This is a genomic window from Candidatus Omnitrophota bacterium, from assembly GCA_028712255.1.
Taxonomy (GTDB): Bacteria; Omnitrophota; Gorgyraeia; order Gygaellales; family Profunditerraquicolaceae; genus UBA6249.
In genome coordinates, this window is the sequence record JAQTQJ010000001.1 from 57672 (window position 1) to 173014 (window position 115343).

A 115343-nucleotide genomic window follows, 5' to 3' on the forward strand; every position below is an offset into this window, starting at 1 on the left:
AATGGTTGAGCCAGGCTCAGAAGATTGTAGGAATTAATCTTAGCGCATCCAGAAGATGGATCACCAAACGTTGGCCGCTGGAGCATTTGATTCGTTTGTGTGAAGAACTGGAATTAAAAGATATTCGGGTAATTGTTACTGGTACTCAAGATGATTTGCCTTTTGCGAATATGCTTTTTAGTTCTTTGAAGAATACCAAGATTATTAATGCCTGCGGTAAAACTACTATAAATGAGTTGGCGGCCTTGATTAAGAAGTGCCAGGTATTTATATCTGTAGATTCTTTTCCTTTGCACATTGCTTCTGCAGTTGGCACTGCATTTATTGCTTTATTCGGGCCAACTGACCATCACCGGCATCTGCCGCCTGGTAAAGATTATACTGTGATTAACAAAGGCTTAAATTGCAGTCCCTGTTACAAAACTAAATGCCGCTCTAAGCGTTGTATGATTGCAATCAGTCCTGATGAAGTATTGGAAGCAGTGGAGAAGTTATTAAAATAAACTCTGTACCTTCAGATATTCAGTTTTAAAAGGTAGAGGGTTTCAAAGAATTAGTAAAGGAGAAGGTGCGAGGTGAACATACTTTTCATCGCTAACCATCTTAACGTAGGAGGGGTATCTAGCTATTTGTTTACTTTAGCTAGCGAATTAAAACAAAATGGCTTTAATGTTTATGTGGCCTCAAGCGGTGGCCAATTAGTTGAGAAATTTGTTGCTTCAGGTATAGTTCATATAAAAGTTTCCCTAAGGACGAAAAATGAGCTTAGCCCTAAGATCATTTTTAGTTTCTTTAAATTAAGAAAAGAGGCCAAGAGATTAAAAATTGATTTGATACATTCTAATAGCCGCACTACTCAGGTTTTAGGAAATTTATTAAGCCGCGCTTTGGGTATCCCGCATGTCTTTACCTGCCATGGATTTTTTAAACCCAAGCTATCGCGGCTGTTGTTTCCCTGCTGGGGTGAAGGTGTGATTGCTATAAGCCAGGAGGTCAAAGAGCATTTAATAGCCGATCTTAAACTAGATGAAAAAAAGATAAGCGTAATAAATAATGGTATTGATACTAATAATTTTGGAGATTTTTCAGCAAGAAAGAAGGTGCGTAAAGATTTAAGTATAGGCCAGGAGCCTTTGGTTGGTATTATTGCCCGCTTATCCGATGTCAAAGGCCATGTCTACCTTATTCGGGCGATGAAAAAAGTTATGATGAGTTTTGCCTCTGTTAAGTTGTTGATTATCGGTGAAGGCAAGATGAAAGAAATATTAATTAAAGAGGTGGAGGCCCTGGATATTAAGAACAATATTTTGTTTATTCCTGAAGCCAGGGTAAGCCAGGAGTTACTTGGGGCAATGGATATTTTTGTTATGCCTTCATTACAGGAGGGATTGGGCTTAGCACTTATGGAGGCGATGGCTCAGGGGCTTGCTGTGATAGGCTCGAAGGTCGGAGGGATTAAAACTTTAATTCAGGACGCAGTTAATGGCTTATTAATTGAGCCGGCTGATGTTGAAGGTTTAACTGCGGCAATCATAAGATTGCTTGCTGATAGTAATTTACGCCGTTCTTTAGGAGTAAACGCGCGTAAATTTATTATCGACAATTTTTCTAAAGAAAAAATGGTTGATAATACGCTAAGGGTCTATAATCAATGTCTAAAATAAAAAAATTAATTGTTGTTTTTTTCTTGGCAATTACCGTAGCCTTTCTTATCTGGCTGCGTGGCCAGTATATATTGCCGATCGTGATGTATCATTCGGTTACTCCGGAGGCTAGAGTGGAGAATCGCCTCCAGGTCTCCGATACTTTATTTAAACGCCAAATGGAATTTTTAAAAAGCCATCATTACAATGTGGTTTCATTGGAGGATGCAGGCAGGATGATTAAGGAACACGGGAAAGTTCCTGCTAAAACCATTGCCATAACTTTTGATGATGGTTACGAGGATAATTACATCTACGCCTATCCGGTTTTAAAAAAACTTAAGATTCCGGCGACAATATTTGTTATTGTTAATCGAATTAAGGTGGGCCCTGGTAAGGATATTTTAAGTTGGGATCAGATTAAGGAAATGCAAGCATCCGGTTTGATTACTTTTGGTAGCCATACTTTAGACCATGCATATTTGCCCGAAGTTAAATCTGAGGAAGAATTGAGAAGGCAGATATTTGAGTCTAAAAAAACACTTGAGGAAAAGTTAGGCGTTCCGATTAATACTTTCTGTTATCCGGCGGGTAGATTTGACGCGCATGTAAGAGATTTAGTCGCTCAGGCAGGATATAAATTGGCGGTTGCTACTGGCCTTGGTAAGAGGTTTTCTAATCAGGATGTGTATTTAATTAAAAGAGTACGTATTTCTGAAACGGATAATCTTTTTGATTTTTGGGTAAAAACCAGCGGTTATTATAATTCATTTCGTAACCATAATACTAGATGAATAAAAAGCATTCTGAAAAACGTATCCTAATTTTTAATGTTAATTGGCTTGGAGATGTTTTGTTTTCCAGTGCCGCGATCAGGAATATTCGCAGGAACTATCCGCAAGCCTACCTTGCCTGTATAATCCCCAGCCGTTGTTATCAGATACTAAAAGATAATCCTTATTTAGATGAGGTAATCATTTTTGATGAGAGGGATAGGCATAAAGGGGTGATTTCTAAGCTTAGTTTTATTAGCCTGCTTAAAAGCAAAAAATTTGATACTGTATTTTTATTGCATCGATCATTTACGCGCGCCCTTATTTGCCGGCTTGCCGGAATTCCTGAGAGGATTGGGCATTATACGAAGAAGCGTTCTTTTCTTCTGACTAAAAAAATCATTCCACCCAAAAGAGATTCACTGCACCGCATAGATTATTATCTGGATGTGATTGAAAAAGCGGGCCTGCGGATTGAAGACAGATACCTGGATTTCTTCTTTACATCTTTAGATGAGGAGTATGTTGAGAATTTTTTAAATAAAAATTCTATTGGTAAAAGTGATTTTTTAGTAGCAATAAACCCCGGAGGCAACTGGCTGCCTAAGCGCTGGCCCGTCGATTATTGGGCGCAGCTAGCCGATAAATTAATCAATGAATTGGGTTTAAGAGTAATAATCACCGGTAGCGCTGCTGATTCAAAGTTAGCACTTCAAATTAAAGAAAGAATGAAGGAACTCCCATTAATTGTTTGTGGGGCTTTCAATATCAAGCAGCTCGGCGTACTGGCAAAAAGGGCAGATTTGTTCATTACTGCCGATACTGGTCCAATGCATATTGCCAATGCCGTAGGGTGCAAAAATATAATTGCAATTTTTGGGCCAACATCCAAAGAAGTTACTGGGCCGTATCCTGCTAATAATGTCGTTATACTGCAAAAGGATGCAGGTTGTCCTATACCGTGTTATAAGCTAAATTGTCAGGACAGGCGTTGTATGAAGGCGGTCACTCCCAGTGATGTTTTGGCAGAAGTTAAGAAAATAAGAAAGCTATGAAAATACTTTTTATAACTTTAAGTAATATTGGAGATTGTGTTTTGACCCTGCCGGTTTTAGACGCCTTGCGCCAGGAGTATCCGCAGTCTAGGATTACCTGCCTTGTACCTGAGCGCCCTAAAGAGATCTTTATTAATAATCCTGTAATTGAGAATGTTGTTATTTTTGATAAACATGCCAAATTAATCGATAAGATTAAGTTATTTATTTCTTTAAGCAAGGAGAAATTTGATTTAGTTATCGATATGCGTAATAGTTTTTTTGGAGTTTTTCTACCTGCTAAAAAAAAGAGTACGCCTTTACGTATAATTCCTTCTAGGATTAAACATATGAAGGACAGGCATCTTTTTTGGGCGGGTTTTACCGATTATTCTTATAAGAATAAAGATTACCAATCATTGGTTATTACTCCTGGAGATTTTGATTATGTCGATAATATCTTTAATGGGCAGGGACTAGCTAAAAGTGAAAAATTGATTGTAGTTGCGCCTGGTTCTAGAAGCCAGGTTAAATGCTGGGATAAGCATAATTTTAGCCAACTTTGTAACCAGCTTAAAAAAGAGGGCAAGGATATAGTTTTAGTTGGAGACAAAGGCGATCAATCTATATGTTCATATGTGCAACAAAATTCTTCTCCTGGAATTTTTAACCTTTGTGCAAGGACAACGCTAGGGCAACTTGGCGCTTTGTTAAAAAAATCCCAGCTTTTAATTACCAATGATAGCGCAGTGATGCATTTGGCAAGTTATTTGAATGTTCCTGTTGCTGCTATCTTTGGGCCGACGGATGAAAAGAAATATGGGCCTTGGTCGCAGAAGAGCATAGTTATAAAGAAGGATATCTTCTGTCGTCCCTGTGAAAAAGCGCAATGCCATTTTGGTACACTGGCTTGTTTGAGTTGTATAAAGCCGCTAGATGTGTTAAAGCAGATTAAATCCTTATTGTGTCATTGCGAGGAGTCCGCCATTGGTTCAGTGGCGGACGACGCCTGCCCGCCAACGGTTCAGTGGCGGGAAGCAATCTTTGCAACTAAAAGATTAAAGGAAAAAAGTAAACAATACCGCAGGATTCTTATTGCACGCACTGATCGTATCGGGGACGTGCTTTTATCTACGCCGGTAATCTATGCTTTGAGGAAAAAATTTCCACAGGCATATATTTCTATGATGGTTGCCCCTTATGCTTTGGATATTATAGAAGGTAACCCTTATCTGGATGAGGTTATTATTTATGATAAAGACCAAAAACATAAGAGTTGGTGGCGTTCTTTTAAATTTTCTAATAGGCTTAAGAAGAAAAAATTTGATTTGGCAATTATTTTACATCCGACAAACCGGCTACATTTAATAACTTTTTTAGCCGGAATTCCGCATCGACTGGGTTATGATTGTAAACTTGGTTTTTTGCTTAATCTGCGCAAAATTCATACAAAGCAGGAGGGTTTGCGGCATGAGGCAGAATATAATTTGGATTTAATTTCTGAATTAGGTATAGCCGGTAATCCAGAAGATTTATTTATGCCCATTAAAAAGGAATCAGAGCAATATGTCGAGGAGCTGTTTAGAAAAGAAGGTATTAGTAAGACAGATAAAATATTAGCGATTAATCCTGGAGCAAGCTGCCCTTCAAAGATTTGGCCACATGAGCGTTTTGCGCAAGTTGCCGAAAAGCTATCTAAACGATATGATTTTAAAATTCTGATTCTAGCCGGGCCAAAAGAAATGTATTTAGCAGATAAGATTGCCCATGAAATTAAAGATAAGGTGGTAAATCTGGCAGGGAGGACTTCAATAAGCCAGTTAGCCAGCATCCTTAAAAGGTGCACCCTATTTATTTCTAATGATTCCGGTCCGGTGCATATCGCTTGCGCCTTAGGCACGCCGGTTATCTCAATTTTTGGCCGTAATCAAGCAGGCCTTAGCCCGCGGCGCTGGGGGCCTTTGGGCAAACATGGGAAATATCTGCACAAGGATGTAGGCTGTATTCAGTGCCTGGCGCATAATTGTAAAAAAGAATTCACCTGCCTTAAGGCAATCAGCGTTGATGATGTAGTCTGTGCCGCTGAATCGATTTTAAATAGGTAGTTACCAACAGCGCCTTGTTTTTTAGCTAGTAGTTGTTTCATGGGTGGAGAAGTTTATAGGGTTTTAGTGGGGGCGAATATGAACGTTAAGAAAATCATAGCTAGAGAGGGTTTGATTCTATTGGGAATCGTAGTCTTGGGACTGATTGTGTATTTTATAAGTAGGCACTTAAATGACATTTATTTGAGGGGACATTGGGAGGCTAAATTTAAAGTTATAAAAAATATGAAATATTCCTTGATAGGTTATACCCCATATATAAGAATGATGTCTTTGGGTTTAAATATAGCTGTATTTGGTTATCCTGTTGTTGCTCTTATCCGTTTTATCCTCTGGTCGGCAAGGATATTAAGGGAAAAATAAGATTAAAAACGAAAGAAATAAAAGGGGACGGTTCTATTTTTAGTAAAATTATTGTTAGATCTTGTTACCTCCTACGTCTATTGCAACAGGAGGTAAAAGATGAAAATTATTATTCCGGATGAAGTAATTGAGCAAAAGATATTCTTGATACGTGGACACAAAGTTATGTTGAGTAATCATCTTGCTCAGCTTTACGGAGTTAGTACTAGCGCATTGACGCAGGCAGTTAGGCGTAATATTGAAAGATTCCCTGAAGATTTTATGTTTTTATTGAAGCGGGAAGAAATTATGAACTTATCACAATTTGTGATAAGTTCTAAACTAAAACATGCTCCTAATGTTTATGCTTTTACTGAACAAGGAGTGGCAATGCTCTCAAGCGTTTTACGTAGTAAAAAGGCTATACATGTCAATATCGCCATTATGCGGGCATTTGTGAAACTACGTCAGATTCTATCTTCGCATAAGGAATTAATACATAAATTAGAAGAGTTGGAGCAAAGAATTGGAAAGCATGATGCAGCAATAAAGGATATTTTTGGAGTGATCCGTCAACTAATGGAACCGCCTAGTCTAAAAGAAAAAGTAATAGAAGGTTTTCGTGCTCCAAAGTAGGATTTCAAATAAGCTTTTGAAAGTGTCAAGAAGGATCACTTAGGGATAAAAGATAGAATACTTTATGGTGTGTGTTTTTGAAGACCCGCTATCCCTATTAGTATAGCGATAATACCAAGAGCTACTGGTATAAAAAATAATAGAAATTTAAAATGGGAGCGCATAGTTTTTACTTCGGTATCGTTATCTTTAATTATGTTTTCTAACCCTGAAATCTTTTTATTGAGTTCATTAATTTCTTTAAGGGCGTTATCTCTTTCTATAGTAATTTGAGTATTGTTTGGATGTGTATGGAGATAATTAAGTATTTTTGTTATTGTTTCACTCAAGCTAATTATACCTTTTCCATAAATCTCAAATCCGTCAATTATCCAATTAAAGAATCCTAATAACCCCCAAATTACTACTATGGTAGAAGACGTAAATACAGATGCTAATAAAAACAACCTCAACGAGGAGTACATGGGGATAATTGTAATTACAATCCAAATGATTACTAGAATAATAAAAATTATTGGTTTCGGTGGTTTTATTTTCATTCCTTAATTATACTCTTAAAAAATGATTATACCAAGGAAAAAAGTTGGTATATTTTTGATATTGTGAAACAGATGAGAAGATGGAATAAATAGGAATGTTTTTTATTCTAACGGATGGCGAGCCTTGGTTTCTGGCAGCATCTCAAAAATTCGAGCGGGCACGGTTGCCCGCAATAAATGTCCCGGCAGAGCGAGAATTTTTGCCGAAGCGAAGATTTTCCACGCTGGGGAAAATCGAGCGGTGCGGCCAGAAACCAAGGCTCGACAGGACCCGCGTAAGCATCATAAATATCTATTTGATTTAGCGCTAAATTATGATAAAATCATTTCTCTATGATTAATCTAAAGAAGGTTAAAACATATTCGGTCAAGAACCGCCTAAGCAAGGTGAATAAGGCGGATTTTGCGCTTAAGCCTGCCAAAGGTAAGAGCTTTAGTGATTTCCTGGGCTCTTTGCCTAATATCTTAAAAGCAAAAGATTTATGCGCGGTTTCAACTGATATTGTGGCTGCCCGTAAGAAGAATAAAGGGGTAATCTTTATGGCCGGAGCCCATGTGATTAAGTGCGGGCTTAATCCGGTATTAATTGAGCTGATCAAGAAAAAAGTAATTACCTGTATATGTTTAAATGGTGCAGGGATTATCCATGATTTTGAGATTGCTTTTCAGGGGAAGACCTCTGAAGATGTCGCTGAAAATCTTAAAACCGGAAGGTTTGGTATGGGTAAGGAGACTGCGGACTTTTTAAACTGCGCAGCCTCGGAAGGGGTAAAGAAAGGTTTTGGGTTAGGATATGCCGTGGCTAATGCGATTGCCACAACAGATTTAACCAATAGAGATTTAAGCCTGCTTTATAATGCGTATAAATATAAGGTACCGGTTTGTGTTTTTGTCGGGATCGGTACAGACATAATTCATCAGCACCCTTCATTTGACGCTGCTTCTACAGCTACTGGTTCTTTGCGTGATTTCCATATTCTCGTAAATAATATTGCTTCTCTAAATAAAGGGGGAGTAGTTTTGAATTTCGGTTCGGCTGTTATGCTACCTGAAGTATTTTTAAAAGCATTGAATCTTACCCGTAATCTGGGGAATAAGGTTAAAGATTTTACCACGGCAAATTTCGACATGATCCATCATTACCGTCCGTCTCAAAATGTAGTTTCCCGGCCGACTTTATCAGGCGGTCGAGGCTATTACATTATCGGCCACCATGAAATAATGTTGCCCATGTTAGCCCAAAGTGTAATTGAGAAGATATGAAAAATCTAAAGAATATAATCCGTAGATTCAATAAAGCAAAAATTTTGGTAGTTGGTGACCTGATTCTTGATGAATATATTTGGGGTAGCGTTGATAGGATTTCTCCTGAAGCGCCTGTTCCGGTTGTTTGGGCAAATAAGCGTACCTTTGTGCCGGGTGGGACCGCCAATGTGGCTAATAATATTAGTTCATTCGGAGCAAGAGTTTCCTTACTTGGAGTTACGGGTGATGATGCCAACGCTAAAATTTTACTTAATGAGTTAAAAAAAAGAAAAATTAGCTCCCAAGGGATTTTTGTTGAGAATAACAGGCACACAACTGTGAAAACCCGGATCTTGGCTGGCCATCAGCAGGTGGTTAGGGTTGATTGGGAGCATACGCATGCTCTTGCTGAAGAATTAAATGCAAAAATTTTAAAATATATTGAGAAAAATATCAAGTCTTTCGATGCAATTATTATTGAAGATTATGGTAAAGGCGTAATTAACGTGGCGCTGCTTAAGGAACTCATTTCTCTGGCCAAGATCAATAAAAAGATTATTACCGTAGATCCTAAAGAAGAAAACTTTCGGTATTATCATGGAGTTACTGCGATTACTCCTAATCGTAAGGAACTGGAGAATGCCATTAGGAATCTTAAGATACAAGACACGGCTAACCGCTTTAGAATAAATACCGATAAATTATTCACGGATAAGGATGTGGATATAGCGGCACGGGAGATCTTGGAATATTTAAATTTGGATTCTATTCTTATTACTTTAGGCGAACAGGGTATGAAATTGCTAGAAAAAGATGGCTATCTTACGCATATACCGACGCAAGCCCAGGAAGTTTTTGATGTATCGGGGGCAGGGGATACGGTAATTAGTATTTTTACGCTAGCCCTTTGTGCCGGTGCTTCAAAATTAGAGGCAGCGCATATAGCGAATTTTTCCGCAGGTATTGTAGTTGGTAAACTGGGAACAGCAGTTACAAATCAGGCAGAACTTTTAGAAAGAATAAAATAAAATGGATGTAATCGGAGTTATACCAGCTAGGTATTCATCTACAAGATTTGCGGCTAAAATGCTTGCTGATATCATGGGTAAACCAATGTTGCAGCATGTTTGGGAGCGTGCTAAACAATCACGCATGCTGGATGATTTGATTATTGCCTGTGATAATGAGATTATCCTCAAGGCTGCTAAAAAATTCGGAGCAAAAGCTGTAATGACCTCCAAGCAGCATACCTGCGGTACAGATAGAATTAGCGAGATTGTCAATCCTCTGGAGGTAAAGGTCATTATTAATATTCAGGGAGATGAGCCTTTGATTCACCCGATGATGATTGATAGTGTTGCCAGGGCATTATTAGAAGACAGGATTCTCAACATGGCAACACTGATGAAAAAGATCGAAGATGTTCGGCAAATTACCGATCCTAATGTGGTAAAGGTAGTGGTAGATAAAAATAGTTTTGCTCTGTATTTTTCCCGCGCACCAATTCCATTTTTAGCTGCGAATGCTGAAATCGAGCAAGTGAATTATTATAAACATATAGGTCTTTATGGGTATACCAAAGATTTCCTTTTTACTTATAAGAATCTTCCTGCCTCTAACCTTGAGAAAACGGAGAAATTAGAACAGCTGCGTGTTTTGTCAGCCGGGTTTAAGATTAAAGTAATTGAGACTCCATATGACACTATCGGAGTGGATACTCCTGAAGACTTAGAAAGAGTAAAAGAGCGATTGCAAAAGGGGATAAGCTAATGCATCAAGTTAATGTAAAAAATATAAAATTTGGGGATAAATTTCCACTTGTGCTTATTGCCGGCCCTTGTGTAATCGAATCGGAGAGTTCTGCTCTTTGCGCCGCCAGGAAAATTAAGGATATCGCGCAAGGCCAAGGTATACCATTTATATTTAAATCCAGTTTTGATAAAGCTAATCGGCTTTCTATTAGTTCTTATCGTGGTCCGGGTTTAAAAAAAGGCCTGTTGATTTTGAAAAAAGTAAAAGATCAGCTTAAGGTTCCTATTCTCAGTGATGTGCATTGTGTAAAAGATATGGCTCTAGCAGCTGAAGTATTGGATATTATTCAAATTCCGGCATTTTTGTGTCGTCAGACGGATATTGTGTTGGCAGCTGCGGCTACTGGTAAGGTGGTGAATATTAAAAAGGGACAGTTTCTTGCTCCTTGGGATATCTTGCCAATAATTGAGAAGGTCGAATCAACGGGCAATAAACAAATTTTGATTACGGAAAGAGGGGCTAGTTTTGGGTACAATAACCTGGTTACTGATTTACGTAGTTTAAAAATTATGCGTGATTTTGGGTACCCTGTAATTTATGATGCTACGCATAGTGTGCAACTTCCCGGAGGTAAAGGCACTTGTTCCGGAGGCCAAAGCGAGTTTGTTGCAGGGTTATCCCGAGCGGCAGTAGCCTTTGGTTGCGATGGTTTATTTTTAGAGGTACACAGTGACCCAAAAAATGCGCCTTGCGATGGGGCCAACATGATTAATTTTAAGGAGTTGGAAGATCTTTTAAAACAGATAAAAAAGATTAGGCAGGCCTTATGAAGATGAATTTAATTAAACGGGCAAGAGAAGTTTTGGAGATTGAGGCGCAGGCAATAAAGTCACTCCAGGGCCGCCTGGATAAAGATTTTATTAAAGCCATAGAATTAATTCTTAAATGTAAGGGTAGGGTTGTTGTCAGTGGAATGGGGAAGACCGGAATAATCGCACAAAAATTTTCGGCTACTTTAGCTTCTACTGGGACCCCAAGTTTATTTTTACATACCGCAGAGGCAATTCATGGAGATTTGGGTAAAGTTACTGGAGATGATGTCGTAATTATTCTTTCTAATAGCGGTTCGACTGAGGAAATGAAACAGCTTTTGCCTATACTTAAAAAAATAGGCTCTCCGATAATTTCTCTTACCGGTAATCCAAAATCAATTCTTGCCAGATACAGTGATGTAATTTTGGATGTTTCGGTTAGAAAGGAAGCCTGTCCATTAGGCCTGGCTCCTACTGCTTCAACTACCGCAAGCCTTGCTATGGCTGATGCTTTAGCGGTATGTTTATTGGAGAAAAAGAGTTTTAAAGAAAAGGATTTTGCATTTTTTCATCCCGGAGGAGCTTTAGGCAGGCGGCTGTTTTTAACCGTAGAAGATATTATGCGCCGGGGGCAAGCAAATGCAATTGTCCAGGAGGATAAAAAAGTTTCACAGGTCTTATTTGCTATAACACGTGCCCGCGCCGGTTCGGCGATTGTTGTCGATAAGCATGGAAAGCTAAAAGGGATTTTTACCGATGGAGACTTAAGACGGCACTTAGAGAGCGATCAGAATTTACCGAATCGCCAGATCCGGGATGTAATGACTAAAAATCCTACGGTAGTAAAAAAAGATATGTTGGCTGCCGAGGCAATGCGTATATTGCAGGCTAAGAAAATTGATGAAGTTCCGGTAGTGGATAAGTTTATGCGGCCGCTTGGATTATTGGATGTGCAAGATTTACTTAAAGCAGGATTAGTTTAGATGGCTCAGCTTAGCGAAGAAGAATTAAAAGCGTATTTTAAAAGAATTAAGTTATTATTACTGGATGTAGACGGAGTTTTAACTGACGGCAGGATAATTTATGATTCCCGCGGCCGTGATTCCAAGTTTTTTGATGTGCATGATGGTTTAGGTGTTTTTGTATTGCATAAATGCGGGATTAAGACTATTCTTATTACAGCAAAAAGCTCCAAAAGTATCTTGCCGCGGGCAAAAGATATGCATGTCGCGGAAGTTTTTGCCGATATTTTTCCCAAGACAGCTGTAATAGAAAAAATTTTAAAGAAATACAATGTAACTTTAGATGAAATTTGTTTTATGGGGGATGATCTGGTAGATTTGTCGCTTATGCGTAAGGTTGGTTTGCCTGTTGCAGTTGCCAATGCTTCTGGCGAAATAAAAGAGGCAGCTCTTTATGTGAGTAATCGTTTGGGCGGCCGCGGTGCAGTTAGGGAAGTGGCAGAATTGATTCTTAAATCACAAGGTAAATGGAGAGATATTTTAGGATTTTATGGGGCTTAAAAGGATAGTTTTAGTTTTTATATTTTTATTTCTTGTTTGTACTAGCCTCATAGCAGAAGAAGCTGAAGAAACAAATACCGTTACTTCGCCTAAACCTACCAATGGATCTCCTCAGCAGATTGGAGATTTTACACTTTCTGGTTCTGGTGACAAAGGGAAGAAAGCTTGGGATTTAGCAGGAAAATCAGCCGATATTTATAATGATGTAGTTAAGCTTAAAGAGGTAGTCGGTAATCATTATGGGGAAAATAATGATAACATAAATTTGACTGCCGATAAGGGGGATTTTAACAAGGGTAGCGGAGTAGTGCATCTGGAAAAGAATGTGGTAATTACTACATCTGGCGGAGCAAAGCTCACTACGGATTCTCTTGATTGGGATCGTAAGCAGCAGATGCTTAAAACCCTGGATAAAGTTAATCTGGCGCGTTCGGATATGAATCTTTCCGGAGAAGGAGCGCTGGGCCAAACCGCTTTAAAGCAGGTTATGCTGGAAAAAAATGTACGTTTGGATATTCAGCCTTTGGATAAACAAACCAACAAGAAAGAAAAAATTGTAATCACCTGTGATGGTCCTCTGGATATCAATTATGATAAAAACATTGCCGTATTCAATAATAATGTTAAAGTGGTAAAATCGGATTTAACAATTTTTAGCGATAAGCTGAAAGTTTATTTTACCCCTAAACAGGATGACGGTAAAAAGGATCAGAGCTCGATTGCAATGTCTAGCTCTATTAACAAGATTCTTGCTTTAGGGAATGTGCGTATTTTGCGCGGTGAAAATATTTCTTATAGCCAAGAGGCAATTTATACTGCGCTAGATAAAAAGATAACGCTAACCGGAAGGCCACAGATAATTATCTATCAAACGGAGGGTATGAGTGCGGCTTTTGGAAACTAAAGGATTAGCCAAATCCTATGATGGTAGAGCAGTTGTAAAGGGGGTTGATATAACGGTCAAGCGTGGGGAGATCGTTGGCCTCTTGGGCCCAAATGGAGCCGGCAAGACTACGACTTTTTATATGATTGTAGGGATAGTCCCTCCAAATCGCGGCACGATTGTTTTCGATAATCATGATATTACTAACCTGCCAATTCATGAGCGGGCGCGTTTTGGCATTGGGTATCTTTCTCAGGAGGCTTCAATCTTTCGTAAACTTTCAGTCCAAGATAATATAAACGCGATACTAGAAACTTTGCCTTTAACTAAAGCGCAGAGGAAACGTAGGTTGGTTTCTCTCTTAGAGGAATTAAATATTGCGCATTTAGCAAAAAATAAGGCATATACCTTAAGTGGCGGAGAAAGAAGGCGCCTTGAAATTACCAGAGCGCTGGTAACTAATCCTTCTTTTATACTTTTGGATGAGCCATTTTCCGGAATTGATCCGATAGTGGTTAATGAAGCACAGGAAATTATCAAAGAATTAAAAGCAAAAGGTTTGGGGATTTTATTAACTGATCATAATGTACGTGAAACTTTAGCCATAACGGACCGGGCATATTTGATCTCAGACGGCTCAATTCTTATAACAGGCACGGCGCATGAACTGATTAATCATCCTCAGGCGCGCCAGGTTTATTTAGGTGAGAAGTTTCATATGTGATTTCGCCTGCATTTTGGCGAGGCGAAATCATCCTCGAACGTTTTAATCGGGGATCCATTATGATTCTGAGTAGTGTAATAGATTCCCGCTGGAGTTTACCCTCGAATGGTTTAATCGAGGGCGGAATGACAAATTATGTGTTTGATGTAAAAATTGATACAAAAGGGAGAACAAATGAAAATTGAAGTTAAGAAACTAGATGATGTAAAATGCCAGATTAATGTAGAAGTAAATGGGGAGCAGGTAAAGAATAAATTTGAGGAAGTATTTTCTCAGATTGCAAAAGAAGCAAAGGTGCCGGGTTTTCGCCCGGGGAAAGCGCCAAGAGATGTTTTAGAGAAACATTATGGGACGGTTGTACATGAGCAGGTTTTGAAAGAAATGGTTCCGGATGTCTATAATCAGGCAATTTCTGCCGAGAATATTGATGTAATTGAGCTCCCACAGATAACTGATGTGAAACTTGATCGCAGCAGCCTTTCTTTTAAGGCGGTTGTGGAGGTAACTCCAGAAATTACGATTAAAAATTATAGGAACCAGAAGATAAACTTTAAAACAATTACGGTTTCAAGCGAGGAAATAAAAAGGCAGATTGATTCTGTTAAAGAGTCGCGCAAAGCAGAAGTTTTGGATGATAAATTTAGCCGTTCTTTAGGTTATCCTAATTTAGCGGAATTAGAGAAGGCAGTGGAGAGGCAGATTTATATTAATAAAGAAAATCAGGAGCGTACGCGTATCGAAAATGAATTAATTGATAATTTGATGAAGGGTTTGGAATTTAAGTTACCGCAAGGATTAGTTGCGCGTCAGACTCAGGATATGCTGCGGCAATCAAAGATTGATTTAGCGATGAAAGGGGTACCGCGAGATAAAATTGACGAACAGGATAAATTACTATTGGAAGGTATTGAGCCTGAGGCAAAGAAGCAGGTTAAGGTGTATTTAGTTTTATCCCAGATTGCAAAAAAAGAGAATATTCCTGTAGATGACCATATGCCTGCTAAAGTTATGGAGTTTTTATTAAGAGAAGCCGATTGGGTGTTAGCTTAAAATGAGATCAAACAATAAATCCGAAACACTAAACTCAAATTAAAGATTAGCTGTAAGTTATAAGCTTTAAGCTTATAACTTAAGACTTATGGCTTATTTGGGGTTTAGAGTTTTCAAAGGAGGAGAAAAGATGAGTATAAAAAATCAAATTTTAGTACCTATGGTAATTGAACAGACCCCGCGGGGTTTTGAACGTGCTTATGATATTTACTCGCGTCTTTTAAAAGACCGTATTCTATTTATTGGCACTCCCATTGATGATTATGTAGCAAATCTGGTGATTGCCCAGCTACTTTTTTTGCAGATGGAAGATAAGGATAAGGATATAAATGTTTATATTAATTCTCCTGGAGGTTCAGTTACTGCCGGCCTTGCAATTTACGATACAATACAATTTATAAAATGTGATGTAGCTACTTATTGTGTGGGCCAGGCAGCAAGTATGGGGGCGGTTTTATTGTGCGCAGGTACTAAAGGAAAACGTTTTGTACTTCCTAATTCCCGGGTAATGATACATCAGCCATGGGGAGGAGTTCAGGGAGCCGCCGCTGATATATCGATTCAGGCTAAAGAGATTTTAAAATTGCGTGATCGGATTAATGAAATTTTAGCCTTTCATACCGGCCAGTCTTTAGAAAAAATACAGAAGGATACAGATCGAGATTATTTTATGTCTTCCCAGGAATCAAAAGATTATGGTTTGGTTGATGAAGTAATCTTACCGGAACCAAGAAGGAAAGAGAGGAAAGAAAAATGAGAAAAGAATATTTATTAACACCAGGGCCTACTCCTTTACCACCGCAAATAAGCCTGGCAATGGCTCGGCCGATTATTCATCATCGTACACCGCAATTTCAGGCAATTTTGAAAGAGGCAAGTACTGGATTAAAATGGGTATTTCAGACGGAAAATGATGTTTTTATTATATCTTCTTCAGGAACCGGGGCGATGGAGGCGGGGGTAATAAATTTACTTTCATGCGGTGATACCGCTTTGGTAGTACAAGGAGGAAAATTCGGAGAAAGATGGACTGAGATTGCTCGAGCCTATGGGATCAATGTTGAGGTTATTGATGTTGAATGGGGAAGAGCGGTTAGCCCGCAGGAGATTGGTAAAAGATTAAAATCCAATCCCCAGATAAAAGTGGTATTTACTACTCTTTGCGAAACTTCAACTGGAGTAGATAATGATATTGCTGCGATTGCTGCAGTAGTCAAAGACACTAGCGCCGTTTTAGTCGTAGATGCAATCAGCGGCTTAGGAGCTGTTGATATAAAAACAGATGCCTGGGGGGTTGATGTGGTGGTTGCCGGTTCGCAAAAAGGATTGATGCTTCCTCCGGGATTAGGTTTTATTTCAGTTAGCCCTAAGGCATGGAAATTGGTAGAGTTTTCAAAAAGCGGCCGTTATTATTTAGATCTAAGAAAGGCAAAGAAAGCTTATGATAAAAACGATACACCGTTTACATCATCAATTACTTTAATTGATGCTTTAAATGAAGCTTTAAAGATTATGCAGAATGATGGTTTAGAGTATATATTTAAGCGCCATAAAACTATGGCCGATGCAACGCGCGCCGCAATGAGGGCTATTGGCCTTGAATTATTTGCTCCGACTGCATCTAGCGATGCTGTTACGGCAGTAAAGGTGCCTGGTAGTATTGATGGTGAAAAGTTAGTTAAGACTATGCGTGATACTTATGGGGTTACAATTGCCGGCGGCCAGGATGAATTAAAGGGCAAGGTTTTCCGTATTGCGCATATGGGCTATATTGCTGAAAGCGATATCATTACCGGTTTGTCTTGTTTGGAAAAGGTGCTTACTCAGATGGGGTATAAATTTACTTTAGGTGCCGGAATAAGGGCAGCGCAAGAGGTATTTTTAAGATAGAGATAGGTAATTTCCCGCCTCATAAAATATGCCAAAATTCTCTTCGATAATTTTGGCATATTCGGCGGGATTAATTCGCGCATTAATTTACTCACACTATCGTGTTCGTAAGTTAAGCGCTCATTAAGGAGTAAAAAAATGATTAAAATTCTAGTTAGTGACGCATTGAGTGAGGAAGGACTCAAAGTATTTAAAGAGTCAAAAGAGTTAACCGTTGACGTAAAAACAGACCTTAAGCCTGATGGCTTAAAAGAAATAATTAAGGACTATGATGCTTTAGTAGTACGCAGCGCAACTAAAGTAACTAAGGAGATAATTGCGGCAGCTAAAAAATTAAAGGTTATCGGCCGTGCCGGAGTGGGGCTGGATAACGTGGATTTAGAGGCGGCTACGCAAAAAGGAATTATCGTCATGAATACTCCGGCGGGAAATACTATTTCTACCGCTGAGCATACTTTTAGCATGATCTTGGCTTTATCCAGGAATATCCCTCAGGCAAACGCCTCAATGAAAAAAGGAGAATGGAAGCGTTCAAAATTTATGGGGGTTGAGTTATATAATAAAGTTTTAGGAATCGTTGGATTCGGTAGGATTGGTTCAGAAGTTGCCAAAAGGGCAAAATCATTCGGCATGAGAGTCCTGGCATTTGATCCTTTTTTATCCGTAAAAGTAGCTGAGAGTATTGGTGTTGAAATCGCAGAGCTAAAAGAGGTGCTGCAGGAATCCGATTATATTACTGTGCACACCCCTTTGACTGAAGAAACAAAACATATGATTTCAGATAAGGAATTTGGCATGATGAAAAAAGGCGTGCGGATTATAAACTGCGCGCGTGGTGGAATTATTGATGAAGTGGCTTTAGCTAAGGCAGTAGGAGAAAGTAAAGTGGCCGGAGCAGCAATGGATGTCTTTGAGAATGAACCACTGGCTGTAGATAGTGGGCTCTTAAAACTTGATAATGTTATTACTACTCCGCATCTTGGGGCGTCAACTGAGGAAGCGCAGGTAAATGTAGCCATTGAGGTTGCCGAAATTGTACGTGATGCTCTCTTGGGAAAAGGAATCCGCAATGCCGCAAATTATCCTTGTTTAGACGCGGAAGTTTGCAAAATCTTAAGTCCTTATATTAATTTAGGAGAGAAGCTAGGAATGTTTGCCGGGCAATTAGTAGAAGGCAGATTTTTGGAGCTAGTAATAAGCTATAGCGGCCAGATTACTAAATATGATTTAAGCCCAGTGACTATGGCTTTAGTTAAGGGTATACTTACCCCTATATTAAAGGAAACGGTTAATTTTGTTAATGGTATATCTTTGCTGAAAGAAAGAGGGATAAAACTACTTGAGTCTAAATCCGGGCAGGAAGGTGAATTTGTAAATCTTATTCAATTAGAGATTAAAACGGATAAGGAAACTAAGTCGATTCTTGGAACGCTTTCTGGTAATAAGCAACCTAGAATTGTTAAGATCGATGATTATTATTTGGATCTATACCCTGTTGGTGAGATGATCTTTATCCGTAACCTGGATAAACCCGGTTTAATCGGCAACCTTGGAACCCTTATGGGTAAAAATAGCATAAATATTGCCGCTATGGCCTTGGGCCGCAATAAGCCTGGCGATAAAGCAATCAGCGTATGGAGCGTAGATAATCAGGTTGGTCCGGAAATTCAGGATAAGATAAAACAATTAGAAAATATTTTAACGGTAAAAGTTATTAGGACATGAAAATCAGTAGAACTATAGTACTTGTTTTTAGCTTTCTGGTTTTGGTGGCTGACATTCTGTTTGCTCAAGATGTAACTATTCTATATACCGGTCAAACCCATGCCATGCTTTATCCGTGCAGTTGCCCCATTAAGCAGGATGGGGGCATTAGCCGTCGGGCTAGTTTAGTTAAAAAACTAAGGAGAAAAGATCCTCAGCTTTTACTTTTAGATTGTGGTAACTTTACTTCGGGTGGCCTGATGGATGAGTATGCCCAGAGTACTCAATTGGATATGGAGCGGGCTTTAGTTAATTTTAAAGCTATGGAAATTATGCAGTATGATGCCGTGGCTATCGGTTCTGATGAGTTTAATTTTGGTAAGGATTTCTTCTTACAAAACGCCAAAAAATCAAAGCCTGCATATCTTAGCGCTAATTTAGATTCGGATAAAGTCGCTCCCTATATAATTAAGGAGTCTAACGGGGTTAAAATCGCTGTTATCGGATTAACCAGCCCGTCTGCCCATCAAAAAACAGAAGGATTAAAGATTAGTGAGCCTAAAAATATCGGAGAGTTAGTTAATCGACTCAAAAAAGAAGGTGTTCAAATAATCATTCTTTTGAGTTCTTTGGGAGAACAGAAAGATTTAGAATTAATTTCTGAAGTTAAAGGTATTGATATAGTTTTTGTCGGGCAGAGTCCTTTAAAAGATGAGGTAATGACTAAGGTCAATTCCACTTTTGTTTTGCGGCCAGCCTGGCAGGGGCGTAAGTTAGGGAAATTAAGTTTAAAGGTTAAAGATGGATTACTTACGGATTGCAAGCTCGATGAGCTGTGTTTGTCGGAGGATATCGCCGATGATCCCGGTATTAACGCTATTTTGCCGCGTTGTTATTCTGATAGTAATTGTAAAAAGGACGCTTTGGTGGGAAGCTGCCAAAACCCAGGGACTTTAAAAGCCAGTTGTTCATTCAGGGTTCCCAACAAAGTTAATCTATTGGTAATTAACGTAAAAGATTGTGTTGTATGTAACGCAGAACCGGTTATAAGCACTTTGAAGAAAAAGATCCCAGGAATAATTACCCGCTATCTTTATTATCCTGTACCTGAAGCGCAAAATAAAATTAAAGAGTTATCGATTCAGGAGTTACCCGTGTATATTTTTGGCAAAGAAATTGAAAATACAGAAGGGTTTTCGGATATCAAGAATGACTTTTTACAAATAGATAATGAATATATACTCAAACCCCAGGTAAGCGGCTTGTCATATTTTCTAAATCGAAAAGAAAAAAAAGGTAATTTTGATTTATTTATTAGCCTATTCGATAAAAGCACTTATGAAGTATTGTTGGGTATGAAAGATTTCAAGCCAAACTTGCATTTTTTGACCACAGAGAAAAATGAAGGTTTTGATGCTAAGAATGGTAATCTTGAAGTAGAAGAAGATTTGCGCGGGGTCTGCGTTCAAAAATACTTTCCCCAAAGATTCTGGGATTATTTGATTTGCCGTTCTAAACATATTGATAATTCTTATTGGGAAGATTGTATTGCCGGAGCCGATCCGCTAAAAATTAAAAACTGCGCTCGGGGCCCTGAAGGGGTAAAACTGCTTAAAGAGAATATAAGTTTAAACAAAGAAATAAAAGTTATGTATGGACCTGTATATCTATTGGATAATCATGAAATTTTTTCTTCCCGGGGTGTGCCGTCCAAAAAAGATCTTAAAAGAATAATGAAGAGGTGAAAATATGGGATATAAACCAGTGATTTATTTGTTAGACGTAACTAATCGCGACGGAGTGCAAACTTCTCGCATATGCCTTTCAAAGCTACAGAAGACCATGATTAATTGGTATTTGGATCAGATGGGTGTTTTTCAGTCAGAGTTTGGATTCCCGCTTACTCGCCATGAGACAAATTATCTGAATGCTAACCTTGAATTAGCTGATTTAGGCGGATTTTCAAGGATTAAACTGAGCGGTTGGTTGCGCGCCACAAAAGACGATGTAAAAAGCGCTTTTAAACTGGTGCCGGATTTGAAATACCTCAACCTCTCTATTTCAACCAGCGACCAAATGATTGTTCATAAATTTAGAGGAAAGCTCGATCATGAATCGATAATTAATGAAATGAAAGAGGCGGTGGGGGAAGCTATAAAATTAGGAGCAGAATCCGTAGGGGTAAACGCTGAAGATGCATCGCGAACGAATTTAGAATATTTAATTGAGTTTGCCCTGAGAGCAAAGGAGGCGGGTGCAAAAAGAATTCGTTACTGCGATACTTTAGGATGCGATACTCCTTTTAGTATTTATGAAAGAATAAAATTGTTAGCAGAGACGGTGAAATTACCAATTGAAGTGCACTGCCACAATGATTTGGGGCTTGTAGTTGCTAATTCTATCGCCGGAGCAAGGGCCGCAAGTGATGCCGGGGTAGATTCTTATATTAATACCTGCGTAAACGGTATGGGGGAGCGGGCGGGAAACGCGGATTTAGTTTCAGTAATTTTGGCAATTAAATACGGCCAAGGAATGCAGGGGTATTGTCTGGATGAAAAAGTAAATTTAAAGATGGCATGGAAAATATGTAAATATGCTTCTTATGCTTTTGGTGTCCCTATTCCTATAAATCAGCCAGGTGTCGGGGCTAATGCTTTTGCCCATGAATCCGGGATCCATGCCGATGGAGCGCTAAAGGACCGGCGTAATTATGAACTTTATGATTATGAGGAGTTGGGCAGAGGAGAACCTGAAATTATTGAAACAGGCAGAAAGATTACTGCCGGTGAATATTCCGGGATCAAAGGCTTCCGTAATGTCTATGAAAAGTTAGAAGTTGCTTTTAAAGATGATCAGGAGGCTACCCGTATATTAGAGCTGGTCAGGTATGCTAATGTACACAATCAGAAACCTCTGGTAGATGATGAATTGAATTTTATTGCTAAATATCCGGATATTGCACACAAGATATTTACCATGACACCTTGAGGGAAAACAAACCTGAAAACACGGGACCGTTTCTATTTTTTCTAAATTTAGAAAAAATAGAAACGGTCCCAAGATTCTACAAGAAAGAAGGTAAGGGATGAATGTGGTTTTAGTGGGGATGCAGTGGGGGGATGAAGGTAAGGGTAAGGTTATTGATATTCTCTCTGAAAAGGTAGATTATATTGTGCGTTATCAGGGCGGCAATAACGCCGGCCATACCGTAGTTGTGGGGGAAAAAGAATATATATTCCATCTTATACCCTCAGGGATATTGCACTCTGGTAAGATCTGTTGTATTGGTAACGGCGTGGTAATCGATCCTCAGGTTCTTCTCCAGGAGCTGGATAGTTTACGTAAAAACAATATTGACTTCAACAAGCGTTTTAAGGTTTCTTCGCTAGCGCATGTAATTATGCCGTATCATAAAAACTTAGATCAGCTGCGTGAGACAAAGAGAAAAAACAAAATCGGCACTACCGGTAGAGGTATCGGGCCCTGTTACGCTGACAAGATCAATAGGTGCGGTATCCGCATGATCGATTTATTGAATCCTCATGTTTTTGAGGATAAGTTAAAGGACAATCTTAAAGAAAAAAATGAGATTTTTAAAAAAGTTTACCAGCATCCAGGTTTTAGTTTTCAAAAAATTTATAATCAGTATCTGGATTATGGCAGGATTTTTGCATCCTATATCTGTAATACTTCTGTATTATTGAACAAGGCATGCGATGAAAAAGCCGATATTCTATTAGAAGGGGCTCAAGGCACATTTTTAGATATTGATTTCGGGACGTATCCTTTTGTTACTTCTTCTTCGACAACTAGCGGTGGAGCTTGTATTGGTGCGGGGATATCTCCGGTAAAAATTAATAAAGTTATGGGTGTTTGTAAGGCTTATACAACACGCGTCGGAGAAGGCCCGTTTCCTACTGAGTTTGCGGAAGGTTTTGGTAAATTTATGCGCGACAAAGGAAATGAATTTGGTTCTACAACCGGCAGGCCGCGCAGGTGTGGTTGGTTTGATGTTGTAATTGCCAAAGAATCGGTGATGCTAAACGGCATTAAGGAACTAGCGATTATGAAGATGGATGTGCTTGATGGGCTAGATAAGGTAAAGATATGTATTGCCTATAAATATAAGGGTAAAATAATTAAGGAATTCCCTTGTGATTTTGAAGTTCTAAGCGAGGTTGTTCCAATTTATAAGGAGATGCCGGGTTGGCCGGATCAACTTGATAAGCCGCGTTCTTTTAAAGATTTGCATCCTAATGCCAGGAATTATCTTCAAAAGCTGCAAGAGCTGCTTAAGGTTAAAATTACCATGGTATCTGTGGGATCCTCTAGGCAAGATACTATTTTTATCTAACTGGTTGCGGATAAAAGGCTTGACTAAAAATACAGGGTATGTTATATTCAAATTTCAAATAATAAAGAAGGCCATAGGGCCAAGGAGAAAACAGATGAAAAATTACTTTCTTAAAGTCGCTTTAATTTTTTTGGTAACTTTTAGTTTAGCCGGCTGTACTTTTATTTTTCAGTCAGGCAGGCGTTCCGATGCTCAAAAAATTGATGAGCTAAATGCCCAATTAGATGAGCTTGCCCGTTCAAAGGGTTTGCTTGAGCAGAAGCTTGGGTCAGAGATAAATGACAAACAAATAAAGCTCCAGATGATGGAGAAGGGGCTAGTAATTACCGTCGTGGGAGACCTTTTATTTGATTCCGGTAAGTCTAAGATTAGACCTGAAGCCTATCCTTTGTTGAGTAAAGTTTCTTCGGTATTAAAAGATAATATGTCTCAATTTAGCGTGGGTATCGAAGGGCACACAGATAATGTTCCGATTAAGCAGAGCGGTTGGAAATCGAATTGGGAGCTTTCTACTGCCAGGGCCTTAAGTGTTTTGCATTATTTAGTTGCAGATCAAGGTATTTCTCCTGAGCGGCTGTCTGCGATCGGATACGGTGAATACCGTCCGGTAGCTTCTAATGATACTAAAGATGGACGCAAGCAGAATCGCAGAGTAGAGATAGTTATATTACCTAATGTTACAAAAGTTAAAGGTGGCTCTGCAGCTTTTTCTGATTCTAAGATTATTGAAGAAAATTCTAAAGAAGATATCCAAAAAGAAGAGAACTTTAAATAATAAATATGGATTTAAAGGAAGATAATATTCTAAAGAATCGTATAGTAATAATTTTAGCAGTATTATCATGCATATTCTTTTTTGGTACGCTTAGCTCCTGTAATAGCTCTATGCGTCAAAAGGCTGCCCGCGATAAAGAGATGGCTGGGCGCCTTGCTCTGGAAGAGAAAATGAACAAGTTCTCTCAAGAGAAATCAGTTTTAGAGGAAAAGGTTAAGGCAAAAGAAAAAGAGTTACAGGATTTAAAAGATTCACTCGAGGCGAGAGAAAAATCCTTAGTTCAGGCCCAATTGGTCAATGCTAGCTTGAAAGAAGACCTGCAAAAGATAATTAAAGCTAAAGAGAATTTAGAAGAAAGTTTGAAGGAAGCTGAAGCAAAGAAGCTTAAAAAATGAAATAGAAGTAGGCTTGATAAGTTTTTAATGTTCTGTGATAAGGGGAGAGTTCCCCTTTTTTATTGGAGTCTTTCCTTAATTAAATAGGTAAGGAGGCACAGATAATGAAAAAAGTGTTGAAGAAATCCAAAGAAGTATTAAAGAAAGCTGTCTCTAAAACAAGTTCCAAATTAAAATTACAGAAGAAAGCAAAGCCTGCTAAAGTTTTAAGCAAGGATCCGCAAAAAGATACTTTTAGTTTCCAAGAGACAGCTATAACTAATACAAAGTTTTCTCATTCCGAGAATGCCTCCCTTAGGCGCCCTATGCCGCAGGAATTGCCTTCTTTTTATGGCGTGGATAAAATTATTTTACAGGTGCGCGATCCTCATTGGCTGCATGCATATTGGGAGTTAAAAGTTGCCACTATTGAAGATTTAAAGGTCCGCTTAGGTGATGAATTCTTCCGGGCTAGAAAAGCTTTAAGGGTTTATGATGTTACTAACATCATATTTAATGGTTCCAATGCTAATAGTTTCTTTGATATCTTGATTAATGATTTTGCCAATAGCTGGTATATCAATACCGCTGGCCCTGGCCGCTCTTGGTGTGTAGACCTTGGGCTAATATTGGCAGATGGTTCATTTATTACTATCATACGTTCTAATGTCGTGCAGACTCCTCTGGATGGCCCGTCATGGATTACTGACGAAGAGTGGATGATTCCTGATGATATGTTTGCTCGCCTTTATGGAATGGGTTTTGGTTTGGGTAAGAGTTCGCCGGTTGGAGGCGCCTGGCAGGAGCGTATTAAACAGGGCCTGTTTAGTTCAGGTATATCTTCTAGCCCGGTAAAAAAAGAAATTAAAGAAAGAAGTTTTTGGTTAAAGTTAGATTGTGAATTAATAGTCTATGGAGTTACCGAGCCGGATGCCTCGGTAACTGTGCAAGGGGCACCGATTAAATTAAGGCCAGACGGTACATTCACCTTACGTTATTATTTACCCGATGGCAAACAAGTAATTCCGGTTAAGGCAACTTCTTCTGATAAGTTAGAAGAGCGTATAATTACTCCAACCGTAGTCCGAGAGACCAAATAAGAGACATGACTAAAGGATACCTTTGTTTAGTTTTACACGGGCATTTGCCTTTCGTGCGCCATCCGGAACATGAAAATTTTCTGGAGGAAGATTGGTTATACGAGGCGATTACTGAAACTTATGTGCCGCTGATTTCTGTTTTTGAAGGCTTGGTAAATGATGGGATAGATTTCCGTATTACCATGACGCTTAGCCCCACACTTATTTCCATGCTTGCCGATTCACTTCTGCAAGAGCGTTATTTAAAACATATAAATAGCCTTATTGAGTTATCCCGGAAAGAAATAGAAAGAACCAGGTGGCAGGTGGATTTTAACCGGTTGGCACAAATGTATTTTAATAGATTTTCTCATGCCCGGGATATTTTCCAGAAATATAATTGTAACCTGGTTTATGCTTTTAAAAAGTTTCAGGATTTAGGCAAATTAGAAATAATCACCTGTGGTGCAACGCATGGGTTTTTCCCCTTGATGGATGTTTGCCGGGATTCTGTGCGTGCCCAGGTAAAAGTGGCAGCAGAGCATTATGAAAGCGCTTTTGGCAGGAGGCCCAGAGGTATTTGGTTGCCGGAATGTGGTTTTTGTCCTGGTCATGATGAAATACTCAAAGATGCCGGGATCCGTTATTTTTTTACTGATTCTCATGGTATCCTCCATGGGACACCTCGCCCTAAATATGGCGTATTTGCTCCGGTTTATTGCAAAGGCACAGGGGTAGCTGCCTTTGGCCGAGACCTGGAATCTTCAAAACAAGTTTGGTCATCTATTGAAGGTTACCCGGGAGATTATAATTACCGGGAATTTTACCGCGATGTTGGATTTGATCTTGAGTTTGAATACATTAAACCATATATTCATCCCGATGGTGTGCGTATTAATACAGGGATAAAATATTACCGGATTACCGGACTAAATAATCATAAAGAGCCTTATATTTTAGAATGGGCAAGGCAGAAGGCTGCTGATCATGCGGGTAACTTTATGTTTAACCGCCAGAAACAAGCGGATTATTTATACAATCTTATGGGTAAGGCTCCGATTATTGTTTCTCCTTATGATGCTGAACTTTTTGGGCACTGGTGGTATGAAGGGCCGATGTGGCTTGATTTCTTATTTCGTAAGGTTGCTTGCGACCAGCAGGATATTCGCATGATTACTCCCTCTGAATATTTGGAGCAGAATCCTCGTAATCAGGTGATTACTCCTTCATTTTCCAGTTGGGGGTATAAGGGGTATTCAGAGATGTGGTTGCAAGGCACAAATGATTGGATTTATCGCCACTTGCATATGGCTTCAGGACGTATGAGTGAGTTAGTCAAGAGTTTTCCTAATAGTAGTGGCCTGCAGAGTAGGGCATTGAATCAAGCTTTGCGTGAGCTACTTCTGGCGCAGAGTTCTGATTGGGCATTTATCTTGGGTACAGGAACTCATACCAGTTATGCGGTGCGTCGCACTAAAGATCATCTCTTAAGGTTTAACCGGATATATGAAGATGTTAAATCCAATAATATTGATGAGCGTTGGCTCTCTGATATTGAATCTAAAGATAACCTCTTTCCCAATATAAACTATCAACTTCATCAGTAACAGTATGCCGGATAATTCCAAAACCCCTAAACATGTTGCTTTTATTATGGATGGTAACGGCCGTTGGGCAAAAGAGAGAGGCCTTGCGCGTACTGCTGGCCATAAAGAAGGCGTAGAGAGAGTTAGAGAAATTATCCGGGGTGCTTATAACTTGGGTATTGAAACAGTTACTTTTTTTGCTTTTTCAACAGAGAACTGGAGTAGGCCTAGAAGTGAAGTTTTTGTTTTGATGCGTTATTTGGATAATTTTCTGAGTAAAGAGATTGATGAACTGTATAAAAATAATATAAGATTTTTAGTTATTGGCAGAGCTAAGCCAATTCCTAAGTATTTACAGGCAAAGATCAAAAAAGCTCAGGAGAAGACCAGGAATAATACAGGCCTAAAGTTTGTTTTAGCTTTGAATTATGGAGGCAGGCAGGAGATTGTGGATGCTGCTAAGAAATTTGCCAAAGATGTATTGGGGGGAAGGGAAGATTCTGAGAGCTTGGATGAAAAAAAATTCAGCCGTTACTTTTATGCTGCCGATATCGCGGATCCTGATTTATTGATCCGCACAAGTAACGAGATGCGCATTAGCAATTTTTTACTTTGGCAACTTTCTTATTCCGAATTATACTTTTCTCATAAATACTGGCCGGATTTTGGAATAACGCAATTAAAGGAAGCAATTAGCGAGTATCAAAAACGTAAGCGCAGGTTTGGAGGTATAGATATAGATGCTGATTAAGAGAATAATTAGTTCTGTGGTACTCATTAGCATTATAACAGGCGTGATTTTTTTTGAAAGGTTGTGCGCTTTGGTAGTTACCCTTTTTATTATTGGTGGGCTATATGAGTATTTTGTGATGCTTGAAAAAAAAGGGATAAACATTTACAAATATTTTGGAATTGGCATGGGCACGATTATACCTTTGTCAATTATGTTTAGGTTTGAGCCGACAAAAAACTGGGAGCTGCTTTTTATAGTTTTGGCATTGTTTTTTCTCATACTTATGCAATTTAAGCGCCGGGATAACCATGGAGTGATTGTGGATATCTCGACTACTCTTTTTGGTATACTTTATGTTTCTTGGTTTTTTAGTTTTCTTATAAAAATAAGATACTTACCGGCTGGATTAGGGTATCTTGCGGTTTTGTTATTGATTACTAAGCTAGGGGATATCGGAGCGTTTTTAGTGGGAAGCAAATGGGGAAGGCGCCTTTTAATTCCGAGGATCAGCCCTAAAAAAACACTGGAGGGTGCAATTGGTGGTTTAGTATTTAGTGTTTTAGGAGCACTTGTCAGTAAGCCTTTTTTACCTTTTAGCTATGTGCAATTGTTGATAATTGCCTTTAGCTTAGGGATACTTGGGCAATTAGGGGATCTTTCAGAATCTTTGCTTAAACGTGATTGTCAGGTAAAGGATTCGGGGAATATTTTTCCTGGCATGGGTGGAGTATTGGATGAAATTGACAGCCTTCTATTTAGCGCCCCAGTATTTTATTTTTATCTTAGCTCGATTATAAAATAATGAAAAAGATTGCGGTTTTGGGTTCAAGTGGCTCCATTGGCCAAAGTACGCTTGCAGTTGTAAGGGGTAACCCTAGGCGTTTTAAGGTTGTGGCTTTAAGCGTTGATTCGGATATTGTTAAATTGAAACAGCAAATAGAAGAGTTTCGTCCTCGCCTGGTATGTGTGAGGGATAAATATGCAGCCTGGAAACTAAAAAGCGCAATAGGTTCTTTGACAAAGGTGTTTTGTGGTGAAGATGGCTTAGATGAACTGGTTAGGGATAAAGAAATTCAGCAGATAATGTTTGCAATTTGCGGTTCAGCTGCACTTGGCCCTTTGATCAGCGCGATTAAAGCGGGTAAGGATATTGCCTTGGCTAATAAAGAGGCCTTGGTAATGGCCGGGCCCGTAGTTATGCAATTAGCAGAAAAAAACAGAGTTAATATTTTACCGGTTGACAGTGAACAATCGGCTATCTGGCAGTGTTTGGGAGGCGCTCAGGCCAAAGATGTCAGGCGCGTTTATTTAACCGCTTCTGGAGGCCCCTTGAGAAAACTACCTCTTGATAAATTTAAAAATATAACAATAGAGAAAGTATTACACCATCCTCGCTGGAAAATGGGCAAGAAAATTACGGTAGATTCAGCGACTTTGATGAATAAGGGGCTGGAATTGCTTGAAACAATGTTCTTATTTAATTTAGAAGCGCAGAAAATAAAAGTATTAATTCATCCGGAGGCCTTAATTCATTCTATGATTGAATTTAATGATGGTATAACTATGGCACAGCTTTCAGTTACGGATATGCGCATACCTATTCAGTATGCTTTATCATATCCACAGCGCCTGCCTTCTGAGCTTGAGGGCGTCGATTTTTACCGTTTAAGTAAACTACATTTTGAAAAGCCGGATTTTAAGAAATTTCCCTGTCTTGGGTTTGCTTATCAGGCTTCAGTTGAGTTAGGAACAATGCCTGCGGTGATGAATGCAGCTAATGAAGAGAGTGTAAGTTATTTTTTAAAAAAAAGGATAAATTTTTCAACAATATCTAAAATTGTGGAGAAGGTAATGCGGGCCCATAAAAAAAAAGCTAACCCTAAACTTTCTGATATAATGGCTGCTGATAGCTGGGCTAGGGAAGAAGCTAGGCGCTTGGCCTGCTAACTTTATAGAAAATGATTGCTACAATTATTTTTATATTAATCTTGAGTTTACTTATTACCGTGCACGAATTTGGGCATTTTATTGCTGCCCGTAGAAATGGAGTGCGTGTTGAGCAATTTTCTTTGGGTTTTGGGCGCCAGATACTTAAAAAGAAAAAAGGGGATACTGAATACAGCCTAAGCCTTATTCCTTTGGGCGGTTATGTGAAGATGGCAGGAGACAACCAGGCAGAATATAAAGGCAAACCCGATGAGTATCTTTCTAAGCCATGCGGGAAAAGGTTCCAGATTATTTTTTTCGGGCCGTTTTTGAATTATCTGCTTGGGTTTTTATTCTTTTGGATGATTCTTTTTATTGGATACCCTAGTTTGACTTCTAAAGTAGGCGCATTGATGGATGGATACGGGGCAAAAGATGCAGGTTTAGAGGTGGGCGACTATATTAAAGCTGTAGACGGCAAGAAAGTCCAGCTCTGGGAAGATTTACAATATCAAATTCAGGAGAGAAAAATAAAATCAAGCGTAGTGCTTGATGTTTTACGCGGCAGTAAAGAATTAAAATTTAACGTTTTGATTAAGGATAAGGTTATAGATGATCAGAGAGGCGAGAAACGCGCTTTGGGGATTATTGGTATTTCTCCTTTTGATGAAACAATCGAAGTCAAACATGGTTTTTTTGAGTCGGCGTTCCTGGGTTTTAAAAAAACCATTAATTTGACTGTTCTGACTTATAAGGGTTTATGGATGTTAGTCAGCGGGAAGATGTCGATGCGCGATTCTATGACCGGCCCACTGGGGATATTTTTCATAACTGCTAACGCGGCAAAAATGGGTTTAATCGCAGTTATGCATTTGATTGCGGTATTAAGTGTAAGCCTGGCAATATTTAATCTCTTGCCATTACCTATCCTGGACGGTGGGCATCTATTTTTATTAGGATTAGAAAAATTAAGAAAAAAAGCGTTGGGGATTAAAGCCGAAGAAGTAATCAATAATATTGGTTTTACTCTCATAATTAGTTTGGCATTATTTGTTACTTACAATGACATATTGAGGCTTTATGGGGATAAGATCGGTAAATTAATATCTAAGTGATATGGAAATTAAAAGGCGTAAATCTAATGTTGTAAAGATTGGTAATGTTCTGATTGGAGGAAAAAATCCTGTAGCCATTCAATCGATGACTAAGGTAAAGACCTCTGATGTGGATAATACTGTGCGCCAGATTAAGCAGTTAGAGCTAGGGGGTTGTCAGATTGTGCGTTTGGCGATTAAAGATATGCTTGATGCAGCGGCCTTAAAGAAGATTAAAGCCCAAACCAAACTTCCTTTAGTTGCCGATATTCATTTTTCCTATCGGTTAGCAGTTGCTGCTATTGAGAATGGAGCTGATAAGATTAGGTTAAACCCAGGAAATATTGATAAACCTAAGGAAATAGAAATGGTTATTGGCGCCTTAAGGTTAGCAGGTGTTCCTTTGCGTATTGGTTTAAATAGCGGTTCGGTTAAAGATACGGCCCCGAGAAAATCCTCAATGACTGATAAATTAGTGGCTTCATGTATGAGTTATGTAAAGAGGGTGGAGAAGCTCAAATTTGATAAAATAGTGGTTTCACTTAAGGCTAATAACGTTTTGGATACTGTTGAAGCGTATCAAAAGGTAGCTAATCTCTGTAGCTATCCTTTACATTTAGGAGTAACTGCAACAGGCTCTCCTTATAATGGTATTGTTAAATCAAGTGTTGCAATAGGCGCTTTGCTATTAGACGGTATTGGTGATACAATAAGGGTGTCTCTTACGGATGAGCCGATTGAAGAGGTAAGGGCAGCCAAATGTATCTTAGAATCTCTAGGTTTATATCAGCCTGCTGTTGGAGTGATTAGTTGTCCAACTTGTGGCCGTTGTGAAGTAGACTTGATAAATATTGTTAAAGATTTAGAAGCTAAATTAACAATCGAAGATAAAAAATCTAAACCTCTAAAGGTGGCTGTAATGGGTTGTATTGTTAATGGCCCAGGAGAGGCTAAAGAGGCAGATTTAGGAGTTGCTTTTGGGAAAAACCAGGGAATTTTATTTTCACATGGGAGAATAGTTAAAAAAATATCTGCAAAAGATTGCGTGAAGGTTTTATTAGAGGAAATTCATAACATTCGGCGCTAATTGGTATTGCGCCGGTGTTCTCTTTAATAAAAATTACACCCAGCGTTAATTGGAATTACGCTGGTGTTGTCTAGGTAGACAAGGAGAAGATATGGCTCAACAGTCGCTAAAGAGTAGGGTACGCGAAGATTTTATCGCCAAATATACTAGTATCTTATTTAAAGGTACCGATAATAAGACCGAAGTTGCCGCTGTAGTCAGAGGTATTCTTGAAGGAATTTTGACTCAGCCCCGCAGTCCTCTTAAGGAGCAAGAAAGGGAGAAGATTATTAATGAATTAGTGGATGAATTTTCTGGTTTTGGCCCGATTGAGAAATTAATGATAGATCCTGAGGTTACGGAAATTATGATTAACGGGACGCAAAATGTATATGTTGAAAAACACGGGAAAAAACAGCGTACTGATATGAAGTTTGATAGTGATCAACAACTTATGTATGTAATCCAAAAAATATTATCACCTACCAGAAGAAGAGTGGATGAGACGGTTCCTTATACGGATGTTTGTTTACCCGATGGTTCACGGGTTAATATTATTATTCCGCCTTTGGCTTTAGATGGCCCGACTATAACTATCCGTAAATTCCTTAAACAGATTGTAAAAGCCGAGGATTTAATTGAATTGGGAACTATGGACAGGAAAATGGCAGATTTTCTGATTGCTTGTATTAAGGCTAAGATCAATATGATATTTGCCGGAGCTACTGGCTCCGGAAAAACCACGACTGTAGAAGTACTCTCTAGTTATATTCCTAATGATGAGCGTACCATTACCATTGAAGATACGGCTGAATTACATTTAGTGCAGGATCATGTAGTTAGGCTTGAGACAAAGCCAGCAACTATTGAAGGCAAGGGAGAAATCTCTATCAGGGATCTTTTCCGTAATACTCTGCGTATGCGGCCTCAGAGGATTATCTTGGGTGAAATTAGAAGCGCTGAGGCTTTGGATATGCTTCAGGCAATGTGTTCAGGCCATAATGGAGCGCTTTCAGTTATTCATGCCAATACTCCTTCGGAGGTTATGCATCGATTAGAGACGATGATTTTAATGTCCGGTATTCCAATAACTTTAGAGGCTATACATCGGCAGATTGCCTCAAGCCTGCATTTAGTTATTCAACAGGATCAGCTTTCCGATGGAACACGTAAAATTACCCGTATTACGCAAGTAAATGGACTAAAAGATGGTTGGGTGAATTTGGAGGATCTTTTTGTCTATGAGATTACCAATGTTGTTGAAGGAGAGAGTGTCCAGGGTCGTTTTAAGGCTACGGGGATTCAGCCTGTATTTTATCCGCTTTTTGCCAAAAGGGGGGTAGCTTTACCTAAAGAAATTTTTAATAAGGATTGAAAGTGACTGTCACGTCTTTTGTGACTGTCACCTTTAGTTTGAGGAATTAATATGTTTTGGACCAAAGCTTTTATACCGACGTTAAAGGAAACACCAAAAGAGGCAGAATCATTAAGCCATCAGTTGTTGCTGCGCGCAGGATTTGTGCGGATGCTTATGGCAGGAGCCTATACTTATCTTCCTCTGGGGTTACGGGTTTTAGAGAAAATTCAGGGAATAATTCGGCAGGAAATGAATGCTTGCGGTGCCAGTGAATTGCTCTTGCCGGCTTTGCATCCTTTAGAGCTTTGGCAGAAAACCGGCCGCGATAAGGATTTGGGTGAGGTGATGTTTAAATTCAAGGATCGCCGCGGTAGGAATGTGGCTTTAGGCCCAACGCATGAGGAAATAATTACGGACTTAGTTAAGAATAATTGTTCAAGTTATAGGCAGTTACCGCTGCTCTTATATCAGATTCAGGCAAAATTCCGCGATGAAATACGCCCGCGTTTTGGTTTGATCCGTGCTTGCGAATTTATTATGAAAGATGCATATAGCTTTGATCAGGATGAAGAGGGGTTGGATAAAAATTATCAGTTGATGTATGAAGCTTATAAGCGGATATTTTCCAGGTGCGGTTTAAAAACTTTAATTACTGAGGCTGATTCCGGTGTTATGGGAGGAAAGGTTTCACATGAGTTTATGGCGCAAGCCCCGTTGGGAGAGGATGTAGTATTGCTTTGCCCAAAATGTAAAATTGCCAAGGCTCTCAAGGAGGAAAGCGGTTCTTGTCCTAAATGCCATGTAAATATGGATAAGGTTAATACCATCGAAGTCGGCCATATTTTTAAGCTGGGTATAAAATACAGTCAGGCGTTAGAAGCAAATTTCTCTGATGCAAAAGGAGAACTTAAACCGATAATTATGGGTTGTTATGGTATCGGCGTATCGCGCCTGGTTTCTGCGATTATCGAGCAGAATAATGATTCTGATGGGATTATCTGGCCTGTAGAGGTTGCTCCTTTTCAGGTTATAATTTTGCCTCTTGATGTAACTAATCAAGCGATTATGCAGGAGGCGAGAAACCTTTATAAACAAATAGAGGCAGCCGGATTCTCTGTGCTTTTGGATGACCGTGATGAACGCGCTGGTGTAAAATTTAAAGATGCGGATTTGATAGGGTTGCCTTTGAGTATTATAGTAGGTAAAAAAAATATGGAAGAAAAAAATATAGAGATAAGGATACGTAAAAATAAAACAACCGCGCTTATGCCAAAGGAAGGTTTATTAAGCTCTATCTCTAAAAATTTATCTTAAATGTAGGTGAGATTTTGATCGAAGATACTTTAGTCAAAGAATTACATGAATTGATTTCTCAATGTTCTGCCAGAGAAAATATTGAACTGGTGGATTTAATCTGTAGATATGAGGGTAATAATTTAATTTTAAGGATTTTAGTGGATAGGCCCACAGGCGGCATAACTTTAGAAGATTGTGCTTTAGTTAATCGGCAACTTAGTTTATTACTGGAAGAAAAAAATATCATTGACTCTAATTATATTTTAGAGGTTTCTTCTCCCGGGCTTGACCGTTGCCTTAAGACAGAAAAAGATTTTTTACGTTGTCTAAATAAAGAAGTTGTGTTTTTCCTTAATGATCTAGTAAAGGGTAAATGCCAATGGCAGGGATTAATCAGTAAAGTTGGGCAGGATAGCGTAATTATTGCTCAGGACACAGGAGAGATAGAGATTCCATTTAAAAAAATAAACAAAGCATGGTTAGTAATCTAAGGAAGGATTAAAAATGAGTCAGGAACTACTTGCAATTATCGAACAAATTGAACGTGAAAAAGGAATTAAAAAAGAGATCATGCTTGAGGCTGTCGAAAGCGCCATGCTGAGCGCAGCCAAAAGAGTAATTGATTTAAAACCGGATGAAGAATTTAAGGTTCAGATTGATCGTGCCACAGGAGAGATTCATGCTTTTCGTAATAATACACCTGTGACTAATATTGATTTCGGGCGTATTGCTGCATCCACTGCCCGTCAGGTAATTATTCAGAAGATGCGTGAAGCAGAAAAGGATGTAGTTTTCTCCGAATTTCAAAGCCGCGTCGGAGAGATAGTTAGCGGAACAGTTTACCGTTTTGAAAAAGGCAATGTTATTATTGATCTCTTGGGTAAGGCCGAAGGTATTCTGCTTAAGCGCGAACAATCCCCTAAAGAGGAATTCAAGCAGGGACAGCGGATCCGCGCATATGTTGTTGAAGTAAAGAAGGATACTAAAGGCCCGCAGATTATTTTGTCGCGTGCTCATCCTAATTTGGTTAAAGAATTATTTGAACTGGAGGTTCCTGAGATATATGAAGGCATTGTAGAGATTAGAGGTATATCGCGCCAGGCAGGAGAACGCACAAAAATATCAGTTTATTCCAAGAATGAAAAAGTGGATGCGGTGGGAGCCTGTGTTGGCATGCGTGGAAACCGGGTGAGGAATATTGTTAATGAACTGCAGGGTGAAAAAATTGATATCGTGCGTTTTAACGATGATGTGCGTGAATATATCAAAGCCGCACTTTCCCCGGCTAAAGTTTCTGAGATTAAATTAGATAGAGAAAAAATGAAAGCCGAGGTTATTGTAGATGATGACCAGCTTTCTTTATCTATTGGTAAACATGGCCAGAATGTACGTTTGGCTTCTCGGCTTCTTGGCTGGGAGTTGGATATCCGTACTAAGAGCATGATTGCTGCTGAGGCCCTTGGAGGAGGAAAAGCGCAAGAGAAAGCCGCTATTGAGGCTAAGGTAGATGAAGGCAAAGAGGAAGAATCTAAGGTAAAAAAAGTTAAGAAGGCAGTTAAGAAAAAAAAAGAGGTTAAAAAAGAAGAAGTTTCTTTAGAGGATATCCCAAGCCTAGGGGCTAAGGTTATAGAGAGCTTAAAAGAAGCCGGAATTAAAAATATAGCTGATATAATAGAAGCAAAAACAGAAGGGCTGATGAAGATTAAGGGTATTGGGGAGAAGAAAGCCCAAAAGATTATCGCAGAGGCTAAAAAACTATCATAAGTTTTTAATATGAGACGGAGAGATTATGCCCAAAGTAAAGAAAGAAAAAACAATAATAAAGAAAACAGCTAAGCCTAAAGTTAAAGTAGAAGCAAAAACTAAAAAGTTTCCTGTTAAGGCCCGTATCTTGAAATCTAAGGCTCCGGTCAAGGCAGCTAAGCCTAAGCCACAAGCTCATGGTTTGGTTTCTACTAGTATAGGCCATAAGGTAACAGTAAAAAAAGCAAAGGAAGAAGCTAAGCAGATATTAAAACCTGTAAAGCCCGTAGTAAAGCATAAGCCACAAGGCGATGGTTTGGCCTCCTTTGGCCAAAGCCATGCACCAAAGATTGAAGCTAGAGTAGAACAAATCAAACCTGAAATTAAAATAGAACCCAAACAGGAAACTAAACCCATAACTAAGCCTCAAGATCATGGTTTGGCTTCTGTTGGTCAAAGCCATAAACCTGAGGAAAAAGTGCAGGTTACATTTTCTGTTGAACCAACGCCTATTCCTGAAGAAAAAGCAGAAATTGTCGCCAGTAAAGAAATTGAATTGGAACTTCCGATTACGGTTAAAGATTTAGCGATAAAATTACAAGAAAAATCCTCTGTTCTTATTAAACATCTTATGGGTATGGGGGTGATGATTGGTATTAATCAGAGTTTGGATGAAGCTACCCTGGATAAATTATGTTTAAAATATGATTTCAAAATTAAGAAAGCGCTAACTGCGGAAGAACTGATTTTACAGGAACATAAAAGGCAAGATTTACCGCAGGAGCTTAAAAGCCGCAGCCCGATAGTTACTTTTATGGGGCATGTTGATCATGGTAAAACTTCTCTTCTTGATGCGATACGTAAAACCCGCGTTACAGAGGCTGAACACGGAGGAATTACTCAGCATATCGGTGCTTATCGTGTTAGTCTTCCTCAGGGAGATATTACTTTTCTGGATACTCCCGGCCATGAGGCATTTACCGCTATGCGCGCACGCGGCGCAGCTATTACGGATATCGTGGTGTTAGTGGTGGCTGCCGATGACGGAATTATGCCGCAAACTCAGGAAGCAATTGACCATGCGCGTGCGGCCGGTGTTACTATTATTGTTGCGATTAATAAAATAGATAAAGCGCAGGCAAATGTCGATACGGTTAAGAAACAATTGTCTGAAGTCGGCTTGATGGCTGAGGATTGGGGTGGCAAAACTATTACCGTACCGGTATCTGCAAAAACCGGCCAGGGTATAGATAATTTGCTGGAGATGATTTTGTTACAGGCAGAAGTCATGGAATTAAAGGCAAATCCGAATCGGTTAGCGTACGGAGTAGTTGTAGAAGCAAGGATGGCTAAGGGCAGAGGGCCGGTAGCAACCCTGCTTATGCAAAATGGTACCTTGAGCTTGAATCAAAATATTATTGTTGGTAATTTGTACGGGAAGATTCGGGCGATGCTTGATGACCGAGGACATGGAGTGACTGCTGTTGGCCCAGCTTCTCCGGTTGAGGTCTTGGGTATAAGCGGGATTCCACAGGTAGGGGAACAATTTTTTGCGATTGAAGATGAAAAACAGGCAAAGAGTTTAATTGAAGCGCGTACGGAAAAAGATAGGCAGCAACAAGTAAAAGAAGTTAAGCGGATAAGCCTAGAAGATTTGCATGCTCAGATTGCCGGAGGCAAAATCAAAGAATTAAAATTGATTATCAAGGCAGATGTTCAGGGATCGCTTGAGGCAATCAAGGATATCCTGGAGAAGTTGAATGTTTCTGAAATAAAAATAAATATAATCCATATGGGAGCAGGCAATATTAATACCTCGGATGTAGTTTTAGCAATGGCCTCAGATGCGTTAATTCTGGGATTTAATGTCACTGCTGATGAGCCAGCTAAAGAGTTGATTTCTAAAGAAGGCGTTGATTTAAAAACTTATAGTATTATTTATGAGTTAGGCAATGACATAAAAGCTGCAGTAGAAGGGATGTTAGCTCCTAAGTTAAAGAGGGTATTTTTAGGCAGAGCCGAAGTAAGAAAAATGTTTAAGCTTTCTCGTTCCGGACTGATTGCCGGATGTTTCGTAACCAAGGGTAAAATTAACCGTAATTGTATGGTGACAGTTTTGCGTAACGGCGCGGTTGCTTTTGAAGGAAAGCTAGCAAGTTTGAAACGTTTTAAAGATGATGTGCGTGAGGTTGGCGAAGGTTTTGAATGCGGTATTGCTATAGGTGGGTTTGATCAGTTAATGGAAGCCGACATAATTGAGGCTTATGATATAGAGAAGATTGCCAGAAAGCTATAAGCTTTAAGCTTAAGGCTTACAACTTATAGCTTAAAATCTAGGATTAAGAAATGAATAAAAAACGTATATTAAGCGGCATGCGGCCTACGGGTAAATTGCACTTGGGGCATTTGGTTGGCGCATTGGATAATTGGAAAAAAATGCAAGATGAATATGATTGTTTATTCATGGTTGCCGATTGGCATGCTTTGATGTCAGAATATGAAAATCCGGCTGAGCTTAAAGCTAACATGCTGGATAATGTTATAGATTGGTTAGCTTGTGGCATTGACCCTGAAAAATGCAGCATATTTATTCAATCGCATGTCCCTGGGCACCTTGAACTTTATTTTGTCCTTTCTTTAATTACGCAACTAGGTTTACTTGAGAGGTGTCCTACTTATAAGGAGCAGTTACGCGAAGTAGCCAATCGTGATTTAAAAACTTATGCTTTTTTGGGGTATCCGGTTTTACAGGCTGCCGATATACTCCTTTATAAGGCTGATAGTGTGCCGGTGGGCGAGGATCAGTTGCCGCATTTGGAATTAACCCGTCAGATCGTGCGTAAGTTTAACCATATATATAAAACAGATTTTTTTCCGGAACCCAAAGCCCTGCTTACGCAAAACAAGCGCCTTTTAGGGCTAGATGGACGTAAGATGAGTAAGAGTTATAATAATTATATTGGTTTATCCGAGGAGCCACAAGTTATCCGTAAAAAAATACAGAGTATGTTTACGGACCCAGAACGTATCCGGCTGATTGATCCCGGGCATCCGCATAAATGCAATGTTTTTTCTTACTTTGGAGTATTTTTTCCGGAAATGAATAAGGAAACGCAGGAGCGTTGCGCAAAATCTAGAATCGGCTGTACTGAATGTAAAAAAGAACTCTCAGAGCGAATAGTCGGTTTATTGGCTCCGATTCAGGAAAAAAGGAATTCTTTGCAAAAAGATAAAAAATATATTCAGGAGATATTATCTGCAGGATGTGCCAGGGCTAAAGGATTAGCTGAGAAAACGGTTGTTGAGGTAAGGGAGCTACTTAAGCTGTAAGCTATAAGACGTAAGCTGTAAGCTTATAGCTTAAAACTTACAGTTAAAGCTTTTGTTTTGAATAAATAAGAAAGAAGGTACGAAGTGAGGTATAAGATACGACTAGATATCTTTGAAGGCCCCCTAGATCTTTTATTATACCTAGTGAAAAAGGATCACCTTAATATTTATGATATTCCTATTGCCAAAGTCACTCAACAGTACCTGGAATATATTAATTTTATGCAGCTTTTGGATTTAAATATCGTCGGTGAGTTTTTAGTGATGGCGTCAACTCTTATGCAGATAAAATCTAAGATGCTGCTACCGGTTGAAGAGACAGCTTCTTTAGAGGCCGAAGAAGATCCTCGCGCGGAATTGGTCAAACGGCTTCTTGAATACGAACAGTTTAAACAGGTTGCCGAAAACCTAAGGCAAAGAGAATTGAACCAGCAAGAAGTTTTCAAGAGGCCCAAAACAGAAATACCCGCAGAAAGCAAGGTAGAAGGCAAGCAAGAGGTTTATTTTGAAGCAAGCATATTTGATTTGATCAATGCTTTTTCCCGGGCATTGAAGGATGTGCCCAGGGAAGTTTTTTATGAAGTTGTCAAGGATCAGTTTACGGTTGAACAGAAGGTGCATGATATTCTGCACTTGTTGTTGCTCCAGTCAGAGATTAAGCTTTCGGAACTTTTTGCCAAAACAGGCGCCAAGATGGAGATAATCGTAGTATTTTTAGCAATTTTGGAGTTGGCAAAAATGAAAGAGATTATTGCTCGTCAAGATGCGCAATTTGAAGAGATAATTATATTAAGAAATAAAGAAAACATTACTCCTTATGAACGAAGAAACCAGGCGCGCCCTGCTTAAGGCTAATCCCATCGTTACAGATATTAAGGAATCCGAAGAGGATGTAGTTTTAAATATATCCTTAAGGCCAAAAAAGTTTAGTGAGTTCGTCGGCCACAAGGATATTGTAGATAATTTAAAGATCGCAATACAGGCAGCCAAACAGCGTAAAGAGCCGCTTGAGCATGTGCTTTTAAGCGGCCCTCCGGGGTTAGGTAAAACTTCTTTATCACATATCATTTCGCATGAGATGGGCGCAAAGATTACCGCAACCAGCGGCCCGGCTATTGAACGCGCAGGAGATTTAATTGGTATTTTGACTAACCTGGAAGTTGGGGATATTCTTTTTATCGATGAGATACACCGGATGTCTAAGGTGGTTGAGGAGTTTTTATATCCGGCAATGGAAAGTTTTCAGATTGATTTTATAATTGATAAAGGGCCGTATGCCAAGACTATTAAGTTTAATCTCAAACCCTTTACTCTAATTGGAGCAACGACTCGTACAGGGCTTCTGGCTGCTCCGCTTCGCGGAAGGTTTGGTATATTTTATAATCTTGATTTTTACAGAATAGAGGATTTGGCTAAAATTATAAAAAATTCAAGCCAGTTATTGACGGTACAAATCGATGAAGATGCTTGTTTTGAAATCGCCAAACGTTCAAGAGGGACTCCTCGTATTGCTAATCGGCTCTTGCGAAGAGTCAGGGATTACGCGCAGGTTTTAAAAATCGAAAAAGTTGATCAAGTTTCAACTTCTAACATTCTCAATGAGCTAGGGATCGATCAGGCAGGTTTTGACGAATTGGACCGTAAAGTTTTAAAATTAATTCTTGAATCATTCGGTGGAGGCCCGGTAGGAATTGAATCATTAGCTGCAAGCCTCAATGAGGAGGTAGATACTATTGCCGATACGGTTGAGCCCTACCTTCTAAAAGCCGGTTATTTAAAACGCACGTCCCGTGGTAGATTAGCTACAAAAAAAGCCTTTGAACATTTTGGTTTAAAATTTAGTATAGAACAACAGGAGGAGATTTTCTAACTGTTTAGAATATGGATATCTTACTGCATATCTGTTGTGGGCCGTGCTTAATTTACCCTTTTGGCAGATTAAAAGAAGAGGGGTTTAACATAAAAGGATTTTATTACAATCCTAATATTTATCCATCGGGAGAATATAGCAAGCGTAAAGGGGCTTTAGAAGTTTTGAGTAGAGATTTAGAGTTTGATGTGGAAAGTCCCCAGTATGATGATTCTGAATTTTTTCAGGCAATTAATGCCAATGAAAATACACCAGAGCGTTGTATAAACTGTTGGTCACTTCGCCTGCGCAGGACGGCAAAGCATGCCAAAGAGAATAATTTGTTCCTCTTTAGCACAACTTTGTTAGTTAGTCCTTACCAAGATCATACGATGCTCAAGGAATTAGGGGAAAAAATCGCAAAAGAAACGGGCGTAGATTTTTTTTATGAGGATTTTCGGCCTGGTTTCCGGCAAGCGTATAAAGAAGCAAGACAGAAGGGCCTTTATCTGCAGAAATATTGCGGTTGTAACTATTCAATAAAACCAAAGGTCAATGGATTAAATGAAAAATAAAATAATTTTATTATCACTTTGTTTATTATTTAGTTTTAATTTGGTATCAGCGGAAGAATCTTTGGTTTCGACTAAGAGTGCTTTGGTCCGGGGCGTCTGGGTCTCCGTATTTTCTTCTAAAAAGGTACTTTATTCAAAAGAAGGGGTAAATAACCTGATTGCTCAGTGCAAGAAAGCCAAGATAAATGAAATTTATTTGCAAATATTCCAGTCTGGGAATGCTTATTATGATTCTAAGATTTGCGATAAGACAAAATATGAACAGATGGTTAAAGCCGCTGGGCTGGATACTTTAGATTTATTACTTAGGGAGGCTCAGGAAAATAATATCAATGTTTTTGCTTGGGTAAATGTTTTAAGCTTGGGTAATAATGATAAAGCCGACATTTTGAACAAATACGGCAGTTCTGTTTTAACCCGCGATCAGTATCAAAGGCCTTCTAAGACCGTATCCAATATGGATTTGGATAAATATTATTTAAAAGAAAATATGATATTTTTAGAGCCTGGTGATCCCAGGGTCCAGAAGTATGTTCTAACGATTGTTAACGAGATTGTTAACCGTTATCCGTTAATCAGTGGTATACATTTGGATTATCTACGTTACCCTTCGCCGGTGCCATTTGCTCCGGGTTCAAGATTTAACAAGTTTGGGATAACTTATGGTTATGGAGTAAAAAATGTAGAGCGATTCCGCGAGAAAACCGGGCTAAACTGTCTGGATACTTTAAATAATGAGGATGAATATTTAGCTTGGGATAACTGGAAGCGAGCGCAGGTAACGGAATTAGTGTGTAAAATTTCAAGTTTAGTTAAAGTTAAATCTGCTAGCTTAACGGTTTCTTGTGCAGTCATTTCGTTAGCTGAACGTGCATATGCCAATGCATTCCAGGACTGGTCGGCCTGGCTGGAAGAGGGGTTTATCGATTATGCGGTATTGATGGCTTACACCAAAGATAATCAGTTTGCCAAAGAAATAGTAAAGTCTAGCCTTGGCCACCGTGGTAAAGGAAAGATCTATGTTGGTATAGGCGCATTTTTAATGAAAAATAATCCGGATTTATTTTTTAATCAATACCGTTTGATTAGCGAGCTTTCCCCCGACGGTATTGTCATTTTTTCCATTGATGATCTAACTGATCAAATAATCGGTTATTTGAATTAAATAATGGGGACGGTTCTGTTTTTCTAGAATTGTACTCGGGAAAACAGAACCGTCCCCATTGATTTTGATACCTAATTAACTAATTATGTTAAAACTTTCTGAATTTGATTATCCGCTTCCCAAGGAATTAATTGCTCAGTATCCTTTAAAGGATAGAGATCAGGCAAGGCTTTTGATTGTAAATCGGACCAGTGGCCAGATTAAGCATGGTGTTTTTAAGGACATACTGCAATTTTTTAAAAAGAATGATTTGCTGGTTCTTAATGACACAAAAGTTTTGCATTGCCGCTTAATGGGTAAAAAAATAACCGGAGGCAAGGTTGAGATTTTACTTACCCGCCGTATGAATGGCACAACTTTTTCCTGTTTGATTCAGCCCAGCCGAACTAAAATTGGCGAAAATATTATTTTTGCTCAAGGTAAAATCAAAGGCACGATATGCGCACGAGGACAGATTAGTTTTAAACAATCGGATGCGGATACAATTTATAATTTTGGAATTGTACCTTTGCCGCCTTATATAAAACGAGAGCCGGAAGATTTGGATACAATTTACTATCAGACGGTTTATGCCAAAAATGAAGGTGCGCTTGCTTCTCCTACAGCAGGCTTGCATTTTAGTCAGGATTCACTAGAAAGTATTGCCTCGAGCGGAGTTAATCTTGGTTTTATTACGTTACATGTGGGATTGGGCACATTTCGGCCGGTTAAATGCGAAGAAATAATTGAACATAAAATGGAGCCGGAATATTTTTTTGTTCCTGATAAAACCGTGGAATTGCTCAATAAAACGAAAGCCAATAAAGGGCGCATCATCGCTGTCGGCACAACCGCACTTCGTGCGCTGGAAACTTATGCTGATGGTTTTTGCCAAGGTAATACTGATTTGTTTATTTATCCAGGTTATAAATTCAAACTAGTAGGTTGTCTTTTAACTAACTTTCATCTTCCCAAGACTACTCTTTTGATGTTAGTTTGTGCTTTCGCCGGTCAAGATCTCATGTTGAAAGCTTATCGGGAGGCGGTGGATAAGAAATACAGGTTTTATAGTTATGGAGATGCAATGTTGATTATTTGATATCTGTCAAAAGGGGACGTTTCCCTTTTGATGTTTTATGCTCATAAAAGGGAAACGTCCCCTTTATTACAATACATATGTTTGAACTAATTCATCAAGATAAAAATAGTAAAGCAAGGTTTGGAAGAGTGGTTACTGTGCATGGAGCTTTTGATACTCCTGCTTTTATGACTGTTGGCACGCATGCTACAGTCAAAGGGCTTATGCTCAAGGATGTCGAAGAGGCAGGTGCTCAGATAATACTTTCTAATGCTTACCATGTATTCTTGCGTCCCGGAATGGATGTAATCAGAAAAGCAGGTGGGCTGCATAGGTTTATGGGATGGGATAAACCTATACTTACTGACAGCGGGGGTTATCAGATTTTTAGCCTTGCGCTTTTCCGGAAGATGCATGATCAGGGGGTTGAATTTCAGTCGCATATCGATGGATTAAAACATTTTCTTACTCCTGAGGATGTAATTAAAATTCAGGAAACCTTAGGTTCAGATATCATGATGCCGCTTGATGAGTGCGTGCACTATCCATGTATTAAGGATCATGCCTTGGCCGCTATGGAAAGAACGATTGCCTGGGCAAAAAGATCAAAAGACACCCACCTTAATGAAAAGGGGAAATTATTCGGTATTATTCAGGGAGCAACTTATGAAGATTTACGCCTTGATTGCGCTAAGCGTTTAGTAGATATGGATTTTGACGGTTATTCTATCGGGGGAGTTTCTGTTGGCGAGAGCAGTAATCTAATATATAATATCATCGAATTAGTTACCAACCTGATCCCGGCTTCTAAGCCGCGTTATGCTATGGGTATCGGTTATCCTTTTGATATAGTGGAGGCGGTAGACCGGGGAGTGGATATGTTTGATTGTGTAATTCCTACCCGTTACGGAAGAAACGGTACGGCGTTTACCAGCTCTGGCAAAATTATCATACGTAATGCTCCATATGCGCAGGATCTTAGGCCTTTGGATGTAAAGTGCGGCTGTTACACCTGCAAGAATTTTTCCCGGGCATACCTGCGCCACTTATTTAACGCCAAGGAAATGCTAGGTTTGATATTACTTAGCCTGCATAATGTTTATTTCTTTTTGGATCTCATGCGCCAGATTCGTGCTGCGATAAAAGAAGATAGATTTAACCAATTTAAACAGATGTTCTTGATGAATTATAATAATCAGATATGCGCATAGACATTATCAGTATTTTCCCTAAAATGTTTTCTGCGGTCCTTGACGAGTCGATAATTAAACGGGCGCAGAAAAAAGGTAAAGTAAAAATATTTACTCACGATATAAGAAAGTATACTTTGGATAAACACCATAAAGTTGATGATCGTCCATTTGGTGGAGGTAGCGGTATGGTTTTGCAAGTAGAGCCTATTTTTCGGGCGCTTCAGGCAATTAAGAAAAAGATTAAGGGTAAAAGCAAAGTGATATTGTTATGTCCTCAAGGCAAAATTTATAATCAAAGTTATACCAAGAAGCTATCCAAGTGCAAAAATCTCATATTTATTTGCGGACACTATGAAGGGATAGATGAAAGAGTGCGGCTCTATTTGGCGGATGAAGAGATTTCAATAGGGGATTATGTTTTAACAGGCGGAGAACTTGCTGCTATGGTTATAGTGGATAGTGTAGTCAGGCTTATCCCCGGAGTTTTGGGTGATAAAAATTCCTTGAATTTTGAGTCATTCGAAGGTAATCTATTAGAATATCCGCAATACAGCCGTCCGGCTCAATTTAAAAAGTGGCTGGTACCTGAAGTTTTGGTTTCTGGTGCTCATGATAGAATTGAGGCTTGGCGTAAACATGAGGCGTTTAAGCGGACCCGCGCCAGGCGGCCGGATTTACTGAAAAATGAAAACCATGGTAATGATTCAGTTTTTGGAAGTCACCGACGAAGTGTCATTGCGAGCCCGAAGGGCGAAGCAATCTTTTAAAAGATTGCTTCGTCGCTTTCGCTCCTCGCAATGACACGGTTACTTTTAATATCTGAACTGTTACAAAGTATCAGAAAGGAGCAACAGTAATGGATATAAAATCAATCGAGGCAGGATTTGCCAAAAAAGAGATGCCCGCTATTAATGTCGGAGATACGGTAAAGGTGCTTACCAGGATCCCGGAAGGCCCGGATAAATTCCGGCTTCACCCTTTTGAGGGGGTTATAATCGCCAAAAGCGGATCGGGTGCTAAACTAAATTTCACGGTAAGAAAAGTTTCATTTGGGGAAGGGATCGAACGTGTTTTTCCGCTTTATTCTCCGGTTATCGAGCGTATTGAACTTATACGTTCCGGTAAAGTAAAGAGATCCAAGCTTTATTATTTAAGAAATAAAATTGGAAAGCATGCTACTAAGATAGAAGGCAAAGAAGAAGAGAAAAAAGCCAGTTAGTGAAACGATACGAAAGAGAACTAAAACGTAAAGGTTTTGATTTAGTTATCGGAGTAGATGAGGCTGGGCGTGGCCCTCTAGCCGGACCGGTAGTGGCTGCGGCAGTGTTACTAAGAAATTTTTGTTTTACTAACCGTATTGATGATTCTAAAAAGTTGACTTGTATAAGAAGAAAAGAAGCTTTTATTGAGATCAAGAAAAAATCTCAATACGCTATTGCAGCAGTCGGACATAAACAGGTTGACCGGATTAATATTTTGCAGGCTACGATCTTAGCCATGCAGAAGGCAATTTGTAAATTAATAAAACAGCTTGAGCCTTGCGAATTAAAGCGTGTATTTGTGCTTATTGATGGAAACATGCGCTTTAATTTAGATTTTCCTTATCAAAGTATTGTAGGTGGTGATGGTAAATCTTTGAGTATAGCCTGTGCCTCAATACTGGCAAAAGTCCGGCGTGACCAGATTATGGATGCTTACCATAAAATTTATCCGCAATACGGTTTTATTCAACATAAAGGTTATCCGACACAGATGCATCGTGATATCTTAAATAAAATTGGGCCTAGCGTTATTCACAGAAAGAGCTTCTTAAGGTGCCTAAAAACACAATAGAATTTGGTAAACAAGCAGAAAAAGCAGCAGCGGATTTTTTAAAGGCCAATGGATATAAGATTCTACAATGCAATTATAGAAATAAATTTGGTGAGATTGATATAATTGCACAAGATAAAGCTACTATTTGTTTTGTGGAGGTTAAGGCCAGGCATTCCCTTAATTTAGGGGCTCCGGAAGAAGCGGTTTTTGCCAGAAAACAAAGGCAAATTTGTAAAGTTGCCGTTGGTTATTTAAAAACCAATAATCTTCTTGAGCGCTTGAGCCGTTTTGATGTACTTACACTTTTGTATACGGATGATTTACCAAAGATATCGTTGATTAAGGATGCTTTTGAACTGAACGCAAGTTTTACACTTTAAACCATGGAATATAAAAATCAGAGTTTGATTAAATACTTATCCGATTTATCCGCTAAGCTTGAAGCACCCGGCGGTGGATCTGCGGCAGCTTTGAATGCGGCTATGGGTGTAAGCCTTATGAGTATGGTAATTCATTTTACTTTAGGTAAGGCCAGGTATTCTAAATACGAAGCAGAGCTTAAAGCTGCCTTAGTAAAATTCGATAAATTAAAAAATGATTTCTTAAGTTTAGTGGATTTAGATATTCTGGCATACAAGAGTAAAGATCCCCGTAAAGCTATGGATGTACCGTTAATGCTGGCTAGGCTTTGTTATGAGGGGATAAAGATACTTGAGCCTTTGATTAAAAAAACAAATGTAAATTTAGCCAGCGATATGGCAATTGCTGCGATATTTTTAGAGTCGGCATTTAGTGCTGCCTGTTTTAATATTGATATTAATTTAAAGATACTCAATGACATGAAGTTAGTTTACGCAGTAAATAAAGAATTGCAGTTAAAAGCTAAAATGGTCAAGCGGATCAGGACAAAGATGGAGGAGAGGGTTGGCAAAATTATTAGAGGGTAAATTTGTAGCTGAAAAAATAAAGGAAGAGTTAAGCCTTTATATACGGACTCTGAAGCAGCCTCCGGTTCTAGCCAGTATTTTAGTGGGGAATAACCCGGCGGCGCTTACTTATGTAAAATCCCAGGAGAAAGTTGCTCAAAGCCTGGGAGTAGTTTATAAATTACATCAACTGGCTGATAATATCTCGGAGGGTGAATTAATCGATTTTATCCTAAAGCTTAATGCAGAAAAAAATGTTAATGGTATCGTTGTGCAAATGCCTCTTCCGCAGAATATAAGCTATAAGAAAATATGCGATTTTATTTCACCGAATAAAGATATTGAGGGAATACATCCTTTAAACATAGGTAAGCTGCTTTTTGGCTGTGCAAGAATTACTGTTTGCACACCAGCTGCTGTAATGGAATTGCTAAAATCTACTGGGATAGATTTGTATGGTAAGGAGGCGTTAGTTGTCGGCCATAGCGAGATCGTGGGTAAACCACTTGTATTACTTTTATTGGAAAAGTTTGCTACAGTTACAGTCTGTCATATCGCAACTAGTAAGGCGGGAAAATTAGAGGAGCATGTACGCAGGGCAGAAATTTTGATTGTGGCTGTTGGCCAACCCGGATTGATCAAGGGGGAGTGGATTAAAAAAGGAGCTATTGTTGTGGATGTAGGTATAAACCGTATAGGTGATAAGATTGTGGGTGATGTAGATTTTGAAGCAGCAGAAAAAAATGCCAGTTTCATAACTCCTGTTCCCGGAGGAGTGGGGCCGCTGACTGTAGCTATCCTTATGCGCAATTTGGTCGAGGCAACCAAACTTCAGCAGTAAATAAGCGATGACATTTAAAGAAAAGATACAGGCGGGAAAGTTTTTAATTACTTCAGAGGTTGGCCCGGATAAGGGGATAGAGACTCAAGAGCTGCTGGAGGATGCTGAGCTTATCCGTAATAAAGTAGACGCGATTAATGTTACGGATCTACAGAGCTCAGTAATGCGCCTGGGGTCATTAGCGGCAAGTTTTCTGCTGAAGAGAGAAGGCTTTGAGCCGATTTACCAGCTAACTTGCCGTGACCGTAATCGTCTTGCCCTGCAGTCAGATTTGCTTTCTGCAGCCGCGTTAGGAATTGAAAATGTTTTGATTACAACTGGAGATCATCCTGCTCTTGGCGATCATCCGCAGGCAAAGCCGGTTTTTGATTTAGATTCTGTGCAATTGTTACAGGTGGCGAGAAAATTAGAAACTGGCCAGGACATGAATGGTAATAAGTTAAAAGGAAGGTTGCCAAAATTTTGTTTGGGTGCCGCAGTTAATCCGGGCGCAGATCCTTTGGCCCCACAGATTATGAAGATGGAAAAGAAAATTGAGGCAGGAGCTGAATTTTTCCAAACACAGGCTGTTTTTGACCTAAAAACTTTTGAGGATTTTATTACTAAAGTAAAACATATTAAAATCCCGATTATAGCAGGTATTGTTTTGCTAAAATCAGCAGCTATGGCTAATTATATGAATAAAAACGTAGCCGGAATCTTGGTACCGGATAATTTGATTAAAGAAATGGATAAAAGTACAGATAAGGTATCGACATCAATTGAGATTGCAAGCCGCTCGATTAAGGCATTAAAGCCAATGTGTCGCGGGATTCATATTATGTCAATTGGTTGGGGGAAAATGGTCCCTCAAGTTTTAGAGGCAAGTGGATTATAATGGCAAGCTTACCGCAGATACCCGGAGCCAGGAAAAAGGGAGTACTTTTATTAAGCTCTAAGGATGATTTTAAGAAATTAGATGATCATTTAATTAATGATACAGTATGCATTGATGGGCTGGCTTCTGTTGCGTTAAGCCTGGCTAAGTTGATTCATGATAAATATAAAGTCGCAATTAAGCTTGTAAACGCCGGCAAGCTTAACGAAGAGCTGCCTGCGGGTATTGAATTAATTAATAGCCCGATTCAAGAAATCGTCGGTGAAGGCAGGGCAGAGGCAGTTAAATTTAAAGATGGTAAAGCAGTAGGGGTGTGTTTAGTTTTATTTATTGATAAAGCAATGGTGGTAAAACCAGAGGAGCCCAAAGTGGCGCAAGTGATGACTAATGTGATTGCAGAACTCGGAATAAAGGGAACAGAGAACGTTTTAAATCTTACCCGTCAGGTTTTAGATAATGCAATAAAGCAAAAAAGCCAAAGCCAAAAAATAGAATTCCCTCAGACTAATTATTACCTGCCATTGATCAATGCCCTTTTGAATATTGAAGTAAAAAATCTCAATGATTGTTTAACTGCATATAAGCAGGCTCAGGGGCTTGCGAATAACCAGGTAACTTCAACCGGTTTGATTATTAATAGCCTAGGTGGTTTATTGAATAAAGGTGTTGCTACTTTGATTTGCGAAGAGATTTTGGCGGCTCTTGCGGTATTAAATCAGGAGCATCCTAAAGATGGGTTAGGTTTTATTCCGGATAATATACTGCGATCACTTGGCCTGCAATTAGTCGACGGCAGGATTGCCGGAATAGCTGTAATTCTAGGCCCGGCCAAAGATGAGCAGGCGGCTGTAGATTTAATCCGTAATTTCCAATCCAAGAGTATTGTTAGCTTATTGGCGGGTAATATTAACGGCAATACTTTTAGACAGCAACTTCAGAACAAAGGGATCCAATTAGGCTTAGAAAATTATATTGTCCCCTTAGGGGATGATTATCTTTCTGCCATTTATGCGGTAAATTTTGCGGTGCGTGCGCCTTTAATTTATGGAGGTAATAAGGCCGGGCAATGGGAAGGGATAGCCAATTATATCCGTAATCGTGTTCCGGCATTCGTTTTATTGCTTGGCCATGTTGATGAGGTATTGGTGGCTACGGGTTTAGGTGTTTTGGCTTTTGGGCTGCCAATAATCACTGACTTAGAAGTTCCGCAGCTTGGAAAAATTGATACTACGTTATTTGAAGCTTTAGTTACGGAGAAGGATTATCAGAAAATACCTTCTAAATGTATTCTTACCCGTGGGATCAAGATTAAGATGTCTGAAGTAAATGTTCCTGTGCCATATGCTGCAGCTTTTGAAGGAGAACGCGTGCGTAAAGAACAGTTAGCTGTTGAGTTTGGAGGTAAATCCAGCGCGGCTATCGAATTTTTGTCTGCTAAAGAGGATGTTGATGTTGACGATGGCTTGGTTGAGTTAATTGGTCCGGATATTGATCAGCTGCCCGCAGGAGCTAAATCGTTACCTTTGGCAATTATGGTGGATGTATTTGGGCGAAAGATGCAGAAGGATTTTGAGCCCATATTAGAACGCCAGATCCATCGTTTTACCAATTATGCCATGGGCCTTATGCATATGGGCCAACGTGATATGGTTTGGATCAGGATATCTAAGGATGCTTATGAGAAAGGTTTTAGGCTAAAACATTTAGGGACTATTCTTCATGCTATGTTACATCAGGAATATAGCGCTATCGTAGATAAGATACAGATAAAGCTTTATACTAATCAAGCGGATGTGGAGAATTTATCGGCTGGAGCACAGAAAATATATAATGAACGCGATGAACGTTTGGCTGGGATGACTGATGAGAGCGTGGATACATTTTATTCCTGTCTGTTATGTCAATCTTTTGCTCCGAATCATGTTTGTGTTGTTACTCCGCAGCGCTTGGGGTTATGTGGAGCATACTCTTGGCTTGATGCTAAGGCTTCTTTTGAGATTACTCCTACCGGCCCGAATCAGCCAATACCCAAAGGAAATCTTTTGGATGCTAGGCTTGGGGTATGGGATAAGATAAATGAATTCGTGCAACAGAAATCCAACCATACCATTGATAAGGTAAGTATGTATTCGCTGATGGATGGGCCGCAATCCTCCTGTGGATGTTTTGAATGCATTGTGGCGATTATTCCAGAAACTAATGGGGTAATGATAGTTAACCGAGATTATTCCGGAATGACTCCTTCGGGAATGACTTTTACTACTTTAGCCGGATCTGTTGGCGGAGGTGTGCAGACTCCGGGATTTTTGGGAGTGGGGAAATTATACATCTTAAGTAAAAAATTTATCTCTGCTGAAGGCGGATTAAAGAGAGTGGTTTGGATGCCTAAAGAATTAAAAGAGATTTTAGGAGAACGGTTAAAGGAGGCTTGCGTTCAAACGACAGATAAAGATTTATTGGATAAGATTGCCGATGAGTCCAAGGCCACCAGCTTAGAAGAGCTTTTAGCGTTTTTAACAGGAGTAAATCATCCGGCTTTGACTATGGATCCGATTATTTAATTTTTCTTGACGCGCGTATTTTAAATGTATATAATTAAAGAATAAATGAATAAAGCTAGCCTGCCTAAATTCCTAATTACTGCAATTACAATATTTTGCGTTTTTTCTTGCTGCCAATCTGTTTTTGCCCAAATGGCTTTGTTTGGTTCATCTTCCCAAGAAAATCCAGATGGGGTAAAGTTACAAGCCAAGGATTACCGGCAGTTAGGTTTAGAAAAACAGCATATTGGTAATTTAGCTGAGGCGATGAGTTTGTATCAGAAAGCTATTACTCTGGATCCCGGTTATGCTGTAGCCTATAATGATTTGGGTGTAGTTTATGAAGCGATGGGGGATATTAAGCGTGCTGAAGAAAGTTATCTGAGGGCGCTCAAAATTGATCCCGGTTACTCAAGTGCCTACACAAATTTGGCGCTTTTGTACGAAAGCCAGCGTGATTTAGAAAAAGCAGAATTTTATTGGAATAAGCGTGTTCAAATTGGTTCTGCGGATGATCCATGGACGCAGAAAGCAGCCAGCCGGCTTAAGGATATCCGTCTAGTTTTATCCAAACAGCCAATATCTGATTTACGTGAGCAGGAAGTTCTCGGACTGATGAAGGATGTTGCGGTAGCTAAGTGCGCCGTTAACAAAGATGATAAAGCGCTTGCTCGGAAACATTTTCAAAAAGCCAAAGAGAGCTTTAAAAAAGGGGATCTGGCTACAGCAATCAAAGAAGCTCTGGATGCCCAGTATTTAGATCAGAATAACTCGGAGATAGAAGCTTTTATTGAAAAGACAGAGATAAGAGCTCTGTCGCGATAGAAACGTACTGCGAAAACCTTCTTTCCTTATATTGAATTCCTTAAATATTTAATTAATGAGTGGAAAAAGTTTATTTTTGATTGATGCAAATGCATTTTGTTATCGGGCATACCATGCCCTAAGCGGCTCAAAGGTCTTAAGAACCTCTTGGGGGCAAGAGACAGGTGCGATCTATATCTTCCTGAATATTCTCAATAAAATATTAAGAGAACAGAAGCCGGATTATCTAGTTTGTTGTTTTGATGTTTCGCGTGATACCTTTAGGCTTGCCAAGTTTGCGCAATATAAGATGCAAAGGCCTTCCATGCCTGATGGTCTAGTCAGTCAAATTCCCTTAATCAAGGAGATTATAATTGCTTATGGCATACCAATTTTTGAAAAAAAAGGTTTTGAAGCCGACGATATAATTGCTCAACTTGCTAAAAAAGCTGCTTCAAAGAAAATCTCTGTAACCATTGTAAGCAGCGATAAGGATATCCTACAGTTGGTAGGCGACCATATTTTAGTATTGAGCCCTAATAAAGATAACGATTTGTTTTATGATGTAGATAAGGTGAAGGAGCGTTTTGGAGTGGAACCGCAGATGGTCCCAGATATTATTGCTCTTATGGGGGATGCTTCTGATAATATCCCGGGAGTTCCTGGAATAGGTGATATAACAGCAAAAAAACTTATCCTGGAATTCGGTTCAATAGATAAAATGCTTAAAAATATTTCAAAGGTCAAACCCGAGAAAATTAGAGAAGCGATATCTGAACATATTGATCGAATAAAATTAAATAAGGAACTTATTAGTTTGAACCAGAAAGTAGATATTGAGCTAGATCTTGCCAAAGCCAAAATTGGCCAGCCAAATTATCCGGAATTATCCAGAATTTTTAAGAAGTTAGAATTTAAGAAGCTGCTCGGTGAGTTACCTGATACAGAAGAGAAAAAAGTAACAACTGACTTGCATGTTTGTAGTAAGAAGGAAGGCAAAGATTTATTCGAGCACTGTGATGAAATTACCCTTTTTGGGTCGAGCGCCGAAGATTTGTTTTTTGCCATAGATGATAAAATTTTTGATGCAAAATCAGTGGCCCAAGATTTGCCTAAAGTAATTTCTAACGTTCATATCAAGAAGACAGGCCATGATCTTAAAAAATTAAAAGTCTCTCTTTCTAAAGAAGGGTTAGTTTTAAATGGCCTGGGTTTTGACACCATGATTGCGGCATATCTACTGAATCCTTCGCGCTCAAGTTATGCATTGGGTGATTTGGCATTAGAAAATTTAGGCGAATTTATCCGCCAAGGTGAGCCTCAGGCAAAAGAGGCATTAGCATTAATAGGTAAGTTAAAACCGGTTTTAGCCAAGGCTCTACAGGAGAAAGATCTATTCGAATTATTTTGTAATCTTGAGATGCCCTTAGTGAGCATATTGGCACAGATGGAGCAGGATGGAATAAAACTGGATCTAAAACTGCTCAAAAAACTTTCACATGAAATTGAACAGCGGCTGATAAAATTAATTTCGGATATTTATGAAGCAAGTGGAACTCAGTTTAATATTAATTCACCCAAACAGCTAGGCCAGGTTTTATTCGAGAAGTTAGGGCTTCCGGTGGTCAAAAAAACTAAGACTGGCCCATCTACGGATGAAGAGGTATTGAATCGATTGGCGGGTCAACATGCGTTGCCTGCTCTTTTGTTAGAGTACCGTCAGCTGACCAAATTAAAAAATACTTATGTTGATGCCCTGCCTAAATTGGTCGACCCTAAAACCGGCAGGGTGCATACATCGTTCAACCAGACAGGGACCGAGACTGGCCGTTTAAGTTCAAGTAACCCGAACCTGCAGAATATTCCGATTAAAACCGATATCGGCAGCAAGATCAGGCAGGCGATCATTGCGACAGGTAAAGATAATTGCCTATTATCGTGTGATTATTCTCAAATTGAGTTGAGGGTGTTAGCGCATATTTCAGGGGATGATACATTAGTCAAGGCTTTCCATAGTGACCACGATATACACCGGCTGACGGCGTCCTTAATTTATAATGTTAAGGAGAGTCAAGTGGAGTCTCAGATGCGTGAGGTGGCTAAAAGGGTTAATTTTGGTATTGTTTATGGGCAGAGCGCATACGGCCTAAGTAAAGATTTGAATATTCCCGTGAATCAGGCTCAGGATTTTATTGATGCTTATTTTTTACGTTATCCTAAGGTAAAAGATTATATCCAGGCTCAGATTAAGAGGGCTCAAGATAAAGGGTTTGTTACGACCTTATTGGGTAGAAGAAGGTATATTCCTGAAATCAATAATAAAAATATGGGAATCAGGCAGTTTGCCCAACGCCAGGCGGTGAACACTCCTCTTCAGGGCACAGCCAGCGATTTAATTAAACTGGCAATGATTAATATAGCAGCATTGATTAAATCTAAGGGCTTAGAAGCTAAAATGATTTTACAGATTCATGATGAATTGGTTTTTGACCTGCCAAACCGTGAATTAGATATTCTTGCTGAGTTGGTTAAGAAGGAGATGGAGCTTGTTATGAAATTGGATGTTCCGATAAGAGTAGAGACCAAAACTGGAAAAAATTGGCTGGAGATGGTTGCTTATCCGCAAGCAAAGGGGAAAGGCTGATGAGGATAGCTATGGCAGTGTCAGAGGTTGTGCCCTTTGCTAAGACTGGAGGGCTTGCTGACGTGGGTGCAGCCCTGTCTTTGGCTCTAGAGTATTGCGGGCATGAAGTGATTATTATTATGCCTAGGTATAAATGTGTTATAGATTCTAAATTTAAGATTGAAAGGGTTTCTAAGGATATATCTGTTTCTATTATCGGGAAAAATGTCAGGGCCTATTTTATAGAAAGCAGCCTTTATTTTAACCGTGAAGGCTTATATGGCGATAAGAGGGGTGATTACAAAGATAACTTGGAGAGATTTGTTTACTTCTGCCGCAGAGGGCTGGATTTATTAAAGGAAATAGATTTTTGCCCGGATATCCTGCATTTACATGATTGGCAGGCAAGCCTGATGGCAGTGTATTTGAAAACCCTCTACTCTGAAAAAACTTTTTATAAAAGAATTCGCAGCCTTTTAACTATCCATAATATCGGTTATCAGGGAATTTTTACCAAAGAGGAATTCGGTAAACTTGGGCTGGAGAATAATATTTTTGATATTCACGGGGTTGAATTTTATGGGAAAGTCAACTTGCTCAAAGGTGGGATAATATTTTCGGATTTTATTAATACCGTTAGCCCAACTTATGCCAAGGAGATTCAGACAGAAGAGTTTGGTTTTGGTTTGGAAGGGCTTTTGAAAGAACGTAGAAGTGTTTTAAGCGGGATATTAAACGGGGTGGATTATTCGGTTTGGGATCCTGATGCGGATAAATTTATCACTCAGAATTATTCTGTAAACAATATTGAAAATAAAGCTTTTGATAAAGAGAATTTACAAAATCTGTGTGGCTTACCGGTAAATAAGGATATTCCCGTTTTAGGGATCGTATCGCGCCTAGCCGAGCAAAAAGGTTTTGATATCCTCACTGGTGGCCTTGATGAGCTTTCTAAAATGGATGTGCAATTAATTATTTTGGGGGCCGGAGACCAGGTGTACCAGCAGATTTTAAAATCAGCCGCTAAAAGATATCCGAAGATGATTTCTTTAAATTTAAGATTCGATGATCCGCTGGCTCATAAGATTTATGCAGGAAGCGATATTTTCCTCATGCCTTCAAAATATGAGCCTTGTGGACTGGGGCAATTGATTAGTTTGCATTATGGCACAATACCGCTGGTTTTTAATACCGGTGGCCTTGCAGATACGATTAATAAGAATAATGGTTTTGTTTTTAGCAGCTATACAAAGGAAGAGCTTATAAAAACAATTAAGAGTGCCGTTGCTAATTTTAAAAATAAACCTGAATGGGAACGTTTAGTTTTAAATGCTATGAAATGTAATTTTTCCTGGAAAGCCTCTGCGGATAAGTATGCCCAGCTATATGCTAAAGTCAAAGAAAAATAAATTAGTTTTAGGGATTACCGGAAACATTGCCTGCGGCAAGAGCACCGTAGCGGCGATGTTTAAAACCAAAGATAGCCAGCTTATTGACGCTGATCTCCTAGGGCATGAACTTCTATCCGTTGGCTGCGGCGTTTATAAGAAAATTATAAAGTCATTCGGTCGGGGGATCCTGAAGGCCAATAAAGAAATCGACCGTGCAAAATTAGCCAGTATAGTTTTTGCCAGGAATGAATCTTTAGTCAGGCTCAATAGCATTGTGCATCCAGTGTTAATTAGGGAAATTAAGCGTCTTATCAGGAATTCAAATAAGAAGGTTATAATCTTGGATGCTGCTCTGATTATCGAAGCAGGTTTAAGTAAGACAGTAGATAAGATTGTCGTAGTTACAGCCAAAAGAAATCAGCAGATTTTACGCGCTGCTAAGGTTTCGGGTCTTAATAAGGGGCAAATTATGGCGAGATTAAAATTTCAGATTTCGCAAGGCAAAAAGTTGCCTTTCGCGGATTTTACAATAGATAACAGCGGTTCAATCGGAAAAACCAGGAAACAGGTGTTAGAAATAAGGAGGAAGTTGTGGAAAAGTTAGATATCAAAAATCTAAAAGATATGAAGATTACTGAATTAAATAAGTTGGCCAAAGAATTAAATGCCAACGGTACCAGCGGCTTAAAAAAACAGGATCTGATTTTTAAGATTCTGCAAGCGCAGGCAGAAAAAGAAGGTTTAATGTTTGGGGAAGGTGTGTTGGAGATACTCCCTGAAGGTTTTGGTTTCTTAAGAAGCCCAAATTACAATTATCTGCCCTGCCCGGATGATATTTATATTTCTCCGTCCCAGATCAGGAAGTTTGAGTTGCGTACCGGAGATACGGTAAGCGGCCAGATTCGTCCTCCCAAAGAAGGAGAAAAATATTTTGCCTTACTCAAAGTTGAAGCAGTAAATTTTGAAAATCCTGAGGAGGTAAAAGAAAAAGTGCTTTTCGATAACTTGACTCCGGTTTATCCGCGCGCGCCTTTTAACATGGAAACTAAACCAGATGAGTTATCTATGCGTATTATGAGTTTGCTTACTCCTATTGGCAGGGGTCAGCGCGGATTGATTGTTGCTCAGCCATACAGCGGTAAAACTGTCTTGTTGCAAAAGATAGCTAATGCCATTACCACTAATAACCCGGATGTGATTATGATTGTTTTGCTTATCGATGAACGTCCGGAAGAGGTTACGGATATGCAGCGTAATGTAAAAGGCGAAGTAATTTCTTCTACCTTTGATGAGCCGCCGGAACGCCACGTACAGGTTGCTGAGATTGTTTTGGAAAAAGCAAAACGTTTAGTTGAGCATAAACGCGACGTGGTGATTCTTCTTGATAGTATAACCCGCTTGGCTCGCGCTTATAACTCCGTAGTCCCGCACAGCGGCAAGGTTTTATCAGGCGGTATTGATTCCAATGCCTTGCAGAAACCAAAGAGATTCTTTGGAGCCGCGCGCGCAGTGGATGAAGGCGGGAGTTTAACGATTATTGCTACGGCACTGGTTGATACCGGAAGCCGAATGGATGAAGTTATTTTTGAAGAGTTCAAGGGTACCGGTAACATGGAAACTCAGCTTGACCGTAACTTATTCCAGCGCAGGATATATCCGGCTATTGATATTAAGCGTTCTAATACGCGTCATGAGGAGCTTCTGGTTAAACCGGATGTGTTATCGAAAACTTGGATTTTAAGAAAAGTTTTAAATGAATTGAATAATGTGGAAGCAATGGAGTTATTGATTGAGAAATTAGGTAAAACCAAGAATAATGAAGATTTTCTAAACAGCATGAACCAGAAATAAGTGTCCATTAAAAATATTATGAACACGTTATTCTGAGGGAGCGAAGCGACCGAAGAATCTATTTTTTGGATTCTTCGCCCCTTCGGGGCTCAGAATGACAAAAAGGAGGTAATAAAATGAAAGACAAGATTCATCCTAATTACAAAGAGAGCACAATTATCTGTGCCTGCGGAGAGACGGTGCACACGCGTTCAACTAAGCCTAGTATCCGTGTTGAAATCTGCTCAAAGTGTCATCCGTTTTTTACCGGTAAGCAGAAGTTAGTGGATTCTGCCGGCCGTGTGGATAAGTTTATGAAGAAATATGGCAAAAAATAAAATATATGAGCAGTTAGAAAAATTAACTGTTCGATATCAGGAGCTTGAGCAGCTTTTAGCCAGTCACGAGCAAATTGCTGACCGCCAGCAGTATAATAAGTTGGCTAAAGAGCTTTCTGACATTAAGGAGCCGGTCTCTAAATTCAGCGAATATAATAATTTGCTTAAAGAGATAAGTGAACTTGAGATCGTGCTTTCTGGAAAGCATGATAAAGATTTTGTGGAGTTGGCGCATGAAGAGCTTAAAGACCTGGAAGCCAAAAAAAGCAGCATTGAGTCTGAACTAAAAAAAATGATGGCTGGTGAAGATAAAGATGCCGGCCGCAATTGTATTATTGAAATCAGGCAGGGTACAGGCGGGGATGAGGCAGGGCTTTTTGCGGCGGATCTTTACCGAATGTATTCAAAATATGCAACTTTGAAAGGCTGGGTAATTGAACCGATGTCTTCTAGCGTTAATGAAGCCGGTGGAATCAAAGAAATAATCTTTGGCGTAAAAGGAAAAGATTCTTTCCGGCACTTAAAATTTGAAAGCGGAGTGCATCGGGTGCAGCGTGTCCCGACTACTGAGGCGCAAGGCAGGATTCATACATCTACTGCTACTGTTGCCGTATTGCTTGAACCGGAAGAGGTTGATTTGGAAATCGCGCCAAAAGATTTAAGGACTGATACCTATCGCTCAAGCGGGCCCGGCGGTCAGCATATGCAAAAAACTGATTCAGCAGTGAGAATTACGCATATTCCCACCGGCACAGTTGTTGCCTGCCAGGATGAGCGCTCGCAGATAAAAAATAAAGCCAAGGCGATGCGTGTACTGCGCGCGCGTATTTTAGAGGTTAAAATTGAAGATGAGGCAAAAAAATTATCCAGCGCCAGAAAAACACAGATTGGCACAGGAGACCGCAGTGAAAAGATCCGTACCTATAATTTTCCTGACCGCCGGGTTACTGACCACAGGATTAATTTTACTTCCCATCAATTAGAGGCAATCCTGGAAGGGCAGATGGATGAACTTTTTGAGGCCTTATTAAAGGCAGAAGCAGAGAAAAGAAATGAATCCCGCACCTTCTGATATTTAGGTATTTACAGGTGTAGGATTAACAAAGAATAGAGGAGAAGGTGCGGGATGAATGAAGCTGAATTAGTCTTAAGCCATATTTTAAATTGCGATAGATTGTCTTTATACCTGAATAAAAATAGTAGTTTGAATAAAGATAAATCAGTTTTGGTCTCAAAGATACTAAAGCGCAGGATCTCTGGTGAGCCGCTGCAATATATTTTGGGTAAGACTGAATTTATGGGGTTGGAGTTTAAGGTAGACAGGCGAGCTTTGATTCCCCGTCCGGAGACCGAGATCTTAGTTGACTTGGCGATAAGAGAATTAAAGGGCTCAGGCCTTGTTTTCCCTAAAGTCCTTGATCTTGGCACAGGAAGCGGTTGCATTGCTGTTTCAATTGTTAAGTTTCTTCCTTCTGCAGTTGTTTGGGCTGTTGATATATCAAAAGAAGTTCTTGTGTTAGCCGAAGAAAATGCCCATTTGAATAAAGTAAAGGTTAAATTTCTGCGCAGCGATATATTTGGCGCTTTTGGTCATAGAAAAGAACAGTTTGATTTAATTATCAGTAATCCTCCTTATGTGGCAGCCTCTGAGTTTAGTAGCTTGCCTCTTGGAATATCTTTTGAACCTGCGTGCGCTTTAGAAGCAGGTGTTGATGGTTTGGATTTTTATCGAAAAATAATTAAGCAGGCAGCGGCGTATTTAAATAAAGGCGGTTTATTAGCTTTTGAAGTTGGGATTAACCAGTCAGATCCGGTGAAGGCTCTGCTGGAAGAAGAAAATTTTAGTGATATAAGAATAATTAAAGATTATAATAATATCAACCGTGTGGTGATGTCAAAGATAAAGGATTAAGCAAATGGATAAATTGGTGATTGAGGGCGGAGTTAAATTAAAAGGCGAGGTAACTGTCTCTGGGGCTAAAAACGCTGTGCTGCCGATACTAGCGGCAACTTTACTTACTGATGAGCCCTGCGAAATCAGAGGAGTACCGAATCTGCGTGATACTAATAGTATGCTTAAGATCCTGCGCTCTTTAGGAAAAGCCGCCGAGTTTGATAAAGGCAGGGTGGTTGTTGCTAAGGGTAAAATTACAAGTTATGTTGCTGAATATAAATTAGTTTCGACAATGCGCGCTTCATTTTGTGTCTTAGGCCCGTTGTTAGGTAAATTAAAACGGGCAAAAGTTTCTCTTCCCGGAGGCTGTGTTATCGGCGTGCGGCCGGTTGACCTGCATCTTAAAGGAATTAAGGCTTTAGGTGCAGATATTAGTATTGACGCTGGCTATGTTATTGCAAAAGCTGCGAAGTTACGCGGCGCATATGTTTATTTAGGTGGCGTTTATGGTTCATCAGTTTTAGCTACTGATAATGTAATGATGGCTGCGGTTTTAGCAGATGGCAAGACCATAATTGAATCGGCTGCCTGCGAACCGGAGGTGGTAGATCTGGCAGAGTTTTTAATTAAAATGGGCGCAAAAATTAAGGGTCATGGCACGCCGGTTATTGAAATAGAAGGGGTAAAACATTTGCATGGCGCGGCACATTCTATAATTCCTGATCGTATTGAAGCCGGAACTTTAATTTTAGCCTCATTGATAACCGGCGGTGATGTTTTGATCAAAAACATACGGTATCAACATTTGGGATCGCTGATTGATAAATTAGCTGAGGCTGGTGCTAATATTGTACATACTGATGGATCTTTACGTGTTAAAGGAAACAGGAGGTTAAAGAGCGTAAATATAACTACGCTTCCGTATCCGGGATTTCCTACAGATATGCAGGCGCAGATGATGAGTTTAATGTCAGTAACAGGCGGCATTAGCGTGATTACCGAGAAAATCTATCCTGACAGGTTTATGCATGTTTCCGAGCTTAATCGTATGGGCGCGCATATTCAGAGAGAAGGCCCGCATGCTATTGTCGAAGGTATTAAAAAATTATCCGGAGCTCCGGTTATGGCTAGCGACCTACGGGCATCCGCGGGTTTAGTTTTAGCGGGGCTGGCAGCGGTTGGTAAAACATCGGTCTCCAGGATTTATCATTTAGAGCGCGGCTATGAATTTATCGAAGAAAAATTAATTAATCTGGGCGCCAGAGTTTGGAGGGAAAAAGAATGATTTTAATGATTGATAATTATGATTCTTTTACCTACAACCTTGTCCAATACTTAGAAGAATTGGGGCAAAAGGTACAGGTTTATCGTAATGACGCGCTAACGATTAAGGATATTGCAAAGCTTAATCCTGATAGGATTGTTATATCTCCGGGTCCGGGAAGGCCAGAGGATGCCGGTATTTCCTGTGAAGTTATTAAGGAATTTTGCGGGAAGATTCCTATTCTGGGAGTCTGCCTTGGGCATCAGGCAATAGGCTATGTTTTTGGAGGTAAGATTGTGGGCGCCAAAAAACTAATGCATGGGAAGACTTCCAAGATTTATCATAATAAAAAAGATATTTTCAAGAATATTCCCAACCCATTTTTAGCTACTCGCTATCATTCTTTATTGGTGGATCAAAAGAGCCTGCCGGAGTGCCTTGAAATAATTGCAAGCACCAAGGAAAATGAAATTATGGGGCTAAAACATAAAGCATATCCTCTATGGGGAGTGCAGTTTCATCCGGAATCTATACTTACCAAAAGCGGCAAGCAAATATTGGATAACTTTATTAAATTAAAATAATATTACTATTTAATTGGTGTCATTGCGACCCGCCAAGATTTGTGGCGGCCAAGCAATTTCTTAGAAAACAATGATAAAGGATCTAATTAAACAACTGCTTGATAAAAAAGATCTGACTGAATCACAGATGCAGCAGGTGATGCAGGAGATCTTGAGCGGCACAGTTGATACTGCGGATATTATTGCGTTTTTAACTTCACTCAATGATAAAGGCGAAACAGTAGAAGAATTAACGGCTGCGGTAAATGTAATGCTCAAATATGTCGAGCCGATTATTATAGATAAGCCAAATATTCTGGATACTTGCGGAACCGGCGGAGATAAGAAGGGGACTTTTAATATTTCAACCCTTACCGCTTTAGTTGCCAGCGGCGCCGGTGTTACCGTGGCTAAGCACGGAAATCGCTCAGTATCTAGTAAATGCGGCAGCGCAGATATCTTAGAGGCATTGGGCGTAAACATTAATATGGATAAGGTAAAAATTAAGCGATGCCTTGAGGAGATAGGCATCGCTTTTTTATTTGCACCGAATCTGCATCCGGCGATGCGTTTTGTTATGCCGGCAAGAAAACAGATTGCCCAGAAAACCATGTTTAATATTTTAGGGCCGTTGATTAATCCTGCGCGCGCCACTAATCAGCTAATCGGCGTATATTCTAAAGAATGGTCCAGGCCCTTGGCGCAAGTTTTACATAATTTAGGCTCAAAGCATATTCTGGTAGTGTATGGGGCCGATGGCCTGGATGAAGTAACAATTACCGATAAGACATTTGTTGCTGAGGTAGTTGGCGGTTCATTAAAAGAATATGAAATTACTCCTGAGGATTTTGGTTTTAAAAGGGCTAGAATAAATGATCTATTGGGCGGATCAATCCAAGAGAATGTGTTGATTGCCCGTAATGTATTGGCAGGGGGAAAAGGTACTCATCGAGATATTGTTTTACTTAACGCCGGATGCGCTATATATGCTGCAGATAAAGCTAAAACGGTCCAAGAGGGGATAAAACTTGCGGAAAAATCAATTGATTCCGGACAGGCAGCAAAGAAACTTGAGTTATTAAAGGAGTATTCACAATTATAGTTATTGGTAAAAACTTGTCATCCTGAGCCCGCCATTGATTTAGTGGCGGGCGAAGGATCTAGGTGTAAGATTCTTCGTCGTCCCGCCAATGGCGGGACTCCTCAGAATGACGATGATGTAAATGGAGAAACTCAACAATGGCTAAAAAAGACGTATTAAAAGAGATTGTCGCTAAAAAGAAAGAAAAGATTGCTTTGGCTATTACGCAATTAAGCCTGGAAGAGTTATCTACTAAGTTAGTTGGTTTGCCGGCTACTCGTCCCTTTAAAGAGGCAATTAGCAAACCTAAACAGATATCTCTTATTGCTGAAATTAAGCAGGCTTCGCCTTCCAAGGGATTAATCCGGCAGAATTTTAATTTACTGGAGATTGCGCAGGCTTATCAGAATGCTGGGGCGCAAGCTGTTTCAGTATTGACCGAGGAGGACTATTTTGGCGGCAATCCTGCTAATATCGCAGAAGCAAAAAAAATATTTACTGGGCCGATTTTGAGAAAAGATTTTATTTTAGAAAGCTATCAAGTTTATGAATCTAGATATTTAGGAGCTGATGCTATTTTATTGATTGCAGATTTATTGACTAAAGATAAATTAGTAGAATTTATGCGTATTGCTGATAGCTTGGGGCTTGATTATATTGTTGAAGTACATGATGAGAAGGAGTTAAAGAAAATCTTGAGTTTAAAGGTTCCGATAATCGGGATCAATAATCGTAATTTACATACGCTTGAGGTTGATTTTAAGACCACGGAAAAATTATTTACTCTTATTCCTAAAGATAAAATAGTGGTTGTAGAGAGCGGGATTAAAAGTTCCCAGGATGTTTTATTCCTAAAAATTCTCGGGGCAAGTGCCGTATTAATTGGCACTACCTTTATGGAGTCAGCTGACATAAAGGTTAAAGTAGAAGAGGTAATGGGATGGTGAGGGTAAAAATCTGCGGAATTACTAATTTAGAGGATGCGCTGTTTAGTTATTTTTCAGGTGCGCATGCCTTGGGATTTGTTTTTTATAAAAAAAGCCCTCGGTATATCAGCCTTCAGAAGGCAAAAAATATAGCGCGGATTTTACCGAAGAAAATTAAACTGGTAGGAGTCTTTGTCGATGAAAAAGTCTCAACTGTAAAGAGGATTGCCAAGCTTTGTGATTTAGATATGTTACAATTTCATGGAAAGGAATCTCCCGAATATTGTCAGAAATTTAAAAGTTATAAAGTCATCAAGGCTTTCAGAATAAATAAAAAAGAAGATTTAGACAATATTTCTAAATATAAAACCTTTGCTTATTTATTTGATAGTTTTTCTAAAGACGCATTTGGCGGAACAGGCAATAAATTTAACTGGAAAATTCTTGAACAAACAGCTAAAATGAAGCCTGTTGTGTTTTTGTCTGGCGGGTTAACCAGCAGCAATGTGTACCACGCAATCAAATTGTTAAAACCTGACTGGGTGGATGTTTCAAGCAGCCTTGAATCAAAGCCAGGCAAAAAAGATCATAAGAAAATTACCAAATTTATTCAATCAGCTAAACGATGAAAAATAAAATACCGGATAAAACTGGGCACTTTGGTTTGTTTGGGGGAAGATTTGTCCCTGAGACGCTGATTTATGCTCTGGATGAACTGGAGAAGGAATATTCTTTAGCTAAAAAAGATAAAAAGTTTGCTAAAGAGCTGGATTTTTATCTACGCGAATACGCCGGCAGGCCTACCCCACTATATCTGGCAAAAAACTTAAGCCAATATTTAGGGATAAAAAAAGTTTATCTGAAAAGAGAAGACCTTTTACATACCGGTGCGCATAAAATCAATAATACCTTAGGCCAGGTACTTCTGGCAGTTAGAATGGGTAAACGAAGATTAATTGCTGAGACCGGGGCAGGTCAACATGGAGTAGCTACGGCGACGGTTGCGGCATTATTCGGATTAAAGTGCGATATATATATGGGGCAGGAAGATATAGAGCGTCAGGCTTTAAATGTCATGCGCATGAAGTTACTTGGGGCAACTGTTATTAGCGTAAAAAGCGGAACACAAACCTTAAAAGATGCGATGACTGAGGCTTTGCGTGATTGGGTAACTAATGTGCGCAATACCTATTATGTTATCGGTACAGTTGCCGGGCCGCATCCTTATCCTGGAATGGTACGGAATTTTCAACGTGTAATCGGAGATGAAGCTAAAGCCCAAATTCTAAAAAAAGAAAATCGCCTTCCGGATTTCTTGATAGCTTGTATTGGCGGCGGTAGTAATGCCATGGGGTTATTTCATCCGTTTTCTGATGATGTAAAGGTAAAGATGATTGGAGTAGAGGCTGCAGGTTTAGGAATTGCTTCAGGTAAACATTCTGCTAGCCTTGAGTATGGCTCAACCGGAGTATTACATGGCTCAAAATCTAAAATTTTAGAGGATAAATTCGGCCAAATCAAAAATGCTCATTCTGTTGCCGCAGGCCTTGATTATCCTGGCGTTGGCCCGGAACATGCATATTATCAACAAATAAAACGCGCTGATTATGTAGCTATCACTGATAAAGAAGCCCTGGAGGGATTCAGGCTGTTATCTAAAGTAGAAGGAATTATTCCTGCATTGGAATCTGCGCATGCAATTGCCTATTTAAAGAAAGCATCAAAATCAATTAAGAAGGATGCGACAGTTATAGTTTGCCTTTCCGGAAGAGGGGATAAGGATCTGCATGAATCGTATTGATAATAAATTTAGCCAATTAAAGAAGCAGGGAAGAAGAGCGTTTATTGCTTTTATAACCGCAGGTTACCCGGATTTATCTACGACTTCAAAACTGGTCATTGCATTTGATAAGAAAGGCGTAGATATCATTGAATTAGGTGTGCCTTTTTCTGATCCTTTGGCTGACGGCCCGGTAATCCAGGAGGCCTCAGGATATTCTCTTAAAAAAGGAACTAATCTGGTTAAAATTTTAGATTTAGTGAAGAAATTACGTAAGTATGTGAGCTTGCCGATATGTTTGATGACTTACTACAATCCAGTTTTTTGTTATGGAGAGAAGCGTTTTGTGGATAAGGCTGTGGCTTGCGGAGTTGATGGGGTAATTATTCCGGATTTGCCGCCTGAGGAGGCAAAAGAATTCATTCATTACGCCAACCAGAAGGGTTTGAACAATATTTGTTTTGTTGCTCCGACCAGTACCCAGGCGCGGATTAAATTAATCTCTAAAGTTGATAAAGGTTTTATTTATTATGTTTCTTTGACTGGGGTAACCGGAAGTCGCAAAAGCTTAAGTGCGGATTTAAAAGCTAACCTTGTAAAAATAAAAAAGGTTACTACCAAACCAATTTGCGTAGGATTCGGTATTTCTGACGCGCATCAGGTTAAAGAAGTGTCTAAACTCTGCGACGGGGTAATTGTTGGCAGCGCAATTGTAGATAAAATCAGAAAAAATATCGGCCATCCTAATCTGGTGCAAAAAGTAGCCAACTTTGTAGAAAGCCTCAATGTATAAAAGAAGTAAATTAAGTAACGGTTTAAGGGTAATCACCAAATGTCTGAAACAGGCGCAATCGGTTTCTCTTGGGATTTGGATTAATACTGGCGGCCGCTATGAGATAGATTCTCAAAAAGGCATCTCGCATTATCTGGAGCATCTGCTTTTTAAAGGCAGCAAAAAATACTCTTGTCGTTTGATTAAAGAATCAATTGAAGGAATAGGGGGTTCTTTAAATGGTTTTACCTCTGAAGAGCTCACCTGCTATTTGGTGAAGATTCCCAGCCGCTATTTAGTTTCTGCTTTTGATATCCTTTCCGATATGGTTACTTTCCCAAGCTTAAAACAGGTGGATATCGATAAAGAGAGGACTGTTATTCTAGAAGAGCTCAAAATGTATAGGGATCTTCCGCAGAATTATGTTTATGAGTTGTTAGATGAACTGCTTTGGCCAGCCCAACCATTGGGAACGCCGATAATCGGGACAATTGAGTCGCTAAATGGTATTAACCGTGATGTTCTAAAACGTTATCAAGTCAGCCACTATACCCCGGCAAATATCGTAGTCAGCGCAGCCGGATTATTAGAGCATGATCTCCTGCTGAAAAAAGTTTCTGCTAAGTTTTCTTCAACGACAACCTCTAAATTAAATACATTTATTCCGGTTAAAGAAAACCAGGATAAGCCGCAGTTAAAAATCTTTAATAAAGATACCGAACAGACACATATGGCTCTGGGGTTTCATTCTTTAAAGCGCGATGATCCTTTAAGGCATGCTCAGGCGATTTTGCATATAATTTTAGGCGCCAATATGTCCAGCCGCCTATTTAATGAGGTGAGGGAAAAAAGAGGGTTGGCTTATGAGATTGGCACGGGGTTAAAGCGTTTTCATGATACCGGAGCATTCTTGGTCCACGCTGGTATTGATAACCGTAAGGTGGAAGATTGTCTGAGTTTAATCTTTCAGGAGCTGGGTAAAGTACGCAAAACCATTGTGCGTAAAGACGAATTCAAGCGGGCAAAGGAGTTTTACCTGGGCCAACTAAGCCTTGCCCTTGAAGACACTATGGAGTATATGCTTTGGATGGGAGAGAGCGTTGCCTGTTTGGATAAGGCATATTCATTGGAGCAGGTGATTAAAGAAGTAAATAAGGTAAGTATGGAAGATGTGCGTAAAATTGCCGCCGGAATATTTGATAATAAAAAAATAAACTTAGCTTTGATTGGCCCACTTGAGAAAAGCCAGCAAAATATCTACGCAAAGCTTAATTTAGGATAATAATGATAATATTTTTAATTTTACTGCTATTAGCTGTACTTTCATTCTTCTTTTCCTCTTCAGAAACTTCGATTATCGGGTTAAGCAAAATTAAACTGCGCCATATGATGCAAAAAGGGGTTAAGGGCGCTGCGAACATTCAGCGGCTTGTCTTAAAGTTAGACAAAGTAATCGCTGCGATACTTATCGGTAATAATATTGTTAACATTGCCGTCTCATCGATTGTAACGGGCGTATTCGTCCAGATTTATGGATACCGCTTGGGTGTTGTTGCTTCTACATTTATAACCACTTTGGTTTTGCTTATTTTCTGCGAGGTAACTCCCAAGATTCTTGCGGCTAAGCATGCAGAAAAGATGGCTCTTCTTACTGCGCCGTTAATGGAGATAGTTTTAGTAATCTTTAAGCCCTTGATCATATTTTTTATCGGTATCAGTAATTTTATCTTAAAGATTTTTGGTTTAAGCGTTACCAAGAAGTCTCCCTTGATTACCGAAGAAGAGTTAAAGACGATGATTGAAATGGGGCAGGAGGCGGGGGTTTTAAGCGAAGAGGAGCGTAAGATGCTCCACCGTATCTTTGAGTTTGGGGATACTAAGCTCATGGATATCATGGTGCCTAAAGAGAAAATTATTGCTGTAAATATTAATACTAACTCTGATGACTTATTGAATATCTTTGTGGAAGAGGGGCATGCTCGTCTTCCGGTATATAAGGAGACTAAAGATAATATCGTAGGCATAGTTTATGCCCAGGATTTACTCTATATATTGCGCGAAAAAGGCTTGTTTCTCTTGCAGGATTTGCTTCATGAAGCCTGTTTTGTCTCCAGCACAACGCGCGTAAATGACCTTTTAAGAAGATTTCAGGCAGAGAAGATGCAGATTGCTATTATCGTGGATAAAGATAAAAAAACATTGGGATTGGTAACTTTAGAAGATTTGATTGAAGAGATTGTTGGTGAGATAGAAGAAAAGCGCCATATAAGAAAGTCTGTTAAATAGTAAGATAAAGGGGGGAAGTTTTCCTTAAGGGAAACGTCCCCCCTTATCCATCATATTTTAAATAATTTGACATCAAAATTAAGCTATGTTAAAATTAATAACAGTCTAAATATGTATGCAACATAAAATAGGAGGAAACAAATGGCTGAAACAGGATATTGTGTAAAATGTAAAGGTAAGAAATCAATGAAAGATGAGCAGAAGGTAACTATGAAAAACGGCCGCGCCGCCATGAAAGGTAAATGCCCTGAATGCGGAACCGGAATGTATAAGATCTTAGGAAAAGCTAAGTAATTGTCTTTCTAGAATAGAGGTAAAAAAATAGACTCAAAAACTTTAGCGCAACGCATTGCCTGGGTTGCTAAATCCAAAAAAGCCGAAAATGTTGTAATTCTGGATGTTTCCAAGGTAGCCGGGTACTGTGACTATTTTGTTATTGCCAGCGGTACTTCGATAAGGCAGGCTACTGCGATTGCCCAGGCAATTCAGGATGATCTGGAATTAAAAAAGATAAAATCTCTCTCTAAGATTTCTCGAAACGATGAATCAGGGTGGATTGCTTTGGATTATGTTTCGGTAATCGCCCATTCGTTTTATGAACCGGTGAGAGATTTTTATTCTTTAGAGGGGCTTTGGTCTGACGCCAAGCGAGTTAGGTATAAGGCTCCTAAGAAATAACTTACCCCAATCTGTTGCAACCGTTTTAACCAAAATAATGCATAAAGCTGTTCAGGAAGAACTTATTGCCTTAGTTAGCCGCTGCTTGGGCTCCTTAGGCTGGCTTAAGGATAATAAAGAGGCAATCTCTCTTGATTTTCCCACGGATAACCGCTTTGGTGATTTTACCACCAATATTGCCTTAAAACTAAGTAAAGAATTAAAGAAACCACCCCGCGTAGTTGCTACGCAGTTAATCGAATCTATCCAAAAAGAAATAGAAAATACGGATTTAAAAAATTTAATTACCCAGGTAAAAGTGGAAGGAGCAGGGTTTGTAAACTTTTATCTTAAAGAGAATTATTTTTATGAATTACTGCGCCAGATAACTACTCAGGGTAAGGAGGCTCTTAGGCCGGATTTAGGCCATGGTAAGAAAACTTTGATTGAATTTGTCAGCGCAAATCCTACCGGTTGTTTATCCGTTGCCCACGCCCGCCAGGCAGCAGTGGGGGATTGTTTGGCTAATGTTTTGTCTTTTATCGGTTTTAATATCAGCCGGGAATATTATCTTAATGATGAAGGTAATCAGATCAATATTCTGGGCAAATCCGTGGGCTTGCGGCTTAAAGAATTAAAAGGCGAGGCAATTGAGTTTCCTGAAAACTATTATCAGGGAGATTACATTAAAGATATCGCACAAATTGCGATTGATCAGAAAATTAAAGATGAAGATCTGGGAGATTTTGCCGCTGAGCATATCTTAAAGATAATTAAACAGGAGTTGGCCGATTTTGGGGTTAAATTTGACTGCTGGTATTCACAGAAGGAGCTGGCTAAGAGCGGTAAGGTGCAGCAGGCATTTGACCAATTAAAGAAAAAAGGATTTTTGTATGAGCAGGACAGCGCGCTCTGGTTTCAATCTACTGCTTTTGGCGATGATAAAGACCGGGTAATTATTAAAAGTGATGGATCCCAGACGTATTTGGCTCCGGATATCGCCTATCATGAGGACAAATTTAACCGTGGATTTAGCTGGTTGATTAACCTTTGGGGCCCGGATCATCATGGTTATATCAATCGTATCAAGGCCTCCATTGAGGCGTTTGGACATAAGAAGGATGATTTATCCGTAGTTATTGTCCAGTTAGCCACTATTTTTAGAAATGGACAGGAGATTCAAATGTCCACGCGGCGTGGACAATATATTACCCTGCGGGAAGTTTTAGATGAAGTAGGGAAAGATGCTGCCAGATTTTTCTTTTTGATGCGCCGAACATCCAGCCACTTGGATTTTGATTTAGAGGTAGCCAAAAAACAATCTTCGGAGAATCCTGTATATTATGTCCAATATGCGCATGCCCGAATTTGCAGTATATTGCGCAGTAGCACGGTTGAGATTAAGGATGATTTAGATCTAACTGTGCTTAAGGAGAAAGAAGAGCTGACACTTATCAAGAAGTTACTAGAGTTTGAGGCAACCCTGAATGTTTGTTTAGTTACTTGCGATCCGTATATGCTTACAGTCTACCTTCAGGAACTTTCGGAAACTTTCCATAAATTTTACGATTTACACAGGGTTCTAGGCCAGGATGATGTATTAACGAGCGCCCGGCTTACCTTAATAAAAGGAGCAAAGATTGTTTTAGCCTGTGGATTAGAGCTGTTAGGTATTGCTCAACCTGAGAAAATGTAATGTCCTCACATAAAATCTTAAAGATTGCCACCCCGCATGTATCTTTGCAAAATCAGCTTTCTAAAGAATTAGGTATATCTAAAATATTGGCCCAAATATTAATTAACCGTAAGATAACCAGCGTTACCGCTGCGGAAAAATTCCTAAAATCCTCAATTGGCGATTTATTCAGTCCGCATTTATTCTCGGATATGCCTAAGGCAATCAGCCTGGTGAAGAAGGCGCAAGAAAACAAAGAAAAAATAATGGTCTTTGGCGACTATGATGTGGACGGCATAACTAGCACGGTTTTACTCAAAAGCGCGCTTGAATCAATAGGCCTTGAAGTTTTGCATCATATCCCGCATCGGATTACCGAAGGTTATGGTTTAAATAAAGAAATTATTAATTTTGCTAAAGAAAAACAGGTCAAGCTTATGGTTACTGCTGACTGCGGGATTGTTAATCATGAAGAAATTCAAGGCCTAAGGCAGGCAAATATCGATGTAATTATTACCGACCACCACGAGCCGCAGGATTCAAGTTTGCCTGCGGCAAGTTGCATTATTAATCCAAAAGTGAAACATTCAGGTTATCCCTATAGGGATCTGGCCGGAGTGGGAGTGGCTTATAAATTTGCTCAAGCAATTACCGATTCCCTATTAATGGATGATTTAGATTTGGTTACTTTGGGCACAATTGCCGATAGCGTGCCGCTAACCGGGGAAAATAGGATCATTGCCAAGGAAGGCTTATTGAGGTTGCCGCAAACCAAAAGATTTGGCCTGCGGGCGATTATTGAAAACGCAGGAATTGAAAACAAAAAATTTAATTCTACCTATGTAGGTTTTATAATTGCTCCTCGATTGAATGCTCCCGGAAGAATGGCTAATGCCGAGGTATCCTTAAAACTGTTGATGAGCCAGAGTGCTGTTGAGGCGCAAGGTTTGGCCAAGGAATTAGAAAAATTTAACCGTGAGCGCCAGAAAGTAGAAGGAAAAATTATAGAAGAAGCAGAGGAGATAATTAACCATCAGGTTAATTTTAAGGATCATAAGGTAATTGTGATTGCCAAAGAAGATTGGCATCAGGGTGTTTTAGGGATTGTGGCTTCAAAGTTAGCGGATAGATTCTATCGTCCTGCGATAGTTATTTCGATTAATGAAAATTTATGCAAGGGCTCAGCGCGTTCAATTCAGAATTTTCATCTTTTTGATGCGTTGATGGATTCTAAGGAGTTATTAGATAGCTTCGGCGGACATGCCCATGCCGCAGGCTTGCTCATTACTAAAGATAATATTGATGAGTTCAGGAAGAGTATCAATAAATTGGCTAGCGACAGGCTGACTTTAGAGGATTTACTTCCCAGCCGGGATGTTGATTTAGAGCTTAATTTTGCGGATTTAAATGAGGGATTGGTTAGGGAGTTAGAGCGCTTAGAGCCATTTGGTATGGATAATCCTGAGCCTTTATTTTATTCGCGCGCGCTTAAGTTAAAAGGAGAAGTGCAGCTGCTAAACCGCGGGACTTTAAAGTTTTGGGCAACTGATGGAGTCACTACAAGGCAAGTGATTGCTTTTGGGATGAGTAGTTTAAGAGAAAGCTTGTTAGCTGCAGCTTCTTTTGACTTAATCTATACGCCAAAAATTGACAGCTGGCGTCAGGAAGAATCACTGATTCTTGAAGCTAAAGATATATTTTTTAAGTAGTGGGGCGAGGTTTTCTGGGAACCGCTTTTTTGAAATCACCCTTTTTGATGCACTTGGCGCAGATATAGACCTTCTTGGTCGTACCATTAACCACTATATGCACAGTTTGCAGATTTACCTTAAATTTACGCTTGGACCAACGGGCAATCTTAGAACCTGTTCCGCCTTTAGCCTTATACTGCCCTTTTCTGGATAAAACTTTACCGGTAAGTGCCACTTTTTTACAGATTACGCATTCTTTAAGCATTTTAAAAGCTCCTTTTGTGTACGGACATAACACCGGCGCAATTCCATTCTGCGCCGGGTGTCTAAGTTAGATAAGTATACTTGAAATACCAGTATTGTCAAGATAGAATATAGGTGTCATCCTAAGGCATAATAGGCGCCGTCATTCTGAGCCCGCCAACGGTTTAGTGGCGGGCAAGCTGCCTGCCGAGCCACCTCGCCGTGCTCACTTACGTTGCGCGCGGCAAGGGCTCCGTCTCGACAGTCACCCGCTAATATACATTAAGGTAATTGTTTAATACATTGGTCGCATTTTGGGCACAGGTGAAAAAGTAACATTTTTAACTAGTTGTAAAATAACAGATAAAAGTCAATTGGGTTAGAACGAGGTGCTTTACAAATTGGAATTCCGTTGACACAATACTTAATTATCCGGAGCGGAGTTAAAATTAAGTCATGTATCCCCGTGATTTATTGGGAATTTTAAAATTATACACGGGTTGTCGTGACAGTATTTTAGTTTAAAAGGAGGTAATATGATAAAGGAAGCAAAAGAAATTATCGAATTCCGGGGACACAATACTTAATTAATTCTTTTGGAATAAACAAGCGATGTGTTCTTAGAATTTCAACTTTAGAATTGACTTTTATATGCTCCAGAGGTATCATCAATTCATATTAATAAAAGGAGGCATCATGAAAAAAATAAGCTTTTTGTTCTTGAGTATTTTATTTTTATCTGGTTGTTCGACAGCAGGTTCCCATTTGAATTCAGTTAAATTAGATGCGGGTGATAGAGTAACAGTTGGTAAAGTCCAACGTGAGATTCGCATCGGAATGCCATCTGCTCAAGTTATCGAGGTATTGGGATCGCCTAATATTGTATCAACTGATGAAAATAGGTTGGAAGTTTGGGTTTATGATAAAATCGCTACAGATGTTTCTTATTCGAATAGCAATGGTGGTGTTTGGTTGATACTTGCATCTGTTGGTGGTAATTCAGGAGCAACCTCTACTTCACAAAGAACCCTGACTGTAGTTATAAAATTCGACGCAGATAAAAAAGTTCGTGATTTTGCTTATCATTCATCAAGTTTCTAGAATATAATTTATAGCGAGAAGATTAGAATAATGCCTACTTTTTTGAAACGGATTAGCGCTATTTTCTTATGTTTAGGTATAGTTGGTTGTGTAAGTATCCCAACAGGATTTCTAAAACCAAACGAAGGATATTTACAAAAAAGAGAATTGCAGATGCGGCAATATGATACAACTGATCAGGAAAAAATTATAACTTCCGTTGCCGGAGTTTTGCAAGATTTGAGTTTTACTTTGGATGCAAGCGAGACGCAGGTTGGCTTTGTAGCAGCTTCAAAAAAAGCTGACGCAACGAACGCAGGCCAAGTTTTTCTTGTAGCTTTGCTGGGTGGTGCTAATGCTGTTCAACAATGTGATAAATCTCAAGTTATAAAAGCTTCAGTTATTACTAAATCCACTTCAGATGGTAAAAAGACTGTCGTCCGGGTTACATTCCAGAGAATTGTTTGGAATATGGCTGGTCAAATCAACAGGGTAGAAACTCTTAGCGATCCGGCAATGTATCAAAAGTTTTATGATAGTTTATCTAAGGCAATATTCTTGGAGGCTCAGAAAATATGAGGAAATTAAAAAAATATTTCGGTACCCTTTTGATTTTATTTCTAATTATTACCCTGTCTGGATGTGCTACTCCTGCTGTAAATGCTCTTGAAAGTAGCCAAAGCCAGGTAAAATTAAGAAGTATTCAGACAAGAGCTTTTGATACGACGGATAAGAAGAAAATGATGCAAACAGTAATAAGTACGATGCAAGATTTAGATTTTGTTATTGATAAGGCCGATCTTATGCTTGGTTCTGTTACTGGTTCTAAGTTTCTTGGGCAGGCGGTTGTAACTATGAGTGTAACTGTAAGGCCTAGAGGTGAAAAGCAACTATTAGTAAGAGCAAATGCTCAATACGGCGTTAACTCTGTAGAAGATCCTGCAACTTATCAAGATTTCTTTACTGCTTTGGAAAAAGCTATATTCTTGACTGCACAGCAAGTAGATTAAGGATTATAGTTAAATAGGAATATATTATTTAATTATAGATCTTAGGGCTGGATTTACCGTTCAGCCCTTTTTGTTTACAATTATTTAAACGGAGTGGTATAATTTAAAAAGAGCAATTATTAAAGAAGGTAGGAGGTAAGCGATGAAGAAATTGGCAGTGGTTATTTTTATTTTGGTTTTAGGTGTAATGGTGACCCCTGTAGTTTGCCAAGCAGAGACTAAAACGGAAGTAACTTATGATCAAGAGAAGGATTGGTATCAAGATTTTTTTGCCAAGCATCTGTTAGAGTCCGAGCGGGTAGATGCTAAAGTAAGAATGGTTTCGGACGGATTTTTTGGTATCAGGGATGATGAAAATGGCTCTATTGCGGCTACCTTTATTCTTCCTGTTGAAGGCACCTTTAGCGGGCCTCTTGATCATCACGCCCACTCAAAGTTTACAATAAAAAATATAGAGCCGGATGGAGTTACTATACAATACGAAAGTAGTTTTAACCACAGGTCCTTCGGCAAAGACTTAATTACCACGGATATTGGGACTGTTAAGATTAAATATAAGGCTGAAAGGGGAAAGTGATTTTACTTTATAAAGCTAAGCAATGATTCTATAAATAATGGAAATGTTTCTATTTTTATTATGTGTCACTGGGAATTTATAGTAGGAGGCAGGTTGTGAAGAAATTAGCTGGGATTATTTATGTTTTGGTTTTTTGTATAATGGTAACTCCTATAGTTTGTCTGGCAGGTATCAATGACGAACTATGTGAAGCGGTAAGAAACAAAAATATTCAAAAAGTCAATGAATTGATATCTAAAGGCGCTGATGTGAATGCTAAGGACTCTCATGGTATGACACCATTGATGTACGCTGCCGGGTATTATGGCAAAGCTGAAACTATGAAACCTGATGGTTCGCTAGTGATGTTTGCTGTAACTTTTGGTCAATCCGAAACCGTGAAGCTTTTATTAGATAAAGGTGCAGATGTTAATGTAAGGAATTCTGAAGGTATGACACCATTGATGTACGCTGCTGGGCGTTTTGTCGAAATTGAAACCGTAAAGCTCTTACTAAATAAAGGCGTAGATGTTAATGTTAAAGCCAATGACGGTAGGACAGTTTTATCAATAGTTGAATCATCAAGCAATATAAAAAGCGATATCAAGAAAGAGATAGTTGAATTACTTAGAAAGGCTGGGGCCAGGTAATGAACCGGGAGGCAAGATGAGCGTGATTACTTTGATTATGAGCACCTCACTTACTACTATTTTAATTTCTGTGATTGGCATAATAGTCGGCCTGTTTGTTTTCTTTAAGCCGGAGCTGATGATCGAGACTCAAAAGAAATTTTATGCTAAAATCAATTGGCGCATTGAGCCTATCTCTATGCAAAAGGAAATCCGCAATACTAGGTTAATGGGGATATCCTTGGTTACTGTAGCCACGGTAACAATAATATACTTTTTTATAAGCCTTGCTAAATGTAAGTCTTGTTGAAAAATAAGGGGACAGTTCTATTTCTGAATGGCTGAATATATTTGCCCACATTGCAAGAAACCGGTTTATGATGATGAGGCGCTGCTTTGTCTTTTTTGTGGAGAGAGTCTTAATCGCAATATCGGTTTTATGGGTAAGCTCAGGTACCCTAAGCCGCGAATAATTCTTATAGTTATAATAATAGCAGTTTTAGTTGGTTTTATAATATTGATGGCTGAGTAGTATTTGGCGGCATTAGAATCAGGTAGCATATCCCCGAAGTTAGGCTCACTGTAGTGTTAGTAAATAAATAAGAAAATAATTTGTTAGATTCTGCCTCCTTCTGCGTCTATTGGCTTAGAAAGGAGATTGATATGCCTAAAACAATTGCTGCAGAAGTTATCGCTACAAGGATTTTAGAAATAAGAAATAGAAAAGTAATGCTGGATTATGATTTAGCTAAGCTTTATGGGGTTTCGACTAAAGTTTTAAATCAGGCTGTGAAGAGGAACATAAAGAGGTTCCCGGATGATTTTATGTTTAAGTTGACAGATAAAGAGAAAAAAGAGGTGGTCACAATTTGTGACCACCTGTGATTTCTGAAATTTTCTTATCAGTTGCCACATGTATTCACTGAGCAAGGAGTGGCTATGCTCTCTAGTGTTTTAAATAGCGAAAGAGCTATTCAGGTTAATATTTGGATTATGCGCGCATTTGTCAAATTGAGAGAAATTCTTCTAACTCATAAAGAACTAGCAGCAAAAATAAATGTACTAGAGAGAAAATATCTCAAACATGATGAAACTATAAAAACAATCTTTGAAGCGATTAAGCAACTTTTAGAGCCTCCACTGATACAAGAGAAAAAGATAATTGGGTTTCGAGTTGAAAAATAGTCTGTCATGAGTTTGCTTGGCTTTAGCTATCTACATGGGGCTCGACTTAATCATTTGCCCTTTTTGTTTACAATACTGTGATTGGGGTGGTATAATTTATGTATATAGATAATGATACCGTGTATATTTTATTATGAATAACAGAATTGAACGAGATCTTGGGGAGCAACCGCTTGCGAAAATTATGGCTGAACATGAGTTTAAGCCTCATGATTTGGTGAGTAATTCAACTGAGCAGCTTACGCATAAGATGGTCAGCCGTGCGTGCAAAGGAAGGCGTTTGAATTTAAAGATTCAATATCGGTTGCTTAATGCTTTGAACAAGGCTGCGGGTAAAGAGTATGCATTAAAGGATATTTTTAATTATTGAAATAGAGGGAACGGTTCTATTTTAGTTGTTCTTTGAGATTATCGACGCGCTTAAAACAGAATTTTGCGGATGGGTAAGCGTGCTTAAGAGATGATATCCTGTAATTAAGGTCTGTGGCGTATAAATCACCAATAAATCCTACGCCAACAAATAGGGTGGAGGCAATGTTTAAGCCATTCCATCCGGCATTAAATAGATGGCCACCAGCACCCTTACGGGCAGACCAATAGTCTCTGACAACAATAAGCGTGCTGTAGTAAGTGGTTGCGGTAGCAGGTGGGAGGAGTAAGTTTTTAATTGTATATTTGTCACAGAGCAGATGTTCTTTTGGCGTTTTACTGGAATATTGAGATTCAGGATGGCCTAGTTCGTGGGCAAAAAGGCAGGCCATAATTTCTTTGTTATATTTGGGGTAATAAAATTCCCAAACATATTTAACAAAATATTCGGGAATTAAAATTACAACATTATTGCCTTTTTGTTGACTCTGTGGTATTCCTGCAGGCTTGGTTTGGTTGTCTTTGACAATTCGGTAAGAATAGTAGTTTTTATATTTAAGCGGCACCTTTGTTATCATTTGGTTCCACACATCATTTAGGTTTTTTTCGTAGCCAGCAGGCAGGCTATAATATTTGGAAGAGAAATTTACCGTAGCACAACCAGATAATAGCGGGATAAGTAATAAGGCAAGTATTAGTTTCTTCATAAGGAAAGTATAAGAGTAAAAATTTAAAAAGTCAACAATCAGCTGTAGGAGGGAAAGGATGCAAGTAGAAATTTTTGCTTTATGTGACGCAGCAACCGCAGATTTTGGTAAACTGAGCATGTTGGGAGCTTTTGATTCAATCTGGGTAACTCAAACTCCGGCAGTACATCCACAATGCGCAATTGCATTGAGAGCGCGATTTGAGCGCATTGAACGGGGAGACCATAAAGTTATAGTCCATTTTGTGGATATGGATGGGAAAAACGTTATCGCTCCTGCAGAAGGTGTTATAACCATAAATTTCCCCGAAGATCAAAGTTCTAATTCAGCCAATCTGATTCTGAATATTCAAGGATTAAAGCTGGAGAGGATGGGAGAGTATTCAATTGATTTAGCCATCGATGGCCAACAGAAAGCGTCATTGCCACTTTTTGTAAAGGAACGCAAATAAAATATGAAGATCAGAGAGAGTGGTATGCCTGAGCGCCAGATGTGGGAAAAGTTTTTTAATCCTGCAAAGATTCTGGATACGCTTGGTATAAATAACCGGATAGTTGATGTAGCAGAGTTCGGTTGTGGCTATGGTACATTTACAATTCCGGCCGCAAAAGTTATTACAGGAAAAATATTCGCGTTAGATATCGAGCCGGATATGATCCGGATTACTGAAGAAGAAGCTAAAAAGTACGGTTTGAGTAATGTCAGAACCTTTATGCGTGATTTTATGGCTGATGGTTCTGGCCTGCCTGATGGAAGTATTGATTATGCGATGCTTTTTAATATTCTTCACCTTGAGAAACCAATGTTTCTTATTAATGAGACAAAACGGATTCTAAGAGATGGGGGTAAGTTAGGAATTATTCATTGGAATTATGACTCAACTACGCCGCGTGGTCCTGCAATGGATATTCGTCCTAAACCGGAAGACTGCATAAAGTGGGCTCAAAGTGCCGGGTTCAATGGGGCTGTCCAATACGATTTAAAACCGTATCATTATGGTATTGTTTTAACAAAGACAGGACTGTAAAATTGGCATTATTATCTTAACTAATATAATAGTGGACGGAACTAGATTGATTATATTTAGAATAGTTTTGTTATTAGTAATAGGTTCAGGCTTTCAAAGTTGCGCTTTTGCTCAAGATAAAGTCAGCCTGCAAGATAATGCAATTGGCTCGACATTTAAGACTTTAGCAAAGAGTTTTGTAGTGGTAATGGATATCGATAAATTTAAAAAAGATAACATTAGCCAAATAAATAAATTAAGGCCGGATAAGTATAAAAGAAAATACGCCAAAGTTTATGAGGTGATAAAAGAGTTGCCTCATGGCACTATAGCAAAATATGGAATTGTTGAGGATATGCCAAGGGAACAGTTAATCAAAGATATAGAATCACTTGATAAGAGACAGATTTATGAGGCGATTGATTTAATTCCCAATACTATTATCGCAAAAGAATTCAAAAAATATCTTGTTCGCAAGAAACAGGGAATCCAAGAAAGTAACTTAGTCAAAGAGGTTAATGCGTTTTGGAATAAGATATTGGGTAAAGTTCATGGGCCAATGTTAAAAACATAAAATATCTACTTAAAAGGGATTAAAATGTCTGAATACTATACGCCAAAAAGAGAAAAGAATCTATATGACCCTAAAAGCAAAGAACCGTTTAAACTTAGCCGCTCTAAGATCGAGCTTTTCATACAATGCCCGCGCTGCTTTTACCTTGACCGCAGGCTGGGGGTGGGTGCGCCGCCAAGTTTTCCATATACTTTAAACAGTGCGGTGGATATATTGCTTAAGAAAGAGTTTGATCTATTACGTAAAAATGGGACTGCGCATCCATTAATGACGAAATACGGGGTTGATGCGTTTCCAGCCCATCTTGTGCAACTTGAAGAGTGGAGAAATAATTTTAAAGGCGTGCAGGTGCTGGATAAGCCGACGAATTTACTAGTTTTTGGTGCAATCGATGATTTATGGCGCAATAGTAAAGGTGAATATATGGTTGTGGATTATAAATCTACCAGTAAGCCTGAAGAAATTAATGCTTTGGATAAAGAATGGCATGGTGGATACAAGCGGCAGATGGAAATTTACCAGTGGTTACTGCGGGGCAATGGTTTTAATGTAATAGACACAGGATACTTTGTATATTGTAACGGCAATACCGCGCTTGAAAAATTTGATGGAAGGCTGGAGTTTAACCTAACGCTTATTCCTTATGAGGGGGATGATAGCTGGGTTAGCGGCACCATCAAAGAAATACATAAATGTTTAAATAGCAATACAATCCCGCTCTCCGCGCAAAACTGCGATATGTGCGCCTACCGTAAAGCTGTTTCTGAAGTGTCAGGAGATAAAACATGAAAAGCAAAGTATATTTAGTTAGCCTTGGGAATTCAGAAAAGGTTCAGGTGGTTGGTGATAAGCTTAAACGATTACTTGAGGGAAGCCGCGTTTTGGATTTTATCCAGCTGAATAATAGAGTTGCGGTGAAGATGCATTTCGGCGAAGAGGGCAATACCGGATTCGTAAAGCCGGAATACTTACGCATAATTTGCGATAAAATAACTGCTTTGAAAGCAGCAGCATTCATATCCGATACCAATACGCTTTACCGCGGCAGACGCACTAATTCTGTCGACCATTTAGCCCTTGCCCGTGAACATGGTTTTACCCTTCAGGCAACGGGAGCAGAAATAATAGTGCCGGATGATACTGAAAAAAAGAATGTCGTTGAGGTACCTATCAACCAGAAATTTATTAAATCGGCTAAAGTGGCGCGGCTCTTTGTGGATGCTGATGCCCTTGTGGGAGTCAGCCATTTTAAGGGCCATATTATGACTGGTTTCGGAGGAGCGCTAAAAAATATTGGAATGGGTTGCGCGGCGCGCGAAGGCAAGCTGCAGCAGCATTCTGAAGTTTCACCGGTTGTGTATCAGGATAAATGCACGGGTTGTGGTGAGTGTGAGAAAGCCTGCCCGGTAGGAGCGATTACGATTCAAAATAATAAATCGGTTATTGATGGCGCAAAATGTATCGGTTGCGCAACTTGTATTGCGGTTTGCCCGAGTTTAGCGATAGATGTCCCTTGGGGATCGGGCGCGGCCACTATTCAGGAAAAAATGATTGAATACGCTGCGGCAGTGTTAAAAAACAAAAAAGGAAAATTAGGATTTTTAAATTTTGCGATTAAAATTACCAAGGAATGTGATTGCCTTGCCAAGGATGATCCCCGGATTGTTCCTGATATCGGGATATTAGCATCGTTTGATCCGGTAAGTATTGATCAAGCCGCTTTTGATTTGGTGAATCAGTATTGCGGCAAAGATATTTTTAATGAACTTCATCCTCAGCGCGAAGGTACTAAGCAGCTTAAATACGCCCAAAGATTAGGCCTGGGGAATTTAGATTACGAGTTGATTGAGTTATAAATTATGGATAAAGTTTTAGAAGGATTAAATAAGGAACAGATAGAAGCGGTTACGCATAAAGAGGGGCCGCTGTTAATTATTGCCGGCGCAGGCACAGGTAAAACGCGGGTAATTACTCAGCGCATCGCATGGTTGATTAATCAGGGCCTGGCTAAAACCGATGAAATCCTCGCCCTTACTTTTACCGATAAAGCAGCCAAAGAAATGCAGGAGCGCGTGGATATCTTGATGCCGTATGGTTATACGGATATTTGGATTTCTACATTTCACGCTTTTGGTGACCGCATCCTGCGTGAGAATGCTTTAGTTGCTGGATTAAATCCTGATTTTAAAGTGCTTGCCGGCCCTGAGGCTGCGGTATTTTTCCGTGAACATATTTTTGAGTTTACGCTTAATTATTATCGTCCGTTAGCTGAGCCTACCCGTTTTATCGAAGCATTGATTTCGTTTTTCAGCCGGGCAAAAGATGAGGATATTTCAGCTGGCGAATATTTAAAATACGCGCAGGATTTTTTAATCCAGGCAAAGAGTAATCCGCTAGATAAGGCCGCAGAAGAATTGGCAGTGCAGCAGATGGAGGTGGCTAGAGCCTATGATAAATACCAGGAGCTTTTGGCAAAAGAAGGATTGGTGGATTTTGGTAATCAATTTTATTTAAGTCTGCAGCTATTGCGTGAGCATCCTTTGATTTTACAGAATTACCAGAAGCAATTTAAATATATTCTAGTTGATGAATTTCAGGATACCAACTTTGCGCAGTTTCAGATTGTAAGGCTGCTTGCTGGTTCCTTAAAAAACATTACCGTTGTTGGAGATGATGATCAGTGTATTTATCGGTGGCGCGGGGCAGCCTACAGTAATCTGGTAAATTTTAACAAAGAGTATCCGCAGGCAGAAAAAATTACCTTGATTCAGAATTACCGTTCCAGCCAGCCAATTTTGGATAGCGCTTATCAATTGATTCAAAATAATAATCCGGAACGTTTTGAAGTTAAGGCCAATATTGATAAGCACCTTGTTGGTTTGAGTAAAGAAGGCGGAAGGCCCATTTATTTGCATTTTGATACCCATTCAACGGAAGCTGATAATGTAAGTAAAATTATACAAGATAAGGTAAGTTTAGGTAAGTTTAAGTATAGGGATTTTGCTATTCTTGTACGCTCTAATTCCGATGCTCAAGGCTTTATTCAGTCGTTGAATATGCAGAGTATCCCTTGGCAGTTCAGCGGTAACCAGGGTCTATACGCTCGGGAAGAGGTAAAGCTATGTATTAATTTCTTGCGGGTAATCGCTAATCCTTCGGATTCGTTAAGCTTGTATTATTTGGTGAGTTCTGAGATTTATAAAGTAAATTTAGTCGATTTGTCATTGTGTAATCATTTTGCCCGGCGTAGAAACCGCTCGCTTTATTCTGTGTTTGGCGATTTAGAAAAGATTCCGGAGTTAGCCCAGGTTCAGGATCAGACTAAAGAGGAAGTAAAACAGGTGCTTGTGGAGATTGAAAAATTCCTGCAGGTTTCTCGTGATGAAACAACTGGTAGGTTGCTCTATGCTTTTTTTACTGATACTGGTTATCTTAAATTTTTAACCCATGATCCGACTTTAGAAAAAGAAGCCAAAATTCAGAACATCGCTAAATTTTTTAACCAGGTGCGCGATTTTGAACTAATTGCTAAAGAGGACAGAGTAATTAGTTTTATCAAACATCTGAATCTGTTGATTGATTCCGGAGATGACCCACCGACAGTAGAAGCAGACTTGGATCAGGATGCGGTGAATATCCTGACTATTCATAAAGCCAAAGGCCTGGAGTTTAGGGTTGTTTTTTTAGTTAGTTTGGTACAGGGAAAATTTCCGCTTCGTAAACGCGGCCAGCAGATCGAATTACCAGATGCTTTGATTAAAGAAGTCCTGCCTACTGGAGATTTTCATATTCAGGAGGAGCGCCGGCTTTTTTATGTAGGAATGACCCGCTCTAAAGAAGAGTTGTATCTGACTAGCGCTGATGATTATGGCGGCAAGCGCCTTCGTAAGGTGAGTCAATTTGTGATTGAGGCTTTAGGTAAACTTGCCGCGCAGGATATTGAGAAAAAGAAAACTGCGGCCATTGAAAGTATTGCGCGTTTTGCTCCAGTTAAGGAGTTACCTAAATCAGGCCTGCAAGAGATCCCTGAAGATAAGTTAGTTACTCTAAGTTATTATCAGATTGATGATTATTTAACTTGTCCTCTGAAATATAAATATGTAAATATTCTGCGCGTGCCAATTATGGAGCATCACACGGTTATTTACGGCCGGGCGATGCATGAGGCGGTAAGCCAATATTTATTACGGAAGCTCAATGGTACTAAGGCGACCATAGATGAGCTTTTAGATTGTTTTGAAGCTAATTTCGACCCCCAAGGGTTTTTAGATGTTAATCATCAAGAGGAACGTTTTCGCATTGGCAGAGAAGCTTTAGTCAGATTTTATAAAGATGAAGAAAACCGTAAATCTCTCCCCAAATTTATTGAAAAAGATTTTTCTTTTGTGATTGGGGATAATAAAATCAGTGGTAGGTTTGACCGTATCGATATGGAACATGGTGGCGCGGTGATTATGGATTTTAAGACCTCGGAAGTTAAAATACAGAAAGATGCTGATAAACGTGTCAAGGAAAACAAGCAGCTGGCGCTTTATGGTTTGGCGTATCAGCATATATTCGGAGTTTTACCTGTTGCGGTAAAATTATACTTTTTAGAGTCTGGAATTATCGGCCGGCATGAGCTAAGTGAAGATGATTTAGAAGAGGTAAGAGAAGATATTTTGAAAGTTTCCGCGGGTATCAGGCGTCAGAATTATCCGGCTAAACCGGAATATAAAGCCTGCACTTACTGCGCTTACAACCAAATCTGCCCATCTGCGGTAATTCGCTAGTAAAAAGGGGACGTTTCCCCCTGGGGGGAACGTCCCCTTTTTACACTAATAGAGGTTGACAGACGGCGGTATTTGGATTAAAGTATAAAGAAGAGTAAAGGGCATGAAAGTGATTATTTCGATATGGATTTGGATCTGTAGTATTTTACTGACTATTCTGCTGTTTTTTGTGGTTTTAGTTTTAACCATTCTGCTTTTCCCGTTTGATAAAAAAAAGAAGGTTACCCACGCGCAGTGTTTCTGGTGGTCGGATGCGGTAATTAGCTTAAATCCTTTCTGGAACGTAAAAGTCAAAGGCCTGGAGAACATTGACCATAATAAAACCTATGTAATCATTGCTAACCACCAGAGCTTGGCCGATATTGTGGTGCTTTATCAGCTCAAAAGCCAGTTTAAATGGGTAGCTAAAGCAAGTTTATTTAAACTCCCATTTGTCGGATGGTGTCTGAGCTTGATTAAGCACATAAAACTTACCCGCGGCGACTTTGCCAGCATAAAGAAAATTTATCACCAAGCAAGCCAATGGCTGCGTAAAGATATGTCGGTATTGTTTTTTCCGGAAGGCACCCGTAGCAGCAATGACCAGATGGGTGAATTTCAGAATGGGGCATTCAAATTGGCGATTAAAGAAAAAAAACCAATACTTCCGATTTGCATAAAGGGTACGCAGGAAGCAATTCCTAAGGGAAGTTGGATTTTTTCGACTAAAGTTACGGCCACAGTTACTGTACTGCCAGAGATTGCAATAGGCGGGTTTGGCCCGGCTGATTTTTCTTCTCTTAGAGATATCGTCCGCGCAAAGATTCAGGAAACACTACTTTTACAAAATTAATGAAAAAAAAGTTTAAGATTATAATTTGGGTCTTTGCGGTTTTATTAGTTATATTTTTGATAGCCAGTATTTTAGTTGGAATATATGCTCCCCGGATTGTTGAAGAACAGATTCAGCAGAACTTAAAACTTAAAGTTAGCCTTGGTAAAGTAAGTTTAAGCCCGCCATTTACTATCACCCTTGAGAGACTAGAGATAGGTAATTTTGCTAGTATTAAAAAGGTATCTTTATCACCGAATCTAGTCGCTCTGTTATTTGGTAAAATAGTTATTCATGGCTTAAATGTTGTTGAGCCGGTGATTAATCTTGAGCAGTCAGCAGATGGGAAATTAAATCTGCCAGTCCTTGAGCAGAAAGAGAAGCCTCCCGCGATTTACTTGACTAGCCTGAGAGTGCAAAGTGGAAAAATAATTTTTACAGACAGAAAAGTTACTCCAGAAGGTTTTCAGATAATTGTGGATAATCTCAATATAAAAGTGGCCAAAGTTTCCTTACCGATTACATCGCTAGCAACAAATTTCAACATCAGCGCCCAATTGCTTAATTCACAAGGAAAAGCTTTTGGCGATATTGTATTTGATGGTTGGCTGGATTATTTGACCAAAGATATGAACGCCAAATTAGAAATTAAGGATATGGATATAGCCAATCTATCCCCGTATTATGGTAACTTTATATCAAATAAGAAAATTTCTTCGGCTATGTTGAATTTAAGTTCGGTTTTTAACTCTAAAAATAATACTTTAAGAATTAATACAGATTTTAATCTTTCTAAGCTTATATATGAACAGAATCAGCAGCTGCAGCCGGAATTCGAACTGATGAAAGATGCCCTGGATTTCTTTATTGATCCTGAGGGTAATTTACACCTGGAGTTTGGTATTGATACTAAACTGGATAATCCTGCTTTAAGCCAGGAAAAATTAAAAAGTATAATTTTAAAAGCGGCAATGAAGAATTTAGCCAATCAGCCGCCCCAGCAGTTAGCGGATAAGGTGGTTAGCGTTATAGATAAGTATAAAAATATAGGCAAGGAGTTAAAAAGTATTTTTGGAGAGTAAAAAAAGGGGGATAGTTTTATTGTGAGATGTCATTTTCCGTCATCCTGAGCGAAGCGAAGGATCTTATTAGTTTCGAGATTCTTCGGTTTTCGGCCTAAGAATGACAAGAATTTAGGCATTTAGCAATAGTCCTAGATAAATGCAAGAGGCTAAAACAAAATCAGTGAGGAATATCGAAGAAAAGATGGAGAGTTTGGATGTCAATTCTTTGCGTTACCATATTTTAGAGAGCGCCAAGAATTTCAAATGCTCTTGGATTGAATTGGGGCGCTCTTTATATTCGGTTTACAAAGATAAGATGTATAAAGAGTGGGGGTATATTAATTTTGATATTTATGTTGCTGGCGAGATTGGCATACGCAAACAGACAGCGATGAAGTTGCTTAAGTCGTATTATTTCCTGGAAAAAGAAGAGCCGCAGTATTTAAAAACTGATTATGCCGATTCGGCTAAGCCTGTAAATATTCCCAGCTATGAATCAGTTGACCTGTTACGTCAGGCAAAAAATAAAAAGGGTTTGGATGAAGAAGATTACAGCAGTTTGAAGAAGGAAATATTCGAAAAGGGTAAGGATGCCAGTGAACTTAAGAAGAATATAGGAGTAATTATTCGCCAGAGACAGGAATTGGATCCGCAGGCGGCACAGGCAAAAAGAAGGAGTTCTACTTTAAAAAGGCTGCTTGGCCAATTACGTATGCTTAAGCAAGAGGTCCATGTATTGAAGTTACTCCCAGCCGGGCTAGTTAAAGATCTGGATGATTTAATTAGAAATATTGATTTAGAGATAATGGCCCTTCCTTAAAAGGTATTAGGAAGGCCTGCCCTTTTGGGCAAGGAGTAATTTTAATGTCTTCCGATCCGGAAATAGCGATGACTTTGGAAAGAAGAATGGCTCTTTTAGGGGTGCGTGAGGATGATATCGTGGAGCGGTTTATTCGTTCAAGTGGGCCAGGTGGCCAAAATGTCAATAAGACTTCTACCTGTGTGTATTTAAAACATCTTCCTACAGGTATAGAAGTAAAATGCCAGCGCCAGCGTTCGCAGCTTTTGAATCGTTCATTAGCCAGGCATATCCTTTTGAGTAAAATTGCTCAGAGAAACCAGCAGGATAGTTTAGCCAGGCAATCGCTTAAGGCTAAAATTATGCGCACTAACCGTAAAAAGCCAAAGGGGTTGAAAATAAAAATCCTGGAGAATAAGCGTAAGCATGCACAAAAGAAAACCTTACGTAAAAAGGTCAGAGACCTTGAAGTTGAATAATATTTTGTGGCACTTTAGTGGAGAAAAATAGTGATGGTAATTCTGTTATTATTGATTTGTAGTTTATGTTTTCCAAATATTCTTGTGGCTGAAACCGTTACCCTTAAATCTGGCAAGACCATAGAAGGTAAAATAACGGAAAAGACAGATAAATATATAAAAATAGATTTTGATGGTATGCCGCTTACCTTCTTTCTAGATGAAATCAAAAGCATTGACGAAAGAAAAGAAGCTGTGTCTACAAGTGGGGAAATGCCCTCTGAGCTATATAATTCTTATTTTAAACTAGGCACTGACTTTCTTAAGCAAGGTAAATATGAAGAGTCAATAAAACAATTGGAGGAGGCTCTTAAGTGCGATTCTGGCCAACCGGGAGCGTATCATAATCTGGCTGTGAGTTATGCCTGTAAAGGAGATTACCAGAAATCAATTTTCAATTTTCAAAAGGCATTAGAAAAAGAAAATGCCGGATATGCCGATATTATTTATTATAATTTATCTACTATCTATTGTTATGCCGGTTTACTGGAAGAGGCAAATAAAACCGCAAGTAAGCTTAAGAACCAAAAATTAATTACTGGCCTTTCTGTTTTGATTGCTACTAGGAAAATAACCGGGGCAATATCTGAAACGGCTTTAGCGGCAAGCTCATTTCCGCCTGATACTATAATCCTTGCGCCGCCGCCCGATGAAAAAACAAAACAAATATTAAAGGAACAAGAGGCAACAGTCGGTGAAAAAATTTATTTCTCAAAGAATTTCCCGCTGCTTTTCTTTTACCATAGCCCTTTATCTTATTTGAACTTGGCCATATCCTCTTTTTACGATAAAAAAGATTACGCAGAATCGTATAGTTTACTGGAAAAGGCTTATAACGCCCTTGACGACAAAACGGAATATTTAAACAAGACAGCCCTGTTAGGGGTATATCTATATCGTGGGCAACTTGGCGAAACAGAGAAAAAGTATAGTGAGGCTAGGGATAATTTTAAGAAAGCTATTGAAATTATGCCTGGTTCATGGATGCTTTATTTGCACCTGGGGATTGTTGATTATCAACTTGGTCAGAATGAAGAAGCAAGATATGCGTTCAATAAGGTTTTAATTAGTCTTCCGGCTGAAGCGCAGGAAGCGCATGTTGCTAAAAAGTATTTAGAAGCCATAGATCGGGCTACCTCATCGCGCATCTAGTGAATGAAAAAATTATTGATTTAAAAAAATCATGAAATTGAAGTTGCATAAAAATTTTTTTATGGTAATATACATAGACTTGGTTTTGTATGTTAGATTCATTGACTTGTTAAGTTAACTAACGTATTTTTTTTAAAAAAATGGAGGTAGAGATTTGGTTTTGGTAAAGGAACAGAAGGCAAAATTGATTGATAATTTTAAAGTGCACTCCAGAGATACTGGATCTGCAGAGGTCCAGATAGCGATTTTAACTGAGAGAATCAATGATTTAGGAGAGCATTTTAAATCACATAAGAAAGATCTGCATTCTCGCCGCGGTCTGCTTTTATTGGTGAGCAGGCGCCGCAGACTTCTCAAGTATCTCAAGGATAAGGATATGAAAAAGTATGAAGAGATCCTGGGGAAACTTAAGCTTAGAAAGTAATCCTCGTAAGATTTAAATCCAAAAAAAGAAAGAGCTATAATCATGCAAAATAAAAGTTTAAAAATTAAATTTGGCAATAATGATCTCATCTTGGAAACGGGCAAGTTTGCTAAGCAAGCAAATGGCGCAGTTACCATTACTTATGGGGGTACCGTTATATTGGTTACTGCTTGTATGTCCGCAGAAATAAGGGAAGGCCAGGATTTTTTCCCTCTGACTGTTGAGTATCAGGAAAAGACATACGCCGCCGGAAGGATTCCCGGAGGATTTTTTAAGCGTGAGGGCAGGCCCTCAGAAAATGAAATTTTAGGTTCTCGTTTAATCGACCGGCCAATACGCCCTTTGTTCCCAGAAGGATTTTTAAACGAAGTTCAGGTTATGGCAATGGTTCTTTCAAGTGACGGGGAGAATGATCCGAATGTTTTAGCGTTAATCGGAGCAAGCGCAGCTTTGTCTATTTCAGATATTCCTTTTAAAGGTCCTTTAGCTAGCTGCCGTGTTGCCAGGATAAACAATGAATTGGTTTTAAATCCTACTTATGCTGAAATTGAAAGTGCAGATTTAGAAGTAGTAGTGGCTGCTAATAATAATGGCGTAGTGATGCTTGAATCAAAGGCTAAAGAAGTTTCCGAAGAAGTATATTTGGAAGCGGTGAAGTTCGGGATGGAAAGTTTAAAATCCATATTAAATATGCAGGAGGAATTTTTGCGTCTTTATGGCCAGCCAAAAGCCAAAGTTGAACTTAAATTAATCGATCCTGTTTTAATGCAAAAAATTGAATCGCTTTCTAAGGATAAATTAGCTGATGTATATAAACTAAGCAATAAGGAAGGGCGTGAAGAAAAAGTAGCTTTGTTGGTTAAAGAGTTGGAGCTGCAATTAACGGGTGAAGGATTCTTGGCTTTGGATATCCGTACCGGCTTGCATGAAGTAGAGAAGAAACAGGTGCGTAAGATGATTTCTGTTGAAAATATCCGTATTGACGGGCGTTCTTTTAAGGAGATCCGTCCAATTAGTTGTGAAGTGTCTGTGCTTCCGCGTACCCATGGCTCCAGCCTTTTTACTCGCGGACAAACTCAAAGTTTGGCTGTAACTACTTTAGGTACAGGTGAGGATGAACAGTTGATCGAAGCTTTAGATGGAGAGAGAAAGAAATCTTTTATGCTGCATTATAATTTTCCTTCTTTTAGCGTCGGAGAAACTAGGCCCGTGCGTTCACCAGGAAGGCGTGAAATCGGCCATGGTGCCTTAGCGGAGAAAGCATTGCTTGCAGTAATGCCTTCAAAAGAAAGGTTTCCTTATACGGTAAGGGTTGTTTCTGAGATTTTAGAATCTAATGGTTCCAGTTCTATGGCTTCTGTTTGTGCTGCTACTTTATCATTAATGGATGCCGGTGTTCCGATTAAGGAGGCCGTAGGCGGGGTTGCTTTAGGATTGGTTAAAGAGGGGAATAAAGTGGTAATCTTAACGGATATCGCAGGACTGGAAGATCACTTTGGCGATATGGATTTTAAGGTTGCTGGTACAGGTTCCGGAGTTACCGCTGTACAGTTGGATCTTAAAATTGACGGGATTTCCTTGGATTTACTTGAAGAATGTTTGGCTCAGTCCAGAGAGGGAAGATTATTTATCCTGGATAAGATGAGTCAGGCATTAAAGAGCCCCAGAGAAGAACTTTCTAGTTTTGCTCCGCGAATCGATGTTTTAAAGATTAATACTGAAAAAATCGGAGAACTTATTGGCCCGGGTGGCAAGACCATCAAGGCAATAATTGCTGCAACAGGGGCGAGCATCGATATTAAGGATGATGGTACGGTTTTGGTTGGTTCAGTTGATGCTGAAAAATCCGATGCTGCCATTAAAATGATTAAAGCAATTACCAGCGATGTAGAAGTTGGTAAGATTTATTTTGGTAAGGTAAAGCGTATTATGCAGTTTGGTGTTTTTGTTGAGATAGCCCCGCGTAAAGAGGGATTGGTCCATGTTTCTGAGTTATCCAATACATTTGTAAAGAAAATTGATGATGTTGTTAAAGTCGGCGATGAATTTAAAGTTAAAGTCATCGGCATAGATGAATTGGGCAGGATCAATTTAAGCAAAAAGCAGGCTGAAACCGACCAGCAAAATAGTTAATTTCTAAGAAGTGAGAGAAAGAAGAATAAATGAGGTCAAAGGCGTTATTCTAGTAGCAATAGGGCTGATGGTCTTAGCCAGCCTTATCCGCTTCGATCGTCTGGACCTCGCTTTCTACACTTCGCATCCAAATTTTCCTCCTAAAAATCTCCTGGGAATTTTCGGCGCCTATCTGGGTGCTTTTATCGTATTACTTTTTGGCAATATCTCCAGTTTTATTATTCCTTTTTTAGTAATTACACTCGGTATAAAATATTTCCGTCAGGATAAGCCTTATATTAGTGTTGCTCGTATTATAGGGGTATTTGTGTTGCTTGTTTCCATAAGCTCGTTGATTGGTATGTTTAATTTAAATAATGATTTGTTGAGGTTTCAGACCGCCGGATTCTTCGGCGCACTTACTTCAACTGCCGCAACTAGGTATTTTGCTTCGTTGGGAGCCGTCATTATCTTCATTAGCTTTATTATTATCTATTGGGCTTTAATTAATGAAGAACTAATTTCTTCTCTTTTTTCTAAACTAGTCATAAAGTCAAAAGCTTTATTTTCCGGTCTGTCATTTCCTATTAATAAGGAAAAAGCTACTTCGGTTAAAGTTAAACCAAGTCTTATTAATAAAAGTAATTTGTTTTCTAAAAAGCAAGATTTTGAATCTTCTATTGTGTCTAAACCTAAAATATTTATGCCTGAAGCAACTGCGCCTAAATTAAAAATTCAAATTAAAGATAAAGCCCATGTTGAGCAAGCCAAGATTAAGCCAACTGAATTAAAGATCGGTGATTATCATTTGCCTTCCCTAGATCTATTAGATGAGCCGCCTACGCCTGATACTAGGCAGATGAAAGAGGATCTTGAGGCATGCGCCCGGACGCTGGAAGATACGTTGGAAGATTTTGGGATTTTAGCCAAAGTTACCGATATCATCCGTGGGCCGGTGATTACACGTTATGAACTTGAACCAGCCCCGGGAGTTAAAATTAACCGTATTGAGGCATTAAGCGATGATATCGCTCTGGCTATTAAGGCTCAATCAATAAGGATTATTGCTCCAATCCCGGGTAAAGGCAGAGTAGGAGTTGAGGTTCCAAATTTGCACAGTGCTTTAGTTTGCATTAAAGATTTACTTACCTCTACGGAATTTCATAAACAGAGATCAGCCTTAACATTAGCTTTAGGTAAAGATATCACCGGCAGGCCGATATTCGGCGATTTAGATGATATGCCGCATCTTTTGATTGCTGGAACCACTGGTTCAGGTAAAACCGTTTGTGTAAATACTTGTATTTTATCTTTACTCTTTAAAGAGTCTCCTAACGATCTGAAATTTTTAATGATTGATCCGAAGATGGTTGAACTTATGCCTTTTAATGGTTTGCCGCATCTTCTGTGTCCGGTGGTTACAGATGCCAAGAAGGCTGCGGTTGCGCTTAATTGGGTGGTTTCTGAGATGGAATCGCGTTATGTACTTTTGTCTGGCGCCGGAGCAAGGAATATTGAAGCTTATAATGAAAAACAGGAAAAAATTCCTTATATTATAGTAGTTGTGGATGAGTTTGCAGATTTAATGAGTGTGGCACGCGATCAGATTGAGAATGCGATTACTCGTCTGGCGCAATTGTCGCGCGCTGTAGGTATACATTTGATTCTGGCTACCCAGCGGCCAAGTGTTGATGTAATTACTGGCGTAATTAAAGCGAATTTACCGGCGCGTGTATCTTTTAAGGTGGCTTCTAAGGTTGATTCGCGCACAGTTTTGGATATGAATGGAGCAGAGACTTTATTAGGTAAAGGCGATATGCTTTTTTTACAGCCTGGTAAGGAAGATTTAATCCGTATACAGGGTGCTCTGGTTAAAGATGCAGAGATTGAGCGAGTGGTTGAGTTTATAAAGGCTCAAGGTGAGCCAATTTATGATGATCAGATTCTTAAAGAGCAGCAGAAAAATAGTTCTTCTAGCGCTGATAAAGATGATCTTTATGATGAGGCGGTACGTGTAATAATGGAGAGTAATCAGGCATCGGTCTCTATACTGCAGAGGCGTATGCGTTTAGGGTATACGCGCGCAGCCCGCATTATCGATACTATGGAAATGGAAGGATTAGTTGGGCAGTTTGAAGGGAGTAAACCGCGTAAGATCTTGGTTGATCGGAATGCCTGGCTTAAAGATTTGACAAGTGGCAACACTCCGCGCTAATAGCACTCGGTCCTTAATGGAATTGGGCCGGCCCCTGGTGGGGAGAATTGCGTGAGTGTGCCTTGTTGTGGCAAGGAGGTAGAAAAATAGTGAATATTGAGACAGCTGGAGCCAGACTAAAAAAAATCCGCCAGGAAAGGGGTTTGAGTCTTGAGGATATCCAGAAGAAGACCAAGATTCATCTGAATGTCTTACGTGCAATTGAGGGGGATAGTATCTCGGATTTAAGCCCGGTTTATCTTAAAGGGTTTATTAAGATTTATTGTGTTTCTCTTGGGCTTGATCCAAAAGAATATGTCAGTTCAACAAACAGTCAGCCACAGAAACCGGTATTAAATGCTACCATTGGTAAGCCGATTGGAGAGAGAGCGCAAAAGAAAGCTTCTTTTATTAAAGATGTTTCTATTAAATTGGGCGCGATAAAACCAGTACTTAATTTTAAAAAGATAATCGTATTTACGGTATCAGGGTTACTTTTTATATTCTTGGCGGTTAATTTGGTAAAATTTGTATCAAGTCGGCACAGCAATAGGGCCTCTTTGGAAAAAGTTAAAGTCCTTATGCCCTCTTCCTTATCGAAAAAAACCGTGTCCACTACTCAAGAAGCTAAGCCTAAGAAGGATTTGATCGAAGGGGTGACGTTAGGAATATTTGCCCGCGATAAATCCTGGATATCTGCTAAGGTCGACGGAAAAACAGTCTTTCATGGAGTACTTGCACGGGGCAGAAGTGAAACTTGGCATGCCAAAGATAAAATAGAATTATCTTTGGGGGATGCCGGTGCCGTGGAGCTACAGGTCAACGATCAACGTTTTGCTAATCTTGGGCGGCGTGGTAAGCCTTTAAAGAATATCCTCATTAATAAAGAAGGCTTAAAAACTCCTAGATGAAACAAAAATTAGGGATTTTATCTTTGGGGTGCCCAAGGAACCTTGTAGATGCTGAAACCCTTGCCGGTAGGCTTAATGCAAAAGGTTATTCTATTGTTAGTGATATAAGTAAAGCTAATGTCGCTTTGGTAAATACCTGCGCTTTTATTGAAGATGCCAAGCGTGAATCAATTGATGCTATTCTTGATTTAATAGAGTTAAAAAAGCGGGGGAAGCTTAAAAAAATAATTGTTTTTGGTTGCCTGCCGCAGCGTTACAAAGATTTGAAAAATCAGCTGCCTGAGATAGATGCTTTTATGGGCTCACTTAATCAGGATGGGCAGGCAGATAGGTTTGCTTTAACTCCAAAGCATTACGCATACCTGAAAATTTGCGAAGGCTGCCTGAATAATTGCAGTTACTGTGTAATTCCCAGGATCAAAGGAAGGCTTAAGAGCCTGGATGAAAAAACAATAATTCAGAAAGTCAGACGATTAAATTGCGAGAAAATTTCAGAGCTTAATATTATTGGGCAAGATATCACCGGTTTTGGCGTGGATGCCAGTGGTACTAGCCAATTAGCAGCTCTTTTAAGAAAAATAGTCAGTAATGCGCCTGAAATTGGCTGGATTCGTCTTTTGTATCTGAATCCTGAACGTATTACCGATGAATTACTCCAGTTAATCGCGGCAAATAAACAATTATGTAAATATATCGATTTACCGATACAGCATATTAGTAACCGTATCTTGAAATTGATGAACCGTAGAATTACCAAGACAGAAATAACTTCTTTAATAAAAAAAATTAGAAGTATTATCCCTGGAGTTCAAATACGGACTTCGCTGATCGTAGGTTTTCCTTCGGAAACAAAAAAAGAGTTTAATGAATTACTTGATTTTATAAAAGAAGTAAAATTTGATAGATTAGGGGCTTTTATTTATTCCCGAGAGGAAAATACTCCAGCATATAGCTTTAATGGGCAGGTTGCTCAAGGGATAAAACAGGAGAGATTTGATATTGTTATGGCAGCACAGCAAAAAATTGCCTCAGAATTAAATAAAAGACTTTTAAATAAGACCATTAGTGTTTTGATTGAAGGGAAGCAGGATGGTGATTATGTTGGCCGCAGCCAGGCAGATGCGCCTGAGGTTGACGGAGTAGTTTATGTAAAGAGTAAAAAAATACTTAAAATCGGTGAATTTTCCCGGGTAAAAATTATAGATACTTTGGAGTATGATTTAGTGGGGGTAAAATTATGAATTTAGCAAATCGCTTGACTATGTCGCGGATTTTATTAACTTTTGTATTTATGTTTTTTTTATTCTGTCACGGGCTTTGGCCTAAGATTTTAAGTTTGATAGTTTTTAGCCTGGCAGCTTTATCTGATTTATTTGATGGGATGATCGCCCAGCGCAGAAACATGGTTACTGATTTTGGTAGGCTTATGGATCCTATCGCCGATAAAATTTTGGTGCTGGCGGCTTTTGCGGCATTTGTGCAATTGCAATTAATCGATGCCTGGATGTTTATGATTATAGTTTCCAGGGAGATTCTAATTACATCTTTACGGCTGTTTGCTTTAAACAAAGGTAAAGTATTATCTGCAGCCCGTGCGGGAAAACACAAGACAGTTTTGCAGATGCTAGTGATTTTTGCTATTTTGGGTTTTATCGTGTTAAAAGAGATCGTGCTTAAATATTATACTTGGAATCCGGCGTGGGAAAACATTTTCCGCCAAGGGATTTTCTTCCTTATGCTTCTTACCGTAGGTTTAACTCTTTTTTCCGGATTATCATATCTTTGGGAGAATCGCAAGGTTATTACCCGTTTATGAAGATTGATAATCCAGGTGATTTTTTGGCTAAAGCAATTTCTTCAGTTTTTTTTATCGGGTATCTGCCTCTGGTGCCGGGTACATTCGGCAGCCTTGCAGGGGTTGGTGTTTTTTATTTATGCAGAGGACTAAGCCAGCCGGTTTATTTTTTATTTATTTTTTGTATAATAGTTTTGGGGTTACTAACAAGCGGGAAGGTTGAAAGGCTGCTGAACAAAAAGGATCCGTCTTGCGTTGTTATCGACGAGGTAATGGGTATGCTCATTGCTTTAAGTTTTATGCCCTATGATTTAAAGATAGTTATTTTGGCTTTTTTTATTTTTCGGATTTTGGATACTCTTAAGCCGTATCCGGCGGGTAAATTACAGGATGTGCATGGGGCAGTTGGGATAATGGCAGATGATTTAGTTGCAGGTGTATATACCAATATCGTGCTTCAGGTAATCTTAAGGCTAGCTTTTTTTAAAGCAGTATAGATTGGGCCGCTAGGTGAAAGCGTGCTTTGAAATAAAGTAATCCCTCTAGCAACAAACTCCAAATTTTCATGAACCATATCGGTTTTTATATTGCCAAGAGATTTCTCTAGTTTAGAAGGTACAATACGACTTTTAAGCCTTCCGATAGTAATATGCGTACGGAAAGGGCGTTTTTCTTTGGCTATTCCGTATTGCCCAAGCTTTGTTTCTAATTGTCCGATAATTTGTTTTAATGTTTCAGGTGCATCTTCGGTACCTATCCAAATTATATGGGCTTTTGTTATGTTTGGAAAAATTCCTACTGTTTCTAATTTTATTTTAAAACTAGTATTTACCTGTGTTGTTTCTGTGATTATTTGATTAATATCACTAAGTTTTTTTGAAGTAATCTCTCCGAGAAATTTTAGGGTAAGATGCAGGTTTGTCGGTTTGACCCAGCTGATTTTAGGAAGAGTAGTTTTTAGCTTATACTGTATTTTGGAGATAGCATTTTTGATGCCTGAGGGTAGTTCTATTGCTATAAATGCGCGCATAATAAGCGTAAAGCTTCATAAGCGGATTTTTTTCGGATTTCATTACGGCTACCGCAAAACAAGAATTTTTGACAAATATTCTTTTTCTTATAGGACAAACAAATAAAGACAGTTCCTATGGGCTTGTCCAGGGTTGCTCCTGTGGGCCCTGCCCTGTTAGAAGTCCCGCGGCGCAAGGCGCCACTTCTAACGGGGCCGGCGATTCCGGTAATGCTCAGGCCAAAGTCCGAATTTATTTTTTTACGGATATTTTTGGCCATTAATATTGCAACTTTTTCTGATACCGCGCCATATTTTGTAATAGTATGCGTAGGAATATTTAAAATTAATTCTTTGGATCGATTGCTATAGGTAACTGCCCCTAAAAGAAAGTATTTTGAAGATCCAGGCGTTTGGGTTAGGAGGGAAGAGAGTAGTCCACCTGTGCAGGATTCGGCAACAGAAACGGTTTTTGCGCTAGAAAATAAATTTTTATGTGCCAGCTTTATGATTTTATTGAACATAGCTATATTATAATCATTTTTAATTGTATTGACAAGGCAAGTTTCTGTGTTAAAATATAAAGAATTAATCTTTAGGGCAAGGTGACCTGCCTGCCACAGGCAGGAATTCCTTACCGGCGGTTCAGCCCGCGAGTCCGCCAAAGCTTCAGTGGCGGGCAGATCTGGTTAAATTCCAGAGCCGATGGTCCATATGGATGGACACCCGCGCAATACCATTTAGTGCGGGGTGTGTTTCTATATGGGTAAAGTCCAGATGGAAAAAGATTAAAATTACTACGCCCGAAGATTGTTTTTATTCGGGTTTTTGTTTTGAAAGGGGTTTTATGTTTAACAGTATTGCTGAAATTCTAAATGATTTAAAAACCGGGAAAATGGTGATCGTGGTTGATGATGAAGATCGCGAGAATGAAGGTGATTTAGTGATGGCTGCCTCAAGCGCCAAGCCGCTAGATATAAATTTTATGGCTAAATTCGGCCGTGGACTCATTTGTGTCCCTATGGAAGAAGAAAGGCTGCGATTCTTAGAGCTTGACCCAATGCTTAAGAATACTCTTGCAGCTAGCAAGGAGGACCCCTTTAAAACTGCTTGGATGATTTCTGTTGATGCGGCCTCTGATATAACCACGGGAATTTCGGCCGCAGATCGGTCTAAAACAATCGAAGTTTTGATTAATCCTAAGACTAAGCCGGAGGATTTGGTCCGTCCGGGACATGTTTTTCCTTTACGCTGCCGTTTGGGTGGGGTTTTGGTCAGGGCAGGGCATACCGAAGCAAGCCTGGATTTAATGCGCCTGGCTGGTTTATATCAAGCAGGAGTAATTTGTGAAATTATGAATGATGATGGCACGATGGCTCGCCTGCCGCAGCTCTTAGAATTTGCCAAAAGGCATAGTTTAAAGATTTGTACGATTGCTGGGCTTATCGAATATCGCCGCAGGAGAGAAAAGCTGGTTGAGGCAGTTGTCGAGACAAAATTGCCTACGAAGTTCGGTGAATTTAAGTTAACTATTTATCGTGATAAAACCAATGGCCAGACGCATATTGTTTTGTGCATGGGCCATGGCTTTGATGAATCCATTTTGGTGCGTGTCCATTCAGAATGTTTAACTGGAGATGTTTTTGGTTCTTTACGTTGTGACTGCGGACATCAACTTGAAAAAGCTTTTGCGCTTATTGGCCAGGAAAAAAAAGGTATAATTCTTTATATGAACCAGGAGGGACGGGGTATCGGATTAGTCGAGAAAATGCGCGCATATAATTTGCAGGATCAGGGAATGGATACGGTCCAAGCCAATGAGGCATTGGGCCATAAAGCTGATTTACGTGATTATGGTATCGGAGCTCAGATTCTGGTTGATCTAGGGGTTAAAAAGATAAGGTTGTTAACGAATAATCCACGTAAAATTGTAGGTTTAGAAGGTTATGGCCTGGAGGTTAGCGAGCGTATACCTTTAGAAATTGAACCTAATGCTCAAAATTATAAATATTTAAAAACAAAAAAAGAGAAACTAGGGCATCATCTAGATCTCTAACCGGGGAGGACGTAATATGGCAAAAGTGATTGAGGGTAAACTGATAGCCAAAGGACAAACCTTTGGTTTGGTGGCTTCACGTTTCAATGATTTTATGACTAAGGAATTGGTAAGTGGATGTATTGATACTTTGATCAGGCATGGGGCCGAAGATAAGGACATTACGGTGGCATGGGTTCCCGGAGCTTTTGAAGTTCCGTTGGTTGCCCAGAAAATGGCAAAAAGCAAATCATTCGACGCTTTAATTTGCTTAGGTACAGTTATCCGGGGAGCAACTCCGCATTTTGATTATATTGCTGCGGAAGTAGCAAAAGGTGTGGCTAAAGTTTCTTTGGATAATAGTATACCGGTAATTTTTGGCATAATTACCGCTGATAGTATTGAGCAGGCAGTAGAACGTGCAGGTTCCAAGGATGGCAATAAAGGAAGAGATGCGGCTATGAGCGCTATTGAAATGATTAATTTATCTGGACAATTACTGAGTCTCCGGTAAATAAACCTATGCGTAAACGAACTAAGTCACGTGAATATGTGTTACAAATGCTCTATCAGGTGGATATTACCCGGGGTAATTGGCAGGAAGTCTTGGAAAATTTCTGGCAGAGCAATGAAATAGGGGAGATTTCTGATGAGCTTAAAGATTTCTCTTCACAGCTGCTTGGCGGGGTAATTGGGCATATGCAGGAAATTGACAGAAAGATTAGTAAATACGCGGCGAATTGGCAGTTAGAGCGCATGGCATTTGTGGATCGTAATATTATGCGCCTGGGATGTTTTGAACTTTTGTACCGGGAGGATATTCCTCCAAAGGTTGCGATTAATGAGGCAGTGGAGCTGGCTAAAAAATATTCCGGTACCGAATCCGGCAAGTTTGTTAACGCTATATTGGATCAAATAAAAATTGAAAAAGAAAAATAAATCCCCACACCAATTGAAAGATAATTTGAGTTTTTCACCAATTGGTGTGAGGGTAAAATACGCTGATTTACATGTGCATAGTTTGGCCAGCGACGGCACATACAGCCCCGCCAAATTGGTAAAGGCCAGTATCTCTGCTAAGCTTTCTGCAATTGCTATAACTGACCATGATACATTAGAAGCAATACCTGAGCTTTTGGCAGAGGCAAAGGGCACTGATTTGGAAATAATTCCCGGGATCGAATTGACTGCTCAATATGAAGGGCGGGAGGTACATATGCTCGGGTATTTTCTAGATTACCAAAATACTGCCCTGCTTGAAAAATTAAAATTAATTCAAAAAAACCGGATCCAAAGGGTTCATAAAATTATAAAAAATTTAGGCGAATTAGGAGTTAAGCTTGATGCTGAAGTTGTTTTTGATATTTCTGGGAAAGCTACAGTAGGCAGGATGCATATTGCTAGAGCTCTTCTTAAGGAAGGTAGAGTAACTTCGATTCCGGAGGCTTTTCGTAAATATATCGGTGATAAATCGCCAGCTTATGTTTTAGGATTTGATCTTGGGGTGGCTGATGCAATAAAAATGATAAAAAATGCATCTGGTGTTTCTGTTTTAGCACACCCTTATTTATTGCGCAATGACGACTTAATTACTGAATTTATAAGCTATGGATTAGATGGTATAGAGGTTTATTATCCCGAACATTCACAGTCTATGATTAATTTTTATCTGGATCTGGCTAAAAAACTTAATCTTTTAGTTACCGGTGGTAGTGATTTTCATGGTAGCGCCAAACCCGATATAAAATTAGGAATGATTAAAATACCGTTTGAGCTGGTAGAAAAACTTCGCCATAAGAAATGATTAAAAAAACAGATGAATATTATATGGGGCTAGCGTTAAGGCTGGCGCTTAAGGCCAAAGGAAAGACTTCTCCAAATCCGCTGGTAGGCGCATTGGTGGTAAAAGCTGGCAAGATTATTGGCCGCGGTTTTCATGTTAAAGCCGGGCTTGCGCATGCGGAGACTATTGCTTTAGATGAAGCAGGAAGTAGGGCAAGGGGAGCAACTTTGTATGTTACGCTTGAGCCATGTACACATACTGGCCGTATTCCACCTTGTGTTGATCGCATAATTGGAAGCGGTATAGAAAAAGTAGTTGTTGGTATGATTGATCCTAATCCATTAAATAATGGCAGAGGCATCTCATTGCTTAAACAGAATAATATTAAAGTAAATGCAGGCCTGCTAGAGGATCAGTTGAAAAAGATAAATGAGAGTTTTATAAAATATATTACCAGGCGCCTTCCTTTTATTACAGTAAAAGTCGGACAATCTTTGGATGGGCGTATTGCAACGCGTACCGGTGATTCCAAATGGATTACTTCTGATAAATCGCGCAGTTTTGCGCATAAATTACGCGAAGATTATGATGCAATTATGGTGGGGGTAAATACCGTTTTACGGGATAATCCGCGCCTCAATACCTGGTTTTCCCAAAAAAAGTTAATTAAAGTAATTGTTGATAGCAATTTGAGCACTCCGGAAAATTCGAATATTTTTTCAGGGGATTCCCAGGTAATTATCATTACTTTGGCAAGCCGTCCGGGGCAGGAGACGGAGAACCGTAAAAATTTAGCGGCAAAAGCTAAAATTCTTGAAGTTAAGGAAAGATCCGGACAGATTAATTTACGTGACGCCCTTAAAAAACTGGCCCAATTGCAGATAAGTAATATTATTGTTGAAGGAGGAGGGACTTTGATCGGTTCGCTTTTTGATGAAAGGCTTGTGGATAAAGTTCTATTTTTTATCAGCCCTAAGATTATCGGTGGTAAGGATGCTGTTTCTTCGGTAATGGGCACCGGAGTCAAGCGTATAGGCCAGGCAATAAAATTACATGAAATAAAGATCAGGCGATTTGATGAAGAGTTTTTAATTGAGGCGAGGGTTACTCCATAATGTTTACCGGTATTGTTGAAGAATTGGGACGGATAAGGAAAATATCGCGCAAGGCAGGGGTAGCTCTTTTGGAAATTAATGCCAAAGAGACACTGATTGATACTAAGATTGGCGACAGCATCGCAGTGAATGGCGTATGTTTAACGGTTATTTCTATAGGAAATAATTTTTTTACCTTCGAAGTTATTGATAATACGATTAAAAGTACTAACCTGGGATTACTAAGAGTAGGCCAGGAAGTTAATCTCGAGCGTAGCCTTAAAATAGGGGATAGGATTTCTGGGCATTTTGTTAGTGGACATATTGATTGTTTGGGGTTAGTGCGCAAGAAAGGTTTGCGTAGTGGTAGCTTTGAATTTGAAATTTCTATTCCAACTGCTTTTATGCGCTATTGCCTGCCAAAAGGGTCAATATCCCTGGATGGGGTTAGTTTGACCTTAGCTAATATTGGTTCCAGTACTATTAAAGTTTGCATTATTCCCCATACCCTTAAAAATACAACTCTAAGTTTTAAAGGCTTTGCGGATAAATTGAACGTGGAGTTCGATATCCTCGCTAAAACTAGGTTAAACTAGGGGACGGTTCTATTTTTGTTTGCTTTTAAAAGAAAAAATAGAACCGTCCCCTAGTTTTCCTCGCGTAGACTTCTATTATTGCGTATACCCTAAATTTCTGATATACTTGTTTGTCTAAAGATAGTTAAAATTTTGTGAGAGTGTGATGGGGGCGTGCCCCGTTACATCTCCACAATTAAATATCCTGGGATGTAACGGGGCGTGGCTCAGTTTGGTAGAGCGTCCGCCATTAGAACGTTGGCGGACGAGCGCCAAAGATTCAGTGGCGCTCGCTTGCTTCAGAATAAATTTTGGGAAATTTATGTTTTTATAAGTATAACGGGGAGTGGCTCAGTTTGGTAGAGCGTTCGGTTCGGGACCGAAAGGTCAGCAGTTCAAGTCTGCTCTCCCCGACCAGTTTTAACGATTTAATTTTATGAAAAAACGGCTGCACCTTTTTTATTCAGGCAGGGTTCAGGGGGTGGGATTTCGTTATACCGTTCAGGATATAGCAGAGCAGCAAAAGGTGAGCGGATGGGTAAGAAATTTAGATGACAGCAGGGTAGAGGTTATTGTTGAAGCTGAGGAAGGCGTGCTCAACAATTTTCTACAACAAATAAGCCAGCATTTTTCTCGTTATATCCAAGACGTTTCTATGGAATGGCAGCCGGCAAGCGGCGAATTCCGCGATTTTAAAATTGTATTCTAGCCAAAAAAAACAGCCAAAATGTCCGTCCAGATCAAAAATAAAATCGAGAAATTAAAAGAAAGAATACGCACGCATGATTATCTTTATTATGTTATGAGCCAGCCGTCTATTTCCGATAAAGAATATGATGATTTAATGGTTCAGTTGACAGCCCTGGAAAATAAATATCCCCAATATCGCGCTACTGATTCTCCTAGCCAGCGAATAAGTTCAGGGATAAGCGAAGGTTTTAAGATGGTAAAACATAGCGTAGGTATGTTCTCTTTAGATAATACTTATTCTATTGATGAATTAAGGCTTTGGGATGAACGTGTACGTAAAGGATTGGGAAGTAATATTATTTATGAATATGTTGTGGAGCTTAAGTTTGATGGTGTTAGTGTAAACCTGAAATATGTTTCAGGAAAGCTAAAAGTAGGTGCAACCCGGGGTGACGGGCAGACAGGAGAAGATGTGACGGGCAATATAAAAACTATCCGTGCTATTCCTCTGGCGCTGTTGGGAAAAGAAAGATTAGATTTTATCGAGATCCGCGGTGAAGCCTATATCGAAAAAAAAGATTTTTTGAAAATTAATGATGAACGTATGAGAGCTGGCGACGTTTTATTCGCTAATCCGCGCAATGCTACAAGCGGTTCCTTAAAATTATTGGATAGCAATCTTGTGGCCAAAAGGCGGCTTAATTTTTTTGCGCATTCCTTGGGGGCTTACCGTGGCCCAGAGATAAATAATCAATGGGATTTTTTGGCTAAGTTAAAATATTGGGGTGTACGCACCAATAAGCATTCTGCGCTTTGTCAGAATATTGATGAGGTAATTAATTTTTGTCAGAAGTGGCAGGATAAAAGGGATGAGCTTGAATATGAAATTGATGGGATTGTAGTGAAAATAAATAGTTTTTCGCAGCAGAAAAAGTTGGGTTTTACCGCCAAAAGCCCCCGCTGGGCAGTTGCTTATAAGTTTGCTGCCCGTCAAGCAACTACGGATCTTTTGGCGATCAAGATTAATGTGGGGCGTACCGGAGTAATTACTCCTACTGCCCGGCTTTTGCCCGTAGAGTGTTCGGGCGTAGTTATAAGCAATGCTACCTTACATAATTTTGATGAAATAAAGAGGCTGGGTTTAAGGGAGGGTGACCGTGTACTTATAGAGCGGGCAGGAGATGTGATTCCTAAGGTTGTTAAAGTGGTCGAGCAAAAAGGCAAGAAGGCTTATGATATTCCTCAAAGGTGCCCTGCCTGCGGAGAAAGGATAATCAAAGAGAAAGCAGAAGATGTGGCATATCGTTGTATTAATTCCGATTGTCCTGCGCAGCTTGAACGGGCACTTTTACATTTCGCCAGCCGCGATGCTTTGGATATTGAAGGTTTGGGTGAGGCGGTAATTAGCCAGTTAGTAAAATTGGGATTATTAAAAAGTTTAGCGGGTATCTATAAACTTAAGATTGGCGATTTGTTGAAACTAGATTTATTTAAAGAGAAGAAGGCCAATAATCTTTTAGCGGCAATTCAAAAAAGTAAGGTAGCGCCTTTGTCGCGCCTGATTTTTGCTTTAGGCATTCGTCATGTAGGCCAGAAAGCTGCTTATACGTTGGCAAGTAAGTTTTTCGATATGGATAAGCTTATGCAGGCAAAGCTTGAGGAATTCGATAAGATACCAGAGATAGGCCAAGTTATGGCAACATCCATTGCAGATTATTTTAACCTTAGCCAGACTAAAAAACTGATTCAGGAATTAAAAAATTCAGGGCAAAATATGCGCCAAGATGTTATCAAAGTTAAAGCCAATAAACTAACCGGTAAAACAGTGGTCTTTACAGGGGAACTTGAAGGATTTTCGCGTAATCAGGCAGAAGAGTTGGTGCGCCAGTCCGGAGGAATGTCATCTTCTAGCGTGAGCAATAAAACCGATTTTTTAGTGGTAGGAACAAGCGCAGGTTCAAAATTTGATAAAGCCAAGGAATTAAGGATTAAGATTATTACTGAGCGTGAGTTCGAGGAGATGGTCAAATGAAAATAAAGAAAATACTCTGTATTTTATCATGTAGCTTTTTATTGTTGAACCTAGTGGGTTGTGAATCATTTGTGCGTAAATTTACCCGGAAGTCCAAGAAATCAGACCAGGCGGTAGAGATGGTTCTTGTCCCCGAGGAATACAAGGGCTCAAATATGACTAAAGAGGAGCTCTATCGGCAGGATTTTCTTTATTGGAAATCATGGCAGGAGGAGTTAATTAATGCGTTTATCCAGAAGTCCAGTCTCAAGAAGAAAATAGACTGTATGCAGGAAGCATTGAAAAATCTCAGTAAGATGAAAATGCTACTGGTAGAAGATGCTCAGAAAAATCTAGAGGTCTATATTACAAAATCAAATGACCTTTTAAGCTATATACAAAGCGATGTTTATGGCATAGCAGACGATCGTAATTACCGAACAGCTCGGCTTCTAAAATCTAATATCGAACAAAAATTTGCTTATGCAAAAATAAGGAATTATTTAAAATGATTCTTGAAACCATCAATGTTGGCCCATTGGAAGTTAATTGTTATGTGCTGGCATGCCAGCAGGGGAAGGGGGCGATTATTATTGATCCCGGTGACCAGCTATCTAAGATAAATATGGTTTTAAAGAAACATAAATTAAAACCTATGGTGGTAATTAATACGCATGGCCATTATGACCATATTGGTTGCGATGATGAATTTGGGGCAGTTGTCTATGTGCATAAATTGGATCTACCGATGCTCCAGGATGCGAGTAAAAATCTATCCGCCAGTTATTCATCGGCTTATAGAGTTAAATCCGAGATTAAGACTTTGGAAGATAAAGAAATCATTAAATTAGATTGTTTGGAATTGGAAGTTATACATTTACCCGGGCATACACGGGGAGGTATTGGCCTGTTGATGAAAAAACCGCGTACTGATATTATATTTACCGGTGATACATTATTTAACCGCGGTATAGGCCGTTATGATCTAGAGGGGGGAAGCCGTAGCCAATTAGAGAAGGCAATAAAAGAAAGATTATTTGTTTTACCTTCTAAAACTTTAGTTTATCCTGGTCACGGCCCATCAACTACGATAGGCAAGGAAAAGGATGATAATTCATTCAGGGATTAAATGAAAGAGCTCATTGATTCATTTTTAGGTTATCTTTCGGTTGAGCGGGCCCTGGCCAAGAACACCATTATTGCTTATCGGCAGGATTTAAATATCTATCTGGATTTTATTATTAAACGTAAGATAGAGGCACTTTCTAAGGTGGCAAAAAATGATATTGTTGAATTTATGCTTTCTCAAAAAGATGGCGGAGTATCGCCTACTAGTATATCCCGTAGACTTGCAGCAATACGGATGTTCCACCGTTTCTTAAGCCGAGAGAGAGTTTTAAAGAGCGATCCGACTACTTTAATCGACTCTCCGAAATTATGGAAAAGGGTTCCGGATACCCTTTCTTTGAATGAGGTGGAAGCATTAATCAGTCAGCCTAATGTGCGCGACCATCAGGGGGTAAGGGACAAGGCAATTTTAGAGACCCTTTATGCTACAGGAATGCGAGTCTCCGAATCCTGCGACCTTAAAACTAACAATGTAAATTTAGATATTGGTTTTTTACGCTGTATTGGAAAAGGCAATAAGGAACGGATTATTCCGCTGGGTAAGAAGGCTATTCATAGCATTAACAGATACTTAGAGTTTAGCCGGCCGTATTTTTTAAAACAGAAAACTTCAGATTACTTATTTATCAGTCGTTCTGGGAGTAAATTATCCCGGCAGTCTATTTGGAAACTGATTAAGCGGTATTCTAAAGAGGCCAAAATTAAAAAAGTGATAAAGGTGCATACATTAAGGCATTCCTTTGCTACGCATCTGTTAGAAAGAGGAGCGGATTTACGTTCGGTGCAGGAAATGCTGGGGCATTCAAATATTTCTACAACACAAATTTACACCCATATTGATAAAGAGCGGCTGAAATCCATTCACAAGATGTTTCATCCGCGCCCATAAAAGATGAAAAGATACCTTGAAAAATTACCTGCAGAATTAAAAGAAATTATTAACCTGGCTACTCAGGTTTCCAAAGAGACCAATATGCCGGCTTATTTAGTGGGTGGGTTTTTACGGGATTTAATTTTGGGAGTCCCTAATTTTGATATAGATATTACCGTTGAAGGCAGCGGAATTGTTTTTGCCCGGAAGCTGGCTAAGAAATTAAAATCGGATTTAAAAATTCATGAACGTTTTGGGACTGCTACTCTAACATTGTGTAATTGCCTAAAGGTGGATATTGCTACTACCCGCCTTGAAAAATATCCGACTTCTGCTTGTCTTCCGGTGGTAAGCCCGGGATCTGTGGAAGAAGATCTCATGCGCAGAGATTTTACTATTAACGCTATGGCTGTTAGCCTGGTTGGAGCAGATCAGCAGAAACTAATTGATCCTTTTGGCGGTAAAGATGATCTGGTAGCCGGCAAAATTCGTATTTTGCATGATTTAAGTTTTAAAGATGATCCTACGCGCATATTAAGAGCCATACGCTTCCAGCAGCGATTTGATTTTATAATTGAACCTAAAACCCTTGCTTTATTAAAGGATGCCATTGCCCGCGGTTTATTGAATAAAGTCCATGCGCATAGAATGCGCGATGAGTTGGTATTAATGCTTAAGGAAAAAGATCCTTCTGGGCAGATGAAGAGATTGAGCGATTTAGGCGGGCTATCTTTTTTAAGTGATAAATTAAAATTTATTAAATCAACCCATGATTTATTTAAATCGTTGGATAAAGTAATTTTCTGGTTTAATAAAAATTTTTCCTCCCGTAGGAAACTTGATACCTGGTTGATTTATTTTGCAGCGTTTTTGAAACCGCTTGGCTTAGCCCGGATCAAGATGGTTGTATCAAGGTTAGGGTTACGTAAAGGCGAAGAGAAGCGCCTCATTAATTATTACCAACAAAGCCGCAAGATTATACTTTCTTTAAGTAAAAGAGGGATCCGGCCTTCCCATATTTTCTCTTTGCTTGAACCACTAAGTTATGAAGAAATCATTTTACTGAGGAGTAGTTCACAAAACCGGTATCTTAGGAAATATATCAAGGATTTTCTTAAGATTTACAATGGAATGCACCCCTTTGTTTCAGGCCATGATTTGTATGGTTTGGGTATTTTACCCGGGCCAAAATACCAAAAGATATTTGCGCAAGTTTTAACGGCTAAGCTCGACGGAGAAGTTAAGAGCCGCCATCAGGAATTAACCTTAATTAAAAATTTAGTGAAGCATTAATAAAAAGAAACGGAGTAAAGGATATGGCTAGGCGTGAAAGAGTTGAGGAAGCGATCAAAAAAGAGGTGAGCACTATTATTCATGATGAACTTAAAGATCCCAGGGTCGGTTTTGTCACGATAACCCGTGTGGAGTTATCTAAGGATTTAAGAAATGCCAAGATTTTTTATAGCGTTTTAGGCAAAGAAGATTCTCGTAAAAAGACAAAAATTGCCTTGGATTCGGCTTTAGGTTATATCCGGAGTTTAGTCGCCCAGAGGATAAATATGCGTTTTGCTTGCGAACTTATGTTTAAGGAGGATCATTCAACCGAATATAGCGTGCACATTGAAGAGATATTAAATGAAATAAAGGAGATAGATGAGCCAAAATAAGATTTGCGAATGTTTAAAAAAATATAATAATTTTCTGATTACTGTGCACACCAGTCCTGAAGGTGATGCTTTGGGTTCTGAACTTGGATTCTATTATCTTATAAAGAAGATGGGCAAGAAGGGGGTAATCATAAATGAGGATAAGTTGCCGTACGGTTATGATTTTTTACCGGGCAATAAATTTATCCGCCTATTAAATAAAAGCTCTAAAAATACCGAGTTTGATTGTCTGGTGGTTTTAGATTGTGCGGACTTAAAACGTACCGGAGATGTCTATAGGCTTAATAAGGATAAGAAACCGGTATTGAATATTGACCATCATATCAGTAACCGTAATTTTGGCGATATTAATTGGGTTGATCCAAATGCCTCTTCCTGCTCTGAGATGATTTATAAGCTTTTTAAAACATTACGCCAGCCAATCGATTATGATGCTGCCCTGGTTTTGTATACAGGGATAATGACTGATACAGGGTCATTTCATTATTCCAATACTTCCAGTTTTACTTTTAAGGCTGCTTCTGAGCTTTTGAAAATTGGAATCAATCCTGCCTGGGTCTATCGTAATGCATATGAGAATATGCCAATTTCGGATATGAAATTATTAGTTAAGCTTTTACCGAGTATAAAATTTTATTGCCAAGGCAAGGTTGCAAGTTTTCGTATTAGCATGGAATTAATGAAGAATAAGAAGCCAGTAATTGATTTGGCGGATCAGCTTTTGAGTTTTGGCCGCGCAATTAAAGGGGTAGAGGTGGTAGCGTTATTTAAAGAAAACTCAAGCGATAAATTTGAGGTACGTGTTAATCTAAGAAGCCAGGGTAAGGTTGATGTGAACAAGATCGCCTCTTTTTTTGGAGGAGGGGGGCATAAGAGTGCCGCCGGTTGCACAGTCAATGGAAAAATTCAAGGAATAGAGAAAAAAGTTATCGCAAAGATCAAGGAATCATTAATTGATTATAAATGATTATAATCCGCGGAATAGACAGGATCAAAAAATACAAAAACGCTGTGGTTGCTCTCGGAGTTTTTGATGGCGTTCATCATGGGCACCGTAATATTTTACAGGGAATTGTTAAAATAGCACACAGGGTCAAAGGCAAAAGCATAGCCATAACCTTTTTTCCTCATCCGCAAGATAAAGAGAGCCTCTATTCTTTAGAGCATCGTTTGAGGTTGATTGAAGAATTAGGTGTTGATGTATGTATAGTAGTCAATTTTACGCGCAGTTTTGCTAATATCGAGGCAGACGATTTTATAGTTAAAATCCTGATTAAAAAAATAGGAGCAAGTTTTATTTGTGTAGGTAAAAACTTTCGTTTTGGCAGAGAAGCTATCGGTAATTATAGGCTGCTTAAGGAATACTCAAGAAAATATAATTTTAAACTTAAGCTTTTTAATGTTGTTAAATCAAAAGGCCTGCCTATCAGCAGTACAGTTATAAGGAAATTGATCAAGAGTTCAAAGATCAAAAAAGCTCAAGAGTTACTTGGCCGCAGGGTAAGTATTTTAGGGACAGTTATTAAAGGCACAAGGCTGGGCAGGTTATTGGGTTTTCCGACGGCTAACATTAATCCGTATCATGAGGTTATTCCCGCTACAGGTATCTATGTTGTGCAAATTATATTCCTTGCTAAAGCCTATGATGGTATTTGTTATATTGGCACCAGGCCCACAATTTCTGCTAAAAGTAAATCCATTCATGTAGAAGTACATATCTTTAATTTTCATAGGAATATTTATGGCTCTACCCTGGAAATCCAATTTATAAAAATGATCCGAGGTGATCAAAAATTTGATTCAATACGAAATTTAACTCTTCAGATTCAAAAAGACATAATTGCCTGCCGTAAGATTCTGCGTCATTCTTTTAAAACACCACAATAACTAGTTGATCGTAATTTATTAGTATACAATTTATTGTATTTACTAAGTTTAGGTAAATTTTTCCTTGACAAAAAGGAAGATTTTGTCTATACTTTGGCTATAAGTGGATAGAAGTGGAGTAAAGTGGAAGGAAGCAAATAATGTTTTACGGAGAATTCGAACATTCCATAGATCGTAAAGGCAGGTTGATATTGCCTGCTAAATTCCGCGAAGTTGCAAAAAGCCAATTCGTGGAAAAATTTTATGTTACCCGTGGTTTAGATAAATGCCTTTTTATGTTTTCAGAAGAAGAATGGCGTTCTCAAGAAAATAAATTTAAAGCTATGCCTTTTACTAAGCAACAGTCACGTACCTTTAACCGGCTGCTTTTTAGCGGAGCCGTTGAGGTAAGTTTTGATAAACAGGGCAGGATTCTACTGCCGCAATATTTAAAAGAATTTGCCGAGATTAAAAGAGATGTGATGATTGTGGGTGTCTCTAACCGTATTGAAATTTGGGCAAAGAATTACTGGCATGATTTTTATGCTAATAGCCGTCAGTCTTTTGAAGAGATTGCAGAAAAATTAATGGATGTATAAATGTTAGAAACAGGTTTGCATGTACCAGTAATGGTGCATGAAGTTATAGATTATTTAAAACTTGCTCCGGGACAAGTCATTGTTGATGCGACTATGGGTACTGGCGGGCACAGCTTAGAGATATTAAAAAAAATTACTCCAGGCGGAAGATTAATTGGAATAGACCGGGATGAAGATTCTCTGGCAATCTGCCGCCAGAGGTTAAGCGAGTTTAAGGATTCCTGCGAATTTGTGCATGCTAACTTTACGGATTTAGATCAGGCCTTAGATGGGCTCGGAATAAAAAATATCGACGGAATTGTTTTTGACCTAGGGATCTCTACTTACCAATTGAAAGATGCCCAAAGAGGATTTAGTTTTCAGGAGGAGGGGCCGTTAGATATGCGTTTAGATAAGAGCAGTTATATATCAGCATATGATTTGGTGAACAACCTTAATGAAGATGAACTTTCCCATCTGCTTTGGAATTTCGGCCAGGAACGTTGGCATAATCGTATTGCCCACTTGTTAATCGAGGAGCGTTCTCTTCATCCCATTGTTACCACTAAACAATTAGCTACCCTTGTGATGCGTGCAATCCCGCAAAGATACCGTAAGAGTTATTATCGCATACATCCGGCCACGCGGACTTTTCAAGCGATAAGGATTGCGGTAAACCGAGAATTAGAAATTTTAGAAAGTGCAATTAAGAAAGCCATTGCATTTTTAAATAAGCAAGCTAAAATATGTGTAATTTCGTTTCATTCTTTGGAAGATCGTGTGATTAAATATACATTCCGCGCGCTTAAATCCGAAGGTGTAATTGACATTATTACAGCTAAACCCTTAACTCCTACATTTGGCGAGATAGATAAAAATCCTTCTAGCCGTAGCAGTAAGTTAAGGGTCGCCCAAAGGATATAGCCTTATGAAACTTACCAAGTTTTTTTCCGCAGTTGTATTTGTTACTTCGTTTTCCGTGCTCTATGTTTATCAACAGAGCGAAATTTTCCGCCTGGCTTATTTAGGTCAAAAAAAACAGGCAGTCTTCACAGAATTACTGGATAAAAATACCGCATTAAGATATAATATAAACAAAAGTTCTTCTTTGGTAAATATTGGTAATCGTATTAGCCAGGTCTCTGATTTTCAGATGCCGGATAATTATCGTTTTGTTAAGTTTGTTTCTTCTAAGGAAGGTTTAAGGGTTGCGGATCAGAGTCAAAACAGGGAAGGCCTGCTGGCGCGGATTTTTAGTTTAAAGCGGGAAGCTCAAGCAAAAACAATTAACCCCTAATAAAAAACAAAGGGGACGGTTCTGTTTTTCTGTTGTCTAAGTAGGTTGAAAAACAGAACCGTCCCCTAGATTTCTATGTATATTAGCAATTATCGCCGAAGGAACGAGGCGGTATTTTTAGTTTTTTTTATTTTCCTTTTGTTTTGTGTAGGTCGCCTTCTTTTTATTCAGTTCTTCCGTTCAAATTACCTTACTTCAATAGCCAATAAACAACATAATGAGCTCGTAGAGTTAGAGCCGCGCCGCGGAGCAATTTATGACTGCAATCTCAAGATGCAGGCATTCAATATGTCCATGGATTCACTTTATGCTGTGCCAAATATTATTAAAGATAAAGAACTTGTTATGAATAATTTGGAACCGATATTGGGAGTAAGCCGTACTTACTTGAGTGACAGGCTTTACCGCAAGAAGTCTTTTATTTGGTTAGCGCGAAAGTTGCCCCCAGAAAAATCCGAGGCGATTAAAAAATTAAATATTAAAGGTTTGGGATTTTTGAAGGAAACCAAACGTATTTACCCGAATAGTTATTTGGGTAGCCATATCATTGGTTTTAGCGGGACGGATAATATTGGCCTTGAGGGCTTGGAGAGGGATTATAATAAATATTTGGCAGGGACAGCTGGTTGGGCAATTTTCTTACGCGATGCCAGGTTAAAAAAATTAGATCTCTGGGAAAAAATGGTTTTACCCGTCGATGGGCTGGATTTGGTCTTGACCACTGATGAGGTTATCCAGTATATTGCTGAGAGGGAATTGGATAAAGCTTTTAAAAGTTCTCGCGCAAAAAGCGCCAGTATCATCGTGATGGATCCACACACTGGAAGAATTCTAGCTATGGCAAACCGTCCCAGCTATGATTTGAATAATTATTCCCGTGCGAGTAAAGATTCTATGCGCAATCGGTCTATTTGTGATTTGTTTGAACCTGGTTCGGTTTTTAAAATTGTTACTGCATCTGCCGCACTTGAAGAAAAAAAGGCAACCGAGGAAGATACCTTCTTTTGTGAAAATGGGTTTTATAAAGTAGGCGGCCGCATATTACAT

At 39.2% G+C, this 115343-nt stretch carries 121 protein-coding genes, 1 tRNA gene, 1 pseudogene and 1 riboswitch (2 of these 124 cut by a window edge); of the genes and pseudogenes, 118 read left to right on the top strand and 5 right to left on the bottom strand.

All coding sequences use genetic code 11. The features are described from left to right. The 7 genes from waaF (PHC29_00320) to PHC29_00350 form a co-directional block, all read left to right on the top strand. Positions 1-503: the end of a lipopolysaccharide heptosyltransferase II gene (gene waaF, locus PHC29_00320; protein ID MDD5107944.1), read on the top strand. The gene continues 1591 nt to the left of window position 1, outside the view; 503 of the gene's 2094 nt are visible here — the last part of the coding sequence; its start codon lies beyond the left edge, outside the window; it ends in the stop codon at positions 501-503. A 72-nt stretch (positions 504-575) separates the two neighbouring features. Next, positions 576-1664, top strand: coding sequence for a glycosyltransferase family 4 protein (locus tag PHC29_00325; protein MDD5107945.1), 1089 nt, complete (start codon positions 576-578; stop codon positions 1662-1664). Next, positions 1652-2437: a polysaccharide deacetylase family protein gene (locus tag PHC29_00330; protein ID MDD5107946.1), complete on the top strand. Its 786-nt coding sequence runs from the start codon at positions 1652-1654 to the stop codon at positions 2435-2437. Before PHC29_00325 ends, PHC29_00330 begins: the two co-directional genes overlap by 13 nt. Beyond that, positions 2434-3471: a lipopolysaccharide heptosyltransferase II gene (waaF, locus tag PHC29_00335; GenBank protein MDD5107947.1), complete on the top strand. Its 1038-nt coding sequence runs from the start codon at positions 2434-2436 to the stop codon at positions 3469-3471. Before PHC29_00330 ends, waaF (PHC29_00335) begins: the two co-directional genes overlap by 4 nt. Further along, positions 3468-5555, top strand: a complete 2088-nt coding sequence (waaF, locus tag PHC29_00340) for a lipopolysaccharide heptosyltransferase II (protein ID MDD5107948.1) — start codon at positions 3468-3470, stop codon at positions 5553-5555. Before waaF (PHC29_00335) ends, waaF (PHC29_00340) begins: the two co-directional genes overlap by 4 nt. 78 nt (positions 5556-5633) lie before the next feature. Next, the gene (locus PHC29_00345) at positions 5634-5918 is read left to right on the top strand and encodes a hypothetical protein (GenBank protein ID MDD5107949.1); all 285 of its coding nucleotides are present in this window, start codon (positions 5634-5636) and stop codon (positions 5916-5918) included. 99 nt (positions 5919-6017) lie between these two features. Further along, on the top strand, positions 6018-6533 hold the full coding sequence (locus PHC29_00350; protein MDD5107950.1) for an ORF6N domain-containing protein: 516 nt from the start codon (positions 6018-6020) through the stop codon (positions 6531-6533). A gap of 62 nt (positions 6534-6595) precedes the next feature. Here PHC29_00350 and PHC29_00355 read toward each other — a convergent pair whose 3' ends face one another. Further along, positions 6596-6979: a hypothetical protein gene (locus PHC29_00355; GenBank protein MDD5107951.1), complete on the bottom strand. Its 384-nt coding sequence runs from the start codon at positions 6977-6979 to the stop codon at positions 6596-6598. 426 nt (positions 6980-7405) lie between these two features. On the opposite strand from PHC29_00355, the gene PHC29_00360 reads away from it, so the two are divergent. The 64 genes from PHC29_00360 (at position 7406) to recJ (ending at position 73799) form a co-directional block, all read left to right on the top strand. Next, positions 7406-8335, top strand: a complete 930-nt coding sequence (locus tag PHC29_00360) for a deoxyhypusine synthase family protein (GenBank protein MDD5107952.1) — start codon at positions 7406-7408, stop codon at positions 8333-8335. Then, positions 8332-9345 carry a D-glycero-beta-D-manno-heptose-7-phosphate kinase gene (gene rfaE1, locus PHC29_00365; protein ID MDD5107953.1) on the top strand — a complete coding sequence of 338 codons (1014 nt, stop codon included), beginning with the start codon at positions 8332-8334 and terminating at the stop codon, positions 9343-9345. Before PHC29_00360 ends, rfaE1 begins: the two co-directional genes overlap by 4 nt. A 1-nt stretch (position 9346) precedes the next feature. Beyond that, entirely contained in the window at positions 9347-10087 is a 741-nt protein-coding gene (gene kdsB, locus PHC29_00370) for a 3-deoxy-manno-octulosonate cytidylyltransferase (protein ID MDD5107954.1), read from the top strand. Next, positions 10087-10899, top strand: coding sequence for a 3-deoxy-8-phosphooctulonate synthase (kdsA, locus tag PHC29_00375; GenBank protein ID MDD5107955.1), 813 nt, complete (start codon positions 10087-10089; stop codon positions 10897-10899). The genes kdsB and kdsA overlap by 1 nt, the downstream gene beginning before the upstream one ends. Further along, complete coding sequence (locus PHC29_00380) at positions 10896-11864, top strand: KpsF/GutQ family sugar-phosphate isomerase (GenBank protein MDD5107956.1); 969 nt, start codon at positions 10896-10898, stop codon at positions 11862-11864. Before kdsA ends, PHC29_00380 begins: the two co-directional genes overlap by 4 nt. Continuing rightward, on the top strand, positions 11865-12404 hold the full coding sequence (locus PHC29_00385) for an HAD-IIIA family hydrolase (protein ID MDD5107957.1): 540 nt from the start codon (positions 11865-11867) through the stop codon (positions 12402-12404). Further along, complete coding sequence (gene lptC / locus PHC29_00390) at positions 12394-13308, top strand: LPS export ABC transporter periplasmic protein LptC (protein MDD5107958.1); 915 nt, start codon at positions 12394-12396, stop codon at positions 13306-13308. The genes PHC29_00385 and lptC overlap by 11 nt, the downstream gene beginning before the upstream one ends. Further along, a complete protein-coding gene (gene lptB, locus PHC29_00395; GenBank protein ID MDD5107959.1) occupies positions 13289-14011 on the top strand; it encodes an LPS export ABC transporter ATP-binding protein in 723 nt (240 codons plus the stop codon). The genes lptC and lptB overlap by 20 nt, the downstream gene beginning before the upstream one ends. A gap of 174 nt (positions 14012-14185) precedes the next feature. Continuing rightward, complete coding sequence (locus PHC29_00400; protein MDD5107960.1) at positions 14186-15061, top strand: trigger factor; 876 nt, start codon at positions 14186-14188, stop codon at positions 15059-15061. Positions 15062-15191: 130 nt separating this feature from the next. Further along, positions 15192-15818, top strand: coding sequence for an ATP-dependent Clp endopeptidase proteolytic subunit ClpP (gene clpP, locus PHC29_00405; protein ID MDD5107961.1), 627 nt, complete (start codon positions 15192-15194; stop codon positions 15816-15818). Further along, positions 15815-16951 (top strand): alanine--glyoxylate aminotransferase family protein, encoded by a 1137-nt coding sequence (locus PHC29_00410; protein ID MDD5107962.1) that lies wholly within the window; start codon positions 15815-15817, stop codon positions 16949-16951. The genes clpP and PHC29_00410 overlap by 4 nt, the downstream gene beginning before the upstream one ends. Before the next feature lie 138 nt (positions 16952-17089). Next, positions 17090-18676: a phosphoglycerate dehydrogenase gene (serA, locus tag PHC29_00415; protein MDD5107963.1), complete on the top strand. Its 1587-nt coding sequence runs from the start codon at positions 17090-17092 to the stop codon at positions 18674-18676. Further along, a complete protein-coding gene (locus PHC29_00420; protein ID MDD5107964.1) occupies positions 18673-20400 on the top strand; it encodes a hypothetical protein in 1728 nt (575 codons plus the stop codon). Before serA ends, PHC29_00420 begins: the two co-directional genes overlap by 4 nt. A gap of 4 nt (positions 20401-20404) precedes the next feature. Continuing rightward, positions 20405-21643, top strand: coding sequence for a homocitrate synthase (locus tag PHC29_00425; GenBank protein MDD5107965.1), 1239 nt, complete (start codon positions 20405-20407; stop codon positions 21641-21643). A gap of 97 nt (positions 21644-21740) precedes the next feature. Further along, positions 21741-23009, top strand: coding sequence for an adenylosuccinate synthase (locus PHC29_00430; protein MDD5107966.1), 1269 nt, complete (start codon positions 21741-21743; stop codon positions 23007-23009). A gap of 94 nt (positions 23010-23103) precedes the next feature. Then, positions 23104-23784 (top strand): OmpA family protein, encoded by a 681-nt coding sequence (locus PHC29_00435; GenBank protein MDD5107967.1) that lies wholly within the window; start codon positions 23104-23106, stop codon positions 23782-23784. A 5-nt stretch (positions 23785-23789) separates the two neighbouring features. After that, positions 23790-24179, top strand: a complete 390-nt coding sequence (locus PHC29_00440; protein ID MDD5107968.1) for a hypothetical protein — start codon at positions 23790-23792, stop codon at positions 24177-24179. Between the two features lie 104 nt (positions 24180-24283). Next, positions 24284-25258: a DUF4912 domain-containing protein gene (locus tag PHC29_00445; protein ID MDD5107969.1), complete on the top strand. Its 975-nt coding sequence runs from the start codon at positions 24284-24286 to the stop codon at positions 25256-25258. Positions 25259-25263: 5 nt separating this feature from the next. Then, positions 25264-26844, top strand: a complete 1581-nt coding sequence (locus tag PHC29_00450; GenBank protein ID MDD5107970.1) for a DUF1957 domain-containing protein — start codon at positions 25264-25266, stop codon at positions 26842-26844. Between the two features lie 4 nt (positions 26845-26848). Then, positions 26849-27574, top strand: coding sequence for an isoprenyl transferase (locus PHC29_00455; GenBank protein ID MDD5107971.1), 726 nt, complete (start codon positions 26849-26851; stop codon positions 27572-27574). Then, positions 27564-28358: a phosphatidate cytidylyltransferase gene (locus tag PHC29_00460; GenBank protein ID MDD5107972.1), complete on the top strand. Its 795-nt coding sequence runs from the start codon at positions 27564-27566 to the stop codon at positions 28356-28358. Before PHC29_00455 ends, PHC29_00460 begins: the two co-directional genes overlap by 11 nt. Beyond that, the gene (locus tag PHC29_00465; protein ID MDD5107973.1) at positions 28358-29503 is read left to right on the top strand and encodes a 1-deoxy-D-xylulose-5-phosphate reductoisomerase; all 1146 of its coding nucleotides are present in this window, start codon (positions 28358-28360) and stop codon (positions 29501-29503) included. The genes PHC29_00460 and PHC29_00465 overlap by 1 nt, the downstream gene beginning before the upstream one ends. Positions 29504-29514: 11 nt before the next feature. Beyond that, positions 29515-30597: an RIP metalloprotease RseP gene (gene rseP, locus PHC29_00470; protein ID MDD5107974.1), complete on the top strand. Its 1083-nt coding sequence runs from the start codon at positions 29515-29517 to the stop codon at positions 30595-30597. Between the two features lies 1 nt (position 30598). Beyond that, the gene (gene ispG, locus PHC29_00475) at positions 30599-31663 is read left to right on the top strand and encodes a flavodoxin-dependent (E)-4-hydroxy-3-methylbut-2-enyl-diphosphate synthase (protein ID MDD5107975.1); all 1065 of its coding nucleotides are present in this window, start codon (positions 30599-30601) and stop codon (positions 31661-31663) included. Positions 31664-31754: 91 nt separating this feature from the next. Beyond that, positions 31755-33017 carry a CpaF family protein gene (locus tag PHC29_00480; protein ID MDD5107976.1) on the top strand — a complete coding sequence of 421 codons (1263 nt, stop codon included), beginning with the start codon at positions 31755-31757 and terminating at the stop codon, positions 33015-33017. Between the two features lie 51 nt (positions 33018-33068). After that, positions 33069-34313 carry a proline--tRNA ligase gene (gene proS / locus PHC29_00485; protein ID MDD5107977.1) on the top strand — a complete coding sequence of 415 codons (1245 nt, stop codon included), beginning with the start codon at positions 33069-33071 and terminating at the stop codon, positions 34311-34313. Positions 34314-34327: 14 nt separating this feature from the next. Continuing rightward, positions 34328-34786 carry a ribosome maturation factor RimP gene (locus PHC29_00490; GenBank protein ID MDD5107978.1) on the top strand — a complete coding sequence of 153 codons (459 nt, stop codon included), beginning with the start codon at positions 34328-34330 and terminating at the stop codon, positions 34784-34786. Positions 34787-34799: 13 nt separating this feature from the next. Then, entirely contained in the window at positions 34800-36059 is a 1260-nt protein-coding gene (gene nusA / locus PHC29_00495; GenBank protein MDD5107979.1) for a transcription termination factor NusA, read from the top strand. Between the two features lie 25 nt (positions 36060-36084). Beyond that, positions 36085-38334 (top strand): translation initiation factor IF-2, encoded by a 2250-nt coding sequence (gene infB / locus PHC29_00500; protein MDD5107980.1) that lies wholly within the window; start codon positions 36085-36087, stop codon positions 38332-38334. A 50-nt stretch (positions 38335-38384) separates the two neighbouring features. Continuing rightward, positions 38385-39368 (top strand): tryptophan--tRNA ligase, encoded by a 984-nt coding sequence (trpS, locus tag PHC29_00505; protein ID MDD5107981.1) that lies wholly within the window; start codon positions 38385-38387, stop codon positions 39366-39368. Positions 39369-39452: 84 nt separating this feature from the next. Next, a complete protein-coding gene (locus PHC29_00510; protein ID MDD5107982.1) occupies positions 39453-40217 on the top strand; it encodes a segregation/condensation protein A in 765 nt (254 codons plus the stop codon). Next, on the top strand, positions 40186-41238 hold the full coding sequence (ruvB, locus tag PHC29_00515) for a Holliday junction branch migration DNA helicase RuvB (protein ID MDD5107983.1): 1053 nt from the start codon (positions 40186-40188) through the stop codon (positions 41236-41238). Before PHC29_00510 ends, ruvB begins: the two co-directional genes overlap by 32 nt. Positions 41239-41249: 11 nt before the next feature. Beyond that, positions 41250-41792 carry an epoxyqueuosine reductase QueH gene (locus tag PHC29_00520; protein MDD5107984.1) on the top strand — a complete coding sequence of 181 codons (543 nt, stop codon included), beginning with the start codon at positions 41250-41252 and terminating at the stop codon, positions 41790-41792. Further along, the gene (locus tag PHC29_00525; protein ID MDD5107985.1) at positions 41782-42957 is read left to right on the top strand and encodes a family 10 glycosylhydrolase; all 1176 of its coding nucleotides are present in this window, start codon (positions 41782-41784) and stop codon (positions 42955-42957) included. Before PHC29_00520 ends, PHC29_00525 begins: the two co-directional genes overlap by 11 nt. Positions 42958-43042: 85 nt before the next feature. Next, the gene (gene queA, locus PHC29_00530; GenBank protein MDD5107986.1) at positions 43043-44035 is read left to right on the top strand and encodes a tRNA preQ1(34) S-adenosylmethionine ribosyltransferase-isomerase QueA; all 993 of its coding nucleotides are present in this window, start codon (positions 43043-43045) and stop codon (positions 44033-44035) included. Positions 44036-44112: 77 nt separating this feature from the next. After that, positions 44113-45225: a tRNA guanosine(34) transglycosylase Tgt gene (gene tgt, locus PHC29_00535; protein ID MDD5107987.1), complete on the top strand. Its 1113-nt coding sequence runs from the start codon at positions 44113-44115 to the stop codon at positions 45223-45225. Continuing rightward, positions 45216-45974 (top strand): tRNA (guanosine(37)-N1)-methyltransferase TrmD, encoded by a 759-nt coding sequence (gene trmD, locus PHC29_00540; protein MDD5107988.1) that lies wholly within the window; start codon positions 45216-45218, stop codon positions 45972-45974. The genes tgt and trmD overlap by 10 nt, the downstream gene beginning before the upstream one ends. 89 nt (positions 45975-46063) lie before the next feature. Beyond that, positions 46064-46426 carry a 50S ribosomal protein L19 gene (gene rplS, locus PHC29_00545; GenBank protein MDD5107989.1) on the top strand — a complete coding sequence of 121 codons (363 nt, stop codon included), beginning with the start codon at positions 46064-46066 and terminating at the stop codon, positions 46424-46426. Beyond that, positions 46426-47040 (top strand): ribonuclease HII, encoded by a 615-nt coding sequence (locus tag PHC29_00550; GenBank protein ID MDD5107990.1) that lies wholly within the window; start codon positions 46426-46428, stop codon positions 47038-47040. Before rplS ends, PHC29_00550 begins: the two co-directional genes overlap by 1 nt. Further along, positions 47022-47402 (top strand): YraN family protein, encoded by a 381-nt coding sequence (locus tag PHC29_00555; GenBank protein MDD5107991.1) that lies wholly within the window; start codon positions 47022-47024, stop codon positions 47400-47402. The genes PHC29_00550 and PHC29_00555 overlap by 19 nt, the downstream gene beginning before the upstream one ends. Before the next feature lie 3 nt (positions 47403-47405). After that, the gene (locus PHC29_00560; GenBank protein ID MDD5107992.1) at positions 47406-47969 is read left to right on the top strand and encodes a cyclodeaminase/cyclohydrolase family protein; all 564 of its coding nucleotides are present in this window, start codon (positions 47406-47408) and stop codon (positions 47967-47969) included. Next, positions 47947-48789 carry a bifunctional 5,10-methylenetetrahydrofolate dehydrogenase/5,10-methenyltetrahydrofolate cyclohydrolase gene (locus tag PHC29_00565; GenBank protein ID MDD5107993.1) on the top strand — a complete coding sequence of 281 codons (843 nt, stop codon included), beginning with the start codon at positions 47947-47949 and terminating at the stop codon, positions 48787-48789. Before PHC29_00560 ends, PHC29_00565 begins: the two co-directional genes overlap by 23 nt. A 7-nt stretch (positions 48790-48796) precedes the next feature. Beyond that, positions 48797-49666, top strand: a complete 870-nt coding sequence (locus PHC29_00570; protein ID MDD5107994.1) for a methylenetetrahydrofolate reductase — start codon at positions 48797-48799, stop codon at positions 49664-49666. Then, positions 49666-52227, top strand: a complete 2562-nt coding sequence (acsB, locus tag PHC29_00575; GenBank protein MDD5107995.1) for an acetyl-CoA decarbonylase/synthase complex subunit alpha/beta — start codon at positions 49666-49668, stop codon at positions 52225-52227. Before PHC29_00570 ends, acsB begins: the two co-directional genes overlap by 1 nt. 45 nt (positions 52228-52272) lie before the next feature. Further along, positions 52273-53031: a tetratricopeptide repeat protein gene (locus PHC29_00580; GenBank protein ID MDD5107996.1), complete on the top strand. Its 759-nt coding sequence runs from the start codon at positions 52273-52275 to the stop codon at positions 53029-53031. Positions 53032-53086: 55 nt separating this feature from the next. Beyond that, positions 53087-55654: a DNA polymerase I gene (gene polA, locus PHC29_00585; GenBank protein MDD5107997.1), complete on the top strand. Its 2568-nt coding sequence runs from the start codon at positions 53087-53089 to the stop codon at positions 55652-55654. Further along, positions 55654-57042, top strand: a complete 1389-nt coding sequence (gene glgA, locus PHC29_00590) for a glycogen synthase GlgA (protein ID MDD5107998.1) — start codon at positions 55654-55656, stop codon at positions 57040-57042. Before polA ends, glgA begins: the two co-directional genes overlap by 1 nt. Then, on the top strand, positions 57020-57628 hold the full coding sequence (gene coaE, locus PHC29_00595) for a dephospho-CoA kinase (protein MDD5107999.1): 609 nt from the start codon (positions 57020-57022) through the stop codon (positions 57626-57628). Before glgA ends, coaE begins: the two co-directional genes overlap by 23 nt. After that, on the top strand, positions 57616-58875 hold the full coding sequence (rho, locus tag PHC29_00600; GenBank protein MDD5108000.1) for a transcription termination factor Rho: 1260 nt from the start codon (positions 57616-57618) through the stop codon (positions 58873-58875). Before coaE ends, rho begins: the two co-directional genes overlap by 13 nt. A 116-nt stretch (positions 58876-58991) precedes the next feature. Continuing rightward, positions 58992-59192, top strand: coding sequence for a 50S ribosomal protein L31 (gene rpmE / locus PHC29_00605; protein MDD5108001.1), 201 nt, complete (start codon positions 58992-58994; stop codon positions 59190-59192). Further along, the gene (prfA, locus tag PHC29_00610) at positions 59179-60264 is read left to right on the top strand and encodes a peptide chain release factor 1 (protein MDD5108002.1); all 1086 of its coding nucleotides are present in this window, start codon (positions 59179-59181) and stop codon (positions 60262-60264) included. Before rpmE ends, prfA begins: the two co-directional genes overlap by 14 nt. 54 nt (positions 60265-60318) lie before the next feature. Further along, positions 60319-61104: a peptide chain release factor N(5)-glutamine methyltransferase gene (gene prmC / locus PHC29_00615; protein MDD5108003.1), complete on the top strand. Its 786-nt coding sequence runs from the start codon at positions 60319-60321 to the stop codon at positions 61102-61104. Positions 61105-61108: 4 nt separating this feature from the next. Beyond that, on the top strand, positions 61109-62371 hold the full coding sequence (murA, locus tag PHC29_00620; protein MDD5108004.1) for a UDP-N-acetylglucosamine 1-carboxyvinyltransferase: 1263 nt from the start codon (positions 61109-61111) through the stop codon (positions 62369-62371). Continuing rightward, positions 62368-62934: an aminodeoxychorismate/anthranilate synthase component II gene (locus PHC29_00625; GenBank protein ID MDD5108005.1), complete on the top strand. Its 567-nt coding sequence runs from the start codon at positions 62368-62370 to the stop codon at positions 62932-62934. The genes murA and PHC29_00625 overlap by 4 nt, the downstream gene beginning before the upstream one ends. Before the next feature lie 70 nt (positions 62935-63004). Next, positions 63005-64015, top strand: a complete 1011-nt coding sequence (gene trpD, locus PHC29_00630) for an anthranilate phosphoribosyltransferase (protein MDD5108006.1) — start codon at positions 63005-63007, stop codon at positions 64013-64015. 137 nt (positions 64016-64152) lie between these two features. Next, complete coding sequence (gene trpC / locus PHC29_00635) at positions 64153-64941, top strand: indole-3-glycerol phosphate synthase TrpC (GenBank protein ID MDD5108007.1); 789 nt, start codon at positions 64153-64155, stop codon at positions 64939-64941. Further along, positions 64935-65549: a phosphoribosylanthranilate isomerase gene (locus PHC29_00640; GenBank protein MDD5108008.1), complete on the top strand. Its 615-nt coding sequence runs from the start codon at positions 64935-64937 to the stop codon at positions 65547-65549. Before trpC ends, PHC29_00640 begins: the two co-directional genes overlap by 7 nt. Then, positions 65546-66721: a tryptophan synthase subunit beta gene (gene trpB / locus PHC29_00645; protein MDD5108009.1), complete on the top strand. Its 1176-nt coding sequence runs from the start codon at positions 65546-65548 to the stop codon at positions 66719-66721. The genes PHC29_00640 and trpB overlap by 4 nt, the downstream gene beginning before the upstream one ends. Beyond that, positions 66708-67493, top strand: a complete 786-nt coding sequence (gene trpA, locus PHC29_00650; GenBank protein MDD5108010.1) for a tryptophan synthase subunit alpha — start codon at positions 66708-66710, stop codon at positions 67491-67493. Before trpB ends, trpA begins: the two co-directional genes overlap by 14 nt. Next, entirely contained in the window at positions 67486-68754 is a 1269-nt protein-coding gene (locus PHC29_00655; protein MDD5108011.1) for a pitrilysin family protein, read from the top strand. The genes trpA and PHC29_00655 overlap by 8 nt, the downstream gene beginning before the upstream one ends. 2 nt (positions 68755-68756) lie before the next feature. Beyond that, positions 68757-69758 carry a hemolysin family protein gene (locus PHC29_00660; GenBank protein MDD5108012.1) on the top strand — a complete coding sequence of 334 codons (1002 nt, stop codon included), beginning with the start codon at positions 68757-68759 and terminating at the stop codon, positions 69756-69758. A 141-nt stretch (positions 69759-69899) separates the two neighbouring features. Then, positions 69900-70052, top strand: a complete 153-nt coding sequence (locus PHC29_00665; protein ID MDD5108013.1) for a DUF5679 domain-containing protein — start codon at positions 69900-69902, stop codon at positions 70050-70052. 421 nt (positions 70053-70473) lie between these two features. Continuing rightward, complete coding sequence (gene argS, locus PHC29_00670; protein MDD5108014.1) at positions 70474-72111, top strand: arginine--tRNA ligase; 1638 nt, start codon at positions 70474-70476, stop codon at positions 72109-72111. Continuing rightward, positions 72111-73799 (top strand): single-stranded-DNA-specific exonuclease RecJ, encoded by a 1689-nt coding sequence (recJ, locus tag PHC29_00675; GenBank protein MDD5108015.1) that lies wholly within the window; start codon positions 72111-72113, stop codon positions 73797-73799. Before argS ends, recJ begins: the two co-directional genes overlap by 1 nt. On the opposite strand, the gene PHC29_00680 is transcribed toward recJ, so the two are convergent. Further along, a complete protein-coding gene (locus PHC29_00680) occupies positions 73792-74046 on the bottom strand; it encodes a L28 family ribosomal protein (protein MDD5108016.1) in 255 nt (84 codons plus the stop codon). The two genes, recJ and PHC29_00680, sit on opposite strands and share 8 nt — an antisense overlap. Positions 74047-74720: 674 nt before the next feature. Here PHC29_00680 and PHC29_00685 point away from each other — a divergent pair. The 9 genes and pseudogenes from PHC29_00685 to PHC29_00725 all read left to right on the top strand — a co-directional run bounded on the left by PHC29_00685 (position 74721) and on the right by PHC29_00725 (position 78854). Next, positions 74721-75125 carry a hypothetical protein gene (locus tag PHC29_00685; GenBank protein MDD5108017.1) on the top strand — a complete coding sequence of 135 codons (405 nt, stop codon included), beginning with the start codon at positions 74721-74723 and terminating at the stop codon, positions 75123-75125. Between the two features lie 30 nt (positions 75126-75155). Then, complete coding sequence (locus tag PHC29_00690) at positions 75156-75683, top strand: hypothetical protein (protein ID MDD5108018.1); 528 nt, start codon at positions 75156-75158, stop codon at positions 75681-75683. Beyond that, positions 75680-76114 (top strand): hypothetical protein, encoded by a 435-nt coding sequence (locus PHC29_00695; protein ID MDD5108019.1) that lies wholly within the window; start codon positions 75680-75682, stop codon positions 76112-76114. Before PHC29_00690 ends, PHC29_00695 begins: the two co-directional genes overlap by 4 nt. A 142-nt stretch (positions 76115-76256) precedes the next feature. Then, positions 76257-76691, top strand: a complete 435-nt coding sequence (locus PHC29_00700; GenBank protein ID MDD5108020.1) for a hypothetical protein — start codon at positions 76257-76259, stop codon at positions 76689-76691. Between the two features lie 95 nt (positions 76692-76786). After that, complete coding sequence (locus PHC29_00705; protein ID MDD5108021.1) at positions 76787-77320, top strand: ankyrin repeat domain-containing protein; 534 nt, start codon at positions 76787-76789, stop codon at positions 77318-77320. A 16-nt stretch (positions 77321-77336) separates the two neighbouring features. Next, a complete protein-coding gene (locus tag PHC29_00710; GenBank protein ID MDD5108022.1) occupies positions 77337-77609 on the top strand; it encodes a hypothetical protein in 273 nt (90 codons plus the stop codon). Between the two features lie 27 nt (positions 77610-77636). Continuing rightward, complete coding sequence (locus PHC29_00715; protein ID MDD5108023.1) at positions 77637-77831, top strand: hypothetical protein; 195 nt, start codon at positions 77637-77639, stop codon at positions 77829-77831. A gap of 131 nt (positions 77832-77962) precedes the next feature. Continuing rightward, positions 77963-78484 (top strand): annotated as a pseudogene (locus PHC29_00720) (ORF6N domain-containing protein). Positions 78485-78668: 184 nt separating this feature from the next. Beyond that, entirely contained in the window at positions 78669-78854 is a 186-nt protein-coding gene (locus PHC29_00725) for a hypothetical protein (GenBank protein MDD5108024.1), read from the top strand. A 16-nt stretch (positions 78855-78870) separates the two neighbouring features. On the opposite strand, the gene PHC29_00730 is transcribed toward PHC29_00725, so the two are convergent. After that, on the bottom strand, positions 78871-79560 hold the full coding sequence (locus PHC29_00730; protein ID MDD5108025.1) for a hypothetical protein: 690 nt from the start codon (positions 79558-79560) through the stop codon (positions 78871-78873). A gap of 58 nt (positions 79561-79618) precedes the next feature. Here PHC29_00730 and PHC29_00735 point away from each other — a divergent pair, with 58 nt between their 5' ends. The 18 genes from PHC29_00735 to PHC29_00820 all read left to right on the top strand — a co-directional run bounded on the left by PHC29_00735 (position 79619) and on the right by PHC29_00820 (position 98189). Continuing rightward, on the top strand, positions 79619-80011 hold the full coding sequence (locus PHC29_00735; protein MDD5108026.1) for a hypothetical protein: 393 nt from the start codon (positions 79619-79621) through the stop codon (positions 80009-80011). A 3-nt stretch (positions 80012-80014) separates the two neighbouring features. Continuing rightward, positions 80015-80587: a class I SAM-dependent methyltransferase gene (locus tag PHC29_00740; protein ID MDD5108027.1), complete on the top strand. Its 573-nt coding sequence runs from the start codon at positions 80015-80017 to the stop codon at positions 80585-80587. Between the two features lie 46 nt (positions 80588-80633). After that, positions 80634-81140 carry a hypothetical protein gene (locus PHC29_00745; GenBank protein MDD5108028.1) on the top strand — a complete coding sequence of 169 codons (507 nt, stop codon included), beginning with the start codon at positions 80634-80636 and terminating at the stop codon, positions 81138-81140. Positions 81141-81164: 24 nt separating this feature from the next. Then, a complete protein-coding gene (locus PHC29_00750; GenBank protein ID MDD5108029.1) occupies positions 81165-81929 on the top strand; it encodes a PD-(D/E)XK nuclease family protein in 765 nt (254 codons plus the stop codon). After that, on the top strand, positions 81926-82996 hold the full coding sequence (locus PHC29_00755; GenBank protein ID MDD5108030.1) for a DUF362 domain-containing protein: 1071 nt from the start codon (positions 81926-81928) through the stop codon (positions 82994-82996). The genes PHC29_00750 and PHC29_00755 overlap by 4 nt, the downstream gene beginning before the upstream one ends. A 3-nt stretch (positions 82997-82999) precedes the next feature. Then, positions 83000-85912: a UvrD-helicase domain-containing protein gene (locus PHC29_00760; protein MDD5108031.1), complete on the top strand. Its 2913-nt coding sequence runs from the start codon at positions 83000-83002 to the stop codon at positions 85910-85912. 103 nt (positions 85913-86015) lie between these two features. Next, positions 86016-86744: a lysophospholipid acyltransferase family protein gene (locus tag PHC29_00765; GenBank protein MDD5108032.1), complete on the top strand. Its 729-nt coding sequence runs from the start codon at positions 86016-86018 to the stop codon at positions 86742-86744. After that, positions 86744-87805, top strand: coding sequence for a DUF748 domain-containing protein (locus tag PHC29_00770; protein MDD5108033.1), 1062 nt, complete (start codon positions 86744-86746; stop codon positions 87803-87805). Before PHC29_00765 ends, PHC29_00770 begins: the two co-directional genes overlap by 1 nt. Before the next feature lie 139 nt (positions 87806-87944). Beyond that, positions 87945-88607, top strand: coding sequence for a hypothetical protein (locus tag PHC29_00775; protein MDD5108034.1), 663 nt, complete (start codon positions 87945-87947; stop codon positions 88605-88607). Positions 88608-88651: 44 nt separating this feature from the next. Then, the gene (locus PHC29_00780; GenBank protein MDD5108035.1) at positions 88652-89065 is read left to right on the top strand and encodes a peptide chain release factor-like protein; all 414 of its coding nucleotides are present in this window, start codon (positions 88652-88654) and stop codon (positions 89063-89065) included. Positions 89066-89098: 33 nt separating this feature from the next. Next, positions 89099-90256 (top strand): tetratricopeptide repeat protein, encoded by a 1158-nt coding sequence (locus PHC29_00785; protein MDD5108036.1) that lies wholly within the window; start codon positions 89099-89101, stop codon positions 90254-90256. Positions 90257-90410: 154 nt separating this feature from the next. Continuing rightward, positions 90411-90680 carry a 30S ribosomal protein S15 gene (rpsO, locus tag PHC29_00790; protein MDD5108037.1) on the top strand — a complete coding sequence of 90 codons (270 nt, stop codon included), beginning with the start codon at positions 90411-90413 and terminating at the stop codon, positions 90678-90680. Positions 90681-90722: 42 nt separating this feature from the next. Continuing rightward, the gene (gene pnp, locus PHC29_00795; protein ID MDD5108038.1) at positions 90723-92813 is read left to right on the top strand and encodes a polyribonucleotide nucleotidyltransferase; all 2091 of its coding nucleotides are present in this window, start codon (positions 90723-90725) and stop codon (positions 92811-92813) included. A gap of 10 nt (positions 92814-92823) precedes the next feature. Further along, a complete protein-coding gene (locus tag PHC29_00800) occupies positions 92824-95007 on the top strand; it encodes a DNA translocase FtsK (protein ID MDD5108039.1) in 2184 nt (727 codons plus the stop codon). Positions 95008-95096: 89 nt separating this feature from the next. After that, positions 95097-95897 carry a DUF4115 domain-containing protein gene (locus PHC29_00805; protein MDD5108040.1) on the top strand — a complete coding sequence of 267 codons (801 nt, stop codon included), beginning with the start codon at positions 95097-95099 and terminating at the stop codon, positions 95895-95897. Beyond that, entirely contained in the window at positions 95894-97138 is a 1245-nt protein-coding gene (locus PHC29_00810; GenBank protein MDD5108041.1) for a MiaB/RimO family radical SAM methylthiotransferase, read from the top strand. The genes PHC29_00805 and PHC29_00810 overlap by 4 nt, the downstream gene beginning before the upstream one ends. After that, positions 97135-97713 (top strand): CDP-diacylglycerol--glycerol-3-phosphate 3-phosphatidyltransferase, encoded by a 579-nt coding sequence (gene pgsA, locus PHC29_00815; GenBank protein MDD5108042.1) that lies wholly within the window; start codon positions 97135-97137, stop codon positions 97711-97713. Before PHC29_00810 ends, pgsA begins: the two co-directional genes overlap by 4 nt. Continuing rightward, positions 97710-98189, top strand: coding sequence for a phosphatidylglycerophosphatase A (locus PHC29_00820; GenBank protein ID MDD5108043.1), 480 nt, complete (start codon positions 97710-97712; stop codon positions 98187-98189). The genes pgsA and PHC29_00820 overlap by 4 nt, the downstream gene beginning before the upstream one ends. On the opposite strand, the gene thpR is transcribed toward PHC29_00820, so the two are convergent. Together thpR and PHC29_00830 are read right to left on the bottom strand one after the other, a co-directional pair. Beyond that, complete coding sequence (gene thpR, locus PHC29_00825; protein MDD5108044.1) at positions 98150-98722, bottom strand: RNA 2',3'-cyclic phosphodiesterase; 573 nt, start codon at positions 98720-98722, stop codon at positions 98150-98152. The two genes, PHC29_00820 and thpR, sit on opposite strands and share 40 nt — an antisense overlap. Continuing rightward, complete coding sequence (locus PHC29_00830) at positions 98707-99225, bottom strand: CinA family protein (protein ID MDD5108045.1); 519 nt, start codon at positions 99223-99225, stop codon at positions 98707-98709. The genes thpR and PHC29_00830 overlap by 16 nt, the downstream gene beginning before the upstream one ends. Positions 99226-99288: 63 nt before the next feature. Then, positions 99289-99494, top strand: a riboswitch (FMN riboswitch). A 54-nt stretch (positions 99495-99548) separates the two neighbouring features. Here PHC29_00830 and PHC29_00835 point away from each other — a divergent pair. From PHC29_00835 to PHC29_00930, 20 genes are all read left to right on the top strand, one after another. Beyond that, positions 99549-100757: a bifunctional 3,4-dihydroxy-2-butanone-4-phosphate synthase/GTP cyclohydrolase II gene (locus tag PHC29_00835; GenBank protein MDD5108046.1), complete on the top strand. Its 1209-nt coding sequence runs from the start codon at positions 99549-99551 to the stop codon at positions 100755-100757. Between the two features lie 16 nt (positions 100758-100773). Continuing rightward, positions 100774-101250: a 6,7-dimethyl-8-ribityllumazine synthase gene (gene ribE / locus PHC29_00840; protein MDD5108047.1), complete on the top strand. Its 477-nt coding sequence runs from the start codon at positions 100774-100776 to the stop codon at positions 101248-101250. Positions 101251-101258: 8 nt separating this feature from the next. Then, entirely contained in the window at positions 101259-101675 is a 417-nt protein-coding gene (nusB, locus tag PHC29_00845; GenBank protein ID MDD5108048.1) for a transcription antitermination factor NusB, read from the top strand. Next, positions 101659-102540: a PHP domain-containing protein gene (locus PHC29_00850; GenBank protein ID MDD5108049.1), complete on the top strand. Its 882-nt coding sequence runs from the start codon at positions 101659-101661 to the stop codon at positions 102538-102540. The genes nusB and PHC29_00850 overlap by 17 nt, the downstream gene beginning before the upstream one ends. Continuing rightward, positions 102537-103634: a bifunctional diaminohydroxyphosphoribosylaminopyrimidine deaminase/5-amino-6-(5-phosphoribosylamino)uracil reductase RibD gene (gene ribD / locus PHC29_00855; GenBank protein MDD5108050.1), complete on the top strand. Its 1098-nt coding sequence runs from the start codon at positions 102537-102539 to the stop codon at positions 103632-103634. Before PHC29_00850 ends, ribD begins: the two co-directional genes overlap by 4 nt. Next, positions 103634-104209, top strand: coding sequence for a riboflavin synthase (locus PHC29_00860; protein MDD5108051.1), 576 nt, complete (start codon positions 103634-103636; stop codon positions 104207-104209). Before ribD ends, PHC29_00860 begins: the two co-directional genes overlap by 1 nt. Positions 104210-104528: 319 nt before the next feature. Continuing rightward, positions 104529-104605: transfer RNA gene (locus tag PHC29_00865), tRNA-Pro, on the top strand. 19 nt (positions 104606-104624) lie between these two features. After that, the gene (locus tag PHC29_00870) at positions 104625-104897 is read left to right on the top strand and encodes an acylphosphatase (protein MDD5108052.1); all 273 of its coding nucleotides are present in this window, start codon (positions 104625-104627) and stop codon (positions 104895-104897) included. 18 nt (positions 104898-104915) lie between these two features. Beyond that, the gene (gene ligA / locus PHC29_00875; GenBank protein ID MDD5108053.1) at positions 104916-106910 is read left to right on the top strand and encodes an NAD-dependent DNA ligase LigA; all 1995 of its coding nucleotides are present in this window, start codon (positions 104916-104918) and stop codon (positions 106908-106910) included. Continuing rightward, positions 106907-107401 (top strand): hypothetical protein, encoded by a 495-nt coding sequence (locus PHC29_00880; protein ID MDD5108054.1) that lies wholly within the window; start codon positions 106907-106909, stop codon positions 107399-107401. The genes ligA and PHC29_00880 overlap by 4 nt, the downstream gene beginning before the upstream one ends. After that, on the top strand, positions 107398-108018 hold the full coding sequence (locus tag PHC29_00885) for an MBL fold metallo-hydrolase (protein ID MDD5108055.1): 621 nt from the start codon (positions 107398-107400) through the stop codon (positions 108016-108018). Before PHC29_00880 ends, PHC29_00885 begins: the two co-directional genes overlap by 4 nt. Further along, positions 108019-108906, top strand: coding sequence for a site-specific tyrosine recombinase XerD (gene xerD, locus PHC29_00890; protein MDD5108056.1), 888 nt, complete (start codon positions 108019-108021; stop codon positions 108904-108906). It abuts the gene before it with no gap. Positions 108907-108909: 3 nt separating this feature from the next. Then, positions 108910-110181, top strand: a complete 1272-nt coding sequence (locus PHC29_00895; protein ID MDD5108057.1) for a CCA tRNA nucleotidyltransferase — start codon at positions 108910-108912, stop codon at positions 110179-110181. A 23-nt stretch (positions 110182-110204) separates the two neighbouring features. Then, positions 110205-110555 carry a 30S ribosome-binding factor RbfA gene (rbfA, locus tag PHC29_00900; protein ID MDD5108058.1) on the top strand — a complete coding sequence of 117 codons (351 nt, stop codon included), beginning with the start codon at positions 110205-110207 and terminating at the stop codon, positions 110553-110555. Beyond that, positions 110542-111522 (top strand): bifunctional oligoribonuclease/PAP phosphatase NrnA, encoded by a 981-nt coding sequence (locus PHC29_00905; protein ID MDD5108059.1) that lies wholly within the window; start codon positions 110542-110544, stop codon positions 111520-111522. Before rbfA ends, PHC29_00905 begins: the two co-directional genes overlap by 14 nt. Further along, positions 111519-112442, top strand: coding sequence for a bifunctional riboflavin kinase/FAD synthetase (locus tag PHC29_00910; protein ID MDD5108060.1), 924 nt, complete (start codon positions 111519-111521; stop codon positions 112440-112442). Before PHC29_00905 ends, PHC29_00910 begins: the two co-directional genes overlap by 4 nt. A gap of 140 nt (positions 112443-112582) precedes the next feature. Beyond that, positions 112583-113020 (top strand): division/cell wall cluster transcriptional repressor MraZ, encoded by a 438-nt coding sequence (mraZ, locus tag PHC29_00915; protein MDD5108061.1) that lies wholly within the window; start codon positions 112583-112585, stop codon positions 113018-113020. After that, on the top strand, positions 113021-113923 hold the full coding sequence (gene rsmH / locus PHC29_00920; protein ID MDD5108062.1) for a 16S rRNA (cytosine(1402)-N(4))-methyltransferase RsmH: 903 nt from the start codon (positions 113021-113023) through the stop codon (positions 113921-113923). Positions 113924-113927: 4 nt separating this feature from the next. After that, complete coding sequence (locus PHC29_00925) at positions 113928-114296, top strand: hypothetical protein (protein MDD5108063.1); 369 nt, start codon at positions 113928-113930, stop codon at positions 114294-114296. 75 nt (positions 114297-114371) lie between these two features. Further along, positions 114372-115343, top strand: partial view of a penicillin-binding transpeptidase domain-containing protein gene (locus PHC29_00930; GenBank protein MDD5108064.1) — the 5' portion only. It continues 726 nt past the right edge of the window; the window shows 972 of its 1698 coding nt (coding positions 1-972); its start codon is at positions 114372-114374; its stop codon lies off the right edge, out of view.

Coding starts and splice junctions, on each gene's coding strand:
- PHC29_00330 (MDD5107946.1), top strand. CDS start 1,652: ATGTCTAAAATAAAAAAATTAATTGTTGTTTTTTTCTTGGCAATTACC.
- waaF (MDD5107947.1), top strand. CDS start 2,434: ATGAATAAAAAGCATTCTGAAAAACGTATCCTAATTTTTAATGTTAAT.
- waaF (MDD5107948.1), top strand. CDS start 3,468: ATGAAAATACTTTTTATAACTTTAAGTAATATTGGAGATTGTGTTTTG.
- PHC29_00345 (MDD5107949.1), top strand. CDS start 5,634: ATGAACGTTAAGAAAATCATAGCTAGAGAGGGTTTGATTCTATTGGGA.
- PHC29_00350 (MDD5107950.1), top strand. CDS start 6,018: ATGAAAATTATTATTCCGGATGAAGTAATTGAGCAAAAGATATTCTTG.
- PHC29_00360 (MDD5107952.1), top strand. CDS start 7,406: ATGATTAATCTAAAGAAGGTTAAAACATATTCGGTCAAGAACCGCCTA.
- rfaE1 (MDD5107953.1), top strand. CDS start 8,332: ATGAAAAATCTAAAGAATATAATCCGTAGATTCAATAAAGCAAAAATT.
- kdsB (MDD5107954.1), top strand. CDS start 9,347: ATGGATGTAATCGGAGTTATACCAGCTAGGTATTCATCTACAAGATTT.
- kdsA (MDD5107955.1), top strand. CDS start 10,087: ATGCATCAAGTTAATGTAAAAAATATAAAATTTGGGGATAAATTTCCA.
- PHC29_00380 (MDD5107956.1), top strand. CDS start 10,896: ATGAAGATGAATTTAATTAAACGGGCAAGAGAAGTTTTGGAGATTGAG.
- PHC29_00385 (MDD5107957.1), top strand. CDS start 11,865: ATGGCTCAGCTTAGCGAAGAAGAATTAAAAGCGTATTTTAAAAGAATT.
- lptC (MDD5107958.1), top strand. CDS start 12,394: ATGGGGCTTAAAAGGATAGTTTTAGTTTTTATATTTTTATTTCTTGTT.
- PHC29_00400 (MDD5107960.1), top strand. CDS start 14,186: ATGAAAATTGAAGTTAAGAAACTAGATGATGTAAAATGCCAGATTAAT.
- clpP (MDD5107961.1), top strand. CDS start 15,192: ATGAGTATAAAAAATCAAATTTTAGTACCTATGGTAATTGAACAGACC.
- PHC29_00410 (MDD5107962.1), top strand. CDS start 15,815: ATGAGAAAAGAATATTTATTAACACCAGGGCCTACTCCTTTACCACCG.
- serA (MDD5107963.1), top strand. CDS start 17,090: ATGATTAAAATTCTAGTTAGTGACGCATTGAGTGAGGAAGGACTCAAA.
- PHC29_00420 (MDD5107964.1), top strand. CDS start 18,673: ATGAAAATCAGTAGAACTATAGTACTTGTTTTTAGCTTTCTGGTTTTG.
- PHC29_00425 (MDD5107965.1), top strand. CDS start 20,405: ATGGGATATAAACCAGTGATTTATTTGTTAGACGTAACTAATCGCGAC.
- PHC29_00430 (MDD5107966.1), top strand. CDS start 21,741: ATGAATGTGGTTTTAGTGGGGATGCAGTGGGGGGATGAAGGTAAGGGT.
- PHC29_00435 (MDD5107967.1), top strand. CDS start 23,104: ATGAAAAATTACTTTCTTAAAGTCGCTTTAATTTTTTTGGTAACTTTT.
- PHC29_00440 (MDD5107968.1), top strand. CDS start 23,790: ATGGATTTAAAGGAAGATAATATTCTAAAGAATCGTATAGTAATAATT.
- PHC29_00445 (MDD5107969.1), top strand. CDS start 24,284: ATGAAAAAAGTGTTGAAGAAATCCAAAGAAGTATTAAAGAAAGCTGTC.
- PHC29_00450 (MDD5107970.1), top strand. CDS start 25,264: ATGACTAAAGGATACCTTTGTTTAGTTTTACACGGGCATTTGCCTTTC.
- PHC29_00455 (MDD5107971.1), top strand. CDS start 26,849: ATGCCGGATAATTCCAAAACCCCTAAACATGTTGCTTTTATTATGGAT.
- PHC29_00460 (MDD5107972.1), top strand. CDS start 27,564: ATGCTGATTAAGAGAATAATTAGTTCTGTGGTACTCATTAGCATTATA.
- PHC29_00465 (MDD5107973.1), top strand. CDS start 28,358: ATGAAAAAGATTGCGGTTTTGGGTTCAAGTGGCTCCATTGGCCAAAGT.
- rseP (MDD5107974.1), top strand. CDS start 29,515: ATGATTGCTACAATTATTTTTATATTAATCTTGAGTTTACTTATTACC.
- ispG (MDD5107975.1), top strand. CDS start 30,599: ATGGAAATTAAAAGGCGTAAATCTAATGTTGTAAAGATTGGTAATGTT.
- PHC29_00480 (MDD5107976.1), top strand. CDS start 31,755: ATGGCTCAACAGTCGCTAAAGAGTAGGGTACGCGAAGATTTTATCGCC.
- proS (MDD5107977.1), top strand. CDS start 33,069: ATGTTTTGGACCAAAGCTTTTATACCGACGTTAAAGGAAACACCAAAA.
- nusA (MDD5107979.1), top strand. CDS start 34,800: ATGAGTCAGGAACTACTTGCAATTATCGAACAAATTGAACGTGAAAAA.
- infB (MDD5107980.1), top strand. CDS start 36,085: ATGCCCAAAGTAAAGAAAGAAAAAACAATAATAAAGAAAACAGCTAAG.
- trpS (MDD5107981.1), top strand. CDS start 38,385: ATGAATAAAAAACGTATATTAAGCGGCATGCGGCCTACGGGTAAATTG.
- ruvB (MDD5107983.1), top strand. CDS start 40,186: ATGAACGAAGAAACCAGGCGCGCCCTGCTTAAGGCTAATCCCATCGTT.
- PHC29_00520 (MDD5107984.1), top strand. CDS start 41,250: ATGGATATCTTACTGCATATCTGTTGTGGGCCGTGCTTAATTTACCCT.
- PHC29_00525 (MDD5107985.1), top strand. CDS start 41,782: ATGAAAAATAAAATAATTTTATTATCACTTTGTTTATTATTTAGTTTT.
- queA (MDD5107986.1), top strand. CDS start 43,043: ATGTTAAAACTTTCTGAATTTGATTATCCGCTTCCCAAGGAATTAATT.
- tgt (MDD5107987.1), top strand. CDS start 44,113: ATGTTTGAACTAATTCATCAAGATAAAAATAGTAAAGCAAGGTTTGGA.
- trmD (MDD5107988.1), top strand. CDS start 45,216: ATGCGCATAGACATTATCAGTATTTTCCCTAAAATGTTTTCTGCGGTC.
- rplS (MDD5107989.1), top strand. CDS start 46,064: ATGGATATAAAATCAATCGAGGCAGGATTTGCCAAAAAAGAGATGCCC.
- PHC29_00560 (MDD5107992.1), top strand. CDS start 47,406: ATGGAATATAAAAATCAGAGTTTGATTAAATACTTATCCGATTTATCC.
- PHC29_00570 (MDD5107994.1), top strand. CDS start 48,797: ATGACATTTAAAGAAAAGATACAGGCGGGAAAGTTTTTAATTACTTCA.
- acsB (MDD5107995.1), top strand. CDS start 49,666: ATGGCAAGCTTACCGCAGATACCCGGAGCCAGGAAAAAGGGAGTACTT.
- PHC29_00580 (MDD5107996.1), top strand. CDS start 52,273: ATGAATAAAGCTAGCCTGCCTAAATTCCTAATTACTGCAATTACAATA.
- polA (MDD5107997.1), top strand. CDS start 53,087: ATGAGTGGAAAAAGTTTATTTTTGATTGATGCAAATGCATTTTGTTAT.
- glgA (MDD5107998.1), top strand. CDS start 55,654: ATGAGGATAGCTATGGCAGTGTCAGAGGTTGTGCCCTTTGCTAAGACT.
- coaE (MDD5107999.1), top strand. CDS start 57,020: ATGCTAAAGTCAAAGAAAAATAAATTAGTTTTAGGGATTACCGGAAAC.
- rpmE (MDD5108001.1), top strand. CDS start 58,992: ATGAAAGACAAGATTCATCCTAATTACAAAGAGAGCACAATTATCTGT.
- prfA (MDD5108002.1), top strand. CDS start 59,179: ATGGCAAAAAATAAAATATATGAGCAGTTAGAAAAATTAACTGTTCGA.
- prmC (MDD5108003.1), top strand. CDS start 60,319: ATGAATGAAGCTGAATTAGTCTTAAGCCATATTTTAAATTGCGATAGA.
- murA (MDD5108004.1), top strand. CDS start 61,109: ATGGATAAATTGGTGATTGAGGGCGGAGTTAAATTAAAAGGCGAGGTA.
- PHC29_00625 (MDD5108005.1), top strand. CDS start 62,368: ATGATTTTAATGATTGATAATTATGATTCTTTTACCTACAACCTTGTC.
- trpD (MDD5108006.1), top strand. CDS start 63,005: ATGATAAAGGATCTAATTAAACAACTGCTTGATAAAAAAGATCTGACT.
- trpC (MDD5108007.1), top strand. CDS start 64,153: ATGGCTAAAAAAGACGTATTAAAAGAGATTGTCGCTAAAAAGAAAGAA.
- PHC29_00640 (MDD5108008.1), top strand. CDS start 64,935: ATGGTGAGGGTAAAAATCTGCGGAATTACTAATTTAGAGGATGCGCTG.
- trpB (MDD5108009.1), top strand. CDS start 65,546: ATGAAAAATAAAATACCGGATAAAACTGGGCACTTTGGTTTGTTTGGG.
- trpA (MDD5108010.1), top strand. CDS start 66,708: ATGAATCGTATTGATAATAAATTTAGCCAATTAAAGAAGCAGGGAAGA.
- PHC29_00655 (MDD5108011.1), top strand. CDS start 67,486: ATGTATAAAAGAAGTAAATTAAGTAACGGTTTAAGGGTAATCACCAAA.
- PHC29_00660 (MDD5108012.1), top strand. CDS start 68,757: ATGATAATATTTTTAATTTTACTGCTATTAGCTGTACTTTCATTCTTC.
- PHC29_00665 (MDD5108013.1), top strand. CDS start 69,900: ATGGCTGAAACAGGATATTGTGTAAAATGTAAAGGTAAGAAATCAATG.
- argS (MDD5108014.1), top strand. CDS start 70,474: ATGCATAAAGCTGTTCAGGAAGAACTTATTGCCTTAGTTAGCCGCTGC.
- recJ (MDD5108015.1), top strand. CDS start 72,111: ATGTCCTCACATAAAATCTTAAAGATTGCCACCCCGCATGTATCTTTG.
- PHC29_00680 (MDD5108016.1), bottom strand. CDS start 74,046: ATGCTTAAAGAATGCGTAATCTGTAAAAAAGTGGCACTTACCGGTAAA.
- PHC29_00685 (MDD5108017.1), top strand. CDS start 74,721: ATGAAAAAAATAAGCTTTTTGTTCTTGAGTATTTTATTTTTATCTGGT.
- PHC29_00690 (MDD5108018.1), top strand. CDS start 75,156: ATGCCTACTTTTTTGAAACGGATTAGCGCTATTTTCTTATGTTTAGGT.
- PHC29_00695 (MDD5108019.1), top strand. CDS start 75,680: ATGAGGAAATTAAAAAAATATTTCGGTACCCTTTTGATTTTATTTCTA.
- PHC29_00700 (MDD5108020.1), top strand. CDS start 76,257: ATGAAGAAATTGGCAGTGGTTATTTTTATTTTGGTTTTAGGTGTAATG.
- PHC29_00710 (MDD5108022.1), top strand. CDS start 77,337: ATGAGCGTGATTACTTTGATTATGAGCACCTCACTTACTACTATTTTA.
- PHC29_00715 (MDD5108023.1), top strand. CDS start 77,637: ATGGCTGAATATATTTGCCCACATTGCAAGAAACCGGTTTATGATGAT.
- PHC29_00725 (MDD5108024.1), top strand. CDS start 78,669: ATGGCTGAACATGAGTTTAAGCCTCATGATTTGGTGAGTAATTCAACT.
- PHC29_00730 (MDD5108025.1), bottom strand. CDS start 79,560: ATGAAGAAACTAATACTTGCCTTATTACTTATCCCGCTATTATCTGGT.
- PHC29_00735 (MDD5108026.1), top strand. CDS start 79,619: ATGCAAGTAGAAATTTTTGCTTTATGTGACGCAGCAACCGCAGATTTT.
- PHC29_00740 (MDD5108027.1), top strand. CDS start 80,015: ATGAAGATCAGAGAGAGTGGTATGCCTGAGCGCCAGATGTGGGAAAAG.
- PHC29_00750 (MDD5108029.1), top strand. CDS start 81,165: ATGTCTGAATACTATACGCCAAAAAGAGAAAAGAATCTATATGACCCT.
- PHC29_00755 (MDD5108030.1), top strand. CDS start 81,926: ATGAAAAGCAAAGTATATTTAGTTAGCCTTGGGAATTCAGAAAAGGTT.
- PHC29_00760 (MDD5108031.1), top strand. CDS start 83,000: ATGGATAAAGTTTTAGAAGGATTAAATAAGGAACAGATAGAAGCGGTT.
- PHC29_00765 (MDD5108032.1), top strand. CDS start 86,016: ATGAAAGTGATTATTTCGATATGGATTTGGATCTGTAGTATTTTACTG.
- PHC29_00770 (MDD5108033.1), top strand. CDS start 86,744: ATGAAAAAAAAGTTTAAGATTATAATTTGGGTCTTTGCGGTTTTATTA.
- PHC29_00775 (MDD5108034.1), top strand. CDS start 87,945: ATGCAAGAGGCTAAAACAAAATCAGTGAGGAATATCGAAGAAAAGATG.
- PHC29_00780 (MDD5108035.1), top strand. CDS start 88,652: ATGTCTTCCGATCCGGAAATAGCGATGACTTTGGAAAGAAGAATGGCT.
- PHC29_00785 (MDD5108036.1), top strand. CDS start 89,099: ATGGTAATTCTGTTATTATTGATTTGTAGTTTATGTTTTCCAAATATT.
- pnp (MDD5108038.1), top strand. CDS start 90,723: ATGCAAAATAAAAGTTTAAAAATTAAATTTGGCAATAATGATCTCATC.
- PHC29_00810 (MDD5108041.1), top strand. CDS start 95,894: ATGAAACAAAAATTAGGGATTTTATCTTTGGGGTGCCCAAGGAACCTT.
- pgsA (MDD5108042.1), top strand. CDS start 97,135: ATGAATTTAGCAAATCGCTTGACTATGTCGCGGATTTTATTAACTTTT.
- PHC29_00820 (MDD5108043.1), top strand. CDS start 97,710: ATGAAGATTGATAATCCAGGTGATTTTTTGGCTAAAGCAATTTCTTCA.
- thpR (MDD5108044.1), bottom strand. CDS start 98,722: ATGCGCGCATTTATAGCAATAGAACTACCCTCAGGCATCAAAAATGCT.
- PHC29_00830 (MDD5108045.1), bottom strand. CDS start 99,225: ATGTTCAATAAAATCATAAAGCTGGCACATAAAAATTTATTTTCTAGC.
- PHC29_00835 (MDD5108046.1), top strand. CDS start 99,549: ATGTTTAACAGTATTGCTGAAATTCTAAATGATTTAAAAACCGGGAAA.
- ribE (MDD5108047.1), top strand. CDS start 100,774: ATGGCAAAAGTGATTGAGGGTAAACTGATAGCCAAAGGACAAACCTTT.
- nusB (MDD5108048.1), top strand. CDS start 101,259: ATGCGTAAACGAACTAAGTCACGTGAATATGTGTTACAAATGCTCTAT.
- ribD (MDD5108050.1), top strand. CDS start 102,537: ATGATTAAAAAAACAGATGAATATTATATGGGGCTAGCGTTAAGGCTG.
- PHC29_00860 (MDD5108051.1), top strand. CDS start 103,634: ATGTTTACCGGTATTGTTGAAGAATTGGGACGGATAAGGAAAATATCG.
- PHC29_00870 (MDD5108052.1), top strand. CDS start 104,625: ATGAAAAAACGGCTGCACCTTTTTTATTCAGGCAGGGTTCAGGGGGTG.
- ligA (MDD5108053.1), top strand. CDS start 104,916: ATGTCCGTCCAGATCAAAAATAAAATCGAGAAATTAAAAGAAAGAATA.
- PHC29_00880 (MDD5108054.1), top strand. CDS start 106,907: ATGAAAATAAAGAAAATACTCTGTATTTTATCATGTAGCTTTTTATTG.
- PHC29_00885 (MDD5108055.1), top strand. CDS start 107,398: ATGATTCTTGAAACCATCAATGTTGGCCCATTGGAAGTTAATTGTTAT.
- xerD (MDD5108056.1), top strand. CDS start 108,019: ATGAAAGAGCTCATTGATTCATTTTTAGGTTATCTTTCGGTTGAGCGG.
- PHC29_00895 (MDD5108057.1), top strand. CDS start 108,910: ATGAAAAGATACCTTGAAAAATTACCTGCAGAATTAAAAGAAATTATT.
- rbfA (MDD5108058.1), top strand. CDS start 110,205: ATGGCTAGGCGTGAAAGAGTTGAGGAAGCGATCAAAAAAGAGGTGAGC.
- PHC29_00905 (MDD5108059.1), top strand. CDS start 110,542: ATGAGCCAAAATAAGATTTGCGAATGTTTAAAAAAATATAATAATTTT.
- PHC29_00910 (MDD5108060.1), top strand. CDS start 111,519: ATGATTATAATCCGCGGAATAGACAGGATCAAAAAATACAAAAACGCT.
- mraZ (MDD5108061.1), top strand. CDS start 112,583: ATGTTTTACGGAGAATTCGAACATTCCATAGATCGTAAAGGCAGGTTG.
- rsmH (MDD5108062.1), top strand. CDS start 113,021: ATGTTAGAAACAGGTTTGCATGTACCAGTAATGGTGCATGAAGTTATA.
- PHC29_00925 (MDD5108063.1), top strand. CDS start 113,928: ATGAAACTTACCAAGTTTTTTTCCGCAGTTGTATTTGTTACTTCGTTT.